This is a genomic window from Paenibacillus sp. CMM36 (assembly GCF_053570945.1).
This window is the reverse complement of record NZ_JBSEDY010000013.1, coordinates 57,672-148,975: the sequence shown is the minus strand read 5'-3', so window position 1 is coordinate 148,975 and position 91,304 is coordinate 57,672. Positions and strand designations below refer to the sequence as shown.

Sequence of the window (91,304 nt, the reverse complement as noted above, 5' to 3'; positions counted from 1 at the left end):
CTCAGATGATATACGGCATTCAGGTTAATCTCCATGACAGCGTCCCAATCCTCATCTTTATACTCCAGCAGAGGGGCGCGACGAATCGTACCTGCATTGTTTACAAGGATCCTTGGTCGCCTTGCACGCCTTGAACACCCTGAGGTCCTTGGTCGCCTTGAACGCCCTGAGGTCCTTGGTCGCCTTGGACGCCCTGAGGTCCTTGATCACCTTGTACGCCTTGAACTCCCTGTGGTCCTTGGTCACCTTGTACGCCCTGAGGTCCTTGGTCACCTTGGGCTCCTTGAACACCCTGAGGTCCTTGATCACCTTGAACTCCCTGTGGTCCTTGGTCACCTTGAACACCCTGAGGTCCTTGGACGCCTTGATCGGTTCCTAAAAGTTCATCAGATACTAACCGATGCGCAGGTACTAATTGCCCCAATGCATCTTTACCCCAAACAGAAATTTGAGTTTCATTCACTGCTGGTCCGCTTGTGGTAAACACGAATTCAAATGCGTCTAAATTTGCAAAGAAATTCCTAGTTATAACCGCATTTGGTCCCACTACAACTAGTTGTTGTACATATACTGTTCTACTGCCGTTTAAAATAAAACCCTCGATCAAAACAGTAGAAGAATTTACAGAATCTCGGTTATCTATTTTTACTGTGACCAGTTGGGTGGGTCTGACTCCTAGAACAGGATCGTTTGCAATGGGTCCAGTAGATAATACTGCCATTTAGATATTCCCTCCTTTCTAGTAAAAGCAAGCTTTTCTTGTAAACAATGAGGTCTTTCTCAAGATCATGTTCCCTCTATTTTATTTCTAAAACATGTGATATGATTGTGGCTTTACCTCTGTGCATTTGTTGAGTTTTAAGACTCTAACTGCTCATCCGCAACAATACGCTGAGCACCAATGATTGTACCACTCCCGTTTTTTCCCCAAACAGAAATATCAGTACTTTCTTCTGCCAAACCGCTTGTGGTAAAAACGAATTCATATGCGTCGAAGTTCGCTAGATAATTTCTCGTAACAACTGCATTGGGGGCTAAAGCTATTTGTTCTAGTACATGTAATGTTCGTAAACCATTTAAAATGAATCCCTGAATTAATATTGTTGAAGAATTGACTAAGTCACGGTTTACCATTTTAACAGTGACCTGTTGGATCGGCCTGACCCCACCAACAGGACTGTTCTCAATAGGACCAGTTGTTAATATTGCCATTAAGTTAACGCCTCCTTTACTGGTTATTAACAATAACTCCATGCAATCAAGTAAAATACTAGGACGAAAATAGAAAAGGAACCTGGAGTTCCCATGTATTATATTAATAATTTGTTAGATATGATTGTTTGTTTACCCATTAAAAAACAAGATATTATTTATTCTGTCATTCGGTCCGATCGAGCCTCAAACTACTCGTTGTTCTCAAGTTTTGGAAATCTCCTAATTCTCTCTCAAGGAAAGGAAATGAAAGATTTGCCCCTTCCTATATCATTCCAAACCATAAAAAAAGCACCCTAAGAGAAAGGGGTGCCCTCATCCTTGTTACAAATACCACTTGCGTCATGCTACAACACTCTTACAGATTTGTTTTTTAAATCCTCAAATTGTTCCTGCTTTTGTTTCTCATTCCATAAATAATGAAACCCCCATCGATTTGCGGTATCCCCTTCTCGCAGCTCTTGCTTCAAAGCTGAAAACCGTGAGTTAATATAGTCAAAACCCAAATATTTATAAATTACTTAAATATGTTAGCAAGCTTTGATTTCACTATTTGACTAGCATTAAATTTACTTTTTATCTTATTAGAACCATTTTTTCCAACAATCAACGCTTCTTCAAAGTGATCCTGGATCCAAAACAACCTCTCAGAAATTGCGTACCCGTTAGGTTCAACTTCAAAATAATCCTTTCCTTCCTCAAGAATAAATCTATCATTTCGGGGGTTTGTCGTAACAAGTACACATCCTGTCGATATCGCATCAACGGCAGCCGTAGTTGGAAAACCATCTAAAGCAAATCGATCCGGAACACTGCAATTTAGAAATATATGAGTTCTTTCGTACACTGACTTTAACTCTTCAGGGGAAAGTAGGCCATAGAATGTATAATTCTTATTTTTCAATAGAAGTAATTGATCTTCCCAATCACCAATTAGATTAAGATGAAAATCATCCGTAAGTCGATTAAATGCATCTGCCATAATGGGGAAACCTTTTCTAATGGCATTAAAAGCACAGAATGTTAACTGTATAGGCATTTCAACTTTCTTCTGTTTGAATGTATATAAGTCGGTATTAATCACAACGGGATAATAAATACTTCCAACAATCGATTCCATAACTTCATTGATGTTTGTAAATACGGTCGAACAATGCTGTCCTGCAATGGAAAGAAACTCTTTTTTTGTCCATGGATCCAGTCCGCCACCAGGGTACAAGGTAGCATGAAGATTAATATTTCGGTCATCTAAGAATGGCTTAATATTTAGATTAGGATTTGCTCCTGGCAAATAACTTCCATCCGGAAGAAAGCCATGCCCAAGCAAACTAAGTGTTAAATTTAAGAAAACACAATATACATCTGTAACCCCCTCAGACACTGCAACTTTCATAAAATCAGAAAAAGGATAAACTTTAGAAGGAAAATAATCATCATTAGGTTCAGTTGCAAAGAACAAAGTATCAGGCCTTTGCTCGAATATATTAAAGTTCTCCCAATATCGAAAACCACTTAGCTTCCATGGAAACTTCGTATCAATTACTGCAAGACGCCGGTTAGTATGCGATTGAATTTGCTGACTAAATATTTCCATACTTTCACCCTTTCTTAAGTTGCTGCTCCCTAAAGCTGTACACCACAGGCGTTTCCCGTATACATATGTGGCTACAATGGCCGATGTTCTAGTACAGGATAGCTGAATCATTCCTACGGTTAGAAAAGCTTCTTAAATTTGTAAGGCTTCCGCTGGTTCGCAAGCAGGTGATCCTGTGGCAGGAACGGCGGGTTCGTCAGGCTGGGAGTGTTTGGACTTCCGGCCGCCACTCTCACCATTCATCATATAATTCTTTAGCTCAATTCATCCCACCAAACTTTTGAACAATAATTTTTTGTGATGAACAACGGCTGCTAATACACGAATTCCAAGCACCGTCATATCCGCTGATTAGGTTGAGGTTTGATCGGACCGATTGACTGAATAAATGTCTAAATTTTGTGGGTAAACAAACAATCATATCTAACAAATTATTAACTCAACTTTCGCACCTAGAAAATCAGCCTAACCCCTTGAGTGAGTAAGGAAAAATCGAATAAATTTTTCCGTATTGACAAAAAACACCTTACTTGTTTGGTATCATGGAAGTGTCAAATCAACCATGCCAACAAGAAAGGTGCGTAACTTTATGTTACAACAACATTCCATGTCTGAATAGACTCGCTTTTCCAACATTTTCGCAACCCTCCAAATGGAGAAATTCTTACAAATTGTGGGGATTTCTAAGTCTTTTAGCTTACCTAGTCCCGCAGTTTTCCAAATCGTCTTCTCACTGGTTTTTGAAGGGTGGCTTTATAACATCCCTGCAGGTAAAGCAGTATGCCTCCCATCAGAATGGAGCGGACACGTTCTGAGAGTTGTACGATCCCCATAACAAAGCCTTTTCACCCTACGGCAGCTATCTAATCAACAGCTACTGTCACGCGTGGAGCTGGACCCCAACCTATTTGATTCGTAAATATAAGCTTTAAAATATAATAAGGCCATGCCAGATCAGGTTATGAGAACCTTTTTCAGCACGGCCTTATGGTTTGACCAACTAATCGTCTGTTCGCATTACTTTGGCTAGCAGCTCATACGAGCGCAGGCGCGCTTGATGGTCATATACCTGAGAGGTTGTAATCAGCTCATTGGCTCTAGTCTGGTCTATAATCCAATCTATCTTTTGCTTGACGGTGTCAGGACTGCCAATGGCTGAATACCCCAGCATATTACCACGAACCGCCTCCTTTTCCTGCTCACTCCAGAGTTTCTCCATGTCATCAACTGGTGGCTTCAGTCCTCCGCTGTGCCCGCGCAGCACATTTAGAAACTGTTGTTCTTGTGATGTAAAGAGCCTTTTCGCTTCCTCATCAGAATCTGCAACAAGCACATTAACACCGACCATCACATAGGGCTTATCCAGTGCTTTAGATGGTCGAAAATTGCGATGATACAACTCTAAAGCCTGTAGCAAATGAGCCGGGGCAAAGTGGCTGGCGAACGCGAACGGCAACCCAAGCTGACCTGCCAGCTGTGCGCTGAATCCGCTTGATCCCAGTAACCAGATGGGAATGTCCAGCCCTTCTCCAGGAACCGCTCTTACTCCCGGAACTGCTCCGCTTAGCGCTGGATTCAGGTAAGAACGCAGCTCATTCAATTGCTCGGGGAAATCTTCCCCAGTACTATGAAGCCCTCGCCGCAGTGCCCTCATCGCGGGTTGATCCGTGCCTGGAGCACGGCCAAGTCCCAGATCAATTCGTCCCGGATAGAGCGACTCTAATGTTCCAAACTGCTCCGCAATCATGAGTGGAGCATGGTTCGCCAGCATAATACCGCCTGAACCGACCCGAATCTTGTGGGTATGTGCAGCTACATGCCCGATGATCACAGAAGTAGCCGCACTGGCAACCGCCTGCATATTATGATGCTCCGTTAGCCAGTACCGATGGTACCCCCATTGTTCTGCATGCTGGGCAAGATCCACCGTGTCGCGGAAGGAATCGGCAGGAGTGCCGCCTTCAATGACAGGTGCAAGATCTAATATAGATAGTGCAACGTTCCGCGTAGTCATTATATATAAACCCCCTGTCAATATATTATTATACGTATTTCCCTCAACGCCTTAATTCTTTGACCTATCAATTGATACGTCAATTATAATAATGTGTCCCGTTATGAATTGCAAATGATTTAAATTTTTAGTTTTTATCAAAAATCAGTTTACTTTTATGATAAGCTCATCTATTATGCAAATATGTGGATAATGGTTATCCACATTAGCCTGGTTATAAATATTGAGGTGATTGCTAGTGCATATGAAAACAGGTGTCGAACAATCTGTCTACGCTCTTCTTCTACTCACGATGCTGCCGGACAAAGCTGTTTTACCTGGGGAGGCCATTAGCCAGCAGTTAGGTGCTTCACCTACTTATTTTCATAAACTGTTACGAAAATTGGTTAGCTCCGATTTGATTACTTCTGTACCTGGTGTCAAGGGCGGGTTCAAATTAAAGAAAAAACCTGAGGATATACGGGTATTTGATATTTACCTAGCGATTGAGGGACAACAAACCCTTTATTCTTCCAGTGGTATATACAACGAAATGCTTGAATTAAAGAAAGACGATCAGTGTTGTTTACTGACAAATTTGATGGAAGAAGCGGAAGCCTCCTGGAAGGCCGTTCTGAAAAGGGAAACCATCGCGTCACTATCCGCTGACTTTTTTAAAGAAGGATATGATGCCAAAATTACTTCTTTGGAGAACTGGATTCAGGAAAAAATGGTCTTGTAAAGAACACTAATTATCAGAGAGGAACATGAACATGAACGATTACTTAGTAAAAGCTCTTGCCTACAATAATCAGGTACGGGCTTATGCCGTGAGAACAACGGAAACGGTAAGTGAAGCCCAACGGCGTCATTATACCTGGCCCACAGCATCGGCTGCATTGGGACGTTCTATGACGGTCGGCGTCATGCTGGGAGCCATGCTTAAAGATGAGGATAAACTGACGATCAGAATCAACGGTGGCGGGCCTATCGGCACTATTCTTGTCGATACCAACTCCAAAGGTGAAGTTAGGGGTTATGTAAAAAATCCACAAACCCATTTTGAGCTTAATCAGATAGGGAAATTAGATGTCGCCAGAGCTGTAGGAACAGATGGAGCGCTCATTGTATCCAAAGATATCGGCTTAAAACACCCGTTTGTTGGACAAATCCCTCTCATATCGGGTGAGTTGGGCGAGGATTTCACATCTTATCTCGTCCAATCCGAACAAATCCCCTCTTCTGTAGGAGCGGGAGTTATTGTTAACCCGGATAACTCTATTCAGGCGGCTGGAGGTTTCATTATTCAGCTGATGCCAGATACGCAGGAGGAAGTTATCAGTTTTATCGAGAGACGCATTGAGAGCATTCCAAGCATCTCCGCAATGGTCATGGAAGGTCTTACGCCAGAGCAGATTCTGGGTCAGATTTTGGGAGAAAGCAACCTGAACATACTGGAAACCATGCCTGTACAATTTCATTGTCCCTGCTCAGAAGAGCGTGTTACCAATGCCATTATCAGCTTAGGGAATAAGGAAATAGAAGATATGATCCATACCGATGGACAAGCTGAAGCTCATTGCCACTTTTGTAACGCACACTACCATCTTACCAAAGAAGATCTCGAAGGCATGCTGGAAACAAACATCATTTAAATAAGAGCTGTTCCCAAAAAAGTAGGTTTAGCTACTGGGAGCAGCTTTTTTCTTTTCCAATACTTCCGAGGGTTTCTTTATCCTAAACACGGTAGACTTGTTCATGATGTAAGTGATAATGTTATATTATTCCAATCAGTTGAGATGAGGTGCACTATGCTCGAGAAAGATACACATGAAATTTGGGCTTATTATGATGGCGGTGCAGAAATAGGCAGGTTAGAGCGAGGTATCGGAAAAATAGAGCTAGAAAGATCAAAGGAAATCATTTCACGTTATCTCAGCGAGTCTACTCATGTTATTTACGATATCGGCGGCGGTGTAGGGGTCTATTCTTCGTGGCTGGCGGAGCTGGGATACGAAGTTCATCTATTTGATCTATCTTCCCAAGCCATTGAATTCGCTCGTCAGCAGCAACTGAATAACCCCATCATCAGTAAGCTGGAAACCGCGGATGCCAGAAATCTTCATCGTAAAGATGAAAGCGCGGACATCGTGCTATTGATGGGACCTTTCTATCATTTAACGGGACAGAAGGAACGAGTAAAAGCACTACAAGAAGCGGCGCGTGTCTTAAAGAAGGGCGGAACGCTGATTACTTCAGCTATTTCCAGGTTTGGCTCGCTACTGTGGGGACTATCGGTGTACGACGAGCGCAATACCATTGTGGAGGAAGATGAGTTCATGAATATGGTTAGACAGGAGCTGACAGATGGTCAGCATGTACGACCGGCGGCCTATCCCTCTTTTATCACACGGTCCTACTTTCATACATCGGATGCCTTGCGTGCAGACTGGCAGGCGGCTGGATTGCCGAAGCCTCGTGTACTGGGCGTGGAAGGACCCGGCTGGATTGCACCCGGATTTGAAAAGAAGTGGGCGATCCCTTCCCATCGTAGCCGTTTGCTGGATATAGCACAGCAGGTTGAAGAGCAGGAATCTGTGATCGGTATGAGCCCGCATATGCTTGCAGTCGGTATCAAGCCTTGAAGCTCATCAACTCTACAACTATGGAGAGATATAGCCTATGAGAAGACGTAATCGTTACATCGTTAAGTCTGCAATCATTCTGATCGCAGCTATAATCGGAATGGTTTATATCGTAAATCTGGATACCTCTTTTAGAAAAGTCGTTTTGGATCGCATGGATACAGCCAAGATTAATACTATTCTCATTAGTAAATCGCCAGACTATACAGACCAATTGGTAAAAGACAAAAATGAAATTCAAAGTACCTCAATGCTCTTGCTGAAATGAAATTAAGAAAATCCAGTGTATTAGATAAAGGTCTTAATTCTGTATACATGCTCAGTATTTTCGTAGATCGCGAAAATGAAAGGGACTTATTTGGAATCACCCCTATATGACCAAAACTATATAGAAATATATGATGAAACCAAAACGAAAAATAAAGTTACTTCAGGGCCTTGGCAGTACAGTTGAGTAGCTTCTGTGTATAGGCTATTGTAAGTACAGGAGACTTTTTCCAGATAAACTGAACTACAGGAGGTCGTTTTTCTTGATGATCATTGAACTGGTGGCCATTATTTCTACTGCTGTCTTATCTACGTTTTTTTCCTTTCGATACCGCTTGTGGAGACAACTATAGTGAGAAGTGAACAAGAGATGCTGCATACCATTCTCCAATTTTCTCAAGAGGACGAACGGGTGCGTGCCGTGATTATGAATGGTTCACGCGCTAATCCACATGCTCCACGAGACGTTTTTCAGGATTTTGATATCGTCTTTCTCGTATCTTCCATGGACAGCTTTATTCAGGAACGTCGCTGGATCAACCATTTTGGTGAATTGATCATTATGCAGACGCCCGATGAGCATATGGAACCTACTTCGACGCCCCATGATCGCTTTGTTTTTCTCATGTTATTTACGGACGGCAATCGCATAGATCTTACACTCTACCCTGCGAATAACATCGCCAATTGGACCCGAGACAGCTTAAGTGTACTGCTGCTGGATAAAGATGGACTGGTGGAGCCTTTCCTACCGCCAAGTCTTCAAGATTATAAGACGATACCTCCAACTGCCCAAGTCTATGCGAATTCCTGCAACGAGTTCTGGTGGGTCAGTACTTATGTAGCTAAAGGATTATGGCGACAGGAGCTGCCCTATGCCAAATTTATGCTAGATCGGCCTGTAAGGGATGCGCTTCACTTGATGCTGGAATGGCATATTGGTATACGAACAGACTTCACTGCAGATCCGGGTAAACAGGGAAAATATTTCGAGAACCATCTTGAGCCTGAACTTTGGACGCTCTACATCCAAACGTTTGCGGATGCAGATTATGAACATATGTGGCAGTCTCTTTTGATCATGGGAAATTTATTTAGAGAAGTTGCCTTGGAAGTAGCGAACCATTATGGTTACGAATATCCGACTCTGGACGATCAACGTGTTACGAACTATCTCCATCGCGTAAAAGCTCTCCCAGCAGATGCTAAGGACATTTATTGATAAAAAACCAGTCGGCACTTAATTTATATGTGCTAGGCTGGTTTTATTTTTATACTCTAAGTTATTCGGTCAGAACCCGGTCACCTCTGCTCGCAGGCTGAGAGATAACCAAAAATTCAACATCCTCATTCGTTTCATTAAACATTTGATGAGGTACCATAGGAGGAACCTCACACCCTTCCTGAGATCCTAATTGGATTTGTTCACCATCCACTTCAAGTACCGCTGTACCTGATAAAATAAAGAAAAATTGGCGTGCATGATGATGATAATGTCTGACCTCATGAGTATTTCCGGGCATCCGCTCATGAATAATACTCAAATCCTTATTTTTCACTAAGCGCCAACCATCACATTGATCTCCCCATATATAATGTTCAGCATTATTTTTACTTATTTTCATATTGAACTCCTCCTTTTTGCAATTACAGTTTTATTTTAAATATGAATTCATAGAGCTACAATCTTATTTTTAAAAAACGGCGGGACAAATGTAAAAAGCACTCCGACTTAGTCAGACTGTTTTTTATATATCCGCCTCGATAATTTCCTCCAACTTAATCCAGCTAAAATCCTCTTCCCCACGGGACAGCTTCACTTCTCGCCGACTTGTGTTAATCACCGTGACCAGTCCACGCAGCTCCTCATCATCAAATGGATTGAACACTTTTAGCGTAATAGGCTTACGTTCGTTATAGGATACGATGATGGCCTGTTCAATCTGCTGCATTTCCTGATCGTCCAGTGTCGGTTTGCCGCGCCTACCTTGCTCCTTCATCAGTCTTAAATATGCCTCCCGATGCTCAGGCAAAATCATGCGCGAGCTTTCCCATATGCCATTTCCTTCAAGCTTTTTCCCCATCGTAAGCCCCTCCTATGCTGTTCTGGTTACCGGATGCCATGCCAATACATGATCTAATCGAAAAACACGTGGCTGGCCTGTCTGTAAACAGGTGGCTCGTATCAAGCCATTCTGCACACGATGCACCTCGATACGCCGATGAGACAGTTTGCCCTTCCGATCCAAATACACGATTTCCACGATCTGCCCCACGTATTTTTCCAACATGATCCTTCACTCCTTATCAGAACGTTTGTTTGTATTATATGCGAACATGCGTTTGATTATCAATGTAAAAAAATCCCCTGAGGGATTTGACTCTCTCAAGGGAATTAAAATTCATAAGTGGATAGCTTAATATCTTCTTTATTCAAATCTTTCAGAGGATGGACAGGGCCATTCCAATAAGTGAGAATATCAAGCGGCTCATTAGTACCATGTTCTTTTAAAGAAAGAGATAATTCAAGTAATAAATGGGGAAGTTGATAAGAGCTTGTTAAAAACTGATATTCCTCTGGGCTTTCACAGTCTTCTGCTCGATAGAACACAAAGTATCCCTCGGTATGATCCCCAATGAGTACAATATAGCGAGCAAGAAACATAATTTCGCCATTGGCAAAAGGAATGGAATATGTCGAAGCAGAGATCAAATCTGTCTCTAATCCCTCAATTCGAAGGGTGAGTTCATTGTTAAGAGCATCCATTCTTTCTCTTTGTTCGCTGACGAGTTGTTCATAATTTACAGGGACAAGCCCTCCTTTCTTGATCGTAGCGATCAGTTCGTCTATAAATACTTTTTGAGACAACACTCGATTGCTCATTCTATTCATCTCCATATTCGTGAAAATAAGCATGGAATTCCTGCTTCTACATGTTCAATAATTATGTATTAAAAATCTTGATTCATTAACTATCAAGCAATTTTGTGACTGCATTCACGACCCTTTCCATCTCAAATGGCTTAACAATAAAGTCTTTTGCACCTGCCTGAAATGCTTTTATAATCGCTTCCTGCTGCCCCAAAGCAGAACACATCAAAATGTTGGCTTGGGGATCAAGTTCTATGATCTTTTTAACAGCCTCAAGCCCGTCCATCTTAGGCATATTAATATCCATGGTGATTAAATCGGGACGAAAGTGTGCGTATTTCAAAACAGCATCATACCCGTTTTCTGCTTCCGCAATAACAGCGTGACCTAAATCCAAAAGAATATCTTTAAGTACAGAACGCATAAACAAAGAATCATCCACTACTATAACTGCTGCCAAATTAATCTCTCCAATCCGTTGTCAAATGATATGCACGCCCAAACTTCAATATCGGTGAAAAAACTGGTAAAATTAATAGAAAGAATCTGTAAAAATAAAAACGCTACCAATGAATTATAAAAGAAATTTGAAACTAGCTACTACAGAATTAGTTTTCAAAAAAACGTTTCACAATGACGTAAATCATTTCTGAAAAGCAAATTACAAAGGACTATATATCTACTGTATCTTGAGCACTAGCCATAAAAGCACAATCTTCTTGGATAGTTATAAAAAAACTGACGTCGGTATCATTCCGACGTCAGTTTATAAACTTATTCGTTTAGCATTTCTTATTCATTCAGAGCTTTTTTCAAAGCCTCCAGATTGTTTTTCATCACACCAAGGTAATCCAGGTTCTTCTGTTTGTCTTCATCCGTCAATCCTTCGAGCGGATTCAGTACATCGGTTTTTGAACCGATTTCAGTAGCTACGGTCTCAGCGACCTTCGGATCAACAAGAGTTTCGAAGAAAATCGTTTTAACATTATTTTCTTTAGCGAATTTGATAATACCCGCCAGCTTGTCCGGTGTAGGCTCTTGCTCTGGAGATAATCCGGCAATGGGTACTTGGGTCAGACCATATTGCTTAGCTAAATAACCAAAAGCAGCATGCTGCGTAATAAAGTCTTTACGTTTTACATCTTTCAGACCTGTTTTGAACTCGGTATCCAGCTCTTTCAGCTTGGCGATATAAGCATCAGCGTTTTTCTCATAATCAGCTTTGTTTGCTGGATCGGCTGCTACAAGCCCTGCTTCAATGGACTCCACTTCTTTTTGGGCCAAGACTGGATTAAGCCATACATGAGGGTCCATCACATGATCGTGATCATGGCCTTCCTCTGCATGTGCTTCTTCTCCTTCTTCCTCCTCAGCGGTGCCTTCCATCAGGTTTAACCCTTTGCTCGCTTCAACTACAACACGCTTATCGTTGGACGCGCTACTCAAAGCCTGTTCTGCCCAGCCTTCGACGATACCGTTATAAACAAACACGTCAGCATCCTTTACCTGTGCCATATCTTTGGCGCTCGGTTCCCAGTCATGCGGCTCGGCACCAGCTGGAATCAACGCGGTTACGTTAGCATGGTCTCCAGCAACTTGCTTGGTAAATTCATACATTGGATAAAAAGTGGTGACCACATTCAGCTTGTCTGCTGTTTGTGCCGCATTCGGCTCGGTTTGGGAAGCGTTTGTAGCTGTATTATCAGATTTGGCTCCGCAGCCAGACAAAATAAGTGCTAGTCCCGCAGACAATACAAATGATTTTTTGAACCATGTATTCATATTCATTACTCCTTTATCCATTAGATTTTTTAGTTATTCTCACTGTAATTACACTCACTGACCTGCCGCATTCTGCCGTCGCGAAGCCTGTTGCTTGCCCAGCTTGCGGACCAGCTTTTGTATACCAGCTCCTACAATCAGGAATAATAACAGCACCATGGCAATTGTCCCCCCTGGGGGTGTACTAAGTTCATACGATGCCGTTAAACCCATAAATACGCCGATCAATGCAGTGACCATAGATATCCAGATGGCTGCCGCGAAGCTCGGTGCAATTCGAATCGCCAGCGCTGCAGGGAGCACGATGAGTGAGGAGACAAGCAGCACACCGACAATCGGCATTGCAGCAGCTACAATCATCCCTGTTAAAATACTAAATGCAAATGAGATGGACTTGACAGGAAGACCGTTGGTCTTCGCCGTTTCTTCATCAAAAGTAATCTGATACAAAGGGCGCCGAAACACGAAAAAGAAAATACCTCCGATGACAGCCACAACGATCATCAACATCAGCTCTGTCTGATTGACAGCTACTACCGAACCAAATAAATAAGCGGAAAATCCTTTGTTGATGCTCTGATTCAGATTCATTAAAATAACGGCCGTCGAGAGGCCACCTACCATAATAATAGCCACAGATATCTCACTATATGTTTTATAAGACCTGCGGACGTACTCAACGATAATCGCTCCGATTACGGCAACAATAAATCCGGTTATCGTCGGGTTAATACCTAAATAGGCACCTGCTGCCACCCCTGCCAGCGATACATGCGATAGCATGTCCGCCATGAGAGCCTGACGCCGTAGCATCAGGTATACTCCAAGCACCGAGGCCAGCAGTGCAATTACCCCACCGGCACAAAATGCCCGCTGCATGAAGTCGTAGTGCAGCATTTCCATCCGCCATCTTCCTTCCTCTCAAGCTCAATAATTCGATCCAGATAATGTTGCACTTCCGATAGTCCATGGGTCACCATGACCACGGTTCTTCCATATTCCTTAACCTGTTGATTCATCAGATCGTAGAAGTGGTAGCGGCTTTCCTGATCCATTCCGGTCGTAGGCTCATCCAAAATGAGCAAATCCGATTCCTGAGCGAGCGCTCTTGCCACACAAATACGCTGCTTCTGTCCACCGGACAATTCGCCGATTTTACGGTGACGCAAATCCCACATGCCTACCTGACGCAGCGCCTGCTCCGTCAGATCATGATCCTCAGACCGCATACGGCGTAACCAAGAGCCATGAGTATATCTTCCTGAACGGACAAATTCCAAAATCGTACTTGGAAATCCGCCATTGAAGGCGGCAATTTGTTGGGATACAAATCCAACAACGAGCTTTTTGCCTTCACCTGTACGATTAGACATGAACACCTTGCCCTTCCAAGGCTGAAGCAAGCCGAGCAACAGTTTGAGCATGGTTGACTTGGAAGCACCATTCGGTCCGGTAATGGCTACAAATTCTCCCGAAAAAATTTCAACATTGGCATCCACCAAGTTAGGAACATCTCCGTAGCCAAATGTGACCTGTTCCAATGAGGCCAATAACATGACGCAAATCTCCTTTTCCTTTAAAAAGCCTGGAGCCATCTGAGCAATCATCCTTTGCGCAGATTCTCCAGGTCGTTTATGATCATTAAACCATCTATCGTAATTATTACGATTTGGTAATAAAAAAATAGGCGTTTGATAAACGTAACCTTTACGCATTAGCAAGTTTAACAGTTTAGGCAAGGTTCGTCAATGTTTTGGCAACTCTTTTGTTTGTTTACTTCACTTTGTCCGGGTACAAGCCTGCAGCCAAGGTTTTCAACGCGATCGGAGCGCGCACGCCTTCAGCCGCTGCGGATAATGGCAGGACTATAAACCGTTTGTTTTTGATCGCTTCCACACCAGCCAGCGCAGGCTTGTTCAGAAGCAGTTTCTCTTTATCCGCCAGTGAAGTATCTCCATAGTCGAGAATGACAATGACGTCAGGATTACGGTTCACAACCTCTTCCCAGCTTACCTCAGTAAAACTTTTGTCGATATCATCAAAAATATTTTTCGCCTTCACACTTTCAATCAAAGACGTTAGATAATTGTTGGCAGCCGTAAAGGGCTTGTCTTCTCCGCTGTCATAAACAAACACCTTGGGTGCCTGTTCAACAACACCAATTTGAGTCTGAATGGACTGCACTTGTTCACGCATTTCATTTACCAGCTTTTCTGCACGCTCCTCAACCCTAAAAATACGCCCAATATTTAGTATATCCTGATATACATCTTCTAATGTGGGGCCCGGCTTATTTGAGGACTCCTGTACATAGGTCAGCACCCCTTGTTTGGCTAGCTCCTCACGGGAACCCAGATTTTTATCATTAAAAGCACTCTTCCAGCCCGCATAGGCAAAATCCGGTGCAGCGGCCATAAACACCTCTTTGGACGGATATTGTTCGGCCAGTACCGGGATTTTGTCATATTGAGCCTTATATTTTGGCAAAATCTGATCATCCAAATACGCAGTTCCTACCATAGAGGATTCCAGTCCAAGAGCCAGCATAACCTCAGTCGCGTGCTGGTTCAGTGTAACCGCGCGTTTAGGCGCCTCGGGAAATGCCATTTTAACGCCCATGTTTTCAAGCTCTACCGACGTCTCCTTGGTTGCTGATTGGGATGCGGCAGGTTGCTGCCCGTTTGCGGATGGATCGCTTGTTTGGGCCGTGTTTCCTGCTGCACAGGCTGATAACAACAGCATCATCGCCAAAGCGAGCATAACCAGCGGTAACGCGGGCCTGCTATATTTTTTCATATGTACCGTCTCCTCTTTTATTTGTAGTTATTCTTACCTCATCGTATCGCCTTTTCTGTTAACATCATGGATGGCCTCCTCTCCTGAGAGAATCCGGTAAAAAGGTAATATTCGGCTTTCCGGTTTTTGGATGAATGCAGATTTCTGTCTCGACCCCGAATACACTCCACAGCAGGTCTGGCTGAAGCACATCCTCTGTTATGCCGGAGGCTACCACTTTGCCTTCTTTTAATACATACATTCGATCACAATAAAATGCCGCTAAATTCAAATCATGCAGTGCAGCTAGCGTAGTTATCCGAAGTGTTTTGACCAAATCCAGAATTTGCAGCTGATACCGGATGTCCAGATGATTCGTCGGCTCATCCAAAACAAGAAATTTCGCCTGCCCGGCCAAAGCTCTGGCGATCAATACCCGTTGCTTTTCGCCGCCAGACAAGGTGGCAAAGCCCTGATCTGCCTGAGCATTCATGCCTACCCGCTCCAGCGCCTGCTCGACCAGTTCATGATCGACGACAGTATCTGCTTCCAACAGTTTCTTATGCGGATGGCGACCCATCAGGACGATGTCCCGTACTGAGAAATCAAACGTTTGCGGCGCATCCTGACTCACCACTGCCATTTGTCGGGCTGTCTCTTTATACTTCATCCGTAGCATATCCTGGCCATCCAACGTAACTACACCACTGTCAGGCTTTAGCACACGATACATATTTTTGAGCAACGTCGACTTCCCGCTGCCATTCGGACCGATCAATCCGACTAGCTCCCCTGCTTTTACCTGGAGACAGATGCCGTCGATCAGCCGTTTGTCGTGAATACTGAAGGTCACGCATTCGACTTCTATATTCATTTTTCGCCTCCAAACGAGTAGGAACTACGACGCAGCAGCCACACAAAAAAAGGTCCTCCGCACACAGCCGTCACAATACCAATCGGTAGCTCCTGTGGAGCCAGCACAAGCCGGGCACATACATCAGCCCACACGACAAAAATAGCTCCCGCCAACAGGCTGACGGGCAGTACACGCCGATGATCTGATCCCACTACCAGCCTAACGATGTGCGGAATCATTAGTCCGACAAAGCCAATCGAGCCACTAACGGATACGACTGCCCCGGTTAAAAGAGACGCCACCACAACCAGTAATACGCGGAACGCCTGTACGTTCACACCAAGCGTTACTGCGGTCTCTTCACCCGTTAGCAAAGCATTCAGCGACCGGTATCGGGTCAGAAGCACAACCGTTCCAACGACTACAATAAGGCTTGGAATGAAAAGCGTGTCCCATTGAGCACCTGCCAGACTTCCCATTATCCAATACATCGCGTCACGAATGCCTTTTTCATTCGGGGCCGTCGTCACGATAAAGCTAGTCACAGCCGACAGCATCATAGACACCGCCACCCCTGCCAGCAATAAGCGGGTCGTCGATATGCTCCCAGCTACACGGGCTAACGCGAACACCATAAGCATTGCAGCTAACGATCCTATAAAAGCAGATAAAGGCAGCGCAAGTCGTCCTAAAAACCCGAAAGCTCCGAACACAATTACCAATGTGGCTGTCACCGAAGCCCCAGACGAGACACCTAAAATATAGGGATCCGCTAACGAATTACGAATTAATGCCTGTATAGTCGCCCCTGTAACAGCTAGTCCTGCTCCTACGATGACACCTAACAACACGCGTGGAAAGCGGATTTCCCAAACGATATATTGCTCAGGCTTGGTCCATGTCACGGGTATCCACTGGTCCAGCCAGGGAAGATGGGACAGTGCAATTCGCCATATCGTCCCCGGTGCGACAGCTACAGGGCCCAGCATGACCGCGAGTGTGACCGAAAGCAACAGCCCAGCAGTCAGCAGCAGAATTGTTGTAAATCCCCAAGTAGGCTTGCCCGCTAGGTGTGCACGAGAATGATGTTGTGATGGATTAGGTCTTGATGGATTAAGGTGACTCGTTCTCGAAGTCATGAATTACTCAATGGCTTTTCGGCCGCTTCCAGCTTTCTCAATTGTTCCTCGATCTCGGAAGCAGAGAAATTCTCACCCATGACAACCGCTACATCGTTCACTGGCTTTTGCGGGCGGATCGGAATGATTTCCAGCTCCCGATAGGCAAATTGAAACATCATCTGACCCTCTGATTCCAGAAACCGCACAATTCCTTTGGCCCGATAAATTTCAGCTGGCAAACTGCGGAACAACTGTTCAAACTCGTAGCGTGGCACAGGTTGTCCAAAAAAATGCGTGTGAACAACTACATGGTCGTAGGAATGATAATGCTCCCCATGTTCGTGTTCGTGGTCATGGTCATGAGACTGATGATCTGTATGGTCATCATGGTCATACGTGTGCAGATGATTTTCCAAATGAGGATGTTCACTCTCAATATCAACTGCGGATTCCTTATGTCGCGAAACATCCATACGCTCCTCTCCTTGAGTGGAGAAAAAAATTCCAGCGTCCACGTCACTTCGTTGCGTGCTCACAGTCAAAACATATGGATTTAACTCTTTTACGAGGGCCTGTACTTTCTGTAACTCGCCCGCAGCCAATAAATCGGTCTTGTTAATAATCAGTTTGGAAGCGCATCGAAGCTGATCCTGCATCAAACGAAGCGATTTGCTTCTCTCGTTCCCCGAGGCAAAATCCAAAAATTGACGCGCGTCTATGACCGTGATAACGGATTGTAATATCATAGTAGAATAAATTGAGGCGTCTGTCACTGCATCTACAATCTCCATCGGGTTAGCCACTCCGGTACATTCTACAATAATCACGTCCGGCTTATATTCCTCAGCAAGATTCATGAGCTCGACGCCCAAGTCCCCGCGAATGGTACAGCATATACAGCCACTGAGCATTTCCTTCAAGGGTGCTTGTCCATTCACCAAACTACCGTCCAGATTAACATCACCCAACTCATTCATCAAAATGGCTGGCTTGAGACCCTTTTCCTTGTAGTAAGCCAGCGCATGCTGAAGAAGAGTGGTTTTACCGCTACCCAAAAAACCGGATAAAACAACAATCGGTATCATATAACCCCTCCTTGTCTTTGCAACATTTAATATGGATCGTACCTTAAAAATTTCCTTCTTGCAATCATTTATCGGATTTTAATCGTAATAATTACTATTAATGAGTATAAATATATATGAGCATGCTCAGATTTGTCAATATAGGGAGGTGATTCACACACAATCCGGCGGGCATGATTGTCCCCTTACAGGCATAGGCTGTAGATAAGAACCCTTATTCCCAAGGAGACGTGGAATGAAAAACAGTACGCTGTTGAAGATGCTGCCTTTTATGATTCCGTTTGCCTTTCTCATCCCTGTGCTTGTCACGCTATCTCCCCAGTGGCTTCGTTTGTTAGATGTGGGGCAGCTGCAGCCATTAAAAACGGTATTTATGGGTATTTTTCTGGAAGCTGTTCCGTTTCTCCTTATCGGTGTGCTCGTCTCATCCCTTTTGCAGTGGCTTGTACCGGAGACATGGATTCGCAAAATAGCGCCTGCACATCCTGTACCGGGTGTCCTGCTGGCCTCCTTACTAGGTATACTGTTTCCCATCTGTGAATGCGGCATGATCCCTGTCGTTCGCCAATTAATGCTCAAGGGAATGCCTGCCTATATGGGTATCACTTTTATTTTAAGCGGGCCCATTATCAATCCCGTGGTACTGGCTGCGACGATGATGGCTTTCCCTTCCCATCCCGAGGTCACTGCCGTTCGAACGGGTTTGGCTTTTACCGTTTCCGCGATCATCGGACTGATCGTGTATGCCTTTGTGCGAGTACATCCGCTCAAACGGTCGTTACTCTCTTTTAACCAGCAAAAGCAGAACAATCAGACTCATCGGCATAATCGCACATGGCGGGGATTTTTTGTACATGCTGGGGACGAGTTTTTGGACATGAGTAAATATCTCATTATCGGCGCATTATTGACAGCCTGCATCCAAACCTTCATCCCACGTAATGAGATGCTTTCGTTAAGTGAAGGAACGGTCGGATCGTACGCCTTTATGATGGGTTTTGCCTACATACTGTCGCTGTGTTCCACCTCTGATGCCTTTGTAGCCACTGCTTTTTCACATACCTTTACACTGGGTCCACTGGCGGCCTTTCTTGTACTTGGTCCGATGCTAGATTTCAAAGGCACGCTCATGCTACTAAGCACCTTCCGCACCAAATTTGTCGCCATCCTGGCCTTGCTCATTGTTTCACTTGTTCTAGTGGGTTCTATAGCTGCTGAATGGTTATTGGGGAGGTGAATACAAACGTGAATTCAACCTTTAGCATCCGCTGGCAATATGGCATTCGCTCCTTGCTCATGATCGGATTGGCTGTATACATCATCTCATTAAGCCGCACGAATGCACTTCATTACTACCTAGCTCCCCATATGCAAAAGCTACTCCTACTCTGTCCTGTACCCCTCTTGTTCATCGCATTGGCGATGGCATGGCACGGAATCGTTGGGGGGCGGGACGGTGAGGATGTATGTGATTGTGAGCACCCGTTGCCGCAAAGCTGGTTCAAAAAAACACTCGTATATGGAATGCTGCTCATTCCGCTCCTATTCGGTTCTTTGCTGCCCAATCAGGCACTTGGTAGTGATATGGCCGCCAAAAAAGGCATGTCCTTCACGTATCCCAACCCGGACATCCGACGGAAAACAGATACACAGACCACGAAAGCATCCACCTCCTCCCTTTTATCAACTGCATCTTCTGTCCCCACTTCGCCCCCTCCAGAGGGGAAATGGAGTCAGGAAACGCTGGATAAGCTGTTCGTTCCGCCTGATAAGTACAATGTGGAATTCGCCGAACTGACGAAACGCCTGTATCAGCAACCTATCATACAGATCAAGCCAGAGATTTTTTCCGAAACTATTGGAGCCATTGAATTATATAAACAAGCTTTTGAAGGAAAAAAAGTACAGGTGACTGGCTTTGTGTATAAAGACGACAATCTGCCGGGTAAAGGGCTTTTTGCAGTAGGAAGATTCCTCGTCATGTGCTGTACTGCCGATGCCATGCCCTTCGGGATCATCGTCCAATCCCAGAAAGCCCCGTCCTTTGACAAGGATACCTGGGTGACCATTGAAGGAACACTGCATACCGCACAAAAGGGAAACGCTCCCGTACTTGAAATTCGATCCGAAAAAATAACCGCTGTCGAGCAGCCAGAATCCCCTTATGTCTATACCCAAGCAGACTCGGTAGCTACCTTTGATCGCTTGAACACAACACACTAACCCCGCCAAGGAGGAAAAATGATGAACAAAGTTCCTGTTATTTTAATCAGTGGTTTTCTTGGAAGCGGCAAAACAACACTGCTTTTGCGCCTGTTAGCCCATACCCGCCAAATTCCCCTTCGTGCTGTTGTTTTAATGAACGAAATGGGTGAATATAATGTAGACAGCGCTATAATTTCAGAGGAAATGCCTGACGTAACAGTAGAAGGATTGCTAGAAGGCTGCATTTGTTGCAGCAAAAGAAATGAACTGGCAGGGGCTTTGCATACCCTGCTCAGCCAGGAGCCAGATCTGATCTTCATGGAGACCACCGGGGTAGCCAACCCCGAACAAGTACTGGAGGAGCTTCGCTCCCCTCTACTGGCAGATCAGCTTTATCTGGTTCACAGCATCAGTGTTGTGGATGCTGAGCTGTTCCATGAATACAATAGCCGTTTTACGGCTGATAAAGAACTGGTTCGCACCCTGCACGGACAACTGCGCACCGCAGACTTCATTGTGGTGAACAAGACGGATGCAGCAAGCAGCCGTGAAGTGACGAAGGTCGTCAAAAGCATCCGCAAGCTCAACGATACGGCCAAGCTGCAAACTACTGAATATAGCCGGGTTGACCTTGAACCACTGCTAGAGCCTGTTCTGGCCTCCACATCCGTTGCCGCGAAACCTGTACAGACACCTCAACCAGCACCTGCACAGGTCCAGCCCACTGATGCAGATGCACTGTCTGTCCCCATTCCCGTCAAAAGTTCCGGACGACCCAGTATTACCTCTATAAGTACGCCGTTCAAAGTTATTTCTGCACACAGTCATAGCCACAGCCACGATCCCAACCAGACCCACTCGTTTTCCCATTTGGAGAGCTTAACGCTGCATCAATATTCTCCTCAGCCACTCGAAAAACAACGATTGGAGCGCTTTCTGACAGGGCTAGGCTCCTCTCTGCTTCGAGCGAAAGGTTATTGCGTGCTTCCTCAGGAAGGGACAATGCTTTTGCAATTTTCAGGAAATCACTTGGAGTGGCAGCCTACTGCACTTCCCGTGAGTCAGGGATATGTCACGCTCATTGGGGAGCAGCTCGACAAAGCATCCATTACCGACCAATGGGAACAGTGCTTCATTTCGCTATAAATAACAGGTCTAAATTAAGACAAAAAAACCTCCTGCAGATGCAGGAGGTTTTTTAAAAAGCGATGTTCACGGATTATAAGCATAATCCATGAACACAACGCTCGACTGTTCTTACTTAAGGTTATATTTTTTGTTAAAGCGATCCACACGGCCACCGATATCCACGTTTCTTTGTTTACCAGTGAAGAACGGGTGGGAAGCGGAGCTAGTATCTACACGGATAACTGGGTATGTGTTACCATCTTCCCATTCCATCGTTTCTTGCGAATATTTAGTGGAAGCACTCAGGAAAGTAAATCCACAGCTAGGGTCCAAAAAGATAACTTTGTTCAATGTTGGATGAATATCTTTTTTCATTAGTTTCACCTAATCTTTCATGTAGTTTTAGTTTCAACCTCAAACGTACTGGCGCAATACTCCATCAGTTGGCAAAAGGAACGGTTATGTCCCAGAAAAAAAGACGACAGACCTTAACGGTTGGCGCTCAAGCTCGTAAACGACAAGCAAACGATGCCGCATATATCGCATCGCCCATTGCACGAACGCTCCGGATCTTTCGTCAGCCTTCATCGTTATATAAGCATATAGTGAATGGTCCTCCGGCTCGTCCCAAATGCTGACACCAGCACAGGAGAAGTCGGTAGCCACGTGCTTTCGATTCAAAAGGCAAAGCGTGCCATGTAGCTCAGCATCTATCATACAGCCGTGAAAAAAAGCCGTTCTCTTAGATGCAAGCTTTAACTTTAGACGCTCTGTCCACTGGACTAATTCAAGTTTTCGCCGGTTCCATAACGCAGGCTTTTGCAAACTTAACAGGCTTCGCTCAGGAAGCAGGATAATTCAGGTTGCTATACAGCAGGCCTCAAATTATCTAGTTTCACGATGGATCGTGTACTTTTTCAGACGCGGAGAGTATTTTTTCATTTCAAGACGGTCCGGATGATTTCTTTTGTTCTTAGTTGTTGTATAGTTGCGGTCACCGGATTCGGTGCATGCCAAGGTAACAATTACGCGCATTTCTCTTCCTCCTTAATTGGAATACATGGTATACAATTACAATAGTAATTTTTACGATTAGTTTTATTCTATAATTCATGCTCCGCTTTGTCAACCTTAGAGTCACGGTTTATCGCTTCTTCTACCGTGTTCCAGCGATTACGGTACTGTGCAAGCTTCGGATGAAGTTGTAGTGGTTCGCTCGAAAGCACCAATCTGACATTTCTAATCCATTCTCCAAACGATGCATAGGAAGCGCACAAATTTGCCATTTCAGGACTCATGTACAAAAAAAGTGGGGTCGTATACTTTTCCGCCAAAAAACGAATAGCTGCTTCAATCGGCGTATACTTTTTACGCTTACCTTCCCAGCTCTCAATGACAACAGCACTCAAAGCCTGCTCCCGCTGCCACTCTCCCAGCTCGTCCACCCGCTTGTAATACGAACGTACCGGCTGCTTCCACATTCTTCTGACGGTTTCTTCATGCAGCGGATACAGCACCAGCTTTGTAAAAGATAATGCAGCCCCCGTTTCGGCAAAAAGCTCCAGCTCTCTGGCTGTAATCTGCTCGAACGTATCATAGTAGACCATGGTCCCTTTATGCATCTCGATCGGAGGCTCATAACCATAGGGTACATATTGAAGGTTTCTTGTCATGCCGGACACTCCGTCCTTCCATAGATGAACTTTTCCTTCTATATTATACCCTTGTTTTGGCATGAGGTTACATCAAATGTTTATCCTTGTTCAACAGCAGGCGTATTACCGCGTGGACCCCTTCGGAATTGCAACGCATACAGTCCCATCGTCACAAGCGCAATCAGTGCAAGCACCGTAAAAATATTGCTAAAGTTGAACACCTGCACATTAGATACGACAGGATTCAGATGAAAGGACGACGAACTATCTAGCGTTTTGCCCAAGATACTTGTCGTAATCGCTCCGGCAATGAAATTCAGCAGAGATAGCAGCCCCATTCCAACACCAATCTGGTCTTTCGACAAGGTACGAGAAATCGTGTTGGACATGGCAATTTGCATGAAGGTCTGACCTACGTTTCCGAAAATAAGCAAAAACAAAATCAGATACGGAGACGCACCCACAAACGTAGACAAGCTGATAAAACAAATAAACAAAAGCGATACAGCTGTATAGACGAGAAACGAATTTCCTTTGCTATCCGCCAAACGCCCCCCTCTTTTACCCAATAGAGCCGAAGCAATAGCAGCCGGAAACATAACCAGTCCAATTATTGCGGGCGTAAGCTGATTGAGACTGTTCAGAAACTGCGGTGCCAAGTACGGCAATCCAAAGCTAATCCCCGTCCCTAAAAAAGCGATAAGGAGCCCGTATGAATATTGTTTGTTACGGAACAGCTTCGGCTGGATGAATGGGTCATGTGCAGTGTTAATGCGCCATATAAACAGTGCAAACAGCACCATACCGACCAGAAAAAACATCATATTGGTTTGCGAAATCGAAAGTAATAAGAAGGCTACTGTTCCACCCAGCAATAATCCACCAAGAAAATCGAACTTCTGATCCTCTCCACGCTGATCGTCCAAATATTTACGAAAGAACGGCAATGCGATCAGTGGCAGCATGGAAATGACGAACAAAAAACGCCAGCTTGCAAAGCCTGTGATCAAACCGGAAATAATCGGAGCCAGTGCAGTACCTAACGCCAAGCCGATTGCTGTGACGCCCAAAGCACGTCCTCTTTTTTCAGCCGAGAAATAACGGACTGGGACGATCATAGCAGTGGCCGGAATAACAGCAGCCCCTGCAGCCTGAAGCAAACGAGCTACAATGAGCATCCAAAATTGATTGGCCAACAGTCCAATAAGCGAACCCAGTGCAAAAAAGATAATCCCAAACGTCAGCAAATCCTTAAGACGATATTTATCTGCCAATTTGCCGTAGGTCACCGAGCCAACCGCATACACGATCATATAGCCAGTCAGCAACCAACTTACATCGGAAGCACTAATATGAAACTCCTCTCGAATCACAGGCATAACGACATTAAACATAAAAGCGTTCATCACTGAAAAAACAAGTGTGAAAGCTAGCACACGCATAAGCTTATCCGCATTCGGATAAGTTTGTTCATTTATCATTTGGTTGTCTCCCTCTCCTGTAAACCTCTTATCTAAGATCGTAATTCACTGCTTTTGAATACCCCTATCCGGGTAAAATCTCTATATATTCGCTCATGCACGGGCGTCCGCAGGGTGGTAGTCGCGGAGAATTTTTTTAAGCAGGCCGCGCAGCGTCTCCGATTCTCCGACAGATAACGTTTCCCCTACCGAGCTTTTAATTGCCTCAATAGTACGTTCAGCTACCTTGTGAATCTTCAAGCCTTCCTCAGTCAAATAGATTTGCTTCATGCGTGCATCTTCCGGGTGACTTTTGCGTACTGCCCAGTTTTTCTTAACGATCCCGTTAACCAGGCTAGTAACGCTTGATTTATCAATAAGCAATAGCTTTTCCAAATCCGTATTGGTGACTCCAGGCGACATCGCCAGTATATAGAGCGTCTGCGATTGTGGGGAGGTGAGCCCCAAAGGGCGCAGTGCTATTTCAATTTCGCGCCGGACGGTAGTGAAAATCCATTTAATTAAATACATCGTGCTCTCTTCCTCCCAAGGAAGACAAACGGGATACACCTCGCTTCCCATCTCACTACGAACCTCCATATCTATCTAATTTTAATAGTTTGAATTCCAACTAATTTTAATCAGCTGTCTACTTAGTGTCAATACTTTCGTAACATGATGCTTTATTAGATAGGGTTAATTTTGAATTACAAATTCATCCTTTATGGAAATATAGGCACAATAAAAGACGAGTCCTTTGAAGGAAACCCGTCTTTTACTTCATTCATCATTCATTTCTGTTTTATAGTTGCTTAGTCCGCAGTTTTCACTTGAACTAGCGGATATTCTTCTCCATCAACGGTAACCGTGCTAGCATCATTCAGTTCCAACCGCTGCCAAAGGGTCAATAGCGTACGATAAGGATACTTCTTCAGATCATACTCCGATGGTGTGTCAGTGTCTGTGTCTGTATTTGCTCCATTGCCACTACCCTCAGTAGTAATCTCCGAAGTCAAGCCTCCGTCCGTGTTGCCAGTCACTGCTCCAGATTGATCACCACTTTTTCCACTGGATGTACCCCCACGAGCTGTGGAACCATTGTCCGTGGATTGTCCATCTGCTGTCGTGCTTTTTGTAGTGGCGCTCCCAGTGTTTACATCACCGGATGGATCATTGTTCGCCTTACTGGCTGCTTCCTTGTCGTTCTGTTCAGCAAGTGTAAAATTTTCGTATAAGTGCTCCTGCTGATCCGCACCGACAATGACGAGCTTCTTCGGCTTAAATTCTGCCTGCTCTGTCGATGTCTGAAACGCAAACAACAGCTTGACCATTTTCGTAGTGGACTTGGTATTAGGCACATGTGTCACTATCGCCGTAGGCTCCTTTTTTACGGGCACTGTAGGCTCTACAGGCTGTTGTTGTACAGGCTTCGGAGTGGCAACAGGCGCAGGTGTGTCAGCAGATCCGATCACCCCGGTTGCTTTCAGGCCGCCTAGCGTACCTGCAATGACAATCAGCACGATCCCGGAAATCACCCCACCTTTACGGAAACGACGAAGCGTTTTGACCAGAGGCGTGTCCGTCTCACGCTTTGCTGCCAAATAGAAATTTTTAAAGGCAGGCTTCGCAGGTTCAAAATATTGACGCCACAGCGTTTTTTTATGCAGTCCCTCTCGTCCTTCCTTTTGGAAGAATAGAAGTAGCGCACGTCTGTAGGATGGTTCAAAACCGCCGCGTGGAGTAGCAAACTCAGGGTGTTCCTCCGACCATCGGATAAAGCGGTACATCGTATCGTTATCCTTTGCCCATTTGCGAATCGAACTGACCAGGCGAGCGAAATCCAATATTCCCTCTCCCGGCCCGTCAGAACGATAAAAGGCAGGCAACAGACGGGCAAAATGGCCTTCCGCAAGCTGCTGGGGCAGCCAGCTGTAAGCCCAATCCTGTACCTTTTCTACTTCGCCGGGCTCCAGACCGTCCAGCACCGACGGTTCCGGGTCCTCCGTGTTAAACCAATCATAAGCCGCAACTAATCGCACAGCTTGTCCCTTAAGAGGAGCAGGCAGCTTTCCAACCCACTGCACCAAATCAGGCCGTGTGAAAAAAGGAATCTGTACGACCTGATCGGGTGATATTTCCTTTAGCTCTACTTCGGTAAGTAAATACCGATCCGACGCTTCCTGCAAGCGTTCTGTCAATCCAGATTGCTCCAGCGGGGACAGTTTGCCTACGGCAGAGTTGCTGTCCCATTGACGCAAGCGTTGGTGAATGGCAGCCACAGCCTCTACTGGTTTTCTTTCCGCACGCAGTCGACCCATCAGTGCAGATTCTGCCAAAAGCTGAAAATCGGCATTCGCCGACACTTCGATATACCTACTGCCCCATTCGTGCACAACAGCCAGCAGCCCCTTGGCATCCGGTGTTCTTTTCATCTGACTGTCCATGTAGGGAATGAACAGCATTTTTGTCAGTGCCGGATTACCCAACACTTTCGTAAAATATGCCTTGCCTAATGATGGATTCTCTTCAATTGTATGATAAATATACGTGACTGCTTCCGTATTTCTGGCAGTATAAGCATTGTTTAGCGAACGGATTAAATATTCCACCAACCGATTTTCGCTGCTGCGTGCATGAACTTTATAATAGTCCTTGAAACTATCTACCAGGCCTACATCCGGAATATATCCATCCTTCACCCGATCAAATTCATGATCAAAGAACGACAGAAACAGATCATTCAGCCTCATTTTACGTGGCAGCGCATCGGGTGGCGATAAATAATCAGTCAGGCTTCGTAACACAGTGATTCGTTGTTCGTTGTATAATGCCCGCTCTCCCTGCTCAATTCTGTACAACGTAATTAGCTCATGATAGCTGGATGGCGTCAAATCACGCCCAGCCTCCATACCTGTCAGCATTTGCTCGGCAAATTTGAAGAAATCGTCCGGCGTCTCACCATTCAACAACGTACGGACGATCCAGTCAAAATACGGCTGTCTCACCTGCTCTGCATCCACATTAAGTATTCGACTATGATTAGACAGGTCAAATACAAAGTCCTTTTCTACATTCCGATCACCGGGACGCAAACTAAAAGGCTCAACAAACATCAAGTGAATGCCTTTTCTGCTGTTTGGTTCCTGTGCATATGTAAGAAATCCGAGTCTGTTGCGAAATGCATAAGGCAGTGCTGCATATAACACAACAAGCAGTTGCTTGGCTGAAGATCCGACCGCTTCTACAGGAACATTCAGCGCTACGTATACCTTTTTGCGACCCGCTGCGGACATCATGACTGCGTATAAAAGCTGTTTGAACACTTCTTCGCTCAGCTGCAATTGAGCCAGCACTGTAGACGGGTCAACAGCCGGAAATACACTTCCACCTGGTAGGCGCTCCAATTCCGGCAAATCCGTTCCCTGCTCAATATCATAAGTATCAACAAAGGAGGTGTTCAGCCACTGCTTATAGTCAGACGGAGATTCACCATGTCCGGCTGGAATCACATAGTTGTGCGTGAAAAGGGCGCTTCGTAGCCCAGTAAAATCCGCAGCCTTATAAATACTGCGGCCAAGTACTACATCCCCGGACTCCGTCCGTACCAGATGTATGGCTTCCGGATAGACACTTTCCTGTTTCTCGCCGCGCGCCGTCAAAGCAGCAGGCGCATCATATACACATAAGGGATGCAGCACCTTTTTAATAAAAGAAGCATCCAATCCTTTGGAATTAGCCACTGTATCGAAGCCTTCCGTAGAACGGAAAATACCACGCCGTTCCCGTGTGTACATCTGCTGTTGTATCAAATGAGAGGTAGCATAACTCACTGTGATTCTCTCCCCTCAATGTACTTCAACTTATAAAGCAGCCAAATAAATGGCTCATCCACACGGATCGGACTAACCAACCCTTGCAGCTTTTGCTCAACCGGATTGCTACCCAGCGCGGAAACCGCGAAATAGGCCGTATCCGTAAAATATACATCCATCGTGCCCTTGAACGGTTTATCCACCTTTTCGATGAAGCGCCGAACTTCGCCATCAATGTTCGCAAACTCATCCAAATCCATATATTTGCGATGCTCCATCGGATTAAAAATATTGCTGTTCGTCTTGATGTATGTGCCTTCTTCATCTGCCAACGCAGTAAGCATATCACTTTTGGTCAGGACGACAGCGGTCGGAATGTCCGTTTTCCCTTTTTCCTGATAGGCAATAAAATCACCGAACATCGTAAGTACAACGTCACGCGGTTCATCATATTGTGAGACCCACTCACCCGGCTTATCGCCAAGGTTAATCTTAATGCGCTCCCGAATAGAGCGGATTTGTAGTGGATCGACCATAAAGAGAATACCTGCAGAATTCTTAATATGCTGTCCATGCAGTCCCAGATAGTCCTGATCTACCATTCCCTCACCGGCGACATCAAAAAACACTAGCGTCAGTGGCGGCTTTTCCTCATCCTTAAATACGAACTGGAAGATAAAAGGCTCCTGCATCTTTTCTTTTTGTGTCGATGTAAGCAGATCGCCTCTTTCAAATAAGGGTTCCTCATACATAGTGCGGAACTTTCGGCTGATCTCTGCATTGAGTGGCATGCAAGCCGCGTCAAAATGATCGGCCGTAACATGTTGCAGCGTGTGAATCAGGGAGGTCATATAAACAGATTTCCCTGCCTGCGAAGCTCCAATAATCGAAATGATATTGCTAGGCACCTTACCCGCAGTCACGGGCAACTCGTTATGGCAGTGCGGGCACAGTCGGTGACGCGTCAGCTCGCCATAACGGTCGGTCAGTCCTGTCAGTACATGATCAGAATACAATCGATGTTCCTCAGGAACATCAAGGGGATGTAAAATCGCCTCCATATCATGCACACTGTCCAAGCCAAAACGCTCCCGATATTTGTTCAACAGCTCATCTTCACCCAAAGCGTAGTCCTCGTCATCTTCACGGTGATGAGAAGCACGGAATACTACTTCCTCCGGGGAGAATTTACTAAAGCAATAAGGGCACACAATATCATAAAATAACGGCCTTGGCGCTGCCTGTGGCTTTCTTCTGAATAAATTGCTAAGAAAACTCATCGGTTGCGGCCTCCTTTCATTCAGGAACTAATTCATATACCGTGCCATATTTCTGGCCGTCCGTAAAAAACAGCCGCACATATTCATCTCCCCCCACTTCAACAGCGGGTAAAACATTCCGTCCCGCAACAAAAGGTGCTGTGAACGGATACAAGGTTCCATCGTCCCGATCTGCGGGATAGCCCCCACGCTTCTTCACGTAGCAAAGCGCCTCCTGCGGGACAGGAACTTCGGCTGTCACCTGAATTTGGACGGTTTTGCGGCTGCGAAACCAGCCTTTTTTATGGTGAACCGCATATCTGATTTTAGCCCTTCCGGTGCTCAACTCCAGTTGGTTGGCTCCGTCTTGCTGACGGATCACGTAAGTGTCTCCATCCTCCCGAACAGCCGGATACACGGTATACCGCACGCGTCCAATGCCTTCAATTCGGTCACGATAGCTGCCAGCAGCCTTATACTCCTCGCGTGTAAAAAGTTTTAGGCTTGAAAAAGGCGGTAAAACTTCACCTTTATTTTGCCCATTCACACCTGCATCGGCTGATTGCTTCGCAATATATACCACGGCTGCGCCCTCAGGCCACTGCCAGCGTAACACAACCCGGTTGTCATCAATTTTGTGGCTCAGCTCCGAAATAATAGGATCACCGGGCTGTGCTTCCCTATACTGCATAAGTTCCAGCCTCCCGTTCTAAAATCCACTGCTGCGTCGATTGCGCGTCGGGGCTTCCGGTGCCCCTCTTCGGCGTCCTGACGACTCACCCTGACTTCCTCCACCGGAAGATCGGCGAGTATTTTCCGCAATCGGCAGAACAAGCGAAAAGACAGCAATAAGGGCTGCCAGTACGAGCGCTGCCAACAAACGAATCATCAAGTCGCCTATAGGCGATCCAGATAATCCTTTTTCCAAAATAAAGCCAGCGAGCAAGCCTGCCGGGACTCCACCAATGGCGAAATTCCGTGCAAGAAAACGGTTATCGAACATCAGCCCAAGAGCTAATCCCAATAGAGCGCCGATAATGACCAGAGCCGTTACACGATAAATGGCAAAATACAGACTGTCGGCATATTCACCTGTCCGCTCCGTTACCAGTGTGCGATCACCGATTTTGTTATATATTTTACCGAACGCCTGAGTAAGTCCTTGGGCATTGGCTACATTAGAATAAGTTCCACCTGTCAGGTTAGCAATATTTTGCAATAAGGCTATACCATCCGACTCTGCCAGTTTCAGCCCGATCGTATTAATCGGAATCTGGCGGGCGATATAAGGAGCCAATGCTGTCTGGGTATCCAGATCGCTAAAACCATCAGAGAGCATAATAACGAGAGAACCTTTTTCCGCATTGCCTTGGGTTTCAATCTCCTTGATCGTCTCGTCCAAAGCAAGCCCGATCTCTGTACCGCCTGACATTATAGTTTGCATACTATCGATTTTAGAATATACCGCTTGCTTCTCTGCATCTGTGCCAATGGGAGTAAATGGCTGAACCAACTGCGCAGCAGATTCAAATGAAACAATGGCTACCCGCTTGTCTCCATCCATTTGGGCAATCAGACTCTTGGCAGCCGTTAGGCGTTCATTATCAGGATCTGTTTGTTGCATACTTCCGGAATTATCAATCACAAGTACGAGGTCCTGTACGCTCTTGCGCCCTTCAGGGTTAACCTGATAGCCCAACTCCAATAGCAGACCTGCCACGAACAACATCACCAACGTAGCAGGCACCAGTAACTTCCAGGATAACCCGGAGTAGCGCTGCCGCCATGAATGTCCATTTAACTGTGGCGAAATCAGTTCGCCAATCAGACAGCCTAGGCCAATGCACAGGGCCATGATGCCAAAATACAGCCCGATCACGATGATATGCGGCCAATGCCCTATCAATTTGTGAAGAATAAGCTCTCCCAAGATGAAGCCTACTACAGCGCCCAGCAAGCCGAACAGTAATAGGAGAACGTTAAATTTACGCTGCTTCATAAGAATCGTTGCTTCCTTCCATCATTAAAGTAGGATGAATATGTGGCTACCGCAATTCCGGCAACCGGTCCACGTCGATTCCGTGAAACACGAAACCATTCGCAGTATATGTCTCATAATACGTTTTGCCGTTGCGGTAAACCATCAGATCCTCCAGATGGAAGCCGCCCATCAAATGCAGTTTTTCCACCCCGCTACTGCGGCGCTCATGCACAAAACCCAGTTTGTAAATACGCGAAGTAATGTCCACATCCATCGCATAAGGAAGAAATTCGCCTTCGTAGTCACCAAAGAAGTACTTTTCTTCATACCGATGCTCATGGGTATAGTCGAGCAAACGTACGTTAATTCCGCCATGTTCCTCTAACGTTTGATACAGTTTTCTAAACAGCTCATCCTTCGGAACGACCAGCCGATTTTCATATGCAGCAGCTACATTCGCACGCCGCAATAATTCTTCTTCGAAGGTCTGATTAAACGGCTGTGAACTGAGAATCAAGGTACGACAGGTCTGCGTAAGTCGATCCACCAATGCGGACAGACCCCCGTCCAGCAATCCGGATACAGGCCCCATATGCCGGGTATCAAAGAATATAGATTTTCCCCGCTTGCTTTCCAGCTCACGCATGACATCCTCTGTCACACGCTCGTAATACTCGAACAGGTTTTGACCTGTGTAACTGTCGGCCTGCCGAATACTGTCCGTTGCAGCTTGATGCAGTTCACGCTCCAGGCTGGCAAGCTGTACTGTAATATGCTTCGCTTGTGCATGCCATTTCTCTAGTGCCAGTTCATAGCGGCGAAGTAACTCCAAATCCGCTTGAATCCGCAGCATGTGCAGCTTGTGCCCGTAAACTGTCTCGGTCAGGTAACGGATCAAGCTGCGCACATTATGCTTATCCATGAGTGGTAGTCGTTGAAAAGGCTGGTCCTCCACCCGCCCGTTATACAGGGTATCCAGTTCAGCGGCACTAATCTGCAAGTCATTGGACGTATCACGAATCAGCCCCCGAACAGCCGTAAGCACATTCCCTGTTTTATTTTCATCCGTCCAGTCTGTCAGCTCGAAAAATCCGATTTCAGGATATTCCTTGGCAGCTGCATTCACAGCCAACTGCAGACCTGATTCCGCCTGAAAATCTCCCAACCGTTTGTGCACAATCCGTTCACAATTATCACGGAAAAAGGCTTCGCAGCCCTGACCAAACAAGGCCTCCTCCGCCTCACGTAATGTCATTCGCTTCAACGAGCCGTAGCTGGCTCCGCTGGTCATCAGTGCACTCATGTCCGTGATCGCTTCATTACCAGGAACTAGATCATTTCGCGTGCGACCGCGCTCAGCAGCATCTAAACCAAAATAATTCAGCTTATCGCGTATGTCCCACTCCTGCTCTGTTCTCATACGCTCTAACAGCTTCACATAAAAGTGATACAGCACCGTAAGTGCGATTGACTGGTTAGGGCGGTTGACTCGGGAAAATCCAGCCGACACATAACCCTGCCGCCCGGATTCCGTCATGATGTTGTTTTTAAACGATGTATTGTTGTATCCCCCATCCTGTGACCGATAGGAATCTCCTGCCTGATAACGGTTTTTAAGAAGCTGAATGTGGCAAATGATGTCACAGCTTTCTCGCAGACTATTCGGCACCGTTACGCCGCGTTCGTTCTTGTCGGACAGCACATAGACGAGATCGAACAACGGCGATGGAGCATGGGATACCGGAATGGTCAATTTGTCCTCGGTCATATGAAGCGGTGCCGTAAACGTATACTCCGGACTCTGGATATAGTCCAGCTCTCGCATGAAAGCAACGGACGTTGCACTACTGTAGCCAAATTGGGCAGTCTGATCGCTTTCATTCACCAACACATACAGATCCATTTGTACCGATTTAAAAGACTGTGCAAAAATATACTCCGCCAACAGTGTAACTTCAGGGATTAATACGTTCATGGGGTCATCCGCTGTCGTCAAGATCGACAAATGGACACGCTCGAACGAAGAATACAACCGACCGTAATCTGCCAGATGTCCACTAGCCCGGCGCAACGCGGTGTTAAGCTCAATTAGCTGCGATTCATGTGTATAAAAGGCTTGGTGTAAGTCACGGCGTATCGTTTGGTGGCCACTTTCCTCCGGTACCGCTATCGTATGAACAATAGCATCCACCGAACGATCTACAGCCGCATGTTCCTCCTGCGAGCGGATCTGAATATACGTTACTCCCGTGCTGTTATCCCACTTGGTCCGGTTGATATCTGCAATGGTGTTCATCACCGGATTCATGCGATCCCCGATAAAAAGAAACACGGACGGGAAATGGATGCTGCTGCGTCCATCCCCGCTTCCGATTAATTGGTCCTCTGCGGCTGCATAGTCAGCCGCATAACGTAACAGCTGCTCTCTCATACTTTACTTCAACTTTCTGCGGATGTCGTTTAATTTTCCAGCCATTTGAGCATAGAATGCATAAAGTTCCGCTCCGTTAGCCAGCTCCACCTTTTCATATTCCAATTGATTACGGGCCTCTGTATAAGTCGCAGCCAGTTCATCCAGCTTTGCCAGCAATGGTGTAATATCCTCAGATGAAGTCAATACAGCATCACGGCGATCCGCCTTGCGCATTAGAGCTGCAAATTTCTTTTCTTCCAAACCACGGAAGTTTGTAAACACTTCAAACTCCACATAATTGCGACTCTTCATGACGTTGGCAAACGGCTCCCAAGCCTCTTCCTCTTCGTCACGATCATAGACATACAAAGCGCCTTTTTTCGTAATCGTGTCCGTATAGAGAGCCTGAATGAACTGATCAAGCCATTTTTCTTCATCCTGATATTTACCCAGCAAAGCTTCCAGTTCAGCGGCTTTCGCTTCAATTTGTGTATATTTCACCAGTTCTTCACGAACCACCTGTGTTAACTCTGGTGAACGGATCAGGTTTTCCTTCGCCATCTCTTCATTGATGCTGCCAAAGATGTCCTTGCTTCCGGCCTGCTCCAGCCCTTCAGCCAGCAGACGTTTCAACTCAGACCATGCTCTTTTCACCTCACCCAAATTCGGCTTGGATTCATGCAAGCGCATATCGTAGCCTGCCAGCATCGCATTCAGATCTAGCGCATGTGAACGGATTACAGTGAAGCGGCTGCTCGTATTCTGATCGACATCCTTTTCTCGAATCACACCAAGTGACTTGGCACGGTCAAAATCATTACGAATGCGTGCATTATATGCTTGCACACGAGAATTGACGTAAGTTTCGCCCCATGACTTTTCAGGAATCGGCGACGGCAGATTAGTCCAGTTGTTCTGGCCTGTTTGCACCAGATGGCGGCCAATACCTTCGCGGTCAAGAATCGTTTTTTCATAGCTTTCTTCATACACTTTGAGCGGCGTATATACAAACAGAGGAACACCATTACGCGTATTGAGCCAGAAAATCCGGTTACGAACTTCACTTTCTTTAATAGTAAAGTGTGATTTTCCAATTGCATTATTTTGATAATTGCGAATGCCTTTTAGGATATTAGGCGACTGTACAGGTACCGAAACGAATCCCCAAGACGGGAAGTACAAGTTGCCAGAGCTATTGCTCAGATGGAACACAGGTACAGCTTCCTCATCCAGTTTGCTCGCAATGTAGCGCTCCACAAATTTTTCAATGGCTTCATCTTGCCCGTATTTCATGACGAGGAAATCCTCCATGGAACGGGTAATGAGATCACCGAACTTATCAGTCAAGAAATTGGAGATTGAGCTGATGATGTCCATATCCTGATCCTTCACCCATTGATCTGAATTTTCGAGCAATTCTTGGGCAAAATCACGAATCAAATCGTCACCGTTGCGGTTATCCAGCAGCTTGGTCACAACTTCAGAAATATCCGGTACACTTACCAGATTCCAATAGTACGTTTTGTTACCTTTGTGATCGGACTGTTCCTCGCCGTTAATCAGCAGATCACCATTCTTCTCGAATATTGCGCTCAATGCGTTCAAAATTTCAGTAAATACATTATAAATGCGGTTATTTTCCTTATTCAACAGGTCATACAGGTCTTCATAAAATTCAATGAGCTGCTCTGTACGTTCCACATCAGCACGCAGCCAATATTCATTAATTTTCGCTTCAATGTACGCATTTTTCTTTTTATCCTTGGATACAAACGCGCTCTTGGCATCGCCCAACTTTTCGTTCGCCTGCTCACGCGCCCATTCAATGTCCGTCGGAATACGGTGCAGTGATTCACGCAACGTCTCCACATATGAAAGCAGCATTTTCAGCAAGCTAAATCCTTTTTCAGTATAAATCATGCGGGATACATAAAACGGTCCTTGCTCAGGATGCAGAAACATCCGGCGAATTTGATCCGTAAACTGTCCTGTAATTTCACCAGGAAGCTGCTTCTTCGCTTTGATATACTCTTCGCGGGCACGCGTCAGGAACGTTTGCTCCAGCTCGGTGTCCATATTGACAACTTGCATTTTAACGACATTGCTATAACTTAACCGTTCACTGTTTTCAAAGCCAGGAAGCGGCTCAGGTACACGGGATTCAAAGTTTTTGATCATGCTATCCAGATCCACGCCCAGCTTGCGGGCAAACTTCTCTACATCCTCTTGATTTGGCGATTGCTCGAACATTTTGGACATTTTGCCAAACATTCGATAAGCCAGATACGTCGTCATTTCCTCCATTGGCAGCACCGCCGAGGAAGCCCCGATAATATTGTAATCGTAGTTTGCTGGATACGCCTTATTCATTTGTGCGATGTTGGTACGGATATTGCTGATATAGTCATGAATGGCAAATTCTTCGCCGGATTGTTTTTCCTCACTCGCCATAAAGTTGGTGATGTTTTCGGCGGTGACATTCATGCAGTAATCATAAGCATTTTCCAACAGCTTGCCTTCCGTATTCGTGGCCGAAATGAGATGGCACAGATTAAACGGCGGAAGCGGCGAGTTCACGGTCAAAATATTTCCGTACTGCTGCTTAAAGCGTTCACCACGGCTGTCTACATTCATCCAGTAGTCCAGCTCTTTCAGTGCAGCATAGCCGTTCTTTTTAATATATTCACGTGTATGCTCACTCAGGCTTTTGTTCGCCAAATTGATATCCGGTGTAAACAGATACCCTAATGTATTTACACGGTCTACACCTGCAGAGCCATAATCGCGCTCAATAATTCCTCGGACGATATATGAGATATCGAGGAAAGTACCGCTTCCTGTACCGCCGGACAAACCGGACAGCAGGAACACCATAAGCTTCTTATTGGTGCCCTCAGACAAGGTTTTGATTTTTTTGTCAATGCTTTGAACGACCTGATTAATTTTGGTGAACAGCAGTAATCGTCCTGCCTGACGTACCCCTGCCGCCCCGTTCATACCATCGGTAATGCTCAGCTCTGGAGACAGCCAATCGGTAATGTACGGCTCTAGAATGCTACGGTTTTGCAGCAATCCGCCGATTTCCGCATTGGACAGCAATACAAACTCATTGATGGGGTCCAAACCAATCCCCTTGTATTTTTTGTTGCGGTCTTGTTCATTCGTTTCAAAAGCGAGAAATTCCACATTGTCCGGTTTATCGCTCTTTTTCTTGGAGATCGGATCTGCTGGAAGCTTGAATCTGCGGTTAATTTGATATTTCAAGCGGAGAAGGGCATCAATTCCCGTACCTCCGAGTCCGATAATTAAAATAGGATTATCAATAGTATCCACTCTGATCTTATCGCTTACGATCCCCCCGCCGAGTGATACGTCTAATTGTTGGATATGCTCTCTAACTACTGGTTTCATAGATATGACCTCCTAAGGGTTCGTTTAGCTGTTTACTGAAATAAATTCCAGCAAAATGGTTTTGTCCACACTGGCTAACGGGATGGTCAGACGATCACCGTTTTTGAGTTCAAGACCGTTGCCTGTGTCTACAGCCCGCCCGGATTTTTCAATCGTAATCTCGGAGGTACTGCGCACAATGATACGATCCTGATTGGCTGGTGTGAACACAACCTTGTCGGTTCCAGCAAATTCCGGTGCCAGTTGCAGCAACTGGTGCAGATTAAATTTGCCCCGGAAGGTGTTCAGCTTCTTGTACTGCGGATACGTTTTTTCGCCAGTGTTCTCATCCCGGATTTCCAGTACGATTTGACCGACAAAGCCACGGTTGGCCTTTTTCATAGCCTTCCAGATGAAATATGCGGCAACCAGCAGAACGAGCAGTCCCAGCCCTAAAAGAATGAGTGGCATTAGCTTGGACTTTTCAGCAGGTGTTGTTGGCTGAGTCGTGCCCGTATTTGTACCGCTCGTCGCCCCTGCTTTAGCACTAATGGTTACAGGCTGTGTTTCACGGTAGAAGCTCTTCTCCTCTGCTCTAACGGTTAGTTCGTAGTCATGCTCATCTGGAATCGTATAGGAACCGGTAAAAGAATCCCCTGCGTTGGTTAACGGCACCTCATTCGTTGTACCGGAATCCAGATCCTTGACCTTCAGAACAGCATTCATATTCGCATACAATTCCTGATCCTGAAGATGCTGGCTATTGCTCGTCAGGTAGGAACGAATTTGAACTGCATCGCCTTTTTTGTATGATTTGGCGGGCGGTGCGTCCATTTTCAGCTCCAGATCATAGTTAAATACCAGATTAATATCAATCTGATCCTGCTGGACTCCCTTGACTTGGAGCTTCCAGTCACCAGCCGCAGGCTTGAGCAGTTTAATCAGTGAGTAGCTTTTGGACTTGGACAGCAGCACATCGCTCGAAGGAATCGGCTTGGTGTTGCCCGACGGGTCTAACAGTCTCGCATCCACCGGTTTCGAGGACATGATCGAAATGTTAGCCTCCAGCACACTATCGTTCGGTACGGTTACCGTTACGTCCTGATAGTCGCCGTTTGCCGTAATGGACTGCAAAGGCACCACTTTCAACTTCAAATTGCTGGCGAAAATTTCACTCAAAATGTTCGGCAGGTCATCCGCTGAGCTTGTAATAAAGGACTTGCCGCCCGTTTGCTGCGCTATGTCGGCGAGCTTGTTTTTATTCAGCTTCCCATCTGCATTCAAGCCGATGGTGTAGATCGGAACGCCGCTATTTTTAGCCTCGGCTACAGCCTGTGCCATATCCTGATCGGATTGGCTTTCGGTTCTACCTGTCGTCTTATTAAAATCGTTGTTACCGTCGGCCAGCATGACGATCATAGGCGCATGTCCAGCTGTTTTACCATCTTGCAAAATGCGGATTGCTTCCTTGACACCCACGGAGGTGTCAGTATACGCCCCCCGGTTCAGTCCGTCAATAAACGTCTTCAGTTCCTGCTTATCCGCTTCGGATGTAATATTAAGCAAGGCTTTCTCACGCTGTACGACATCCGTATACGCTACAATCCCGACCTTGTCATTTTGCGTCGACAGCATATCAATGAACATTTTCATGGCTTCATTGCCAATTTTCCCAGGATCACTGGTGTTCATTGAATTACTTACATCGACGACCAGCACCGCATCCACCTTAGAAGCAGAGGGTGAAGCTGCATTCGCCATCTTTGGCTGCCATGCCAAAATCGAGGTCATGATCATTGTACATATGATTCCGATGACCAAAAACCATTTTCTGTCTCTACTAAACATCGCTTGTACCCCTTTGCCGGTTAATTCTCATTCTAAATTACAGTTGTACTCCCCTACTATTAAATTATAATGAGTTTTACATGAGCGCCAGCTGAAAATACTGCCCGAATGGTCTGAATCCAACCCAAAAGCCTGTTATACCGCGAGATTTTACCAATATCCTGCAGTAATGATATAATTATACCCCAACAAGGGCAATCGGGCACCAGCCTTCTCCTTTATACGACAAAAATAACAATAGCGAAACCCGCCCATGTAAAATATTGAAGTAAAAATCCAAGTAGAAAGAGGAAATACACTATGATCTCATACGGATGTCTGGCGATTATGTTTCTTTTTGTCGCCATCAAATCACTAATTTACTATATACATAAAAAACGCGCCCCGTCGATTACACAAATCGACACCGAGCTTCTAGCGCTGCTGAACCGGAGAAGTGAGCACAATGAATAGTTCCAAACAAGCTGTACAATTTCGCCCATTTACCCGCACAGAGTACGCCTTCCAAAAGCTAAGAGTCTGCAAGCGTTGTGGACAATTTACCGCCCTTTGGGAAGAAGAGTGCACATCATGTGGTCGGGATACACTAGTCCCTGTAGAGCAATATGCCAGACTCAGAGCCAAACGTTATTTTCGTAAAGACCTTGTCGTTAGTGTCATATTGCTGGCCGCTACTGTCTTTTTCGGCCACTCGCCGCAACAAATGCTTCTGTGCGGTATCGTCGGTGCGCTTCTTCTGCTGCCCTTGGTGCTTCTACAGCAGGGTATTTATCCTTATGAACGGCGTAGGCAGCTTATACGTCTGTTCAGAGGCCGTATAGGGCAGATCCAGGAAGGACTAAACGTTAATCATAAAAACGCAGTTGCCCTGCGGCAGCTTAGTGAGCGTGTCTCCTATGAAATGCTGCGTGAGATGGCTGTACTCCTTCACAATGATCGGATAAGGCTCCAGCAGGTCGCTCTGCTGCAATCTTTTGTTCTCCGCAAAGACATGGAATTAACGCTCGATCCTCTCCTGATCAAGAGCTTTGAGCCGCTTATGGTCAGATATATCGGAGAGATTGCCAGACTCAATCGTGAGCTGATCAAGGACCGGACATTCCGATACGTAGTCTTTTATGAGCGCCGTATTCTGGAATTGGCAGGGGGCGAAGATATTCTCGTCCGCGTAGCCAGTGCAGCTGTCCGTAAAAAGCGCTACGTAGTCACCCATGCCGCTTTCATTTCCAGATATGTGCGCAAACTGCCAAAGGAACGAGTCCAGCGTTTATATCATATCATTCAAGAGAATCCGTTAGAACCCTTTGGAGATTTGGCCGATGAAGTAAAGATCATGTACCTGATGGAGCAATATAAAAGCTAAGCTGCCATAATGCCCTTCTTTATATGACGTCATCCCGATCACAAATCACTGCAATGAACCAGCAAAAAACCGTCAGGATCGCCAATGTGCCTCCAGACGGTTTTTTAAATTATGGATTATTATAACATTGTTACTTTTTTATTGGCTATTGGCCTTGCAGTTTTTGCTGCGTATGTCTAATAGAAGTAAAGTTAAAAGCACGCACTCCCTGGCTATCATACACAATAATCTCTTTATTCAAATACGGGTGTAGACCATTAAAGTATCCGGGCATAATCAGTCTGCGCATAAATAGGTTTTTACCCAGCATACGGGGAGAATTGGTCGCTACGACAAGCATTTGCTGGGTTGCAGACCATGGGCTAGGTTGAATATATGACAGGCAATACTCGCCAGCCATAAAATCGCCGCCCAATGTATACCCTTCCTCCGTACATGTAATTTGCAGATCGGCTTGGTGCTTCTGAAGCAGCTCATGTCTGGACAGGCCCGAAGTGACACAAATCACGTTGCTATCAGCCAGTGCTTCCTCCGTAATATCATTGGAAGACACCACCGGATAATGAACACCGATATACGGATTCCAAGTCGCTGTTCGTGGGCTAGCTAAAGCGTTCGCCGTCCGTCTCACCGCCTGCTCTTCCTCCGGTGTAGCGTAGCTGGACGGAAGGACAATGTGAAGACGATCCATATAAACGTCAAGCACACCCATACCATGGCTCAAAACGTTTCTTCCCACGCTTTTCGAATCCACCATTTTCTTTTTGGCATCCGATTCTTTTGTAAAGCATCCACTGCTTTCTTCCTCCCGTTCGGCAATCAAACGGTATTCAGGGGAGGGACGTTTATGTGACTGTGTCTTAACAAAGCGAAAGCGACTGTATTCCCGCAAATCCAACACGAAAATACGGGCTCCGATACGAACTTGGGCCAATTCCAAGGGCATGACCTCTTGAGAAAGATGAATGATAAATTCTTCGGCGTGAACTGCCTCGATATCTAACTCACCTGTGGCACTCATTTCACCGTACAACTCGGCATATTCCTCATTTACATCCATTCGCGTCAGTTCCAGCCAGTAAGCCCGGTTATGTCTGCCCCGTTCCGTCCGGTAGGCGATACGCTGAGGTACGACATCTCTTTTCCATTGCATAAGCCAGCCTAGTACACCGTCCAGAAGTCTCAGCTCATGCGTGTCCCAGTGATTAGAATGACGTTCTACGACACCTTTAAAATGATCAGATGGAAGCGCTGTTACAGGGGCTGTAAATGCTTGTGCAAATAAGTAATCCTGATCTCCACATACATTTAATATTGGCATATTCAACAGATTTATCAGATGCTTGGGATGTGGCGCTCCAGAGATAACCGCAATAGCCGCAAAACGAGAAGGATAAGCCTGTGCCATCGCCCAAGCAGCATATGCTCCGTTCGAATAACCCGTCAGATAGACCCGATCTTCGTCCACTCGATACGCTTGCAGTATGACATCCAGCCCCTCCAAAAAAGCAGCTTCTCCAATATAACTACCCAACGTTACACCACGGCACGAAAAAGTAACGAATATAGCTTCCTCTTCCCAGCCTCGCCCAAAACCTCGATTCTGAAAATCCGGCAAACCCAGCTCATATCGCTTGCCTGGCATCAGAACGATCAGAGGATACTGTCGGTCAGCCGAATAGCTTCTGGGAAGCTGAATGGTATAGCGTTGCAAACTATTGTCCAAACGGGAGACAAAAAATCCCTCCCCAATTCCGTCATTACACAAAAAGATGTGTTCTTCTTGAAGTAAGGATGGGGAATGTGACTGCTCGGTATGTCCATTTGTGAAGATCTGTTTTAATAGCTTGATATATTCACGCACAATCCGGTAATCCCAGATTTCAAAAGGATCTTCCGGCAAATCCGTTAACCTTTTTAATTCTTCAAGCAGGCCCTCTATTTGTATTTTCTGCGCAGAATGAAGAATATCTATAGCGCGGGCTTGAATGTATTGGTCATACTCTTTCTGCAAGCCCTCCACGACGACTGACAAAGGCCGCACAAGTACCGAATACACAAAATGATGCTCCACAGCCTCATGATCCTGATATGTAACAGTGAAGTGCAGCATTCCCGTATTCCTGGCCTTTTCCTCATCCCAGTCATAGCTTTGCTCCTGCTCCCAATGTGCTGGAAAGCGATCCAGCTTCATGCCCTCATCATCCGTTACCTCGACCCATAACGTTTGATCTAAGGGAAGATCTATCCGATCCTTACGCAGTAAATAAAATAAGATCGGGCTGTCTTCGCCCTCCCTGCCAGCACTTTCTTCAACCTCTAGCCATGCCATATGAAAACGTATATTACGCTCTACAAATTCTCGATGCAGTTCTGTCACATCTGATTCGTCGCATACCTGATTTCCACTGATACGAATAGAGCGGGCCTCCTCGGGAATAAACGCAGCAATGATAACTACCGTGTGATCGCCTTCCTCCAGATACAAGCGAAAAGGACCGGATTCCGCATATACCAGTGTGCCATCTATCCATATTTGTCCCGTTCCTTCAAAGGGTCTGAAAATCACTTCCTGTGCAGCCATACAACGAAGATTTGAAACCAGCAAAAGCCTTTCTTGTTCGGCCAAAGGCGGAAAAACACCTAGATTCAGTTCCGCAGTCCGAGGGTCCAGCTCGGTCAATAATCGGCACGCTGCCTTTCCTCCGGCTGAAAGCTCTACTCCTTCTTCACCACAAGCCTTTTCCAAATTCCAATCCTCATGGGCAAAATAACTTGACCATTCCCTGCCCACACCGCAATTTTCCGGAAGCTCGACTGGACCGACTGCATAAGCAGACGCCAGACGTACCGGATGATCCGACAGCACAGTAGTTGCTTTTTCCAGATGTGTGAACCTCATAACATTCCCCCTCCAGGTTTTTGTTTCCTCAGAGACGTAGTCGCGGTTATATTCCGTTTAACATTCAATTGAACTATATAAAACTATTCGTTATTACCTCTACGTACTCCTCTGTGCTTTTCAAAAAAGAAGCTATTCTCACAACAAAAAAAGAGGCAGCTTCTGCCACCTCTCTTGAACATTACACTTATTTTCTTACAATGCTGCCTGCAAGTCTTCAATCAAATCTTCCAGATCTTCAATCCCAACCGAAATCCGCACCAAACCTTCGGTAATGCCTAACTCTGCACGACGTTCTACCGGAATAGAGGCGTGCGTCATACGTGCAGGAACGCTAATCAGACTTTCAACCGCTCCCAAGCTTTCAGCCAGTGTAAAATATTTCACCTTTTTCAGAAGTGCAACCGCGTTAGCGTCGCTACCTACATCAAAGGAAATGATGCCGCCAAAGCCTTGAGCCTGGATTTTGGACAGTTCGTGCTGCGCATGGCTTTCCAGTCCAGGATAGTACACTTTGCTAACCTTCGGATGTTTTTCCAAAAAGGCTGCAATTTCCTTCGCATTTTGCTCAATCGCTTCCATACGCAGACCCAATGTTTTAATACCGCGGATCAATAACCAAGAATCCTGCGGACCGAGAATAGCACCAATGGCGTTTTGCAGAAAATGGAGTTGTTCTCCCAGCTCGTCGCTGTTCACAACAGCCAGACCAGCTACAACATCGCTGTGGCCGCCCAAATATTTGGTAGCAGAGTGAATGACAATATCTGCCCCGAGTGTAATTGGCGTCTGCCAATAAGGGGTAGCAAATGTGTTGTCGACGATCAGTAAAAGATCATGTTTTTTTACAAGCTCCGAAACAGCGCGGATATCAGTAACCTTCAAAAGCGGGTTCGTTGGCGTTTCGACATACAATGCCTTCGTATTCGGACGAATTGCTTTGGAGATAGCTTCCAGGTCAGTCGTATCCACAAATGTGTACTCAATTCCGATACGGCTGAGCACTTTGCTTACAATGCGATAGGTGCCTCCGTATACATCATCGGTCAGCAAAATGTGATCCCCTGCATTAAACAGTGAAAATACCGCATGAATTGCAGCCATACCCGAACCGAAAGCAAAACCACGCTTTCCTTCCTCCAGATCCTTGATCAGCTCCTCCAAAGCAAACCGGGTCGGATTGCCTGTACGCGAATACTCGTATCCCTTATGGACGCCAATTTCCTCTTGCTCATAAGTGCTTACCTGATAAATAGGAACGTTAACCGCGCCTGTATGGGGATCGGTAGGAAGCCCGCCGTGAATCAGTTTTGTTTTGCGTTTCATTTTATATCCCGCCTTCATATATTTTTTTACTCAGATAACGTTCGCTGCTATCCGGGAAAATGGTAACAATATGTGCACCATCCGGTGCATTTTCTGCTTCCAGTAAAGCGGCATGTAAAGCAGACCCTGAAGAACTGCCAACGAGAAGACCCTCACGTGCAGCCAGTTCCTTGACACGGCCAAAAGCATCGACATCACTAATGGTGTGGATGGCATTAAAATATCCTTTATCCACAAATTCAGGAATTAATTCCATGCCAATTCCTTCCGTTTTATGTGGACCTGACTCGCCGCCATTCAAAATGGATCCTTCCGGCTCCACGATGACTGTTTTAAGGGCTGCATTTTGTTCCTTAAGATAACGCGAGGTTCCCATAAACGTTCCCCCCGAGCCTGCACCTGCCACAAATACGTCCACTTTGCCGTCCAGATCGTTCCATATTTCAGGTCCCATTGTCGTATAGTATGCCTCGGGATTATCCGGATTACTGAATTGCCGCGGCAAGTATGCATCTTTTATTTCAGCAGCCAATTCTTTTGTTTTTTCGATAGCTCCTTTCATCCCCTTACTCGTCGGGGTATGAACGATGCGTGCTCCCAATGCCTTCATCAGGTCCTGTTTCTCTTGGCTGAACTTCTCAGGCACAGCAAAAATAACCGAGATATTATAATGAAGTGCTGCCATCGCAAGACCAATACCTGCGTTGCCTGCTGTTGCTTCAATTAATGTCCCACCTGGCTTCAGCTGACCTGTTTTTAATGCTTTTTCAATAAGAGCCTTACCCACCCGATCCTTTACGCTGCCGCCGGGATTCATAAACTCCAGCTTCGCAAACAGGCGAATTCCTCTCGGTAGAGAATAGCTGTTCAGCTCCACTAATGGCGTACGTCCGATGAGTTCAAGGGTATTTTGATATACATTCATAATTTCAAGCTCCTTTTAATGGCGAATCCAAAATAAACCAATGGTCAAAAATTAACGCCTACTGTCGGAGAAGTTCGCTATCATCTCCAAGAAAACATAGTAATGCGGTAAGTATTGATGCAATAAGATTTTATGTGTATTTGAAGCTTTTGTCAAATGGACCAGTCACAATACCCACACCCCCTGCCTGCTTGCTCGATAGGATAGAGAAGATGTCACAAAATATTTCCCGTGCAACATAAGGAGGAGTTCATATATGGGAAAGCAATTTCTAAAGATAGCTGCCGTATATTTTGCCCTCAGTGTGCTGCTTAGTGCCATTATTGGCGTGTCGGGTGATTACAGTCTGTCCAATATTCAGTCTAATATCTATTTATTAGGTTGGACAACGCTTGGAATCATAGGTCTGATCTATGTGGCCTTTCCCGCACTTTCAGTTACTATTCTGGCACATATCCATTTTTGGATGCATAATATCGGTCTGCCCGTGTTGATATTGGCGCTTATAGGTCAAAATTACAAGGTTCCAGAGACTGAAGTTTGGATCGTCATAGGGTGGGTGTTACTCGCAGGGGGGATTATGCTGTTTATGGTGAATGTGTGGGACAGACTGCGCTAGAGCAGATAAGTTCTCTTCATTTGACCATAAAAAAAAGGAGCCTGATCATGTCAGGACTCCTTGATATCTTCATCATATGTTAGCCATATACCAGCTGTACTAGCTAAGTGTCTTACTGTTACTTCACTATTTCATCCTGTACATGTTCTTTACAGAAGTTCTCAACAGCTTGCAGCTCATCCTCTTCAAGTTCAAGATCAATGTAACGATTCGTTACTTTTTCAATTAATTCATACTTCAGCAGTCCTGTCTTTTCTTCGTCTACTAAATAAAGACAACGGATATACAGTCCGTTTTCAGTGTATAGCTCGTCGTCCTCCTCTACCTCTACATCAATGATAAATTCATAACGCTGTCCAGTCAAAATACCAAAAGCATCTTTAATCTGATCTACGGTGTACGCTGTAAAGTTCAACATGTTTTTATTCCCTCCGGGTTTCCTTCAATTACGGTGCATTCTACGCCTGCAGGCAGTAGTTGTTCAACTTGTATACGTACTTCTTGGCGACTCAAATCCTGGCCCATGATGGATATCCAGCCCCGATCATTGCGTGAACGAATTAAACGCCCTATGCCTTGTCTGAGTCTAAGTGCCATGTGAGGCATATCTATCTGAATAAACGGATCTGCTGCATCCTTGCGCAGAGCCGTAAAAACCGGATCATTCGGAGGAAATGGCAGTGACCAGATAATAACGTGCGACAGAGAAGGTCCAGGAATATCCAATCCTTCCCATAATGTGACAGCGCACAACACACTTTCCTCATCATTCTGAAAAGCTGAGATCAGATGGCTGATTTCAGCCGAACCTTCGTACAGAAAACGATAGGCAGACGCCTCCGGGTAAGCAACGAGACCCGTCTGGAATGCAGCCAATTCCTCCTGTGAAGGAAACAGGATAAGCGCTCTTCCCTGCGATTTCTCCAGCAGTGCCAGCGCTCTCTGGATTGGATCATCCCCCGCTTGCAACGGGTACAGTGCAGCTTGCATCTGATCGCTGTAGTCATAAGGTGAAGCAACAGAGAACGTTAGCGGATTTTCAATACCGAGACTCTGCGCCATATAGTCAAAAGAGCTTTCTACGGAAAGCGTAGCTGAAGAGAATACGATCGGTATATGCTGCGCAAATACTCGCTCTTTGAGAATCTCTTTTACCATCTTCGGCATAACCACAAGTGTTAATCCATCCTGATCCTCCATCACCCACGAAATGAGAAGTTCAGGACGCTTAAACAAAGCCAACGCGGTTTGAATCATTTCCAAATGTTCTTCCACAATTTTGACTTGATACTCATCCAAAGAGAATAGTCCGCTTTCAAATACAAGCTCTTCCTCGATCATGCCGATCAGTTCTCCAAAGCGGTTTACCTCTCGAGTCAGTGACTCATTCAGGATGAACTCCTTGCGATTTGAACCCTGGACAGGCTGACTGTTCTTATCTAGTGCAGCGAACATAGCCTCACTTTGGGAGATTGCATCTTCAATCGTCATTGCCAGAGATTCTCGCACTTCTCCCTCCAGCAGTCGGGTAATTATAGACTCAAACTGAGCGTGCTTAAGCTTGTAGGTAAGCGCATTTTGTGCCGCTGTCTCCAGCAAATGCCCTTCGTCAAAAACAACAGAGCTGTGCTCCGGCAGCAACGGCAGCTGCCCCTCGCGCTTTCTCGCTTCGTAGGTCCATACATGCTCCATATAAAAATCATGAGAGCAGATGACCAAATCTGCCGCTTTGCGGTAATGATCACGAGACAACGTCTGACCACAACGATGCCGCTGATGGCAAACGAGACAGTCTTGAAATACATCCCATCCGAGTCTGCTCCATTGTCCATCTGTTAGCTCAGGATATTCCTTTCGGTTCCCGTAAGGAGTGAAGGACTGTAACGTATCTGGAAAATGAACAAAATCCGGTAGATCCTGATAGATATCACGGAAAACATCTGCGTCCTCATCCAGTCCGCTTCGCACCTCATCCAGCTTATTCAGGCAAATATACTGATCTGGCGACTTCCCCAATCTGGCATCAATCGTCAGACTCAAATGCTGTGCCAGCTTGGCGATATCCCCTTCCGGCTTTACCAATTGTTCAATTAACGATTCATCTGCACAGGCGATAATCGCCGGTTTTCTCATGTATCGGGCATATGCAATAGCGTACAGCAGGTATACCAGCGTTTTACCAGTACCCACACCTGCTTCTGCAAAAATGGTCTTTTTTTCCTTATAGGCACGTTCTAGCTGGAATGCCATATAAATTTGTTCATCCCGAACCTCAAAGCCGACTTCAGGCAAAACTTCATAAAATACATCCGCAATCCAGTCACTTGCCTGCTCAATAAACGGCTTGGACGGATCAAAGGCAAAAGGGTAAGTAGTCAATCGGGCTGTGCCTCCAATTCGTTCATAATGTGCATCCTTTCATTATAACGCAAAACAAGCTAAAAAGAACATGAAAACTGTAAGAGCAGCTTATATTTTTTTTATGTCGGTATAAGATTCCCTTTAAAATAAAGGGGCATACTTTCGTCTCGGTGAGATGCTACGTTATATTAATATTTCATAAAGAAAGCTACATAGACATCTACGATGGAAATTTTTTGAGAAATGTCTGTTTTTTCCGTAATAGTAAATGAAGAAAATTATCATGACAAAATAAAAGAAACCAGCTAATGTATTACAAGCATTAGCTGGTTTCTTGTTGATTGATGAATATGCATTAAGCAGAAGCTCGTTCTCCTTAACTCATGTTTAAGATTCGCCAATTAGATCCAATTTTCCCCACGCTTATTAATACATGGTTTTGTTCTTCTCCATCTATATAAAGCTTAACTTCAAGCACCCTTATTTCTTGTATATTCATAGTCTGCTCTATAACATTTTTGTTCTTTTCACTATGACTCGATATTATTTGAGGCTTAGAGTACGTGCTACTCACCTTCATTTCCTTGATTTTCTTTAGGTCCATAGCAGCATTCGCTTCTCCCATAACGATACGTTTGCCCACCATATCCGGATTTGAGTTTAGGAACAGTAACATATAAAATTTCTCCCAATACTGTTCATATTCGATAAAGCTTTTTAAAAAGTTATGGCTTTCAAAGGAAGGAATGGGAGCACCTGCTTGAAGCTCATAGGTATGGAGCAAATTGAAATGATTATCTACTGTATTCGCACGATACTTTTCCACAATAGGGAAACATTTTAACGCACTGTCGAAGTTATGATCATTTACAGCTTCAAAAAAGGCTTCTACCACCAATTCGGGCGTGGAAAATTGCGCCTCAGTGGGTTGTGGCAGATCTGCCTGCAAGTTCTCCAAATAAGTGCTTCCAGGCTGCTCTTTTCTAGCATCTTCAGAGCTGATCTCTCCAGAATGTCCTTTATTCGTACAACCCGCAACCACTACGAACAGCAGCAGGACTACAACTGAACAAAATATCCATTTTCGTTGTCGCATGAATTCATGTTCCCCCATTATTTTGAAAATCAAAGACTACTAAGCTTTCCTTAATAATCGGTGATCTCCTCCGTACTTACAGAAAAGACGATTGCTGATTGTATCGCTGCAACTCTTTTTTATGTACAACAAAGGTGTTGGTACAAAGATCGTGGGCTCCCTGTTTCTTCGCAGTAAAAGCGACCACAATATATATAAGACGTAAAATCACAAAAGAAACGGCTTTAATCCAATAACGTCCTGAGGCATGCAAGAATCCAAGACGCTTTCCTTCCTTGTCTACAACAATTAAAGAGAACACAAGCTTACCCGGTGTTGCTCTTACCTTCGATGATTCCCATAACACACAGTAAAGCCATGGTACTACGAGCCATAAGATCAGCGGCCAAACCATAAGCAGCACTTGTATGAAACCCGTCTCCTTTATACCCAGAAGATCTGGGATAATGTTAATTGCTCCCCCTACTAAAAGGACTATGCCAGTAAGGATGATCAAATCAATCAAAAACGCGGCTGTTCTTATCCAGAATCCTCCGTACATCCGTCTTTCAGTATCACTTGTTCCTGTCATGATATGTATAACTCCTTTTGAAATGATATTTAAAATCCAGTTTATTCCTTTACACAAGATGATATCATACGGTTACCTACCTATATTGTCAATTTACGAATAAATACTCTTAAACAAGTAAAAGGACCTATTTCCATGCATCAAAATGAAAATTTTATAGGAATTAAGAGCTTTATATACAATGATTTTTCTTTGATTGGGTACAAAATAAGCGCAGCTACAATCTCTTCCCCCTCTATAAGTAGTACTTTGGCATCGAATTAAATAAAGTCTTTTTTTGTGCATAAAAAAACAGCGCATATGTAAATGAGATTACATACACGCTGCCTCACTATTACTCTGTGGATTTGACAAGCAACAGCTCAGCTCGAATGAGCTTGTTCCCGACCATCTTACTCACTATATTTTTTTGCATTCAACACTAAACAAACCTTCTTCACCGCGCAGCTTTGCCAATGCCTCGACAAAGAAATAATCGCCATAGATAATGGGAACGTTGATGTATTTTTGCTCAGGATAATGTACAGTCCCATTCATCAGCAATCCCTCATGCTCCTCGCCCCACGCCGTACACGTATGATGCAAGCCCTTGAGTATAGATTCTGCAGCTTCTGTAAAATGCTCCGCACGTGTCGAATATTTTGCCAGCTCTAGCAAACCACTGGCTGCAATCGCCGCAGCCGATGAATCCCATGCCCCTCGGTGCTCTTCTTCTGCTCTAAAATCCCACACAGGCAGGCAAGCATCGCCCAGTTGGGACAGGAAAAAATCAGCCGTGTTCTCGGCCACCTTCAAATAACGCGAATCGCGCGTGTACCCATACGAAAGCGTAAAACCATACAATGCCCAAGCCGTGCCACGTGCCCAAGCAGAACCGGGAGCAAATCCCTGTCCACCATGCTCGGCGACCTTTTTTCCAATCTCCGGATCGAATTCGACCACATGTGCGATAGAACCGTCCGAGCGGACAAATTCACGTGCTATGGTATCTGCATGCTGCACAGCGAGAGCGGCAAAACGCGGATCTCCGCTTTCCTCCGAAGCCCAATAAAGCAAGGGTAGATTCATCATACTATCTATAATCGCAACGCCCCGTGTATCCATGTCCTTCGAGGGGAAGTTCCATGCGCGAATAAAACGGCCATTCACGTTAAAACGGGCAGCCAGCAGATTGGCAGCCAACACCCCGCGTCTTCTGGACTCTGAATCTCCGGTCAGCCGATGGGCGGCTACACCGCTGAGCAGCCAAATAAAGCCAAGATCATGGTCTACAGCTTCGCTATTATAGAGTATTTTTTCCAAACGACCCTCGCACCGCTGTGCAATCCCGGCAGCCACACTGTCAGGACGCGCCCGATTGGTCAGCCACAGTAGCCCCGGATAAAAGCCTGCTGTCCACCACGCTTCTTCACGATTATCATAACGTCCACCCTCAGCAACATGTGGAAAAGCGTCCCCCAGTCTTGCCGCTAAGGCAAGGGTCTTATCCAAAGCCAGCTCCCACGATTGCTCCAGCCACGCTTCTGCTTTCGTCATTTCTTTTCCCTCTCCTTTTTCCACATGTTAAACCATATTCATGGCTCCAGCTCTAACTATTCAGGTAACCGAATGATAAAGGAAATGCGGTTGCCTTCATATTCCAGACGCGCTCCCTTAAGTAAACCATTCCGACAGGCTACTGAAGCTAATTCTTCCGGCCATACCACGTTCGTTCCTTCCGTCGTCGGGATAACTTCGAGGCTTGCGCCTGCGTATTCTACTCGAATGCTTTCCGTTTCTTTCCCGGCTGACATGACATGATGAATTACGCTGCGCTCCCGACCGTCATACGCCATTAAGGGAATAAGTGCCCCTACATTCTGAATATTGCCTTGAATCTCATACGCCACTTCAATTTTGCCAGGTACCTGACGATAATGCGTTCGGATTTCCCTCACTCCCGGGAAGGGACCTTCCCACAGGAGAGTAAAATCCGTTGCTCCGTTAGACGCTGAGCTTTGTTCCAGCTGTACGGTTCCTCCGCCATCCTGCGGGTCAATCCCTCCATCCCGATCGAACTCCAACGTACCGGGAATACCTTCCGACAAGCTGTGCCACTTTCCGTCCTCCGTTTGCCAGGCCGGGGTATAGCTCAGCGGGAAAATATCTCCCTCCGCGAAGCCTGTAAAGCCGCGGTCTGCATGACCTGCTGAGGACGGACCGATCAGCGACGGCAGCGCAGACTGCTGAATACGCACGATGCCCGGAACATTATACGGGTCGTTGACCGATGTTTGCACAAGCATTTGCTGCCCCTCTACGGCTGCAATGACAGTCTGGAACCAGCCATCCGTTGCCAACACCCGGCTGCCGATTTCCGCCGGGATGAAGGTTGGAGAAATGCGATCCATCTCCTCCCCATATAGAAGGGTGTGGGCCAGCACAGCCGCCGTCCACAGACTGTAGCAGGTATGATTTGAATACACCTCAAAGCCATGCCGTGCCTCGGACGAATAATGGTTGCGGACGATATGCAGCTTGCCGTCATCGGTCTGCCAACGGCTAATTGCTTGCCAGCATAGATCTGCTGCCCGTCGGAACGCACCTGCAAGCCCATGCTCTCCTGCCGTAATAGCCTGCTGAGCATGTGTTGTAAAGACAAAGGCAGCAGCCGCTTCGTTCCACTGATGCTGCGCGCTTCTTCCACGCGGCGGAATTTCCCCGTGCGGGGATAGCGCCAGTAATGTGCTGAGCGCCCCCCTGCGAAGGTGGTCACGCAGTTCGAGTGCGCAGCTGCCATCATATCCATTCTCCAGCATCACGCCCAGATGGAAGCGTGTAACGATATCGTAGGCAAATGGGCTATTGGGCCGATCCAGCGGTCCATCCTGATACAGGCCCAAACCGGTAAAACGAGGCAAATGGTAGCTTCGGATATACTTCTCCATCCATTCCGAATCGGCTGCAATTCCTTCCGCTGCACGCAAAAACTCGCCGGAAATCATAATTGCATTCCAGTTGATCATCCGGTTCGGGTTTTTCATTTTGCTCATCGTAAAAATGTAGGTCTGCTCCGGCTGAATTCTGCTCAGTTGTTGCTTCCATGCCGTGGCTTGTTCTGGCAGCAAATTTTTAAGGAGCCGATACGCTCCCATCATCATAATTGGAAAAAAGTCTGGGTGGTGATCGGGCGCTTTTTCCTCCACTACACAAGCTATGCTATGCGTCAAGGCCGCAGCAGCAGATTCCAGTAAATCATGCCGGCCTTCTTTGACCAATACCGCCGCAGCGAACGCATAGGACGGGGTGGAGTAGTACCGTTCACTTTCAGAATGGAGGTCAATGATAGCTCCAGATTCATCCTGATGCAGGGCATATGCGCGAACCAGCTTTTCCAGCACGGCCAGCTTATGTTGGTGAGTCCATCCGTCATTCACTTGGTTCGGTGCGCTTTCCACCTGTTCTATAAATCTCTCCAGTTCCGTCTGCCAAGGGTACGCGCTGCCTGTCTGCAGCTTATTCATCCTGTCTGCCTCCCATTCAAAATGAAAATTAATGTATGGTAAAAAACAGATTGCAATCTACGCTTGCAGAACCGTTCCAGTGATTGGAGCCCAGCTGCAGCGATGTTTTATAAAACACAAAGGGAACTCCGTCATGATCTATGTGCTTCACAGCCTCCACCCCCGCCCGCAGCACGCTGGCATCATAATCTAGCCTGACGACCGCGCTCGTTCCCTTCCATTCCACGAAGTTTGCTCCCAGATTAGGCTGAATGCGGCTGATGAAAAGCTCCTCCACATCCCATGACTTCATGCTAACGCCAGACGTTTCAAACTCAAAATGATCTGTGACGGTAAGCCTTGCTCCCTTGCTTCCCTCCAGCACAGTCCATGTGAAGGAGCGGGTGAAGACTGCCAATTCTTCTACGGGATAAGCAGATGTCAAATCAAGCTTAAGTCTTGTGCCTGGCTGTACCTCCTCCTGCTCATCCAAAGCAATATCCAGTACAACCGCCTTTGCCTTTGCGCCCGATTGCTGCATAGTCCCATTGATGACAGGCACGGAGTGACCTCCGGAGGAGATATTGATAATCGACTCTCTTCCCGGTGAAAAATAGGCCTTCGTGTATAAGCCTGCTCCCAGATCACACAATAGATTTTCGCCACCACCATGAAGGATGAAGTGTCCAAGATCGTTATGATTGTGCGGTTCATTGTTATGCCCAGCCTTCGCTGAAAATGCAAGCATGATACCTGATTCACCCTTTTGGCTTCCATATCCACTATGGCTGGAACTGCGGCTGCGGCACATCAGCCAACCAAGTTGCGGCAAATAATTGGCAACGGTCTCACCGCTCCCAAATGCCAAAGGATTCGTCCAGACCAGATTACGCAATACATGAGCCCAGCGGCGACAGGGGTCTTCCAACAGACCAGGTACGCAGAAAGGGAGTGTAGATGGTCGTTCTTGCAATGAATTCAAATGAGAGATGAGTCCGGAAGGCAAACGTTCCGTTTCACTACTGTCCGAATAATTAGCAAAAATGCCATCCGACAGATGAACCCGCTCTGCAAAGGCTGCGATTTGCCTAATCTTTTCCGAGTTCAGAATATCCACTGCTCCTTCGGTAAACTCACGCAGCATATCGGCAAAATAAATGAAATAACCAAAGCCGTACACCCAGTATCCTACGCCTTCGGGGCATCCCCCGTCCTCACTGTAGCCTGCCAAAAAACAATCCAGTGCGCCCAGCATGCTCTCGATGGCTACCGCTCTGGAAAAGTCATCTTCTACCAGCAGCAATGCTGCAATTCCACAACCCGAAGCACATACTGCCGACCAGTTATGATCTGCGGTTTCCCATCCAAAATGACGAGGCTGCCAAAAAACGGGTTCCAGTACACGACGTTCGATCTCTTCGTGCACCTGAGCGACCACATGGCTAGCCAGTTGTTCTCCTAGCAGCAATAAAATTTCAACCAGCATTTGTGCTGTTTCGGACGTGAATAAATCCACCTGCTGCCAAGGCGGTGTTACTGTGTCCTCTTCATTGACATGTGCAGGAAGCGCCCAGGTGTACTCGCTGCATATGTCCAGCAGACCGCTTTCCACCGCTTTTATCTTTCGAGGCTCCGGCTTGACAACCGCTTCCAGCACTATAGCAACCAGTCGTCCACGCCGTCCAAAGTACACATCCTCATACGGTTTGCGCTCCCCTGTATTAGCAAATTCCCGAAACAGAGACAACGGCAGTTCAGGCCATGATGTTTCCCGATTATCTTTACAGGCACGCTCAATATCCTTCCAAAACTCGGCGTATATCGGCTCAGAGACAGTCGTCCGCAGCCTTTTTGTCCAATTACTCCTTAACCGTTGCCTTGCTGAATCCTGCATACTACCAGCCAGCGCCTTAACGAGCCGCGAAGCAGGCCAAGCCTCCCTCAGAAGACTCATTTGCCTTTCCTCCCCATGAGAAGCATTCGTTTCACCCTCTTTTTTGTTAACGCTTTCATTGTATCTAACAATCATCCTAAATTCAAAGGGGTAGAAAAACAATACCGCAAAACACAAAAGAACCTCCACGCCACGTTGCTGTAGTCATGGAAGTTCTTGTTCTACTCTTTTGCCAGACTGAGTCCAGATTGGCCTGGATTTATCGTTTCTAGACCTTTGGCTTTTCTGGTTTCCAGTTTTTAATTCCGTCATCCTCCAGAATACCCAGTGCTGCATCTGAGATATTAGGATCACGTAGCAAAGCGTCCTCGACTCTAAATTTAATATCGTCAGCATCTGCCAGCGTCATGCCCGGTGTAAGCTCAATCAACCCTTCCACGTGATAGTAGCGTCCTTCCTGCAAAATACGCATTTGATAAATATCCGTAACATGTGTGTCTGCTAGAATAATGGAAGCCACACGTTCTTCGATATCAGGAGGAGCAGATACACCGATCAAACCTACCATGTTGTCGTAACCGACCCGGAAAGCAACACCGACCATCAGACAACCGATGAGAATACTTGAAATACCGTCCAACAGTTTAAAATCGGTCAGCGATGTGACCACCACTGCTAGCAGGGCGAGTACTCCCCCCGTTGTTGCTACCAAATCTTCATAAAATACCAGACGGGTTGGCGGTGCAGCACGCCCCACGTGGCGGAACGCAGTGGTGAAAATGCTTAGCCCCTTCGCTTCTACTCTGGATTCATGCAGCACTTCTTTCATCGCTTTGCTCCATACAAATCCGTCCACCACTAGTGACAAAATCAGCACTACTACATTAATCCAAAATCCATGTGTAGATTCAGCCGGATGCTGAAGCAAATGAATGCCTTCCAATGCGGTTTCATAGGCCATGATCGTTACGACAATAACAGCAACCATACAGAACAGGTTAATCACCCGTCCAAAGCCGGTAGGAAAGCGTTTTGTCGGTTTTTTCTCTGCTAGTACACTGCCCGCGAACACAAACATTTGATTCACTGCATCCGCAATGGAATGCATCATCGTAGCAAACATAGAACCACTACCTGTCAAGGCAAAAGCAATCCCCTTAATCAAGGCAATGCCAGTATTACCTAACGCCGCCGAGCCCGAAGATTTGTTTCCTTTTTTGACCATACTCCAAAAGGAGTCCTCTTTCTGTTTCACTTCCATCTTGTAGCTCCTCCTGAGGTATACATAATCTGTTATATCATCGTTTGTTATGTATTATTTTTAACCCGTCCATATTCTACCTAACCAGCTGAGGAGAATCAATACAAACGATAATATTTTCCATGGAAAAGGAATGCCCCATGTCACCCTACGACATGAAGCATTCCCGTTACAGCCTTCTATCAGACATACCCTCAAGTTAACAACACAGATAATCTACATGCGCTGGCGATCAACATAAGTGCCTGTTTACCAGCTTGATTTCGTAATGCCTGGAATTTGGCCTTGATGTGCCAACTCGCGGAACGCTATACGAGACAGCTTGAATTTGCGCAAGTATCCTCTGGGTCTTCCTGTCAGCTCACAACGGCTTTTCAGGCGTGTTGGAGATGAGTCACGCGGAAGCTTTTGCAAAGCTTCGTAGTCCCCTTTTGCTTTCAATTCACGTCTCAGGTCCGCATATTTAGCTACAATTTCCTGGCGTTTCTTCTCTTTTACGACTTTTGACTTCTTGGCCATGTAAAGCTCCTCCTTGTGTTATATGCCAATCATGAAGGTTCACCATCACTACCACGAGATTGATGAACACGGATATGAACATGATTTCACACCATAAATAGTAATAATTACGATTACTATTTAATATAACGCTGCTCCAAGCGTGTTGTCAACCCAAGCGGTTTGAATCACAACAACATTAAAAAGCCGTTGAAACAGTAGACCCCTTTCACTCTTGTGATCGGTCTGCCGTTTCAACGGCTTTAAAATTTGTTGACTAGCTCTGTTCATTCAGCCAAATGGCAAGCTACCCAGTGATCTGGACGTGCCTCACGATAGAGTGGAATCTCTTTAGAACAACGCCCGATGGCAAAGGGGCAGCGAGTATGGAATTTGCAGCCCGAAGGCGGATTAACCGGACTAGGAATATCCCCCTTGAGCAAAATTCGTTCTCTTTTCAACTTCGGCACCGGAATAGGCACAGCCGACAGCAACGCCTTCGTATACGGATGCAGCGGATTGCCGAATAACTCGTCACGCGAAGCTGTTTCGACCATAGAGCCTAGATACATCACGCCAATACGGGAACACAAATGTTCCACCACGCTCAAATCATGCGAGATGAACAAATATGTCAAACCCCGTTCGGCCTGCAATTTGGCGAATAGGTTAATAATCTGCGCCTGTATGGACACATCCAGCGCTGATACCGGCTCATCAGCGATAATTAGATCCGGCTGAAGCGCCAACGCTCGGGCAATGCCGATCCGTTGACGTTGACCTCCCGAAAATTCATGGGGGAAACGGTCGATATGATATTCGGACAATCCACATAGCTTGAGCACGTCCAGCACAATCTGCCGGACCTCCTCTTTGGTAGCTATACCGTGATCCAGTAGCGCCTCACCAATGGCATCACCAATCCGTACACGGGGATTCAGCGAGCTATACGGGTCTTGAAAGATCAGCTGAATTTTAGGACGAAGCTCCTGCATCGCTTTGGCAGACAAGCTGTGCAGATCCACCCCTTTGTATTTTACGGTACCGTCCGTTTTATCCGTCAATCTAACAATCGTGCGGCCCACCGTGCTTTTACCGCTCCCCGATTCCCCTACCAACCCGAAGGTTTCACCCTGACGGATTGTAAAGCTGATATCGTCTACCGCCCGCACATGTCCTGAAGTACGGTTCATAAACCCGGACTTCACGGGAAAGTATGTTTTTAAGCGGTCTATTTCCAACAATGGCTCAGCCATGAACAACCGCCTCCTCATATAGCCAGCAGGATGCTTTCTGCTGAGCTGAAACTTCTTTTAATGTAGGCTCTTTTATACGGCAAATGTCCATGCAATACCCACAGCGGTCGTGAAAATAACAGGAAGTCGTCAGCTCCAGCGGATTAGGTACCTGCCCGGGGATGGAATACAGTTCCTCTTGGCGCTGATTAAGCACCGGTTTGGACTTTAGTAACCCCTGTGTATAAGGATGCTTGGGATGATTGAACAGCTGTACCACCTCGCCTTCCTCGACGATCTTGCCTGCATACATCACTATGACGTAATCAGCCATTTCGGCGACAACACCCAGATCATGAGTGATTAGCATGAGCGACATATTGGATTGGGCTTTAAATTCACGCAGCATATCGAGAATCTGCGCCTGAATCGTTACATCCAGCGCCGTGGTTGGCTCATCCGCGATAAGCAGCTTGGGACTGCAAGAAACAGCAATGGCAATCATAATGCGCTGCAGCATTCCTCCGCTCAGTTCATGCGGATAGCTTTTTAAAATCTGCTCCGGCCGGGATATACCGACCTGTTCGATCAGCTCCAGTGCTCGCTTACGAGCTTCCTTACGGCCTATTTTCAAATGCTCAATCAGTGGTTCGGATAGCTGTTCACCAATGGTCATGACTGGATTCAATGAAGACATCGGCTCCTGAAAGATCATGGATATTTCATGCCCGCGAATCGTGCGCATCTCATTTCTGCTAAGCTCTAGCAGATCGGTTTCCTCAAAACGGATGCTTCCGCCTGCCACTTTACCACCAGGACTCTGGATGAGACCCATGATCGACATCGCGGTAATACTTTTGCCGCAGCCCGATTCACCGACAATGCATACCGTTTCCCCCGGCTTCACACGGAAGCTGATATCATCCACCGCTTTAACCGTTCCTTCTTCTGTATAAAAATGAGTGCTTAAATGTTCAATGGAAAGTAAATTGTCCATGGTGTATGATCACCTACCTCTTATGTTTCGGGTCAAGTACATCCCGCAGCCCGTCACCAAAAATATTAATAGCGATGACTGTAGCAAAAATAGACAGTCCTGGCGGTATCCACAACCACGGTCGTTGCTGAAAATCCAGCACATTGTTAGCGGCATCAATCATATTGCCCCAAGTTGGTGTCGTGGGTAGCACGCCAAGGCCAAAGAAGCTGAGTACAGATTCACTCAAGATAGCTCCGCCAATATTCAATGTAGCGATAACGATCAACAACGGTAAAATATTCGGCAGCAGATGCTTGAACAGCTTTCGACGATTCGAGAGTCCCAGTACCGTCGCGGCTTGCATAAATTCACGTTCCCGCAAACTAAGCATCTGGCCCCTCACCATCCGTGCAATCCCCGGCCAGTTGACCAGACTAAGCATCAGCATGACAATATACATCCGTTGATCGGGTGGAACCTTCCAATCAGATAGCAGCGCGCCCATAATAAATAGCAGGGGCAAACTGGGAATTGTCAGCAGCAAATCAGCAACGCGCATAATAATCTGATCTGCAATCCCGCGAAAATATGCGGATATGACCCCCAGCGTAGCCCCCAAAAAGACTGACAATACCATGGAAGCCAAACCCACGGTAAGAGAAATTTGACCTGCCTGCATCACACGTGTCAGCACATCCCGTCCCAGCTTGTCTGTTCCTAACCAGTGATGGATATTTGGCGCCTTGTTCATCATTAATATATTTGTTTTATTATCGGAATAAGGAGAAAATAGCGGGCCGATAAAACAGAGCAAAAACATAAATACCACGACGAGCAGACCAGCCATAGCAAGCTTGTTTCTGAACAGCTGCCGGAGCGCTTGCTGCCACATTGAAGATTTAACAGTTGCTTGCAGTCTGCCGTTGCTCTTGCTCAAATTACTGCTCACGGATGACATTCCTTAGCCCCCTTCTTACACTTTCACACGCGGGTCCGCGATGCGATACAAAATATCGGACAACAGTGTCCCGATCACGCTCAATATGGCAATTAGCATCGTAAAGCCCATAAGTAGCGGATAATCCCGGAGCGAAAAGGATTGCATGTACAACTGACCGATTCCCGGCCAATTAAAAATCTTTTCAATAATCAGGGACCCGCCAAACAGTGCAGGTAATTCGAAGCCAACGAGCGTAATGGCAGGCAGTAATGCATTTCTCAATGCGTGCGTAAAAAGTACCTTTCTTTCCTTTAAGCCCTTTGCACGCGCTGTGCGTATATAATCCTGCTGGATCACGTCGATCATATTGCTACGGAAGTAGCGGGTCAGCGAACCCAGTCCCAGCAGCGTCATAACGATCACTGGCAAGGTCATATGCTGGAGAACCTCCTTCACATACTCCATACCTGTAGCGTTACTGCCCGTATTGAGCATGCCACCGGGTGGCAACCACTTCAGGTCAACCGCTGCGATTTTAATCAGATACAGCCCGATAAAAAAAGAGGGCACAGACATGGCAGCGAAAATCACTACCATTACCAACGTATCAAACCATGAATACTGCTTATAAGCAGCAACCACACCAATAATGACCGCGATAAACCAGGTCAGGAAGGTCGATATAACGGCCAGCAAAAACGAGTTCCAGATATATTCATTAAATAAGGTCAGCACCGGCTTCTGCTGGGCAAGCGAATAGCCAAAATTGCCATGCAGCGCATTGCCTAGCCAATTTCCATAGCGTTCAAGAATAGGCTTATTGAGGCCGTAAATCTCCCTCAGCTCCGCCTTTCTCTCTGGCGACAGCTTCAGATTGCCGCTAATGAAATCTCCCGGTGTCATGGCATACAGGAAAAAAATCATCATCGATGCGGCCAACAAAATAATAACCATATACGTCAGTCTTTTCGTTAAAAACGAGCTCATGACAGACTCCTTTCAATTCAAGGTCAGGCTACTCATTACGTTTCCCCCATTTGGGAGGCCCCTTGATCCGAACCTGATGTTCTTCACAAGGGGCCCGCAAATGTGGCTTATTTAAGGGACCATTCGAACAGATTACCAGACAAGCCAATGAACGGACTGACCTTTACATGTTCCATCCGACCATTGTAGGCATACACCGTCTTCTTATAGTTGGTAAAAATAACGGGCAGTTCATCGTTTAGCAGCACATATAATTCTTTATATATTTTCTTGCGTTCTTCCATATTCGTCGTAGACAAGCCTTTTTCATATAGCTCTTTTACCTTTGGATTGTTATATCCCTTGACTTCTCCATTGACGAATTGCTCGATTCCATCCGATGGATCTGTCAGCATGCCTGTCGAGAAGGCGGCGAGATCATAATCTTTACCTTCTACTTTGGCTACCATTGCATTAAAGTCTGCAAAGATTTCCGGCTGAAGGTCAACACCAATCGCTTTGTAATTTTCAGCCGCAAGCGCAATAAAGGTGTCTGTTTCTGGACGTTTAGAGGTCAGCAGGTGAATGGTCAGCTTCTGACCGTTTTTCTCACGGATACCGTCACTACCTTCCACCCAACCCGCTTCATCCAGCAGCTTTTTCGCTTGCTCCGGGTCGTAGTTGTATGGATTGATCCCATCGGTCGTGTAAGACCAGAATATTGGGGAAGCTGGAATGTTTGCGACCGCCCCTGCTCCCTGAGCTGCGTCGACATAAATACTTTTCCGATCTAGTCCATAGGTCAATGCTTGACGAACCTTTTTATCCTTAAGCTTTTCATTTTCTAGATTTACTTGCAAATATCCGTAAGTGCTAGGGGTATACGGCAAAATGTTTAAAAAGCCAAGCCCTTTCAGTTTGTCAATATTTTCCTGAGTTGCGGTGAAGGATGCAAAGTCGGTATCGCCCGTTTCAATAAACTGCCAAGCATCGCCTTCTGCTGTTTTGTAAATGAAATGCTGTGTTTTCGGCTTGCCTTTGAAAAAGTGATCATTCGCCTCCAGACGAACTTCTTGCCCCGGAATAAATTTTTCCAGCTTATAAGCCCCATTCCCCAGAGGACTACTATGTAGATTCTTAAAATAATCCAGCTGTCCAAACTTATAATCCTTGCCGTAGTAGGCTTTGGACAGTACATATTCACCCAGAATCGGCAGAGCCAACGCGTTAGGTTTTTCCAACGTCGCAGAAATGGTCTGCGCATCAATTACCTTGATTCCTGCAATTTGTTTTGCCTTGCCTTCCGTATAGGCGTTGCCGCCTTTAATGTTCAGCTTTCGGATTTGACTGTCGCCAGGATAGGCTTTGTCATAGATCAACGTCCAAGTAAAAGCGACATCTTCTGCTGTCAAAGGGGAGCCATCACTGAATTTAGTACCGGGAACCAGATGAAATGTATACGTTAGATTATCTTTAGAAATATCCCAGCTCTTAGCCAGATTGGGCAGCGGAAGCCCCTTCTCGTCTACTGTGACCAGCGGAGTCCACAATTGCGAAATCACGTTGCCGTCATAGCCGCTTTGGTTAAAATACGGAGTAAACACCCCGGCTGGGTCAGTCAGACCCACAATAATCGTGTCGCTTCTCTTTTTGGACACTTCCGGCAATTTGGACATATCAGAAGCCTTTACCAAACTTGTTAATGGCTGCGTTGTAGTAGCTGTCTGTGTGTCCCCATTATTTTGGGCAGTAGCATTGTTGGAGCTGTCCGGTCCACCGTTAGAGCAAGCCGCCAGCAAAATAGAGCTCGCCAGAAGTAGACTGCTAAGTAAAATAATACTCTTTTTCAACATAATCCCCCCGAGTTAAATTATTAAATTCCGATAGAACAAGTTGTGATTAAGAAGATAAACCTCATTATAGGAATTTATTGGGGTTCTGTAAAGGGAGAACTACATTTTTTATGTAAAAAAAAGACGTCAACTCATCTGGATTCCAAATGATCGACGTCTATTTGTTTAAAGTGTTAAAGTCTGACGGGTGCGTGCAGCCTAATTTCGCTCCATATAGCCAAAAATGCTCCGATGCATTTCATCCACAGCCGAAAGCCGTGCGCTATATCCGAGTAATGTTTCTCCATCAAAATGTGCATGAATGAAGCCGGAGGCCCGGAGCTTAAAAATATGGTCGTGCGTGATTCCCTTGGACAGCTTGAGATGACGGACAATCTCAATAAAGGTTCGTGGAGACTGGCTTTGATACAAATATTTTAAAATCCTAAGCCTGCTCTTCTCCCCCAAGCTTCGGATCATTCGATATTCCTGTGGGGATAAAAAATCTTCCTCCTGAACATAAATTCCTGCCGAGTAATGGCATAACAGGAGCGACCCAAATCGATAAATAATATTTATCGGCTGAAAATGGTATTGAGGCACCAGCAACACGCGCGTCAGTCCCTCGGAAGGCTCGAACCGGAAGCCATTAGTGGTACGATCCACCCACTCCATAGAGCTATAAACGCCCTTCTCCTTATTTCTTCGTTCAGCTTCCTGTTCCAGACCGCTTAGAATACTTATATCCACATGGCGAAAATACTCTTCGTCCCAGCCAGATAGCAGTTGCAAAGCAAGTTTGCGAAGCTTCTCCATGTCGTCAGGCAGCGGAATCCCATAGGCTGATGCCTGTTGTTTTAATTCCTGTAAAGTCTGGCTTTCCAAACGGTCTACGACCTCTTCAACGCCCCCCTGATCAGAAAGCATATAGACAAGTCCATAAATAACCTTCCAATCTGCATTGATTTCCATGGACTCCAGCAATTCGGACAAACCTGGAGACAGCGTTCCACTCACTTGCTCCGCCCATCCGGCTGATAAGTCGGTCTTCTTGTAAGCCTTGCGGCAAATAAAGGTGTGTAAGCTGCTGAGCAGCTCAAACACCGGTCCATATGCTACATGTACATCGTAAGGAGCATTCACGTCGTGACTCATCGCTTTCTGTCCTCTTTTCTATCATATCTGATGTCCATTATACATACTATCGTACACCCATTCATTCTTAGTGAGCCATTCGTACGAGAATTTAGCAAAACACAGACACAAATATGAAGGAAACAAGCGCTATAATCAAAGCGCAAAAAAAGCCTGATCTCACCAGACTTTAACTGTTCAGCTATGAATTCAAAAAGGTTGTCTCCCACAAATATCGCAGGAGACAACCTTGGGTCAAATAGTATAATGTTTAAAGTTTGTTAGCTGCTACTTTCCACTCTAAAATTCCTGTGGATGCTGAACCTTTGGATACCATTTCAATTCTTAATTTCGTTGTTTTTACAGGCGTAAAAGTAGTTGTATTATACTGGTCTGCCGAAGCACCCAATCCATTAGCCTGCTTGACATTGGACCAGCTGCGACCATTCCAATACTTAATCTTGTAAGACTTAGGAACATCAATGCCACCGCCATCTTTAAACCAATAGACATCCGTTTGGGATACCGTATATTCTTGATCAAAATCATATTGGACCCATTGTGTACCTGTCTCAGGCCAATTGCCGTACACGGCATGACTTCGATCATTAGAATTAGCAGGTTCAAATCCATCGTTTAGCGCGCTTACATTTTCCCAAGTTGAAGTATAGGAACTGCTAGCCGTTGCCGCAGGCGCAATGTTTACGCTTTCATCAGGATCTATTTCAATTGGGCCATCGTCGTCTTTAGTCGTGATTGGGAAACGAGCCGTATCCTTTTTGATTTGACTCCAGGTATACCGCAGCATCCAAACATCCCAGTCGGTGATATGATCGGAGTTGCCAGCCCACATAATCGTGTTCGTTGGAAATCCACCTGGTGGACGCTCATGTTCTTCATAAAAATCGTTTAATCCAAATCCATGCCCAATTTCATGTTCAGTAATCTCAATCTCATCAGAATTCACCGTACTCAGAACGTATTCATCATTCATGCGCTGTCCCCAGTCGCCGCCGGCTCCCCCGCCAAAATTTTCTGTGGCCCAGAGATACATATCAAAGCGTTTATCCAATCCACCCGGATATGAATAGTTCGGGTCCGAAAAATGCTCAAATCGGGATATTTCATTAGGCGCAACTGGAAGTGCAGCAGGAATTTCCGGTTTTTCAGAAGCTAGTGTATCTAGAATGGTATCCGTATAAATGACCTCGTCAGGCTGCTTGTCTAGGAGCAGTGAAGGATCGGCAACAGCCCAGCCTACCACTTTTACTTTAATATTCTTATAGGGCCAGCCGTCATATCCTTGAAGATGATCTGTCCAATGGTTCATCTGCCGATCTATCATTTTAGCAATATCCTGGCGTTGCTTCAGTGTAACAGGCTTAGAGGATTGCCAGCGTATAACATAATTAAGAGTCCCTTTACCCGCAAAAATTTGATCAAAAATCGTATTTTTACGAGCCGTTGAGCCTTCGGTCAACATTCTATTCTTCCAAACCCATTCCACCGATGATTTGAGATAAGGTGGCATATCAGCCAATGTCGAATCACTCGTTGCTGCAACCACAGAATTCCGGTTTAGATGAGAATCCGCTGATATAAAACTAGCATTTCCCATCAGTAATGAACTAGCAATGACTACTGAAAAAGAAGCCATCATCATTCCTTTTCTGTTCAACATGTATGTACCTCCATATCCATTTGTATTATTGCAGTAGTTTTCCTGAAACGATGATCTCTATCAGCTCTCTTTTCGTGTTTGCGAACTAATCTAGGAGATCAAGAGTACACTATCAATTCTCCTTGTCGTTTTTTGTAAATAATCACAAATCATATTATCACTGGATTATTACATCATCAATATTTTCCTTAATGATTTAAATTAGGATTTTTAATCGTATTTTGGGACATATACTTACTCTTTGCATGCACAAAACTGGTATTTTATAAAATGAAAAAACCGTTTATTCACTGAATCAATTCCATCGCAGAATTTGATTTTGGAATAAACGGCTCTATTTATAAGCTTTTTCACACTACTCTAGCATTTTTTAGCGGGTAGGAAAACGAGTAGTATCCTTCTTGACTTGGCTCCAGGTATACCGCAACATCCAGGTATCCCACTCTGTTATTTTGGGAGAATTGCCGGCCCACATAATAGTTGGCACAGGAAAACCACCGCTAGGCTCACGCTCCTAGTCTATGGATATCAATGCCGACTCGGCCAGTGAAGCCAGTAGCTTCGCTGTTCCGGGCAACGCACGTTCGTCCAAATCAAAGGCAGGATGATGCCATTCCTGGCTTCCCTCAGTGCCGACAAAGACAAATACACCTGGGATGTTCTTCTGATAAAACCCAAAATCTTCGCTCGCCGAGGATGGCATGGGACGAACGACATCCAGACCGACCGCTTCGGCCACCTCTTCCGCGATAGCGGCCAACTTACCGTCATTCAGAACAGGTGGCGGACCCTCGATCCAGCGGATGGTTGCTTTCGTGCTGAAAGCATCGGCAACACCTTTTACGACCTGCTCGAAGCGTTCAGTCACCTGAGCGCGAACATTCTCGTCAAATGTGCGGATTGTTCCGTCCAAATGGGCGCGGTCAGGAATGATGTTCCAGGCGTTGCCACTGTGCAGCTTCGTGACGCTAATGACCGCGCTATCCAGCGGATTAACGCTCCGACTCACAATAGATTGCAGCGCCGTAATGATATGTGACGATACCACGATGGGGTCAATCCCTGCATGCGGCACTGCCGCATGTGTGCTCAGACCCTCCACCTCGATGTAAAAACCATCCGCCGCTGCCATTAGCGGACCTTCTTTGATGCCGACCGTGCCTACGGGCAGGTCTGGCTTGTTATGCAGGCCAAATATGGCGTGCACCCCTGCCAACGCACCGCTATCCAGCACTTGGGCAGCGCCTTTGGCCTTTTCCTCAGCTGGCTGGAACACCAGTCGAACCGTGCCTTTCAGCTCCTGCTCCCGCTGCTTCAGGAGTATGGCTGCTCCTAACAAGGACGCGGTATGAAAATCATGCCCACAGGCATGCATCTTGCCGGGATGCATCGAAGCATAAGGCAATCCCGTTTCCTCCTGAATAGGTAACGCATCAATGTCTGCACGAAGCGCGACAGTTGGTCCCTCCTGCCGTCCGCCAATTTCCGCTACTAATCCGGTACGCAGCGGCACATCCAGAATCGTTATGTTCTGTTCTTCCAGCAGACCACGGATAAAGGCGGTAGTTTCAACCTCCTCGTTAGATAGCTCGGGATTTCGATGAAGATGGCGGCGAATGTCCACCAGCTTCTGCTCCAAAACCTGCTCCTTCGTCCCGGTTGATCCACTCATCCCTATTCCTCCTTCGTGAACCCAAAATAGTTACAATTCTCTCAGACCAACAATTTCTAGGACTGCACAGGCAATCCGGCAAAAGCTTTATGCAACAACTCGAACGAGCGCACGCGCTTGTGTATATCTCTTATTCCTGTCGTAACGATCAGCTCATCGACCTGATACTTCGCTTGAATTTCCGTCAGGACAGCATAAATTTCGTCTTTATTCCCTTTGTTAATTTGCGCTTGTGTAGCTTCAATTGTATATTCTTCACCCGATTGCTTGCCAAACTTTTCTGCACTTTCCAACGTGCCCACCGTAGCCGTCTTGCCACTGGCCAGATGAATTTTGTACAGCTTGTGCTCCCCTGCTAACTCTGCAGCTTCCTCGGAAGTGTCCGCTACGATGACTGAAAGCGCAAAAAGAGCTTTCGGCTCACGTCCATAACTATAATCGAAAGACGCCCGATACGTACGGAATGAGTCCAATGCAACCTGCTCATTACTATTGATAAATTGCGAGAAAACGTAGGGCAACCCCAAACGCGCAGCAATTCCAGCACTGTCTGTACTTGTACCCAAAACGTAAATATCTGCCGGTGTTTCTGGAATCGGATTCGCCTGTAACCCGGCTAACGGTCCTTCTTCAGACGGAATATTATGAATATAGCGACTTACTTCATCAATTTTTTCTTCGAGAGAAGGCGCATCATGAACGTTTCGTTGTAACGCCTGTGTGGATTTCGGCAACCCGCCCGGTGCGCGTCCGATTCCCAAATCTACGCGACCCGGTGCAAGAGAGGACAGCACATTAAAGTTTTCGGCTACTTTATAAGGGCTGTAATGCTGAAGCATCACTCCACCAGAACCGACTTTAATACGCTCAGTGCGTGCCAGCAAGTGGGAAATGAGTACCTCTGGCGAAGAGCCCGCAACCTGCTCGGAATCGTGATGCTCTGATACCCAGAAGCGCGTAAAACCCAATTCCTCTACACGCTGTGCTAGCTTAATCGTATTACGAAGGGCCTGCGCTGCCGTTTCCCCCTCGTGTATAGGGCTTTGATCCAATACTCCGATTTTAATACTCATGTCTCCCTCTCCCGTCTAAATTGAATAGTTATATTCCGGTGTAATCCGTTTCAGGAATTGTTGGGTACGTTCCTCTTTGGGGTGGTTAAAAATGTCGTCCGGTGTGCCTTCCTCGATAATATGACCGCCATCCATAAATACCACATGATTTGAAACATCGCGCGCAAAGCCCATTTCATGTGTAACGACAATCATCGTAATGCCTTCCTTCGCAATCTTGCGGATCACCGACAACACCTCACCCACCAGTTCAGGGTCCAGCGCCGAAGTCGGCTCATCGAACAAAATCACTTCCGGGTTCAGCGCCAAAGCACGCGCTATGCCGACACGCTGCTGCTGCCCGCCGGATAGCTGGCTTGGATAATGATTTAGCTTTTCACCCAGACCGACCTTTTCCAGCACTTCAATGCTAATTTTTTTCGCTTCCTCCTGCTTGACCTTGCGGACAACGACAAGTCCTTCCATGACATTTTCCAGTGCTGTTTTATGCTTGAACAAATTGTATTGCTGGAAAACCATAGCCGTCTTTTGGCGTAGAGCCAAAACATCCTTCTTCGCAGGTCGCTTGCAGTTCACTGTAAAATCTCCAATGCTGACTTCCCCATCATTCGGCTTTTCCAGATAATTAATGCAGCGTAGCAGAGTCGTTTTTCCTGAACCGCTCGGGCCTAAAATAACGACGACCTCGCCTTTGTTCACGGTCAAATCAATGCCTTTAAGCACTTCATGTTTGCCGAACGACTTCGTAATATTTTGCAGACGGATCATGATGCTCGACCTCCATTAAACACATTGATTTTTTTCTCCACCAACCCAGATATTCGCTCGATCAATACCGTCAAGCCCCAAAATAGCAGTGCAGCTGCGATATATACCTCCAAATATTTCCAGTTGGTAGATGCCAGAATTTCAGCCTGTGCCTGGATTTCTGTGACAGAAACCGTGAAAGCCAAGGTAGAGCCATGAAGCATCCCAATAACGGAATTCGTCAGATTTGGCAAACTCACCACGAATGCCTGCGGAAATACAATCCGTCTCAGCACTTGCCACGTCGTCATCCCGACAGCATAAGCCGCCTCGATCTGCCCCTTGTTGACCGATTGAATTCCAGAACGGACGACCTCAGACATATACGCGCCACTGGTAATGGAAAACGAAATGAGTGCAAATACCATATAAGGAACATCTTTGGATTGCAGCGGCCAGCCGAAATGCTTCGCTCCCGCATCAATTAACAAAGGCAAACTGAAATAAATAAGCAGCAAATGCATCAGCATCGGTGTGCCACGGATAAAGGTAACGTAACCGTGGGAAACCTGGGACAACACAGGAACCTTATAGATTCGCGCCAGCGCCGTTATCATACCGATGACCAACCCTGCCAGTACAGAAACCACCGTAATCATTAAGGTGTTGGGCAACGCGGAGAACAACCCTAAAAAGGCAGTATATATAAATCCAAAATCCAGACTCATATGCCTTTACCTCCTTTACTCAGACGAGGACTTCTCAGGTAGCGCACCACAAAACTTTTTCGTTTTTCGGGTTCTTTCTGCACTTCATCCCGATGCTCATGCCGGAGAAGCGTATTTTCCAGCACCCTGAACAATTTTTGTAAAATCAGACTGATGACCAGATAAATAAGGGATAACGCGATGTAGGTTTCAACAAAATGCTGGGTAGCCGACCCTAATGTCTGTGATTTCCCTGTCATCTCCATCGCTCCGATTGTAAATGCCAGCGAGGTATCCTTCAGATTGCCAATCACCAGATTGGAAAATATCGGAATCACCACAGCCAGCGCTTGCGGCATTATGATACGTGTAAAGGTCTGATAGCCTGACATGCCGACGGACTGTGCAGCCTCGATTTGTCCTCGGTCTACTGCCTCTACTCCTGACCTGATAATTTCGGAAATAAAGGCTCCACTATTGAGTGCGTAGGTCGCTACAGCAAACCACAGCACATCCCATCTGGAGGAATTGATATCTACCAGCTTTAGTAGCTCTGGCAGGCCGTAATACACCAGAAACAATTGGATTAGAATAGGTGTTCCGCGAAAAAAGGAAACATACACCTGAGAAACACGTTTGAGAAATGGAATGTTATACATGCGAGGCAGCGCAACCAACAGACCAATGATAAGCCCCAATACAAGCGAGCTTGCTACAATAAACAAGGTGATGTGTAAGTAAGACAGCATTTTCGGGATAAAGCTAAAAACATAGTCAATATTGAACTCTCTGCTCATATGCCTGCCTCCTTTCTATACATCAGCGGTCAGAATACATAGAGTACCCTGACCGCTGAAATGTCCAAGTCTATCCTTACTTTTTACTGCTGTTACCTTCCTTTTTCACATCTTCCAGAGACTTCGTGAAATCCTCTCCAAGCCATTTAATGCTCAGCTTCGACAGCGTACCGTCGTCCTTCACTTCCTGAATGGCTTTGTCCAGGTCATCCGCCAATCCTTGCTCATTTTTATTCAGTACATACAGTACATCCGATTGAGTCAAAGGATCACCAACGGTTTTCAGAGCTACTTCTCCTTTTTCATCGGTGTTAAAACGGTTCGCAAAGTCTGTCGTAACGGTAGCATCTATACGGCCACTCGTAATTTGTTGCACCGTATCATTGGCCGCACCACTCGTATAAACGATATTCAGGGCATCTCCATGGTTTTTGTTATATTCTTTTAGCACATACGCCGCATTACTGGTTGGGCTGGTAAGTACCTTTTTCCCTTTCAAATCATCAATGGAATGAATGGTATTGTTATCCTTCGCTACAGCGACTCTGTTCAGAAAAATGCTATATGGATTTTTGTTGAACAGATACTTGGCTTCACGCTCCGGGTTTTTTTCCATTTGATGCGATACCAGATCAATCTTGCCGGCATCGAGACTTAGCAGCAAATTTCCAAAGTCCATCGTTTTGAATTCAAATTCGTATTGAGGTAGGCGCTTGTCCAGCTCCTTGATCAGTTCCACATCAAAACCTGTTAAATTTCCGTTTTCGTCAATAAAGCATACATTTTTGAATTGAGTACCTGTGCCTACGATAATTTTTTTCACGTCTCCGCTTGAACCTGACGCACTGGACGCGTTATCTGAGGAACCGCAGCCTGCCAACACCAGGATGATTGCCATAACAGACAATATTGCAAACCACTTTTTCATATGAATCCCCCTCATCTCTTTGTATATCAGCAGTTTGCGACATACATGGTAGCTATAACATTCTATTATGCATAATTCCTATAAGTTTAATCGGTTTTAGGATGTGATTAATTTAACACCTGGATACCTATACGTCAATCCACCAAGCTATAGAACTTTTCTATAACAAAACAGCACTCCGGAAACCTTCTGTCAGTGCATCTGCAAAATCTGAGGTTACTGCACAGTCTTCTTTGGTCGCAATTATGCTAATCTGCATCGACACCCTAGCTATCTCTGGAACATGGATACGGAACAGTTTCTGATCTTTTACTTCACGGTTCACACAGACATCTGGCAAGAAGGCAATACCCGCTTCTTCCAATACCAGCTTTTTGGCCGTGACCACATTGTCTACCTGAAAAGCAATGTCTGGTGGCTGCTCCAGTGATTCAAAAGCGCGATGAATTCTCATCCAATCTAGTGATCCGCATTCAAAAAACACCAGTGTTTCACGTTGAATATCCTGTATGCTGGCCTTTCCTGTCTTCATAAACGGATGGCCGTCGTATACATACAGGGAAATCGGATCTTCATAAAAAGCAAGCGTACGGATAGCCGGATGCATCACTTTACGGACAAAACTAATGTCTACCTCACGGTTCAACAGTTTATGTACCAGTTGATCCGTCGTTGCCGTCACAATTTTGTAGTTAACCTCTGGATAACGGGCACGAAGCTGCTTTAATATCTCTGGAATAATGTAGTTCGACACCGATATCGTGCAGCCAATTCGAATTTGTTGAGGGGCTTTCTTACGCTGTTGGAGCTTTTGCTTCCCTTTTTGCAGCACCTGAAGCATCTGCTCCGCATAAGGAAGAAACTTTCGTCCATACTCCGTCAGAACCGTTTGCTTGCTTTGACGGTCGAACAGCTTACATTCTAGCTCGCGCTCTAGCGTCTGAATCCGGGCTGTAACAGAGGGCTGGGACAAGAACAAGGCTTCTGCCGCCTTATTAAAGCTCCCATAATGATTCACGTATACAAAGGCTTCCATATTCTCGATATTCATACGCAAGTCCCCCAGTAAGTTTTATATACATTTATCCAATAAGTTAACTTGGTTTTTTGTATCATAAAACTCACTGAACGACCTGTCAATGGAAATATTGAAAATATCTATAATTTTAATAGCTCATTTAGTTCTTTAACAGAACGTTCCAACCGTGCAACCAATTCTTCGGACAACCCGTATGCTCCATCTGGCAGACGCTCGACCCACTGATCCACTGCATATACCCCGCCAAGAATATGTCTTCCGCCCAGTGCATTAATAACCGGCTTCAACGCATAGTCAATGACCAGCAGGTGAGCCAGTGTACCTCCGATAAATAAAGGCAAGACAGGTTTCCCTCTTAGCCCCTCCTGCGGAACCAAATCCAGGAATATTTTCAATAGTCCTGAATAGGACGCCTTATAGACTGGAGAAGCCACAATAACGGCATCCGCTGCTGCAATCAATGCAAGTGATGCTGTGACGTCGGGGCTGTTAAAGTTAGCTGTGACCAGATCCTCCGCTGGCAAGTCGACCACATTCAGTAATGTGACCTCCGCTCCAGCCTGCTGCAACTGCTCCGTTGTATAGTTAATCAAGCCGTATAAACGGGATTGTGTAGACGGACTGCCTGATAGGATGACAACCTTGGACATATTTTTTCCTCCTTCTGTTATGCGTCAACCTTCACTTTGGATCTGGCTGCTGTATAGCGGTTCTCAGGAATAGGCACTCCCAGATTTTCGCGCAGTGTACTAAATTCATATTCCTGACGGTAAATACCGCGTTCCTGCAAAATAGGCACAACCAAATTTACAAAGTCATGCAGACCCGATGGTACATCAGAACCAATAATGAATCCGTCTGCTCCTTTTCTATCAAACCACTCCTGCACTCGATCCGCCACCTGCTCAGCGGTTCCGATAAAAGAGGTTCTCGGTGTAGCTGAACGCAACGCAACCTCGCGTAAGGTCAAGTTTTGTTCCTTGGCTACTCGTTTGATTTTATCTGTACCGCTGCGGAACGCATTGCTGCCAATACCATCAAGCTCAGGGAATGGCTCATCCAGCGGATATTGTGAGAAATCATGATGATCGAAGAAACGTCCCAAATATTTTAGCGCAGCCTCAATCGTCACCAGATTAGTGATCTCTTCATACTTACGTTCCGCTTCCTCCGTTGTATTGCCAATAATCGGCGATATGCCCGGCAAAATGACAATATCCTCTTCGGATCTACCATAGCGTACCGCACGTTCTTTCACATCACGATAAAACTGCTGCGCTTCCTCTAACGTTTCATGTCCTGTAAATACAGCATCCGCTTCCTTAGCGGCCAGGTTTTTGCCATCCTCGGAGGAACCTGCCTGGAAAATAACCGGCTGTCCCTGCTTGGATCGTCCAATGTTCAGCGGACCCTGCACAGAGAAAAACTCACCTTTATGGTTCAATGTATGCAGCTTTTCAGGATCAAAAAATACTCCAGCTTCCTTATCACGAACGAACGCATCCGCTTCCCACGAGTCCCACAGTCCTTTGGTAACCTGTAAATATTCCTCTGCAATTTTATAGCGCTGCGGATGCGACGGGTGCTCGCCTTTGCTAAAGTTAAGGGCAGAGCCTTCCAGCGGGGAAGTCACCACATTCCAGCCTGCACGACCTCCGCTAATATGATCAATGGAAGAAAACTGGCGTGCTACCGTGAACGGTTCGCTATAGGAAGTCGACAATGTGCCGACCAGTCCGATATGCTTCGTCACCCCAGCCAAAGCGGACAAAATCGTAATTGGTTCAAAACGGTTTAGAAAGTGGGGAATGGATTTTTCGTTAATGAACAGGCCATCTGCGATAAATACGAGGTCAAACTTTCCTTCCTCTGCCTTTTGTGCCTGCGTTTTATAAAATTCAAAGTTAACACTCGCGTCCGCAGGTACTTCAGGGTGACGCCAAGTCGTCATGCTTCCCCCAACGCCGTGAATAATCGCACCAAATTTAATTTGTTTATTCTTAGCCATAACTCTTCCACCTCTCTTGAACATGATTGTTATACCACTTGATTGTAACTTTCCAGCACTTTACCCAACTCTTCCAGATCCGGGTTGAGCAGGGCTTCATATTTGTTATCCCCGCCTACTTCGACGACAGGAACATAACGAACACCATATTTGGTTTCCAGCACGTCACGCAGCGCATCATTTCCGTCCACTTGGATATTTTCATACGGCTGATTTTGGGATTCCAGGTACGATTTGATCTCTCCACAAAAATGACAGCCGGTTTTGCTCCACAATACAACTTTAGGTTTGGACGACATATACATACCTCCGTGAGCTTAATGTTTATAATTCCGATGAATTAAATAAGGATTATATTTATAATGTATCCTGCCGACCCTTTTCCGTCAATCGCTTGTGTAATAGACATTGCTAATTCAACGATAGAAAATTTTAATCTTATATCGTATTTAATCGGTTTATTGGTAGCTCAGTTATTTAAATTTAGGGGAATTGGAGTTTAAATGTGCCTTGACGCGGATATCCTTGGAATAGTAGCGCCCTTGTGGCGAAATGAAATGGGGTTGAGTAAATGCAGGATTGGGCCGAGGTTGCTATACGCACATTAATGGCTGTCGCTATATTATTTTTAATCACCAAAATTCTTGGAAAACGTCAGGTATCCCAGCTTTCCTTGTTCGAATATATAACAGGAATCACGATAGGTAACCTGGCTGCTACCATTCCTATGGAGCGTGAATCCACCTGGTATCTAGGCCTCATAGCCTTGTCAGTATGGGTACTGACAACACTTGGCATTGAATATTTGCAAATTAAAAGCAAGAAAATCAGAGATATAACAGATGGAAGGACAACAATCCTGATCAAAGACGGCAAAATTTTAGAGGATAATCTGAGAAAGGAACGGCTCACCCTGGATGAACTCATGGAGCAGCTACGAAGCAAGAATGTATTCAAAGTATCTGATGTAGAATTTGCTCTCATGGAAACCAGTGGCGAAGTCAATGTGCTGTTAACCAAAGACAAGCAGCCTGTGACGCTTAAAGATTTGAATATGTTTCAGCTACCGGAGAAGGAACCCACAGCAGTCATTATGGATGGACAACTTATGGAGCAACAAATGGCATATATGGGGATTACTCAACAATGGCTGGATGCCAAGCTAAAGGAAAAGAGCCTGACGGTCAAAGATGTGTTTTTCGCGCAGGTGGACACGCAAGGGGAGCTATATATTGACCCATACAGTGATAATGTACAGATGTCCAAGGCACAGGATTCGAATCAAGCTGTGCTGACGCTGCTGCAGCAATGTACAACCGAGCTGCAAAAACTGGCTACGAATTCCAGCGAACAGCAAAGGAAACAGTTGTATGAGCTATGCTCACACAACTTGAAGGAAGCTATCCAGGAAATGCAGCCGGTAAATTCATCTAAGTCCTGAGCACATACGCATATGCCATAAGAGTATAAGCATGGGAGTTAAAAAGGAGCGTCCTTCAGCCGCTTATGGCTTTGAAGACGCTCCTTTTTATATTACTGTGCCGGTGTACATTTCACAGTTGTTGCTGCCTTTCATTCCTTGCCGGCGCAGCGGCAGCATAACCGTAAATACCGTTCCTTCTCCCACCTTGCTGGATACAGAGATAGAGCCGGTATGCATCTCTGTTATTTTATAAGCAATGGACAGTCCCAAGCCGCTGCCTCCTGCAGTTCGGGCCCGTGACTGGTCTGCTTTATAAAACCGTTCAAAAATGCGTTGCTGATCCTGTTCGTTGATGCCCTGTCCCGTGTCCGCAATGCGGATAACCGCCTGTTCACCGTTACTTGAAAGAGAAACAGATATGCTTCCACCCTGTGGTGTAAATTTAATGGCGTTGTGAAGGAGATTTACCCAAACCTGGCCCATCAGATCCTCGTCCGCGTTGATCTCAACGATATCCACCTCAACAGTCATCTCGATTTTTTTAGCCTCCCATTGCGGTTCGCAGGCGAGAATAAGCGAAATTAGCTGCTTGTCCAGCCGATAAAGGGACGGACGAAACAGATGCCGCTCCGAATCCAGAATCGCCAGCTTCATGAGATTATCGCTTAGCTTGGATAGACGAATACACTCCGTCTCGATGATCGTCAAATACCGGTCTCGCTGTTCACGATCCAGATTCTCGTCCTTGAGCGCCTTGGCGAATCCGATTATCGAGGTCAGCGGTGAGCCGATTTCATGGGATACGTTTGAAATAAACTCCTCCCGCAGCTTTTCCATAGCCTTCAGATTTGCAGCCATATCATTGATACTGTCCACCAACTGTACATAAGGATGCGGCCTCCGATGTTTTCCGTTCCTCCCGCCGAGATCCCAATCCAGATTAATGTGAAAGTCTCCTTGCGAAATACGTTTTAAAGCATCGATCATTTCGGTAAAAGCGTGCTGTTCTCTAGGCTGGAAGAAGCGCCTTACCGTCATACTGATAATACCGAAGAAGAAAAAGCCTAGCGTCGTATTCATAAGAAAGACGAACAAACCATGGGGAGCCCATGACATGTGCGAATAGATCGCCTCCATAATAAAGAACGCGGCAGTCCAGCTGAGATACAGCACCAATAACACCAGCATGAGTCTCGCAAGGATATGGAGGAATCCCGGTTCTCGTTTCATTGCCTTACCTCCAGCCGATAACCCAATCCTCGGATCGTACTGATCCGGAAGGAGTGGCTTGCCTCCGGAAACCGTTCCCGAAGGCGTTTGATATGGACATCAACCGTTCTTTCGTCTCCCTCATAATCATAACCCCAGATCTGTTCGATCAACTGGTCGCGGGTAAAGGTTTTGCCAGGATAGCTGGCCAGCTTGAAGAGCAGCTCAAATTCTTTGCGCGGCAGGGTAAACTCCTTCTTTTCAGCCCGGCATTCAAATGTATCACTCCGCAGGACAAGATCTCCGACAGTCACTGATTTGGAAGCCATGATACGATAACGTTTTAATAAAGCCTTCACGCGTGCAACAAGCACCATGGGGTCGAATGGCTTGACAAGATAGTCGTCCGTTCCGAGCGCGAAACCTTTCACGATCTGTGTCGTCTCGCCTTTAGCTGTAAGCATAAGCAGCGGCAGGTCGGTTTGCTCTCTCAGCTTACGACACAACCCCCAACCATCCATTCCCGGCATCATGATATCAAGAACAAGTAAATCGACCTTGATTTGATCAAAAATGCGCATCGCGTCCAATCCATCCACCGCCTCGACTACCTCCAGACCTTCCATCCTCAAAAAGTGTCCGACCAGTTCGCGAATATGCGGATCATCATCAACGACCAATACACGCGCCATTTCAATCCCCCTAACTAGTTCTGCCTTAAATCTCTCATCCTCGTCAAGAAGACTGCCATCTTATGCTTTACGCATATATGCACGCACCGTAAGCGGCGCGAAAATCGCCACAATGACTGTAGCGCCAAGCAGGGAGATCGCCAGTTCCCCGCCAATCGTTCCCGTATTCGCAAGCTCCCTGACTGCGTTCACAAGATGTGAAATCGGGTTGACGTTCACAAACCACTGTAGCCAACCAGGCATTGTGTCCACAGGCACAAATGCGTTGGAAACAAAAGTGAGCGGAAACAGAACAATCATGGAGATGCCCTGTACACTGGAAGCAGTGCGGGCAATCACGCCAAAGAAGGCGAAAATCCAGCTGACTGCCCAGGAACACACGATGACCAAAAGCGCGGCGATAGCAACACTCAGCAGCCCTCCCTCTGGCCGATACCCCAAAATATACCCCATGGCGAAGGTAAGTACAGTCGCAATAGTATACCGGATACTGTCAGCCAGCAGAGCTCCAGCCAAAGGCGCAATACGTGCGATTGGGAGTGACTTGAACCTGTCGAACACTCCTTTGTCCATATCCTCACGTAGTTGGACGCCGGTAACGACGGAGGTCGAGATCACAGTCTGCACGAGGATGCCTGGAATAATAACCGGCAAATAATGCTGCACGTCTCCTGAGATGGCGCCACCAAAGATATAGGTAAACATAAGTGTGAAAATGATCGGCTGGAGCGTGACATCAAACAATTGCTCGGGAGTATGCCGGATCTTCAGAATGCCCCGGTAGGCCATCGTCATGGAATTGAAGAACGCCTGTCTGAAACTCACAGACTTCTTCAAAGTGCGATCAAAACCTGTCATAACCGTAGTGCTCTTCATGCTCTCGCCCCCTCCCCAGCATGCGCTCCTTGGGACGTCTGCTGCTCGTTTACTTGTGCCCCATGACCAGTGATGGACAAAAACACCTCGTCAAGCGTCGGCTTTTGCACACTCATTTCTGCTAGACGAATCTCTCCAGTACGGAGGGCAATCAGCAGGTCCGTTACCCGATCTGCATTGGCCATCGGAGAAATAATCTTTCCAACTTCCACTGACACGCTGGACTTGACTGAAAGCACCTGTTCAACGATCTGAACAGCTCTCTCAATGTCCTGTTGATTTTGCACTTTGAGTTGCAGAGTCGACGCCCCCACTGCCGCTTTCAGTTCATCCACCGTACCCTCAGCGACTACCCGGCCATGATCGATCACCGCGATTCGGTCAGCAAGTTGATCCGCCTCGTCGAGGTACTGGGTAGTGAGCAGTACGGTGGAACCGGTCTTGACCAGACGCCGGATCGTGTCCCACATCTTGACACGCGTGCGCGGGTCTAGTCCGGTAGTCGGCTCATCCAGGAAGATCAGCGGCGGCTTAGCGATGAGACTGGCGGCCAAGTCCAGTCGGCGGCGCATGCCTCCCGAAAAATTTTTTAACGGTCGCTTGGCTGCTTCGGCCAAGCCAAATTCCTCCAACAGCTCCGCTGCCTTATGACGCGCCTCGGCACGTCCCAGTCCAAGCAGTCTAGAGAAGATGATCAAGTTCTCAGTAGCGCTAAGCGACTCATCGACCGATGCGTATTGGCCTGTTACCCCGATCAATTGACGCACAACCTGCGGCTCCTTTACTACATCGTGCCCGAAGATACGCGCTGATCCACCATCAGGTCGCAATAACGTTGACAGCATTCGGATGGTAGTCGTCTTACCTGCTCCATTAGGGCCGAGCACACCGTAGATCGTGCCAGCATGGACATTCAAATCGACACCGTCAACCGCATGCTTATCACCAAAAGTTTTAACGAGTCCCCTTGCTTCAATGGCCAAGGTCTCTTTTTTGTCTGTATAATCCACATTCATATCCTCCCTATACGGTTTCTATAGCGAGGATAACCCACGTTTATGAACTGAATATGAATAGAAAGATATTGAACCTATTTACACTGTAAAAAAATAATCTCGTTCTACCTTGCTCACTCTTAAACCAAATGTTTTATACCACTCGGATTTCCCTTTTTCCTGCGCTACCTTGTGCAGCTCGTTATGTTTCCAATTTTTTATAGCGTCTAGAGACTCCCAATAGGAAACTGTGATGCCTACTCCATTGTGATCACGAACACTTTCCACACCTAGAAAACCAGGCTGCTCGGCAGCCAGTTCCACCATTTTGTCTCCCATCACTCCGTATCCGCCATCTCCTTCCGTACGTTCAGAAGTAAAGATAGCCGCATAATAGGGTGGCCGAGGAGTTTTAGCAATTGAGTTCATATGTTCCTCCTAAAACAAAAATATATAACCTTTCTTTCATTTGATTATAATCATAAATATTAAATAAAAAAAATGAATATATCTGATATGATACATGAATATATTTCATTAAAAAAATAGGAGTGAACAGGAATTTGTTTAAATATAAGATTTTTCTTTGCGTAGTTGAAATGGGAAGTTTCACAAAGGCCGGGGAAGTTTTAAATCTTACACAATCGGCAATCAGCCATGCGATCTCTGGATTGGAACATGAATTAGGGTTGACTCTTCTGATCCGAGGTCGTTCAGGCATCAGATTGACCAATAACGGAGAAAGATTGATGAAGCAATTTAGAGAGATCGTACAAATGGACGAAAAGCTCTACCAAGAGGTAGCTCTAATTAAAGGATTGGAAATCGGAACCGTAAAGATCGGCACATTTTCAAGCGTCTCTATTCATTGGCTGCCCCGTATTCTAAAAAAATTCAATGAGCAGTTTCCTCTTATTGAAATAAAACTGCTCGATGGGAACTACCATGAAATTGAGAGCTGGATAATCAGTGGGGAGGCTGATTTCGGCTTTGTGAACCTCCCCACGCTAGACACATTAGAGGCGTTGCCCTTAAAAGAAGAAAGCATGCTTTGTCTACTTCCTTCCGATCATATTCTGGGAAAGCAAGCCTCCATTCGAGTAGAACAGCTCAGAGATGAGCCTTTTATTATGCCTGTTGCAGGCTGTGACACCGATGTAAGGAATATTTTTTCACAGCATAATATGTCACCTAAAATCAAATATGAATTAGAAGATGACCATGCGATTATGGCTATGGTGCAGAATGGACTAGGCGTGAGTATTCTTCCTGAAATGATCCTGTCTCACATTCCTTACGACATCTCTATTCGTCCATTGGATGAGAGGCATTCCCGTACTATCGGTATCGCTACCGCTTCCTTAAAAAATGTTTCTCCAGCAGCTAAAAAATGTATGGACTTTATTAATGAATGGATCAACTAGCTTCATCATGTCGGCCAAGGAAGCGGATTTTCAAAACTGGACCAGTCCATATCCATTTCATTATCGTTCAGCAGACATTCATCTAGCTCTTCTTCCAAGTCCGGTCGATTCATTCCGATACCGATCATGACGATTTCGTTCATGCGATCGCCCCATTGTTCATCCCATTGGTCCAGAGCCTCAGGGTCAGCTGCAACGATCTCCTGCCGTTCTTCTTCGGATAATGCAACAAGCCAGCTTCCCGCAGGGCCAAATTGAATAGATGGTCCTGCCTGACTAATACTCGCTGCCCAATCCTGCGGGGTTGCAATCCAGGCCAAACCTTTGGCGCGAACGATCTCCTCCGGCCAATAGTTCATAAATTCAGCCAATCTTGCAGGATGAAATGGTCTTCTACGACGATATACAAAGGAATTTATCCCATATTCGTCCGTTTCCGGTGTATGGCTTTCAAGCTCCAGCTCCCGAATCCATCCAGCGGATTGACTAGCCTTGTCAAAATTGAACAGCCCTGTATTCAAAATGTCCGAAGGAGCGACCTTTCCCTTGGAAGTACGAATGATTCGGGCTTCAGGCTGTAATCTCCGCAGCACACCCTCCAGCTTATCCAGCTCAGCAGACTGAACCAGATCGCACTTATTCAGAATCAATACATCACAGGTTTCAATCTGGTCTATGAGCAAGTCCGAGATATCACGCGTGTCGTCTTCACCAGTAGCCTGCCTGCGATCCAGTAACGTTTCTCCTGATTCAAAATCATGCCAGAAACGGTTCGCATCGACTACGGTCACCATGCAATCCAGTTTTGCCAGCGATGCCAAATCAATGCCAGTTCCTTCATCGGCGTACGTAAAGGTTTGAGCGATTGGCACAGGTTCACTGATGCCTGTAGATTCGATTAAAATATAATCAAACTCGCCTTGTTCCGTCAGTTTCTTGACCTCCACCAATAAATCTTCACGCAATGTACAGCAAATACAACCATTAGACAACTGGACCAGTTTTTCTTCTGTTCTGGACAAGCCGCCCTCTTTTTTAACCAGCTCAGCATCTATATTCACTTCACTCATGTCATTGACGATGACTGCCACTTTCATTCCGTCCCGATTGTTTAATACATGATTCAAAATCGTTGTTTTTCCTGCACCCAAATATCCGCTCAACACTGTTACTGGTATTGCTTTCTTATTCATCGCTGGTACGCTCCCTTGAATATCGGCTTTTCATTTTCATTTTCATTTTTTAAATCGTAATAATTACTATTAACACCAACTTTCAGTAATATACAGCATCCCTTTTGCCTTGTCAACCGTAAAAAAACTCTTGAAATGAATGACCTAAGTTATTATTAATATGAGAAATAACGATATTTAAAGAGTTTTATTTTTTAAAGCTATAGATCAGGTTCGTGGAAATATGCAAAAACTGGCGACCGTAGAAGCAACACAATCTCTGGAAGTTCTTTTTGCATTAATGGGAGAATTAATCTTTTTGTTTTAGCGCATATATATTTTTTCCATGGTCGTTCAAATGTGGATCAGGCACCAGAAAAAAGCAGCAGATCAAAGAGAGGCTCCTGATCTGCTGCTTTTTGCCGATGATTTCTAACAAAGAATGATGCTTTATGACGAGTACAAAGTATTATTACCAAGCGTAGGCTTCTGGCGCAGGTTTTCCTGGACCTGGAAAAATCTCATTCAGCTTGGCAAGCACTTCCTCGCTCAATTTGACCTCAGGTACCCGTAGAGCATCCTCTAACTGTTCTAAGGTCCGTGGTCCGATAATTGGAGCCGTTACAGCCGGATGGGAAAGTACCCAAGCCAGTGCAATCACGTCTTCCTTTTCACCCAGCTCGCGGGACAATGCTGCAAATTGCTCCAGCTTCATACGATTCTGCTCCACCTTTTCCTTGGCGCGTGCGCTGCGGGAACCTGTACCAGCTAACGCATTCCGTCCCAGCAGTCCGCCCGCCAACGGGCTCCATGGGATCACACCCAGCCCCAGCTCTTGAGCTGCCGGTAATACTTCAAGCTCGGCGGAACGTTCGTTCAAGTTGTACAAATGCTGCTCGGATACAAGCCCCAGAAAACGCCGTGCCTTCGCTTCGGCCTGCGCCACCGCAATATGCCAGCCCGCAAAATTACTGGAACCGATATAACCAACTTGTCCCCGATCCACCACGGACTCGAATACGCCCCACAGCTCATCCCATGACACGTTTCGGTCAATGTGATGCATTTGGTATAGCTCTACATGGTCGGTCTGCAGACGTTTCAGAGACGCATCCAAATGGCGGCGAATTTTGTAAGCAGACAAGCCTGATCCTGCATTGGGTCCGTCATGTTCATTTTTCATATCTCCGTATACCTTCGTTGCCAACACGACCTTCTCGCGTCTTCCGCCGCCCTGCTGGAACCAACGTCCGATAATTTCCTCTGTCCAACCTTTACGGTCATGGCCATATACATTAGCCGTATCAAAAAAGTTAATGCCCGCATCCAGTGCGGCATCCATAATTTTAAACGCATCCTTTTCTTCGGTTTCTGGTCCGAAATTCATCGTCCCCAGACATAACCGACTCACCTTTAAGCCTGACTTTCCTAAGTATGAATACTCCATACTACCTCCCGCCTTTGCTTAAGGATTTTAAAATTCCGCAAAATTACATGCCAAAAAAGACCATACTCCGTTTATTCACCAGAACAAACCGCATTGAAACACCCCCAAATGCAATTTAAAGTTTGGAGAGCGCATGCAAAAAGGCCTCCGCACCATGCCGAAGCATAACATGCGGAGGCCACCTCCCCGTACTACCCGCCGAATATTAAAAGAAGGTGACTTTACGGCGGATGCCAGCAGAGCGGCTCACTTCAGCCCCCGTAACTCATTCTTTTTTTAACAATCAAGGAATTAATTTCGTTTCTTTCGCTCGCTCAGCCATTTTTTTCGTATGCTTGCTGAGCGGCTTCTTCAACACCAATCCAAACAGGAAGCAAACACCGATAAATACAAACAGCATCACCACATCCCGTATCACCGTTGAAGCCAACATCCCTCCTACTGTCTCTCGTAACAGACTAACCGCATAGGTAAATGGTACAAATGGATTCAGCGCCTGAAAGAATGGTGTACTCGTCGCAATCGGGAACGTCCCTCCTGAACTGGAGAATTGAAGCACCAGCAGGATCACCGCCAGTCCCTTGCCGATATTGCCGAACACAGAAACTAGTGTATAGGTCATCGCCGTAAACACCAGACTGATCAGCATAGAGGACAGTACAAAGGCTACTTTGGCATCCACATACGCCCCGAGCAGGAACAAGTCACCGAGAGATACGCTCAGCGCCTGAAAAATACCAATTGTGGAGAATGTCATCAGCCGTCCGAAATACACTTGGTAGCTTTTAAATTGTCCTTCCGGGTCATCCACATCTACCCTGAACATTGATACCAGTAGCATCGCACCTACCCAAATCGACAATGTAGTGTAAAAAGGGGACATCGCAGAACCATAGTTAGGGATTGGATATATCCGTTCCTGCTTCAACGATACCGGACTGCCGAGAAACTCACTTTCCTTTTTCACATCCCCCTTGAGCAATGCAATAGCGCGTCCGAGTGCATTTTCGCCCTTAAGCTTGCGAATGGTATCTGCAGCCTGACGTATGGAATCCTCGGCAGCTGGAAGATCGCTCCTTACAAAATTGGCTACTTGGTGCACCGCTTTTTCCGCTTCAGGAAATTTATTTTCAATTAAGCCAGCCATTTTGACAAACTGTTGTTCCGCTTTGGGCAAATCATTACGCACAAAATCTGCCGCCTGATGAATTTTACTTTTAACCGTCGGCAAATCGTTATTTACGAAGTCTGCTGCTTTGTTCACAGCATTCGTAAACTCGCCCATACGTCCCTGAATCGTTGTCGCCGCTTCATGCAGTTTCTGACGGTATTGTGGCAGATCCTGCTGGAGACGTGTTAGCTCTTGCTGGCCGAATTCTGCTGCAGCCTGTGCGTCATTTAATAGCTTTTCAATATTCGGTAGCTGCTCTTGAGCTGTAGTCAGCACATTGGCAGAATTGCGGGCAACGGATTTGATCTGATCTAGCGCCTTTTGAATGGCGGGTGCATACTCCGTATCATAATTGCCCAAAATGCTGTCAATTCCGCTACTGATTTCTCCAGCAAGGCGATCAGTGTCATCCAGCAGATTTTGCGCGGGCTTTTCACCGCGCTGGATGGCATTCCCGATACTAGTTACTGTGCTATTCAGACGGCGGAAACGATCCTCCACCCCGCCCACACGGGAAATAAGTGAATCCAGAGGTTGACTTGGCAAGTATCCGTTCACACGGTTCAGCAATTGAGAAATATGATCCAGCACCCCCACGGCAGTTGTCAGCCTACCGCTGACACGATTCACCGCAGCTTGTGCTGCTTTAGGATCAAAATCCACACCACGAATGATGTCTGTAATCTGAGAAACCTCATTCGCAATTTGTTGTACCAGTTGTAAATCTTCTTTAACTACTGTACCTATCGAATCAAGCGCACCCTCATTTTTGTCCAGAAATTCAAGTAAACCGGTTGTAAAGTCCTTGCCTGTGTCCGCTATCTGCTGTACTTCTGGCAGTGCCCTCTGGGCAGCATTAATAACTTTAAGAGCCGTTTGCGTATCCTCCAGGGCGGTGGTCAGTGCGCTTTCTACCTTGCTAAAATTTTGATCCAGTTCAACAATTCGATCACCAGCCTTTTGAATATCAGGTAGTCTTTTTTGGATATCTAAAATAACAGCGGCTACCTTGTCCAGCTCAGGCATGTTTTTGTCAATTTTGAGCACCAGGTCACCGGCGCGGTTAATTTCAGGAATTTTCTCCTTCAATGCGATAATCTTTTGTCCCTGCGCCTTAATTTTCGGCAAATTTTGCTCCAGCTCCAAGGCCTGTTTGCCCAACCTATCGATATCCGGTAGTCGATTATTTAGCTCCAACACCCGGTTTTCAATGTTACGAATTGTCGGGAGTTCCTCCTCCAACTTTACTCCAGCTTCCTTCAACTTCGTCAATACCGCCTGGCTGGCAGTTTCAATAAAGTTTTGGCTAATCTGGTTCGTCAGAGAGGTTGCCCCCGAAGATGTAATTTTTGGAGCTACTGCATTAATTTTTTCATTTACAGCGTAATCAATTTCCGGCTTTTGCGGATTTTCCGTCAGCACACTCGTAATTTTCTCTGAAAAGTCTTTCGGGATCAGCAGGCTGGCATAATAATCACCATCCAACACACCTTTCCGTGCTTCCGCTTCATTGACAAAAGTCCAACCCAGCTTCTTGTTATTTTGAAGGTTATGCAAAACCTCATCGCCGATATTAATCTTCTTACCATTTACTTCTGCACCCTGATCTTGGCTGGTTACTGCAATTTTAATTCCAGATGTATTCGCATATGGATCCCACATCGCTTTCAAATTCACCCATGCATAGACGGAAGGCAAAAGAATGATGCCAATGACTAATAAAGTCCCGGTCGATACTTTGAATACATTTCTCCAGTCTGTTAAGTAGATTTGCCATATCTTCCGCAACTTCATCACTCCTTGTATGTACATTAACCTGTCGTCCATTGTTGTATGCACACGTATTGTAAACGATTCGAGCGAATGAAGCCAATCCTGTTACAATATATGCCAAAAGCGTATGGGTCTTATAGAGATCATAGGCTTTTTCTTGCCCCAACTCAAAGAAGCCCTTCAGACCTAATAAATAGGCTCGAAGAGCTTCCTTCTTATACATAGTTATCCATTCTTCAGCAGTCTGGCCGCCGAAAATGCTGCGCCATGACGCAACTTCCGCTTCTCCAACCGTTTGTGCAGCGAACGATTATACAGAACCTGAATGACAAAATACGAGATAATGCCCAGCACCACACCGAAAATCGACATACCGATCAGGATGTGCAAGCCTCCGTGCAACAAGTCTCTGAATACAGACCAGTTGCCGTGAAACAGCTCCATAAAAGAATGCTCGTGAAGTCGTCCGCCCCTGACATGTACCGGATAATGAGATGGATAAATCCAAGCCCCCACTTGCTTGGCGAATGGCATCAGTACAATTGGTAAAAAGGTCAGCTTACCTACAACGTTACCCACGATGGCCGCAGGCAGCGAGCCGCCAGACAGACGAACAATCGGATAAAAAACAAGGTATACCAGAGAAGCCGTGGAAATCACAATCATCTCCAGCGCAAAGCCAATGGCGAAGCCCAAGGAGATCTTTTTAACTCCTCCAGGGGCGCGCAACAGCTTGATGAAATTCAGCCGAATCGCACGCCCTATATTTTGAAACATATTATAGTTCTTCTTCGATTTATGAGGTTTGAGCCTTTTCGGATTGAGCTTTATCAATAGGAGGACTCCTTCAACAGTACAATTCAAGTTCAGGAATGAGTATTTACACTCCCATCCTTACTTATGTCTATACTGTCATTATAACCCTCAGCGTTCGAAAAGCAATGCTATTCCGCCTGTTTCGCCGTTTTAGGACAGAATTCGCTTGTAGACATCGTTCTGGAGAGGTACAATGTCCCAAATCTCAGCCGCGTATTGCTGAATCGTACAATCACTAGAAAATTTACCGGAGTGTGCCATATTGACAATAGCACGCCGAGCCCACTCCGAGGGATTCCGATACACCTGTTCAATATGAACCTGCGTATCCACATAGGCTGCGAAGTCCTTGAGCACAAAGTATTCATCATTATGATCAATCAGGGATTGATAAATGGCCTCAAATTCCCGTTCATGCCGCGTAAAAGGAGCATCGTTCACGAGTTGATCCAGCACTTCACGCAGTCTTTCGTCACTGTTGGCTGTTTTGCGCGCCGAATACTGGCCGTTCCGGTAATATGCCTCGATCTGATCCACCTTCAATCCAAAAATGAACATGTTGGCATCGCCTACCATTTCATGCATTTCAACATTGGCTCCGTCCAATGTACCTATTGTGAGCGCACCGTTCATCATAAATTTCATATTGCCTGTGCCTGAAGCTTCTTTGCCTGCCGTGGAAATCTGCTCACTGACATCCGCCGCAGGAATAATCAGCTCCGCCAGTGAGACCGAATAATTTTCAAGGAAAACGACTTTCAGCTTGTCCTTGACTTCCACATCTCGATTGATCGTGTCCGCCACGTTATTAATGAGCTTGATCGTCTGTTTGGCGAGAAAATAACCGGGGGCGGCTTTGGCTCCAAAAATAAATGTGCGTGGCGTCACATCCAGGCCCGGATTACTTTTAAGCTGGCTGTATAGATGCATCACATGCAAAATATTGAGCAGCTGTCGCTTATAACCATGCAACCGTTTGACCTGTACATCAAAAATGGAGGACGTATCCAATCGCACGCCCTGTTTTGCAAAAACATGCTCAGCAAGCCTGACTTTATTATTTCGCTTAATCGCCTGTATCCGTTCTTTGAACGTCTCGTCCCCACTGTAACGAAGCAGGTCGATGAGCTCCCTTGGACGGGTCCTCCAGCGTGTGCCGATCGTCTCATCGTACAAGCTTGCCAGCTCCGGGTTGGCGTGCATCAGCCAGCGGCGATGGGCAATCCCGTTTGTTTTATTGTTAAAACGGTCAGGGTACAGCTCGTGAAACGACTTCATCTCTCGTTCCTTTAATATTTGCGTATGCAGCGCAGCCACCCCATTAACGCTGTAGCTGCCGACGATTGCCAAGTGGGCCATACGGATTTGTTCACCGTGAATAATCGCCATTTCACCAATTTTGATGTCCTGGCCTGGGTAACGCTCCAGTAGCATAGCGCAATAACGTTTGTTAATTTCTTCAATGATTAAAGAAATACGAGGAAGCAGCTCCCGTACCATATTAACAGGCCATTGTTCCAACGCCTCACTTAATATCGTATGATTCGTATATGAAACGGTTCGCGTCGTAATATCCCATGCTTCGTCCCAGCCCAAGCCCTTCACGTCCATCAGAATACGCATCAGTTCCGGAATAACTAGGGTCGGATGTGTATCGTTAATGTGCAGTGCTATTTTATCGGGCAAATGGCTATAAGGTAAACGAAGCTTCTCAAACGTACGCAAAATACTTTGTAATCCGGCCGAGCACAGGAAATACTGCTGCTTCAAGCGAAGCAGCTTTCCCTCATAATTGGAGTCGTCCGGATATAGAAATGCGGAGATAGATTCCACCGATCGATTGTAGTCGAGAAAGCGGTAATAACCGCCCTCGCCTCGAATCGGTCCTCGAACGGGATCAAGCGCTGATTCCGCACTCCAAATCCGCAGCGTATTCACCTGTGTATGACCATAGCCTACCAGCGGAATATCGTAAGGGACAGCCCAGACCGTTTCAGCATCCTTTGTCTCGAATACAAGACGTCCCTCCTGTTCGTGGGTTTCCACTCTTCCCCAAAAATGAACCTCGACCTTTTTATCAGGACGACGTTCCTCCCAGACATTCCCTTTCTGTAGCCAGTAATCCGGCAGTTCAACCTGATTGCCGTCCACAATACGCTGTTCAAACAGACCATATTTATACCGGATGCCGCAGCCATGTCCTGCATAGCCAAGGGATGCCAGCGAGTCCATGAAGCAAGCCGCCAGACGGCCGAGACCCCCATTGCCTAGCCCCGCGTCCGCCTCCTGTTCTTCAATTTCCTCCAGATCCCAGCCCAGTTCACCCAATGCCTGCCGAACCATATCCAGTACGCCCAAATTCAGCAGATTACTGCCCAGTAGACGACCTATCAAAAATTCCAGGGAAAAATAATAAATCTGCTTCTCTTGTCCTTCTTTATAGGCTTGGTTCGTTTCTGCCCAATTCTTGCCGACTTGTTCACGAATCATGCCACCCAAAACCTTATATACGTCTTCCGACTGAGCCTCCTGCATCGGTTTGCCCAGCCTTCCGACCAGTTGCTCTCGAAAAGCCTGCTTAAATGCTTCTTTATTGCTGAACAAAGTTGTACCTCCTGTTATTTCCGTTTTAATGGCTAAGTATATCCTTTAAATTACGCTATTCTTGGCAATGACATAGGGAACTCTAATGTCTCCAATCAGAGTTCGATCTGGTGAAAGCTGTACATCTTTATCTAAAACCACATTCTCCACAACTGCCCCTTTACGGATGACACATTTTTGCATAATAATCGAGTTGCTTACCCGCGCGCCCTCCTCCACCCGCACTCCACGGAAAAGAATACTATTCTCGACCTTGCCTCCAATGGTGCAGCCATTGGCAACAAGTGAATGATCCACCTCGGCGCTGTGCGTA

Annotated in this window: 82 protein-coding genes and 3 pseudogenes (1 of these 85 only partly in view); 14 read left to right on the top strand and 71 right to left on the bottom strand. The window is 46.1% G+C overall.

Annotated elements, in window-relative coordinates:
* The 5 genes and pseudogenes from ACWA2B_RS22140 to ACWA2B_RS22120 form a co-directional block, all read right to left on the bottom strand.
* A pseudogene (locus tag ACWA2B_RS22140) lies at window positions 1-113 on the bottom strand (SDR family NAD(P)-dependent oxidoreductase); the annotation flags it as partial.
* Window positions 101-721, bottom strand: coding sequence for a hypothetical protein (locus ACWA2B_RS22135; RefSeq protein WP_449292616.1), 621 nt, complete (start codon window positions 719-721; stop codon window positions 101-103). The gene ACWA2B_RS22135 and the pseudogene ACWA2B_RS22140, both read right to left, overlap by 13 nt.
* Window positions 722-858: 137 nt before the next feature.
* Window positions 859-1,212 carry a hypothetical protein gene (locus ACWA2B_RS22130; RefSeq protein ID WP_029519178.1) on the bottom strand — a complete coding sequence of 118 codons (354 nt, stop codon included), beginning with the start codon at window positions 1,210-1,212 and terminating at the stop codon, window positions 859-861.
* Window positions 1,213-1,729: 517 nt separating this feature from the next.
* Window positions 1,730-2,917, bottom strand: a complete 1,188-nt coding sequence (locus tag ACWA2B_RS22125; protein ID WP_245231565.1) for a glycosyltransferase — start codon at window positions 2,915-2,917, stop codon at window positions 1,730-1,732.
* 889 nt (window positions 2,918-3,806) lie between these two features.
* The gene (locus ACWA2B_RS22120) at window positions 3,807-4,820 is read right to left on the bottom strand and encodes an LLM class flavin-dependent oxidoreductase (RefSeq protein WP_449292615.1); all 1,014 of its coding nucleotides are present in this window, start codon (window positions 4,818-4,820) and stop codon (window positions 3,807-3,809) included.
* Window positions 4,821-5,064: 244 nt separating this feature from the next.
* Between ACWA2B_RS22120 and ACWA2B_RS22115 the strand changes: the two genes are divergently transcribed.
* From ACWA2B_RS22115 to ACWA2B_RS22095, 5 genes are all read left to right on the top strand, one after another.
* The gene (locus ACWA2B_RS22115; protein WP_080658677.1) at window positions 5,065-5,541 is read left to right on the top strand and encodes an Rrf2 family transcriptional regulator; all 477 of its coding nucleotides are present in this window, start codon (window positions 5,065-5,067) and stop codon (window positions 5,539-5,541) included.
* A 31-nt stretch (window positions 5,542-5,572) separates the two neighbouring features.
* Window positions 5,573-6,454, top strand: a complete 882-nt coding sequence (gene hslO, locus ACWA2B_RS22110; RefSeq protein WP_318626561.1) for an Hsp33 family molecular chaperone HslO — start codon at window positions 5,573-5,575, stop codon at window positions 6,452-6,454.
* Between the two features lie 156 nt (window positions 6,455-6,610).
* On the top strand, window positions 6,611-7,444 hold the full coding sequence (locus tag ACWA2B_RS22105; protein ID WP_449292614.1) for a class I SAM-dependent methyltransferase: 834 nt from the start codon (window positions 6,611-6,613) through the stop codon (window positions 7,442-7,444).
* A 37-nt stretch (window positions 7,445-7,481) separates the two neighbouring features.
* On the top strand, window positions 7,482-7,712 hold the full coding sequence (locus ACWA2B_RS22100) for a hypothetical protein (protein WP_029519170.1): 231 nt from the start codon (window positions 7,482-7,484) through the stop codon (window positions 7,710-7,712).
* Window positions 7,713-8,063: 351 nt separating this feature from the next.
* Window positions 8,064-8,933 carry an aminoglycoside 6-adenylyltransferase gene (locus ACWA2B_RS22095; protein WP_165147213.1) on the top strand — a complete coding sequence of 290 codons (870 nt, stop codon included), beginning with the start codon at window positions 8,064-8,066 and terminating at the stop codon, window positions 8,931-8,933.
* Between the two features lie 61 nt (window positions 8,934-8,994).
* On the opposite strand, the gene ACWA2B_RS22090 is transcribed toward ACWA2B_RS22095, so the two are convergent.
* The 12 genes from ACWA2B_RS22090 to ACWA2B_RS22035 form a co-directional block, all read right to left on the bottom strand.
* Window positions 8,995-9,336, bottom strand: a complete 342-nt coding sequence (locus ACWA2B_RS22090) for a cupin domain-containing protein (RefSeq protein ID WP_069010190.1) — start codon at window positions 9,334-9,336, stop codon at window positions 8,995-8,997.
* A gap of 123 nt (window positions 9,337-9,459) precedes the next feature.
* Window positions 9,460-9,795, bottom strand: coding sequence for a YolD-like family protein (locus tag ACWA2B_RS22085; protein WP_029519167.1), 336 nt, complete (start codon window positions 9,793-9,795; stop codon window positions 9,460-9,462).
* Window positions 9,796-9,807: 12 nt separating this feature from the next.
* Window positions 9,808-10,002: a hypothetical protein gene (locus tag ACWA2B_RS22080; protein ID WP_013310131.1), complete on the bottom strand. Its 195-nt coding sequence runs from the start codon at window positions 10,000-10,002 to the stop codon at window positions 9,808-9,810.
* Window positions 10,003-10,106: 104 nt separating this feature from the next.
* Window positions 10,107-10,595, bottom strand: a complete 489-nt coding sequence (locus tag ACWA2B_RS22075; RefSeq protein WP_029519166.1) for a hypothetical protein — start codon at window positions 10,593-10,595, stop codon at window positions 10,107-10,109.
* A gap of 85 nt (window positions 10,596-10,680) precedes the next feature.
* Window positions 10,681-11,043: a response regulator gene (locus tag ACWA2B_RS22070; protein WP_029519165.1), complete on the bottom strand. Its 363-nt coding sequence runs from the start codon at window positions 11,041-11,043 to the stop codon at window positions 10,681-10,683.
* Between the two features lie 332 nt (window positions 11,044-11,375).
* Window positions 11,376-12,365: a metal ABC transporter substrate-binding protein gene (locus ACWA2B_RS22065; RefSeq protein ID WP_029519164.1), complete on the bottom strand. Its 990-nt coding sequence runs from the start codon at window positions 12,363-12,365 to the stop codon at window positions 11,376-11,378.
* A 54-nt stretch (window positions 12,366-12,419) separates the two neighbouring features.
* Window positions 12,420-13,268: a metal ABC transporter permease gene (locus tag ACWA2B_RS22060; protein ID WP_029519163.1), complete on the bottom strand. Its 849-nt coding sequence runs from the start codon at window positions 13,266-13,268 to the stop codon at window positions 12,420-12,422.
* Window positions 13,214-13,921: a metal ABC transporter ATP-binding protein gene (locus tag ACWA2B_RS22055; RefSeq protein ID WP_039273487.1), complete on the bottom strand. Its 708-nt coding sequence runs from the start codon at window positions 13,919-13,921 to the stop codon at window positions 13,214-13,216. The genes ACWA2B_RS22060 and ACWA2B_RS22055 overlap by 55 nt, the downstream gene beginning before the upstream one ends.
* Window positions 13,922-14,138: 217 nt before the next feature.
* On the bottom strand, window positions 14,139-15,161 hold the full coding sequence (locus tag ACWA2B_RS22050; RefSeq protein WP_069010191.1) for an ABC transporter substrate-binding protein: 1,023 nt from the start codon (window positions 15,159-15,161) through the stop codon (window positions 14,139-14,141).
* Between the two features lie 64 nt (window positions 15,162-15,225).
* A complete protein-coding gene (locus ACWA2B_RS22045) occupies window positions 15,226-16,014 on the bottom strand; it encodes an ABC transporter ATP-binding protein (protein ID WP_029519160.1) in 789 nt (262 codons plus the stop codon).
* Window positions 16,011-17,135: a FecCD family ABC transporter permease gene (locus ACWA2B_RS22040; protein WP_069010192.1), complete on the bottom strand. Its 1,125-nt coding sequence runs from the start codon at window positions 17,133-17,135 to the stop codon at window positions 16,011-16,013. Before ACWA2B_RS22040 ends, ACWA2B_RS22045 begins: the two co-directional genes overlap by 4 nt.
* A complete protein-coding gene (locus ACWA2B_RS22035) occupies window positions 17,132-18,202 on the bottom strand; it encodes a CobW family GTP-binding protein (RefSeq protein ID WP_449292613.1) in 1,071 nt (356 codons plus the stop codon). Before ACWA2B_RS22035 ends, ACWA2B_RS22040 begins: the two co-directional genes overlap by 4 nt.
* Before the next feature lie 235 nt (window positions 18,203-18,437).
* Here ACWA2B_RS22035 and ACWA2B_RS22030 point away from each other — a divergent pair, with 235 nt between their 5' ends.
* Genes ACWA2B_RS22030 through ACWA2B_RS22020 form a run of 3 tightly spaced genes read left to right on the top strand, consistent with a single transcriptional unit; the run spans window position 18,438 to window position 21,553 of the window.
* Window positions 18,438-19,439: a permease gene (locus ACWA2B_RS22030; RefSeq protein ID WP_029519157.1), complete on the top strand. Its 1,002-nt coding sequence runs from the start codon at window positions 18,438-18,440 to the stop codon at window positions 19,437-19,439.
* An 8-nt stretch (window positions 19,440-19,447) separates the two neighbouring features.
* Window positions 19,448-20,425, top strand: a complete 978-nt coding sequence (locus ACWA2B_RS22025; RefSeq protein ID WP_449292612.1) for a TIGR03943 family putative permease subunit — start codon at window positions 19,448-19,450, stop codon at window positions 20,423-20,425.
* An 18-nt stretch (window positions 20,426-20,443) separates the two neighbouring features.
* Window positions 20,444-21,553 carry a CobW family GTP-binding protein gene (locus tag ACWA2B_RS22020; protein WP_049817075.1) on the top strand — a complete coding sequence of 370 codons (1,110 nt, stop codon included), beginning with the start codon at window positions 20,444-20,446 and terminating at the stop codon, window positions 21,551-21,553.
* A 111-nt stretch (window positions 21,554-21,664) separates the two neighbouring features.
* On the opposite strand, the gene ACWA2B_RS22015 is transcribed toward ACWA2B_RS22020, so the two are convergent.
* The 13 genes from ACWA2B_RS22015 to ACWA2B_RS21955 all read right to left on the bottom strand — a co-directional run bounded on the left by ACWA2B_RS22015 (window position 21,665) and on the right by ACWA2B_RS21955 (window position 39,353).
* The gene (locus tag ACWA2B_RS22015; RefSeq protein WP_013310118.1) at window positions 21,665-21,910 is read right to left on the bottom strand and encodes a type B 50S ribosomal protein L31; all 246 of its coding nucleotides are present in this window, start codon (window positions 21,908-21,910) and stop codon (window positions 21,665-21,667) included.
* Window positions 21,911-21,994: 84 nt separating this feature from the next.
* On the bottom strand, window positions 21,995-22,216 hold the full coding sequence (locus ACWA2B_RS22010; protein WP_238437774.1) for a hypothetical protein: 222 nt from the start codon (window positions 22,214-22,216) through the stop codon (window positions 21,995-21,997).
* Between the two features lie 204 nt (window positions 22,217-22,420).
* Window positions 22,421-22,570, bottom strand: a complete 150-nt coding sequence (rpmG, locus tag ACWA2B_RS22005; protein ID WP_013310116.1) for a 50S ribosomal protein L33 — start codon at window positions 22,568-22,570, stop codon at window positions 22,421-22,423.
* Window positions 22,571-22,638: 68 nt separating this feature from the next.
* Entirely contained in the window at window positions 22,639-23,208 is a 570-nt protein-coding gene (locus ACWA2B_RS22000) for a hypothetical protein (protein ID WP_069010193.1), read from the bottom strand.
* A gap of 80 nt (window positions 23,209-23,288) precedes the next feature.
* A complete protein-coding gene (locus ACWA2B_RS21995) occupies window positions 23,289-24,671 on the bottom strand; it encodes an MFS transporter (protein WP_069010194.1) in 1,383 nt (460 codons plus the stop codon).
* A gap of 93 nt (window positions 24,672-24,764) precedes the next feature.
* Window positions 24,765-25,232, bottom strand: coding sequence for a MarR family winged helix-turn-helix transcriptional regulator (locus tag ACWA2B_RS21990; RefSeq protein ID WP_029519152.1), 468 nt, complete (start codon window positions 25,230-25,232; stop codon window positions 24,765-24,767).
* 230 nt (window positions 25,233-25,462) lie between these two features.
* Complete coding sequence (locus tag ACWA2B_RS21985; protein ID WP_209948093.1) at window positions 25,463-28,480, bottom strand: GAP1-N2 domain-containing protein; 3,018 nt, start codon at window positions 28,478-28,480, stop codon at window positions 25,463-25,465.
* The gene (locus tag ACWA2B_RS21980) at window positions 28,477-29,742 is read right to left on the bottom strand and encodes a TRAFAC clade GTPase domain-containing protein (RefSeq protein ID WP_029519150.1); all 1,266 of its coding nucleotides are present in this window, start codon (window positions 29,740-29,742) and stop codon (window positions 28,477-28,479) included. The genes ACWA2B_RS21985 and ACWA2B_RS21980 overlap by 4 nt, the downstream gene beginning before the upstream one ends.
* 16 nt (window positions 29,743-29,758) lie before the next feature.
* Entirely contained in the window at window positions 29,759-30,412 is a 654-nt protein-coding gene (locus ACWA2B_RS21975) for a beta-mannanase (RefSeq protein ID WP_069010195.1), read from the bottom strand.
* Window positions 30,413-30,430: 18 nt separating this feature from the next.
* The gene (locus ACWA2B_RS21970; protein WP_069010196.1) at window positions 30,431-31,720 is read right to left on the bottom strand and encodes a vWA domain-containing protein; all 1,290 of its coding nucleotides are present in this window, start codon (window positions 31,718-31,720) and stop codon (window positions 30,431-30,433) included.
* 46 nt (window positions 31,721-31,766) lie between these two features.
* A complete protein-coding gene (locus ACWA2B_RS21965; RefSeq protein ID WP_069010197.1) occupies window positions 31,767-34,133 on the bottom strand; it encodes a transcription initiation factor TFIID in 2,367 nt (788 codons plus the stop codon).
* A 3-nt stretch (window positions 34,134-34,136) separates the two neighbouring features.
* The gene (locus tag ACWA2B_RS21960; protein ID WP_449292611.1) at window positions 34,137-37,526 is read right to left on the bottom strand and encodes a tubulin-like doman-containing protein; all 3,390 of its coding nucleotides are present in this window, start codon (window positions 37,524-37,526) and stop codon (window positions 34,137-34,139) included.
* A 24-nt stretch (window positions 37,527-37,550) separates the two neighbouring features.
* Entirely contained in the window at window positions 37,551-39,353 is a 1,803-nt protein-coding gene (locus ACWA2B_RS21955) for a vWA domain-containing protein (RefSeq protein WP_209948087.1), read from the bottom strand.
* Window positions 39,354-39,653: 300 nt separating this feature from the next.
* Between ACWA2B_RS21955 and ACWA2B_RS21950 the strand changes: the two genes are divergently transcribed.
* Both ACWA2B_RS21950 and ACWA2B_RS21945 read left to right on the top strand, forming a co-directional pair.
* Window positions 39,654-39,806, top strand: a complete 153-nt coding sequence (locus ACWA2B_RS21950; RefSeq protein WP_165147246.1) for a hypothetical protein — start codon at window positions 39,654-39,656, stop codon at window positions 39,804-39,806.
* The gene (locus ACWA2B_RS21945; protein WP_029519144.1) at window positions 39,799-40,716 is read left to right on the top strand and encodes a hypothetical protein; all 918 of its coding nucleotides are present in this window, start codon (window positions 39,799-39,801) and stop codon (window positions 40,714-40,716) included. The genes ACWA2B_RS21950 and ACWA2B_RS21945 overlap by 8 nt, the downstream gene beginning before the upstream one ends.
* A gap of 145 nt (window positions 40,717-40,861) precedes the next feature.
* On the opposite strand, the gene ACWA2B_RS21940 is transcribed toward ACWA2B_RS21945, so the two are convergent.
* The 3 genes from ACWA2B_RS21940 to ACWA2B_RS21930 form a co-directional block, all read right to left on the bottom strand.
* On the bottom strand, window positions 40,862-43,618 hold the full coding sequence (locus tag ACWA2B_RS21940) for a PHB depolymerase family esterase (protein ID WP_069010200.1): 2,757 nt from the start codon (window positions 43,616-43,618) through the stop codon (window positions 40,862-40,864).
* 195 nt (window positions 43,619-43,813) lie between these two features.
* Window positions 43,814-44,944 (bottom strand): bifunctional cystathionine gamma-lyase/homocysteine desulfhydrase, encoded by a 1,131-nt coding sequence (locus ACWA2B_RS21935; RefSeq protein ID WP_069010201.1) that lies wholly within the window; start codon window positions 44,942-44,944, stop codon window positions 43,814-43,816.
* Window position 44,945: 1 nt separating this feature from the next.
* Window positions 44,946-45,869, bottom strand: a complete 924-nt coding sequence (locus ACWA2B_RS21930) for a PLP-dependent cysteine synthase family protein (RefSeq protein ID WP_029519141.1) — start codon at window positions 45,867-45,869, stop codon at window positions 44,946-44,948.
* Between the two features lie 256 nt (window positions 45,870-46,125).
* Between ACWA2B_RS21930 and ACWA2B_RS21925 the strand changes: the two genes are divergently transcribed.
* Window positions 46,126-46,488, top strand: coding sequence for a hypothetical protein (locus ACWA2B_RS21925; protein WP_069010202.1), 363 nt, complete (start codon window positions 46,126-46,128; stop codon window positions 46,486-46,488).
* A gap of 118 nt (window positions 46,489-46,606) precedes the next feature.
* On the opposite strand, the gene ACWA2B_RS21920 is transcribed toward ACWA2B_RS21925, so the two are convergent.
* From ACWA2B_RS21920 to ACWA2B_RS21790, 27 genes and pseudogenes are all read right to left on the bottom strand, one after another.
* The gene (locus ACWA2B_RS21920; protein WP_069010203.1) at window positions 46,607-46,906 is read right to left on the bottom strand and encodes a DUF6509 family protein; all 300 of its coding nucleotides are present in this window, start codon (window positions 46,904-46,906) and stop codon (window positions 46,607-46,609) included.
* Window positions 46,900-48,867 (bottom strand): ATP-dependent DNA helicase, encoded by a 1,968-nt coding sequence (locus ACWA2B_RS21915; protein ID WP_449292610.1) that lies wholly within the window; start codon window positions 48,865-48,867, stop codon window positions 46,900-46,902. Before ACWA2B_RS21915 ends, ACWA2B_RS21920 begins: the two co-directional genes overlap by 7 nt.
* Before the next feature lie 358 nt (window positions 48,868-49,225).
* Window positions 49,226-49,945, bottom strand: coding sequence for a hypothetical protein (locus ACWA2B_RS21910; protein ID WP_029519137.1), 720 nt, complete (start codon window positions 49,943-49,945; stop codon window positions 49,226-49,228).
* 76 nt (window positions 49,946-50,021) lie between these two features.
* Entirely contained in the window at window positions 50,022-50,516 is a 495-nt protein-coding gene (locus tag ACWA2B_RS21905; RefSeq protein WP_430024114.1) for an RDD family protein, read from the bottom strand.
* A gap of 399 nt (window positions 50,517-50,915) precedes the next feature.
* The gene (locus ACWA2B_RS21900; RefSeq protein WP_029519135.1) at window positions 50,916-52,052 is read right to left on the bottom strand and encodes a glycoside hydrolase family protein; all 1,137 of its coding nucleotides are present in this window, start codon (window positions 52,050-52,052) and stop codon (window positions 50,916-50,918) included.
* A 56-nt stretch (window positions 52,053-52,108) separates the two neighbouring features.
* On the bottom strand, window positions 52,109-54,019 hold the full coding sequence (locus ACWA2B_RS21895) for a hypothetical protein (RefSeq protein ID WP_029519134.1): 1,911 nt from the start codon (window positions 54,017-54,019) through the stop codon (window positions 52,109-52,111).
* A 28-nt stretch (window positions 54,020-54,047) separates the two neighbouring features.
* A complete protein-coding gene (locus tag ACWA2B_RS21890) occupies window positions 54,048-55,952 on the bottom strand; it encodes a heparinase II/III domain-containing protein (protein WP_029519133.1) in 1,905 nt (634 codons plus the stop codon).
* 208 nt (window positions 55,953-56,160) lie between these two features.
* Entirely contained in the window at window positions 56,161-57,153 is a 993-nt protein-coding gene (locus tag ACWA2B_RS21885; protein WP_029519132.1) for a cation diffusion facilitator family transporter, read from the bottom strand.
* Between the two features lie 249 nt (window positions 57,154-57,402).
* The gene (rpsN, locus tag ACWA2B_RS21880) at window positions 57,403-57,672 is read right to left on the bottom strand and encodes a 30S ribosomal protein S14 (RefSeq protein ID WP_029519131.1); all 270 of its coding nucleotides are present in this window, start codon (window positions 57,670-57,672) and stop codon (window positions 57,403-57,405) included.
* A gap of 266 nt (window positions 57,673-57,938) precedes the next feature.
* A complete protein-coding gene (locus tag ACWA2B_RS21875) occupies window positions 57,939-58,907 on the bottom strand; it encodes an ABC transporter ATP-binding protein (RefSeq protein WP_069010207.1) in 969 nt (322 codons plus the stop codon).
* Window positions 58,900-59,883: an ABC transporter ATP-binding protein gene (locus ACWA2B_RS21870; RefSeq protein ID WP_069010208.1), complete on the bottom strand. Its 984-nt coding sequence runs from the start codon at window positions 59,881-59,883 to the stop codon at window positions 58,900-58,902. The genes ACWA2B_RS21875 and ACWA2B_RS21870 overlap by 8 nt, the downstream gene beginning before the upstream one ends.
* Before the next feature lie 13 nt (window positions 59,884-59,896).
* Window positions 59,897-60,823, bottom strand: coding sequence for an oligopeptide ABC transporter permease (opp4C, locus tag ACWA2B_RS21865; RefSeq protein WP_029519128.1), 927 nt, complete (start codon window positions 60,821-60,823; stop codon window positions 59,897-59,899).
* 15 nt (window positions 60,824-60,838) lie between these two features.
* Window positions 60,839-61,792 (bottom strand): ABC transporter permease, encoded by a 954-nt coding sequence (locus tag ACWA2B_RS21860; RefSeq protein ID WP_322252053.1) that lies wholly within the window; start codon window positions 61,790-61,792, stop codon window positions 60,839-60,841.
* Window positions 61,793-61,899: 107 nt separating this feature from the next.
* The gene (locus ACWA2B_RS21855; protein ID WP_342428838.1) at window positions 61,900-63,624 is read right to left on the bottom strand and encodes an ABC transporter substrate-binding protein; all 1,725 of its coding nucleotides are present in this window, start codon (window positions 63,622-63,624) and stop codon (window positions 61,900-61,902) included.
* A 198-nt stretch (window positions 63,625-63,822) separates the two neighbouring features.
* Window positions 63,823-64,758 (bottom strand): ArsR family transcriptional regulator, encoded by a 936-nt coding sequence (locus ACWA2B_RS21850; RefSeq protein WP_029519125.1) that lies wholly within the window; start codon window positions 64,756-64,758, stop codon window positions 63,823-63,825.
* Window positions 64,759-65,008: 250 nt separating this feature from the next.
* On the bottom strand, window positions 65,009-66,418 hold the full coding sequence (locus ACWA2B_RS21845) for a discoidin domain-containing protein (RefSeq protein WP_318626582.1): 1,410 nt from the start codon (window positions 66,416-66,418) through the stop codon (window positions 65,009-65,011).
* Window positions 66,419-66,788: 370 nt separating this feature from the next.
* Window positions 66,789-66,923, bottom strand: a pseudogene (locus tag ACWA2B_RS21840) (dockerin); the annotation flags it as partial.
* Between the two features lie 9 nt (window positions 66,924-66,932).
* Window positions 66,933-68,090 carry an amidohydrolase gene (locus ACWA2B_RS21835; protein WP_449292609.1) on the bottom strand — a complete coding sequence of 386 codons (1,158 nt, stop codon included), beginning with the start codon at window positions 68,088-68,090 and terminating at the stop codon, window positions 66,933-66,935.
* A gap of 56 nt (window positions 68,091-68,146) precedes the next feature.
* Entirely contained in the window at window positions 68,147-69,163 is a 1,017-nt protein-coding gene (locus ACWA2B_RS21830; protein WP_318626584.1) for an LLM class flavin-dependent oxidoreductase, read from the bottom strand.
* A gap of 15 nt (window positions 69,164-69,178) precedes the next feature.
* Complete coding sequence (locus ACWA2B_RS21825) at window positions 69,179-69,931, bottom strand: amino acid ABC transporter ATP-binding protein (protein ID WP_029519121.1); 753 nt, start codon at window positions 69,929-69,931, stop codon at window positions 69,179-69,181.
* Window positions 69,928-70,638, bottom strand: a complete 711-nt coding sequence (locus tag ACWA2B_RS21820) for an amino acid ABC transporter permease (protein WP_029519120.1) — start codon at window positions 70,636-70,638, stop codon at window positions 69,928-69,930. The genes ACWA2B_RS21825 and ACWA2B_RS21820 overlap by 4 nt, the downstream gene beginning before the upstream one ends.
* On the bottom strand, window positions 70,635-71,414 hold the full coding sequence (locus ACWA2B_RS21815; RefSeq protein WP_029519119.1) for an amino acid ABC transporter permease: 780 nt from the start codon (window positions 71,412-71,414) through the stop codon (window positions 70,635-70,637). Before ACWA2B_RS21815 ends, ACWA2B_RS21820 begins: the two co-directional genes overlap by 4 nt.
* A 76-nt stretch (window positions 71,415-71,490) precedes the next feature.
* Complete coding sequence (locus tag ACWA2B_RS21810; protein WP_029519118.1) at window positions 71,491-72,342, bottom strand: transporter substrate-binding domain-containing protein; 852 nt, start codon at window positions 72,340-72,342, stop codon at window positions 71,491-71,493.
* Between the two features lie 160 nt (window positions 72,343-72,502).
* Window positions 72,503-73,393: a LysR family transcriptional regulator gene (locus ACWA2B_RS21805; protein WP_029519117.1), complete on the bottom strand. Its 891-nt coding sequence runs from the start codon at window positions 73,391-73,393 to the stop codon at window positions 72,503-72,505.
* A 107-nt stretch (window positions 73,394-73,500) separates the two neighbouring features.
* Window positions 73,501-74,031, bottom strand: a complete 531-nt coding sequence (ssuE, locus tag ACWA2B_RS21800; RefSeq protein WP_029519116.1) for an NADPH-dependent FMN reductase — start codon at window positions 74,029-74,031, stop codon at window positions 73,501-73,503.
* A gap of 17 nt (window positions 74,032-74,048) precedes the next feature.
* Window positions 74,049-75,389 (bottom strand): LLM class flavin-dependent oxidoreductase, encoded by a 1,341-nt coding sequence (locus tag ACWA2B_RS21795; RefSeq protein WP_029519115.1) that lies wholly within the window; start codon window positions 75,387-75,389, stop codon window positions 74,049-74,051.
* Between the two features lie 29 nt (window positions 75,390-75,418).
* The gene (locus ACWA2B_RS21790) at window positions 75,419-75,688 is read right to left on the bottom strand and encodes a glutaredoxin family protein (RefSeq protein WP_029519113.1); all 270 of its coding nucleotides are present in this window, start codon (window positions 75,686-75,688) and stop codon (window positions 75,419-75,421) included.
* 272 nt (window positions 75,689-75,960) lie between these two features.
* Between ACWA2B_RS21790 and ACWA2B_RS21785 the strand changes: the two genes are divergently transcribed.
* Window positions 75,961-76,830: a DUF421 domain-containing protein gene (locus ACWA2B_RS21785; RefSeq protein ID WP_069010217.1), complete on the top strand. Its 870-nt coding sequence runs from the start codon at window positions 75,961-75,963 to the stop codon at window positions 76,828-76,830.
* Window positions 76,831-76,917: 87 nt separating this feature from the next.
* On the opposite strand, the gene ACWA2B_RS21780 is transcribed toward ACWA2B_RS21785, so the two are convergent.
* From ACWA2B_RS21780 to ACWA2B_RS21760, 5 genes are all read right to left on the bottom strand, one after another.
* Window positions 76,918-78,042 (bottom strand): sensor histidine kinase, encoded by a 1,125-nt coding sequence (locus tag ACWA2B_RS21780; protein ID WP_165147288.1) that lies wholly within the window; start codon window positions 78,040-78,042, stop codon window positions 76,918-76,920.
* Entirely contained in the window at window positions 78,039-78,713 is a 675-nt protein-coding gene (locus ACWA2B_RS21775; protein WP_165147291.1) for a response regulator transcription factor, read from the bottom strand. The genes ACWA2B_RS21780 and ACWA2B_RS21775 overlap by 4 nt, the downstream gene beginning before the upstream one ends.
* A gap of 60 nt (window positions 78,714-78,773) precedes the next feature.
* Window positions 78,774-79,589, bottom strand: coding sequence for an ABC transporter permease (locus ACWA2B_RS21770; protein ID WP_029519108.1), 816 nt, complete (start codon window positions 79,587-79,589; stop codon window positions 78,774-78,776).
* Window positions 79,586-80,605 (bottom strand): ATP-binding cassette domain-containing protein, encoded by a 1,020-nt coding sequence (locus tag ACWA2B_RS21765; protein ID WP_165147309.1) that lies wholly within the window; start codon window positions 80,603-80,605, stop codon window positions 79,586-79,588. The genes ACWA2B_RS21770 and ACWA2B_RS21765 overlap by 4 nt, the downstream gene beginning before the upstream one ends.
* 78 nt (window positions 80,606-80,683) lie before the next feature.
* The gene (locus tag ACWA2B_RS21760; RefSeq protein WP_013310063.1) at window positions 80,684-81,013 is read right to left on the bottom strand and encodes an antibiotic biosynthesis monooxygenase family protein; all 330 of its coding nucleotides are present in this window, start codon (window positions 81,011-81,013) and stop codon (window positions 80,684-80,686) included.
* Between the two features lie 134 nt (window positions 81,014-81,147).
* Between ACWA2B_RS21760 and ACWA2B_RS21755 the strand changes: the two genes are divergently transcribed.
* Window positions 81,148-82,008 (top strand): LysR family transcriptional regulator, encoded by an 861-nt coding sequence (locus tag ACWA2B_RS21755; protein WP_029519105.1) that lies wholly within the window; start codon window positions 81,148-81,150, stop codon window positions 82,006-82,008.
* A 5-nt stretch (window positions 82,009-82,013) separates the two neighbouring features.
* Here the strand turns inward: ACWA2B_RS21755 and ACWA2B_RS21750 are convergent, their stop codons facing one another.
* Entirely contained in the window at window positions 82,014-83,201 is a 1,188-nt protein-coding gene (locus ACWA2B_RS21750; protein ID WP_069010219.1) for a GTP-binding protein, read from the bottom strand.
* Between the two features lie 184 nt (window positions 83,202-83,385).
* On the opposite strand from ACWA2B_RS21750, the pseudogene ACWA2B_RS21745 reads away from it, so the two are divergent.
* Window positions 83,386-83,502, top strand: a pseudogene (locus ACWA2B_RS21745) (multidrug resistance efflux transporter family protein); the annotation flags it as partial.
* 150 nt (window positions 83,503-83,652) lie between these two features.
* On the opposite strand, the gene ACWA2B_RS21740 reads toward ACWA2B_RS21745, so the two are convergent.
* The 5 genes from ACWA2B_RS21740 to glgD all read right to left on the bottom strand — a co-directional run.
* Window positions 83,653-84,627, bottom strand: coding sequence for an aldo/keto reductase (locus ACWA2B_RS21740; RefSeq protein ID WP_029519103.1), 975 nt, complete (start codon window positions 84,625-84,627; stop codon window positions 83,653-83,655).
* 283 nt (window positions 84,628-84,910) lie between these two features.
* A complete protein-coding gene (locus ACWA2B_RS21735; RefSeq protein ID WP_069010220.1) occupies window positions 84,911-87,586 on the bottom strand; it encodes a YhgE/Pip domain-containing protein in 2,676 nt (891 codons plus the stop codon).
* Window positions 87,587-87,796: 210 nt separating this feature from the next.
* On the bottom strand, window positions 87,797-88,348 hold the full coding sequence (locus ACWA2B_RS21730) for a DUF2062 domain-containing protein (RefSeq protein ID WP_049817076.1): 552 nt from the start codon (window positions 88,346-88,348) through the stop codon (window positions 87,797-87,799).
* A gap of 189 nt (window positions 88,349-88,537) precedes the next feature.
* A complete protein-coding gene (locus tag ACWA2B_RS21725) occupies window positions 88,538-90,991 on the bottom strand; it encodes a glycogen/starch/alpha-glucan phosphorylase (protein WP_069010221.1) in 2,454 nt (817 codons plus the stop codon).
* Window positions 90,992-91,036: 45 nt separating this feature from the next.
* On the bottom strand, window positions 91,037-91,304 hold the 3' end of the coding sequence (glgD, locus tag ACWA2B_RS21720; RefSeq protein ID WP_029519097.1) for a glucose-1-phosphate adenylyltransferase subunit GlgD. 836 nt of this gene lie beyond the right edge of the window; the window shows 268 of its 1,104 coding nt (coding positions 837-1,104); the start codon falls outside the window, past its right edge — the gene reads right to left on this strand; its stop codon occupies window positions 91,037-91,039.

Bases quoted from the DNA above. Each gene is read 5' to 3' on its own strand.
- ACWA2B_RS22135 (WP_449292616.1), bottom strand. From the start codon at position 721: ATGGCAGTATTATCTACTGGACCCATTGCAAACGATCCTGTTCTAGGA.
- ACWA2B_RS22130 (WP_029519178.1), bottom strand. From the start codon at position 1,212: ATGGCAATATTAACAACTGGTCCTATTGAGAACAGTCCTGTTGGTGGG.
- ACWA2B_RS22125 (WP_245231565.1), bottom strand. From the start codon at position 2,917: ATGATTCAGCTATCCTGTACTAGAACATCGGCCATTGTAGCCACATAT.
- ACWA2B_RS22120 (WP_449292615.1), bottom strand. From the start codon at position 4,820: ATGACTACGCGGAACGTTGCACTATCTATATTAGATCTTGCACCTGTC.
- ACWA2B_RS22115 (WP_080658677.1), top strand. From the start codon at position 5,065: ATGAAAACAGGTGTCGAACAATCTGTCTACGCTCTTCTTCTACTCACG.
- hslO (WP_318626561.1), top strand. From the start codon at position 5,573: ATGAACGATTACTTAGTAAAAGCTCTTGCCTACAATAATCAGGTACGG.
- ACWA2B_RS22105 (WP_449292614.1), top strand. From the start codon at position 6,611: ATGCTCGAGAAAGATACACATGAAATTTGGGCTTATTATGATGGCGGT.
- ACWA2B_RS22100 (WP_029519170.1), top strand. From the start codon at position 7,482: ATGAGAAGACGTAATCGTTACATCGTTAAGTCTGCAATCATTCTGATC.
- ACWA2B_RS22090 (WP_069010190.1), bottom strand. From the start codon at position 9,336: ATGAAAATAAGTAAAAATAATGCTGAACATTATATATGGGGAGATCAA.
- ACWA2B_RS22085 (WP_029519167.1), bottom strand. From the start codon at position 9,795: ATGGGGAAAAAGCTTGAAGGAAATGGCATATGGGAAAGCTCGCGCATG.
- ACWA2B_RS22080 (WP_013310131.1), bottom strand. From the start codon at position 10,002: ATGTTGGAAAAATACGTGGGGCAGATCGTGGAAATCGTGTATTTGGAT.
- ACWA2B_RS22075 (WP_029519166.1), bottom strand. From the start codon at position 10,595: ATGAGCAATCGAGTGTTGTCTCAAAAAGTATTTATAGACGAACTGATC.
- ACWA2B_RS22065 (WP_029519164.1), bottom strand. From the start codon at position 12,365: ATGAATACATGGTTCAAAAAATCATTTGTATTGTCTGCGGGACTAGCA.
- ACWA2B_RS22060 (WP_029519163.1), bottom strand. From the start codon at position 13,268: ATGGAAATGCTGCACTACGACTTCATGCAGCGGGCATTTTGTGCCGGT.
- ACWA2B_RS22055 (WP_039273487.1), bottom strand. From the start codon at position 13,921: ATGTTATTGGCCTCATTGGAACAGGTCACATTTGGCTACGGAGATGTT.
- ACWA2B_RS22050 (WP_069010191.1), bottom strand. From the start codon at position 15,161: ATGAAAAAATATAGCAGGCCCGCGTTACCGCTGGTTATGCTCGCTTTG.
- ACWA2B_RS22045 (WP_029519160.1), bottom strand. From the start codon at position 16,014: ATGAATATAGAAGTCGAATGCGTGACCTTCAGTATTCACGACAAACGG.
- ACWA2B_RS22040 (WP_069010192.1), bottom strand. From the start codon at position 17,135: ATGACTTCGAGAACGAGTCACCTTAATCCATCAAGACCTAATCCATCA.
- ACWA2B_RS22035 (WP_449292613.1), bottom strand. From the start codon at position 18,202: ATGATACCGATTGTTGTTTTATCCGGTTTTTTGGGTAGCGGTAAAACC.
- ACWA2B_RS22030 (WP_029519157.1), top strand. From the start codon at position 18,438: ATGAAAAACAGTACGCTGTTGAAGATGCTGCCTTTTATGATTCCGTTT.
- ACWA2B_RS22020 (WP_049817075.1), top strand. From the start codon at position 20,444: ATGATGAACAAAGTTCCTGTTATTTTAATCAGTGGTTTTCTTGGAAGC.
- ACWA2B_RS22015 (WP_013310118.1), bottom strand. From the start codon at position 21,910: ATGAAAAAAGATATTCATCCAACATTGAACAAAGTTATCTTTTTGGAC.
- rpmG (WP_013310116.1), bottom strand. From the start codon at position 22,570: ATGCGCGTAATTGTTACCTTGGCATGCACCGAATCCGGTGACCGCAAC.
- ACWA2B_RS22000 (WP_069010193.1), bottom strand. From the start codon at position 23,208: ATGACAAGAAACCTTCAATATGTACCCTATGGTTATGAGCCTCCGATC.
- ACWA2B_RS21995 (WP_069010194.1), bottom strand. From the start codon at position 24,671: ATGATAAATGAACAAACTTATCCGAATGCGGATAAGCTTATGCGTGTG.
- ACWA2B_RS21990 (WP_029519152.1), bottom strand. From the start codon at position 25,232: ATGGGAAGCGAGGTGTATCCCGTTTGTCTTCCTTGGGAGGAAGAGAGC.
- ACWA2B_RS21980 (WP_029519150.1), bottom strand. From the start codon at position 29,742: ATGAGTTTTCTTAGCAATTTATTCAGAAGAAAGCCACAGGCAGCGCCA.
- ACWA2B_RS21975 (WP_069010195.1), bottom strand. From the start codon at position 30,412: ATGCAGTATAGGGAAGCACAGCCCGGTGATCCTATTATTTCGGAGCTG.
- ACWA2B_RS21970 (WP_069010196.1), bottom strand. From the start codon at position 31,720: ATGAAGCAGCGTAAATTTAACGTTCTCCTATTACTGTTCGGCTTGCTG.
- ACWA2B_RS21965 (WP_069010197.1), bottom strand. From the start codon at position 34,133: ATGAGAGAGCAGCTGTTACGTTATGCGGCTGACTATGCAGCCGCAGAG.
- ACWA2B_RS21960 (WP_449292611.1), bottom strand. From the start codon at position 37,526: ATGAAACCAGTAGTTAGAGAGCATATCCAACAATTAGACGTATCACTC.
- ACWA2B_RS21955 (WP_209948087.1), bottom strand. From the start codon at position 39,353: ATGTTTAGTAGAGACAGAAAATGGTTTTTGGTCATCGGAATCATATGT.
- ACWA2B_RS21950 (WP_165147246.1), top strand. From the start codon at position 39,654: ATGATCTCATACGGATGTCTGGCGATTATGTTTCTTTTTGTCGCCATC.
- ACWA2B_RS21945 (WP_029519144.1), top strand. From the start codon at position 39,799: ATGAATAGTTCCAAACAAGCTGTACAATTTCGCCCATTTACCCGCACA.
- ACWA2B_RS21940 (WP_069010200.1), bottom strand. From the start codon at position 43,618: ATGAGGTTCACACATCTGGAAAAAGCAACTACTGTGCTGTCGGATCAT.
- ACWA2B_RS21935 (WP_069010201.1), bottom strand. From the start codon at position 44,944: ATGAAACGCAAAACAAAACTGATTCACGGCGGGCTTCCTACCGATCCC.
- ACWA2B_RS21930 (WP_029519141.1), bottom strand. From the start codon at position 45,869: ATGAATGTATATCAAAATACCCTTGAACTCATCGGACGTACGCCATTA.
- ACWA2B_RS21925 (WP_069010202.1), top strand. From the start codon at position 46,126: ATGGGAAAGCAATTTCTAAAGATAGCTGCCGTATATTTTGCCCTCAGT.
- ACWA2B_RS21920 (WP_069010203.1), bottom strand. From the start codon at position 46,906: ATGTTGAACTTTACAGCGTACACCGTAGATCAGATTAAAGATGCTTTT.
- ACWA2B_RS21910 (WP_029519137.1), bottom strand. From the start codon at position 49,945: ATGCGACAACGAAAATGGATATTTTGTTCAGTTGTAGTCCTGCTGCTG.
- ACWA2B_RS21905 (WP_430024114.1), bottom strand. From the start codon at position 50,516: ATGACAGGAACAAGTGATACTGAAAGACGGATGTACGGAGGATTCTGG.
- ACWA2B_RS21900 (WP_029519135.1), bottom strand. From the start codon at position 52,052: ATGACGAAAGCAGAAGCGTGGCTGGAGCAATCGTGGGAGCTGGCTTTG.
- ACWA2B_RS21895 (WP_029519134.1), bottom strand. From the start codon at position 54,019: ATGAATAAGCTGCAGACAGGCAGCGCGTACCCTTGGCAGACGGAACTG.
- ACWA2B_RS21890 (WP_029519133.1), bottom strand. From the start codon at position 55,952: ATGAGTCTTCTGAGGGAGGCTTGGCCTGCTTCGCGGCTCGTTAAGGCG.
- ACWA2B_RS21885 (WP_029519132.1), bottom strand. From the start codon at position 57,153: ATGGAAGTGAAACAGAAAGAGGACTCCTTTTGGAGTATGGTCAAAAAA.
- rpsN (WP_029519131.1), bottom strand. From the start codon at position 57,672: ATGGCCAAGAAGTCAAAAGTCGTAAAAGAGAAGAAACGCCAGGAAATT.
- ACWA2B_RS21875 (WP_069010207.1), bottom strand. From the start codon at position 58,907: ATGGCTGAGCCATTGTTGGAAATAGACCGCTTAAAAACATACTTTCCC.
- ACWA2B_RS21870 (WP_069010208.1), bottom strand. From the start codon at position 59,883: ATGGACAATTTACTTTCCATTGAACATTTAAGCACTCATTTTTATACA.
- opp4C (WP_029519128.1), bottom strand. From the start codon at position 60,823: ATGTCATCCGTGAGCAGTAATTTGAGCAAGAGCAACGGCAGACTGCAA.
- ACWA2B_RS21860 (WP_322252053.1), bottom strand. From the start codon at position 61,792: ATGAGCTCGTTTTTAACGAAAAGACTGACGTATATGGTTATTATTTTG.
- ACWA2B_RS21855 (WP_342428838.1), bottom strand. From the start codon at position 63,624: ATGTTGAAAAAGAGTATTATTTTACTTAGCAGTCTACTTCTGGCGAGC.
- ACWA2B_RS21850 (WP_029519125.1), bottom strand. From the start codon at position 64,758: ATGAGTCACGACGTGAATGCTCCTTACGATGTACATGTAGCATATGGA.
- ACWA2B_RS21845 (WP_318626582.1), bottom strand. From the start codon at position 66,418: ATGTTGAACAGAAAAGGAATGATGATGGCTTCTTTTTCAGTAGTCATT.
- ACWA2B_RS21835 (WP_449292609.1), bottom strand. From the start codon at position 68,090: ATGAGTGGATCAACCGGGACGAAGGAGCAGGTTTTGGAGCAGAAGCTG.
- ACWA2B_RS21830 (WP_318626584.1), bottom strand. From the start codon at position 69,163: ATGAGTATTAAAATCGGAGTATTGGATCAAAGCCCTATACACGAGGGG.
- ACWA2B_RS21825 (WP_029519121.1), bottom strand. From the start codon at position 69,931: ATGATCCGTCTGCAAAATATTACGAAGTCGTTCGGCAAACATGAAGTG.
- ACWA2B_RS21820 (WP_029519120.1), bottom strand. From the start codon at position 70,638: ATGAGTCTGGATTTTGGATTTATATATACTGCCTTTTTAGGGTTGTTC.
- ACWA2B_RS21815 (WP_029519119.1), bottom strand. From the start codon at position 71,414: ATGAGCAGAGAGTTCAATATTGACTATGTTTTTAGCTTTATCCCGAAA.
- ACWA2B_RS21810 (WP_029519118.1), bottom strand. From the start codon at position 72,342: ATGAAAAAGTGGTTTGCAATATTGTCTGTTATGGCAATCATCCTGGTG.
- ACWA2B_RS21805 (WP_029519117.1), bottom strand. From the start codon at position 73,393: ATGAATATCGAGAATATGGAAGCCTTTGTATACGTGAATCATTATGGG.
- ssuE (WP_029519116.1), bottom strand. From the start codon at position 74,031: ATGTCCAAGGTTGTCATCCTATCAGGCAGTCCGTCTACACAATCCCGT.
- ACWA2B_RS21795 (WP_029519115.1), bottom strand. From the start codon at position 75,389: ATGGCTAAGAATAAACAAATTAAATTTGGTGCGATTATTCACGGCGTT.
- ACWA2B_RS21790 (WP_029519113.1), bottom strand. From the start codon at position 75,688: ATGTCGTCCAAACCTAAAGTTGTATTGTGGAGCAAAACCGGCTGTCAT.
- ACWA2B_RS21785 (WP_069010217.1), top strand. From the start codon at position 75,961: ATGCAGGATTGGGCCGAGGTTGCTATACGCACATTAATGGCTGTCGCT.
- ACWA2B_RS21780 (WP_165147288.1), bottom strand. From the start codon at position 78,042: ATGAAACGAGAACCGGGATTCCTCCATATCCTTGCGAGACTCATGCTG.
- ACWA2B_RS21775 (WP_165147291.1), bottom strand. From the start codon at position 78,713: ATGGCGCGTGTATTGGTCGTTGATGATGATCCGCATATTCGCGAACTG.
- ACWA2B_RS21770 (WP_029519108.1), bottom strand. From the start codon at position 79,589: ATGAAGAGCACTACGGTTATGACAGGTTTTGATCGCACTTTGAAGAAG.
- ACWA2B_RS21765 (WP_165147309.1), bottom strand. From the start codon at position 80,605: ATGAATGTGGATTATACAGACAAAAAAGAGACCTTGGCCATTGAAGCA.
- ACWA2B_RS21760 (WP_013310063.1), bottom strand. From the start codon at position 81,013: ATGAACTCAATTGCTAAAACTCCTCGGCCACCCTATTATGCGGCTATC.
- ACWA2B_RS21750 (WP_069010219.1), bottom strand. From the start codon at position 83,201: ATGAATAAGAAAGCAATACCAGTAACAGTGTTGAGCGGATATTTGGGT.
- ACWA2B_RS21740 (WP_029519103.1), bottom strand. From the start codon at position 84,627: ATGGAGTATTCATACTTAGGAAAGTCAGGCTTAAAGGTGAGTCGGTTA.
- ACWA2B_RS21730 (WP_049817076.1), bottom strand. From the start codon at position 88,348: ATGTTTCAAAATATAGGGCGTGCGATTCGGCTGAATTTCATCAAGCTG.